General features: G+C 67.1%; 104 protein-coding genes, 1 tRNA gene and 1 pseudogene (1 of these 106 cut by a window edge). 63 read left to right on the plus strand and 43 right to left on the minus strand.

Going from position 1 to position 113,050, the window contains the following annotated elements:
* A pseudogene (locus HWX22_RS21730) lies at positions 1-308 on the minus strand (polyhydroxyalkanoate depolymerase); the annotation flags it as partial.
* A 211-nt stretch (positions 309-519) separates the two neighbouring features.
* Positions 520-2,349, minus strand: coding sequence for a glycoside hydrolase family 15 protein (locus tag HWX22_RS21735; protein ID WP_175916373.1), 1,830 nt, complete (start codon positions 2,347-2,349; stop codon positions 520-522).
* A gap of 165 nt (positions 2,350-2,514) precedes the next feature.
* Between HWX22_RS21735 and HWX22_RS21740 the strand changes: the two genes are divergently transcribed.
* Positions 2,515-3,762 (plus strand): lactonase family protein, encoded by a 1,248-nt coding sequence (locus HWX22_RS21740; protein WP_082725500.1) that lies wholly within the window; start codon positions 2,515-2,517, stop codon positions 3,760-3,762.
* A 103-nt stretch (positions 3,763-3,865) separates the two neighbouring features.
* Here the strand turns inward: HWX22_RS21740 and HWX22_RS21745 are convergent, their stop codons facing one another.
* The gene (locus HWX22_RS21745) at positions 3,866-8,485 is read right to left on the minus strand and encodes a DNA translocase FtsK (protein ID WP_175916374.1); all 4,620 of its coding nucleotides are present in this window, start codon (positions 8,483-8,485) and stop codon (positions 3,866-3,868) included.
* Positions 8,486-8,665: 180 nt separating this feature from the next.
* The gene (locus HWX22_RS21750) at positions 8,666-9,211 is read right to left on the minus strand and encodes an META domain-containing protein (protein WP_175910925.1); all 546 of its coding nucleotides are present in this window, start codon (positions 9,209-9,211) and stop codon (positions 8,666-8,668) included.
* Positions 9,212-9,426: 215 nt separating this feature from the next.
* Here HWX22_RS21750 and purT point away from each other — a divergent pair, with 215 nt between their 5' ends.
* The 4 genes from purT to HWX22_RS21770 all read left to right on the plus strand — a co-directional run bounded on the left by purT (position 9,427) and on the right by HWX22_RS21770 (position 13,288).
* Positions 9,427-10,641 carry a formate-dependent phosphoribosylglycinamide formyltransferase gene (gene purT, locus HWX22_RS21755; RefSeq protein ID WP_059527309.1) on the plus strand — a complete coding sequence of 405 codons (1,215 nt, stop codon included), beginning with the start codon at positions 9,427-9,429 and terminating at the stop codon, positions 10,639-10,641.
* Between the two features lie 18 nt (positions 10,642-10,659).
* On the plus strand, positions 10,660-10,854 hold the full coding sequence (locus tag HWX22_RS21760) for a DUF6726 family protein (protein WP_175910923.1): 195 nt from the start codon (positions 10,660-10,662) through the stop codon (positions 10,852-10,854).
* A gap of 82 nt (positions 10,855-10,936) precedes the next feature.
* Positions 10,937-11,320, plus strand: a complete 384-nt coding sequence (locus tag HWX22_RS21765) for an MliC family protein (RefSeq protein ID WP_175910922.1) — start codon at positions 10,937-10,939, stop codon at positions 11,318-11,320.
* A 432-nt stretch (positions 11,321-11,752) separates the two neighbouring features.
* Positions 11,753-13,288, plus strand: a complete 1,536-nt coding sequence (locus HWX22_RS21770) for a DEAD/DEAH box helicase (RefSeq protein WP_175916375.1) — start codon at positions 11,753-11,755, stop codon at positions 13,286-13,288.
* 245 nt (positions 13,289-13,533) lie between these two features.
* Here HWX22_RS21770 and gluQRS read toward each other — a convergent pair whose 3' ends face one another.
* Both gluQRS and HWX22_RS21780 read right to left on the minus strand, forming a co-directional pair.
* Entirely contained in the window at positions 13,534-14,427 is an 894-nt protein-coding gene (gluQRS, locus tag HWX22_RS21775) for a tRNA glutamyl-Q(34) synthetase GluQRS (RefSeq protein WP_175916376.1), read from the minus strand.
* Between the two features lie 22 nt (positions 14,428-14,449).
* The gene (locus tag HWX22_RS21780; protein WP_175916377.1) at positions 14,450-15,304 is read right to left on the minus strand and encodes a sulfurtransferase; all 855 of its coding nucleotides are present in this window, start codon (positions 15,302-15,304) and stop codon (positions 14,450-14,452) included.
* A 222-nt stretch (positions 15,305-15,526) separates the two neighbouring features.
* On the opposite strand from HWX22_RS21780, the gene dnaE reads away from it, so the two are divergent.
* The 3 genes from dnaE (at position 15,527) to HWX22_RS21795 (ending at position 21,895) form a co-directional block, all read left to right on the plus strand.
* Positions 15,527-19,060, plus strand: coding sequence for a DNA polymerase III subunit alpha (gene dnaE / locus HWX22_RS21785; RefSeq protein ID WP_175916378.1), 3,534 nt, complete (start codon positions 15,527-15,529; stop codon positions 19,058-19,060).
* Between the two features lie 322 nt (positions 19,061-19,382).
* On the plus strand, positions 19,383-20,471 hold the full coding sequence (locus HWX22_RS21790) for a glycosyltransferase family 9 protein (RefSeq protein WP_175916379.1): 1,089 nt from the start codon (positions 19,383-19,385) through the stop codon (positions 20,469-20,471).
* 245 nt (positions 20,472-20,716) lie between these two features.
* A complete protein-coding gene (locus HWX22_RS21795; RefSeq protein ID WP_175910912.1) occupies positions 20,717-21,895 on the plus strand; it encodes a glycosyltransferase family 9 protein in 1,179 nt (392 codons plus the stop codon).
* A gap of 172 nt (positions 21,896-22,067) precedes the next feature.
* On the opposite strand, the gene HWX22_RS21800 is transcribed toward HWX22_RS21795, so the two are convergent.
* The 3 genes from HWX22_RS21800 to HWX22_RS21810 form a co-directional block, all read right to left on the minus strand.
* Complete coding sequence (locus HWX22_RS21800; RefSeq protein WP_175910910.1) at positions 22,068-23,348, minus strand: O-antigen ligase family protein; 1,281 nt, start codon at positions 23,346-23,348, stop codon at positions 22,068-22,070.
* 134 nt (positions 23,349-23,482) lie between these two features.
* Positions 23,483-24,325, minus strand: a complete 843-nt coding sequence (locus tag HWX22_RS21805; protein WP_175910908.1) for a glycosyltransferase — start codon at positions 24,323-24,325, stop codon at positions 23,483-23,485.
* 144 nt (positions 24,326-24,469) lie between these two features.
* A complete protein-coding gene (locus HWX22_RS21810) occupies positions 24,470-25,222 on the minus strand; it encodes a glycosyltransferase family 2 protein (RefSeq protein WP_059527280.1) in 753 nt (250 codons plus the stop codon).
* Positions 25,223-25,445: 223 nt separating this feature from the next.
* Here HWX22_RS21810 and msbA point away from each other — a divergent pair, with 223 nt between their 5' ends.
* Entirely contained in the window at positions 25,446-27,197 is a 1,752-nt protein-coding gene (gene msbA / locus HWX22_RS21815) for a lipid A export permease/ATP-binding protein MsbA (protein WP_059689407.1), read from the plus strand.
* Positions 27,198-27,285: 88 nt separating this feature from the next.
* Complete coding sequence (locus tag HWX22_RS21820; RefSeq protein WP_059820635.1) at positions 27,286-27,678, plus strand: RcnB family protein; 393 nt, start codon at positions 27,286-27,288, stop codon at positions 27,676-27,678.
* A gap of 58 nt (positions 27,679-27,736) precedes the next feature.
* On the opposite strand, the gene HWX22_RS21825 is transcribed toward HWX22_RS21820, so the two are convergent.
* From HWX22_RS21825 to upp, 14 genes are all read right to left on the minus strand, one after another.
* Entirely contained in the window at positions 27,737-28,321 is a 585-nt protein-coding gene (locus tag HWX22_RS21825; protein ID WP_175910906.1) for an FUSC family protein, read from the minus strand.
* A gap of 31 nt (positions 28,322-28,352) precedes the next feature.
* The gene (locus HWX22_RS21830) at positions 28,353-29,612 is read right to left on the minus strand and encodes an MFS transporter (RefSeq protein ID WP_175910904.1); all 1,260 of its coding nucleotides are present in this window, start codon (positions 29,610-29,612) and stop codon (positions 28,353-28,355) included.
* Positions 29,609-30,574: a PRC-barrel domain-containing protein gene (locus HWX22_RS21835; RefSeq protein WP_175910901.1), complete on the minus strand. Its 966-nt coding sequence runs from the start codon at positions 30,572-30,574 to the stop codon at positions 29,609-29,611. The genes HWX22_RS21830 and HWX22_RS21835 overlap by 4 nt, the downstream gene beginning before the upstream one ends.
* A 243-nt stretch (positions 30,575-30,817) precedes the next feature.
* Positions 30,818-31,960 carry a collagen-like triple helix repeat-containing protein gene (locus tag HWX22_RS21840; RefSeq protein ID WP_175910899.1) on the minus strand — a complete coding sequence of 381 codons (1,143 nt, stop codon included), beginning with the start codon at positions 31,958-31,960 and terminating at the stop codon, positions 30,818-30,820.
* Positions 31,961-32,406: 446 nt separating this feature from the next.
* Complete coding sequence (locus tag HWX22_RS21845; protein WP_059527263.1) at positions 32,407-32,742, minus strand: 50S ribosome-binding protein YggL; 336 nt, start codon at positions 32,740-32,742, stop codon at positions 32,407-32,409.
* Positions 32,743-32,863: 121 nt separating this feature from the next.
* On the minus strand, positions 32,864-34,333 hold the full coding sequence (gene rng, locus HWX22_RS21850) for a ribonuclease G (RefSeq protein WP_059820640.1): 1,470 nt from the start codon (positions 34,331-34,333) through the stop codon (positions 32,864-32,866).
* An 8-nt stretch (positions 34,334-34,341) separates the two neighbouring features.
* Positions 34,342-34,974 carry a Maf family protein gene (locus HWX22_RS21855; RefSeq protein ID WP_059820641.1) on the minus strand — a complete coding sequence of 211 codons (633 nt, stop codon included), beginning with the start codon at positions 34,972-34,974 and terminating at the stop codon, positions 34,342-34,344.
* 51 nt (positions 34,975-35,025) lie between these two features.
* Complete coding sequence (gene rlmH, locus HWX22_RS21860; protein ID WP_044844705.1) at positions 35,026-35,496, minus strand: 23S rRNA (pseudouridine(1915)-N(3))-methyltransferase RlmH; 471 nt, start codon at positions 35,494-35,496, stop codon at positions 35,026-35,028.
* Between the two features lie 19 nt (positions 35,497-35,515).
* Positions 35,516-35,962, minus strand: coding sequence for a ribosome silencing factor (gene rsfS, locus HWX22_RS21865; RefSeq protein ID WP_059820642.1), 447 nt, complete (start codon positions 35,960-35,962; stop codon positions 35,516-35,518).
* A gap of 4 nt (positions 35,963-35,966) precedes the next feature.
* Complete coding sequence (locus HWX22_RS21870) at positions 35,967-36,680, minus strand: nicotinate-nucleotide adenylyltransferase (protein WP_082722101.1); 714 nt, start codon at positions 36,678-36,680, stop codon at positions 35,967-35,969.
* Between the two features lie 41 nt (positions 36,681-36,721).
* A complete protein-coding gene (gene hemF / locus HWX22_RS21875) occupies positions 36,722-37,642 on the minus strand; it encodes an oxygen-dependent coproporphyrinogen oxidase (protein WP_059820644.1) in 921 nt (306 codons plus the stop codon).
* A 118-nt stretch (positions 37,643-37,760) separates the two neighbouring features.
* Complete coding sequence (purD, locus tag HWX22_RS21880) at positions 37,761-39,041, minus strand: phosphoribosylamine--glycine ligase (protein ID WP_059468145.1); 1,281 nt, start codon at positions 39,039-39,041, stop codon at positions 37,761-37,763.
* A gap of 105 nt (positions 39,042-39,146) precedes the next feature.
* Positions 39,147-39,875 (minus strand): YebC/PmpR family DNA-binding transcriptional regulator, encoded by a 729-nt coding sequence (locus HWX22_RS21885; protein ID WP_044844700.1) that lies wholly within the window; start codon positions 39,873-39,875, stop codon positions 39,147-39,149.
* 217 nt (positions 39,876-40,092) lie between these two features.
* Complete coding sequence (upp, locus tag HWX22_RS21890) at positions 40,093-40,743, minus strand: uracil phosphoribosyltransferase (protein ID WP_006478229.1); 651 nt, start codon at positions 40,741-40,743, stop codon at positions 40,093-40,095.
* 217 nt (positions 40,744-40,960) lie between these two features.
* Here upp and HWX22_RS21895 point away from each other — a divergent pair, with 217 nt between their 5' ends.
* The 16 genes from HWX22_RS21895 (at position 40,961) to HWX22_RS21970 (ending at position 58,281) form a co-directional block, all read left to right on the plus strand.
* On the plus strand, positions 40,961-41,740 hold the full coding sequence (locus HWX22_RS21895) for an SDR family oxidoreductase (RefSeq protein WP_059533275.1): 780 nt from the start codon (positions 40,961-40,963) through the stop codon (positions 41,738-41,740).
* 55 nt (positions 41,741-41,795) lie between these two features.
* Positions 41,796-42,188 carry a methylglyoxal synthase gene (locus tag HWX22_RS21900; RefSeq protein WP_059533273.1) on the plus strand — a complete coding sequence of 131 codons (393 nt, stop codon included), beginning with the start codon at positions 41,796-41,798 and terminating at the stop codon, positions 42,186-42,188.
* Between the two features lie 177 nt (positions 42,189-42,365).
* Positions 42,366-43,340 carry a quinone oxidoreductase gene (locus tag HWX22_RS21905; RefSeq protein WP_175910896.1) on the plus strand — a complete coding sequence of 325 codons (975 nt, stop codon included), beginning with the start codon at positions 42,366-42,368 and terminating at the stop codon, positions 43,338-43,340.
* A gap of 308 nt (positions 43,341-43,648) precedes the next feature.
* A complete protein-coding gene (gene kdpF, locus HWX22_RS21910) occupies positions 43,649-43,741 on the plus strand; it encodes a K(+)-transporting ATPase subunit F (RefSeq protein ID WP_006752209.1) in 93 nt (30 codons plus the stop codon).
* Positions 43,738-45,543: a potassium-transporting ATPase subunit KdpA gene (kdpA, locus tag HWX22_RS21915; protein WP_175910894.1), complete on the plus strand. Its 1,806-nt coding sequence runs from the start codon at positions 43,738-43,740 to the stop codon at positions 45,541-45,543. The genes kdpF and kdpA overlap by 4 nt, the downstream gene beginning before the upstream one ends.
* Before the next feature lie 54 nt (positions 45,544-45,597).
* Positions 45,598-47,682 carry a potassium-transporting ATPase subunit KdpB gene (kdpB, locus tag HWX22_RS21920; RefSeq protein ID WP_175916380.1) on the plus strand — a complete coding sequence of 695 codons (2,085 nt, stop codon included), beginning with the start codon at positions 45,598-45,600 and terminating at the stop codon, positions 47,680-47,682.
* Between the two features lie 27 nt (positions 47,683-47,709).
* Complete coding sequence (kdpC, locus tag HWX22_RS21925) at positions 47,710-48,291, plus strand: potassium-transporting ATPase subunit KdpC (protein WP_059533265.1); 582 nt, start codon at positions 47,710-47,712, stop codon at positions 48,289-48,291.
* Between the two features lie 147 nt (positions 48,292-48,438).
* A complete protein-coding gene (locus tag HWX22_RS21930) occupies positions 48,439-51,282 on the plus strand; it encodes a sensor histidine kinase KdpD (RefSeq protein ID WP_175916381.1) in 2,844 nt (947 codons plus the stop codon).
* Positions 51,275-51,973, plus strand: a complete 699-nt coding sequence (kdpE, locus tag HWX22_RS21935) for a two-component system response regulator KdpE (RefSeq protein ID WP_059533261.1) — start codon at positions 51,275-51,277, stop codon at positions 51,971-51,973. Before HWX22_RS21930 ends, kdpE begins: the two co-directional genes overlap by 8 nt.
* Before the next feature lie 158 nt (positions 51,974-52,131).
* Positions 52,132-52,416: a DUF333 domain-containing protein gene (locus HWX22_RS21940; protein WP_059689393.1), complete on the plus strand. Its 285-nt coding sequence runs from the start codon at positions 52,132-52,134 to the stop codon at positions 52,414-52,416.
* A 190-nt stretch (positions 52,417-52,606) separates the two neighbouring features.
* A complete protein-coding gene (gene sugE / locus HWX22_RS21945; RefSeq protein ID WP_059533257.1) occupies positions 52,607-52,927 on the plus strand; it encodes a quaternary ammonium compound efflux SMR transporter SugE in 321 nt (106 codons plus the stop codon).
* A 222-nt stretch (positions 52,928-53,149) separates the two neighbouring features.
* Positions 53,150-53,767 (plus strand): DUF4126 domain-containing protein, encoded by a 618-nt coding sequence (locus HWX22_RS21950; protein ID WP_040144699.1) that lies wholly within the window; start codon positions 53,150-53,152, stop codon positions 53,765-53,767.
* 107 nt (positions 53,768-53,874) lie between these two features.
* Positions 53,875-56,379: an FtsX-like permease family protein gene (locus HWX22_RS21955; RefSeq protein WP_175916403.1), complete on the plus strand. Its 2,505-nt coding sequence runs from the start codon at positions 53,875-53,877 to the stop codon at positions 56,377-56,379.
* A gap of 42 nt (positions 56,380-56,421) precedes the next feature.
* Positions 56,422-56,832 carry a group II truncated hemoglobin gene (locus tag HWX22_RS21960; RefSeq protein ID WP_175916382.1) on the plus strand — a complete coding sequence of 137 codons (411 nt, stop codon included), beginning with the start codon at positions 56,422-56,424 and terminating at the stop codon, positions 56,830-56,832.
* A gap of 103 nt (positions 56,833-56,935) precedes the next feature.
* Entirely contained in the window at positions 56,936-57,667 is a 732-nt protein-coding gene (locus tag HWX22_RS21965; RefSeq protein ID WP_059820652.1) for an alanyl-tRNA editing protein, read from the plus strand.
* Positions 57,664-58,281, plus strand: coding sequence for a DUF924 family protein (locus HWX22_RS21970; protein WP_175916383.1), 618 nt, complete (start codon positions 57,664-57,666; stop codon positions 58,279-58,281). Before HWX22_RS21965 ends, HWX22_RS21970 begins: the two co-directional genes overlap by 4 nt.
* Positions 58,282-58,382: 101 nt before the next feature.
* Here HWX22_RS21970 and HWX22_RS21975 read toward each other — a convergent pair whose 3' ends face one another.
* The 11 genes from HWX22_RS21975 to HWX22_RS22025 all read right to left on the minus strand — a co-directional run bounded on the left by HWX22_RS21975 (position 58,383) and on the right by HWX22_RS22025 (position 67,932).
* On the minus strand, positions 58,383-60,278 hold the full coding sequence (locus tag HWX22_RS21975; RefSeq protein WP_175916384.1) for a glycosyl transferase: 1,896 nt from the start codon (positions 60,276-60,278) through the stop codon (positions 58,383-58,385).
* A gap of 230 nt (positions 60,279-60,508) precedes the next feature.
* Positions 60,509-61,273 (minus strand): SDR family oxidoreductase, encoded by a 765-nt coding sequence (locus tag HWX22_RS21980; RefSeq protein WP_059533247.1) that lies wholly within the window; start codon positions 61,271-61,273, stop codon positions 60,509-60,511.
* Positions 61,274-61,295: 22 nt separating this feature from the next.
* The gene (locus HWX22_RS21985; protein WP_059533245.1) at positions 61,296-61,877 is read right to left on the minus strand and encodes a TIGR00730 family Rossman fold protein; all 582 of its coding nucleotides are present in this window, start codon (positions 61,875-61,877) and stop codon (positions 61,296-61,298) included.
* Positions 61,874-62,629: a TetR/AcrR family transcriptional regulator gene (locus tag HWX22_RS21990; protein WP_059820655.1), complete on the minus strand. Its 756-nt coding sequence runs from the start codon at positions 62,627-62,629 to the stop codon at positions 61,874-61,876. The genes HWX22_RS21985 and HWX22_RS21990 overlap by 4 nt, the downstream gene beginning before the upstream one ends.
* A 192-nt stretch (positions 62,630-62,821) precedes the next feature.
* On the minus strand, positions 62,822-63,358 hold the full coding sequence (locus HWX22_RS21995; RefSeq protein WP_175910880.1) for a diacylglycerol kinase: 537 nt from the start codon (positions 63,356-63,358) through the stop codon (positions 62,822-62,824).
* The gene (locus HWX22_RS22000; RefSeq protein ID WP_059533238.1) at positions 63,355-64,389 is read right to left on the minus strand and encodes a glycosyltransferase family 1 protein; all 1,035 of its coding nucleotides are present in this window, start codon (positions 64,387-64,389) and stop codon (positions 63,355-63,357) included. The genes HWX22_RS21995 and HWX22_RS22000 overlap by 4 nt, the downstream gene beginning before the upstream one ends.
* A gap of 30 nt (positions 64,390-64,419) precedes the next feature.
* Positions 64,420-65,358: a UDP-2,3-diacylglucosamine diphosphatase gene (locus HWX22_RS22005; protein WP_059533236.1), complete on the minus strand. Its 939-nt coding sequence runs from the start codon at positions 65,356-65,358 to the stop codon at positions 64,420-64,422.
* 281 nt (positions 65,359-65,639) lie between these two features.
* A complete protein-coding gene (locus HWX22_RS22010) occupies positions 65,640-66,152 on the minus strand; it encodes an RDD family protein (protein ID WP_175910878.1) in 513 nt (170 codons plus the stop codon).
* A 6-nt stretch (positions 66,153-66,158) separates the two neighbouring features.
* Positions 66,159-66,920: a DUF3106 domain-containing protein gene (locus HWX22_RS22015; protein ID WP_175910876.1), complete on the minus strand. Its 762-nt coding sequence runs from the start codon at positions 66,918-66,920 to the stop codon at positions 66,159-66,161.
* A 26-nt stretch (positions 66,921-66,946) separates the two neighbouring features.
* Positions 66,947-67,372, minus strand: coding sequence for a DUF3619 family protein (locus HWX22_RS22020; RefSeq protein WP_059533231.1), 426 nt, complete (start codon positions 67,370-67,372; stop codon positions 66,947-66,949).
* Positions 67,369-67,932, minus strand: a complete 564-nt coding sequence (locus HWX22_RS22025) for an RNA polymerase sigma factor (RefSeq protein WP_059468121.1) — start codon at positions 67,930-67,932, stop codon at positions 67,369-67,371. The genes HWX22_RS22020 and HWX22_RS22025 overlap by 4 nt, the downstream gene beginning before the upstream one ends.
* Before the next feature lie 352 nt (positions 67,933-68,284).
* Here HWX22_RS22025 and HWX22_RS22030 point away from each other — a divergent pair, with 352 nt between their 5' ends.
* The 6 genes from HWX22_RS22030 to HWX22_RS22055 all read left to right on the plus strand — a co-directional run bounded on the left by HWX22_RS22030 (position 68,285) and on the right by HWX22_RS22055 (position 75,292).
* Entirely contained in the window at positions 68,285-70,048 is a 1,764-nt protein-coding gene (locus tag HWX22_RS22030; protein ID WP_059689386.1) for an acetolactate synthase 3 catalytic subunit, read from the plus strand.
* A gap of 111 nt (positions 70,049-70,159) precedes the next feature.
* Positions 70,160-70,651 carry an acetolactate synthase small subunit gene (ilvN, locus tag HWX22_RS22035; protein WP_034207977.1) on the plus strand — a complete coding sequence of 164 codons (492 nt, stop codon included), beginning with the start codon at positions 70,160-70,162 and terminating at the stop codon, positions 70,649-70,651.
* Positions 70,652-70,746: 95 nt separating this feature from the next.
* On the plus strand, positions 70,747-71,763 hold the full coding sequence (gene ilvC, locus HWX22_RS22040) for a ketol-acid reductoisomerase (RefSeq protein WP_059533228.1): 1,017 nt from the start codon (positions 70,747-70,749) through the stop codon (positions 71,761-71,763).
* 127 nt (positions 71,764-71,890) lie between these two features.
* Complete coding sequence (locus HWX22_RS22045) at positions 71,891-72,535, plus strand: phosphatidylserine decarboxylase (RefSeq protein WP_059468119.1); 645 nt, start codon at positions 71,891-71,893, stop codon at positions 72,533-72,535.
* Between the two features lie 15 nt (positions 72,536-72,550).
* Positions 72,551-73,423 carry a CDP-diacylglycerol--serine O-phosphatidyltransferase gene (pssA, locus tag HWX22_RS22050; protein WP_059533226.1) on the plus strand — a complete coding sequence of 291 codons (873 nt, stop codon included), beginning with the start codon at positions 72,551-72,553 and terminating at the stop codon, positions 73,421-73,423.
* A gap of 324 nt (positions 73,424-73,747) precedes the next feature.
* Positions 73,748-75,292 carry a 2-isopropylmalate synthase gene (locus tag HWX22_RS22055; RefSeq protein WP_059533224.1) on the plus strand — a complete coding sequence of 515 codons (1,545 nt, stop codon included), beginning with the start codon at positions 73,748-73,750 and terminating at the stop codon, positions 75,290-75,292.
* 82 nt (positions 75,293-75,374) lie between these two features.
* Here the strand turns inward: HWX22_RS22055 and HWX22_RS22060 are convergent, their stop codons facing one another.
* The 3 genes from HWX22_RS22060 to HWX22_RS22070 all read right to left on the minus strand — a co-directional run bounded on the left by HWX22_RS22060 (position 75,375) and on the right by HWX22_RS22070 (position 78,502).
* Complete coding sequence (locus tag HWX22_RS22060; RefSeq protein ID WP_175916385.1) at positions 75,375-76,925, minus strand: SulP family inorganic anion transporter; 1,551 nt, start codon at positions 76,923-76,925, stop codon at positions 75,375-75,377.
* Between the two features lie 36 nt (positions 76,926-76,961).
* Positions 76,962-77,603: a carbonic anhydrase gene (locus HWX22_RS22065; RefSeq protein ID WP_175916386.1), complete on the minus strand. Its 642-nt coding sequence runs from the start codon at positions 77,601-77,603 to the stop codon at positions 76,962-76,964.
* Positions 77,604-77,989: 386 nt separating this feature from the next.
* On the minus strand, positions 77,990-78,502 hold the full coding sequence (locus HWX22_RS22070) for a hypothetical protein (RefSeq protein WP_175916387.1): 513 nt from the start codon (positions 78,500-78,502) through the stop codon (positions 77,990-77,992).
* 190 nt (positions 78,503-78,692) lie between these two features.
* Here HWX22_RS22070 and HWX22_RS22075 point away from each other — a divergent pair, with 190 nt between their 5' ends.
* From HWX22_RS22075 to HWX22_RS22210, 28 genes are all read left to right on the plus strand, one after another.
* Positions 78,693-79,952 (plus strand): branched-chain amino acid ABC transporter substrate-binding protein, encoded by a 1,260-nt coding sequence (locus tag HWX22_RS22075; RefSeq protein WP_175916388.1) that lies wholly within the window; start codon positions 78,693-78,695, stop codon positions 79,950-79,952.
* Positions 79,953-80,067: 115 nt separating this feature from the next.
* The gene (rpsO, locus tag HWX22_RS22080; protein WP_006398792.1) at positions 80,068-80,337 is read left to right on the plus strand and encodes a 30S ribosomal protein S15; all 270 of its coding nucleotides are present in this window, start codon (positions 80,068-80,070) and stop codon (positions 80,335-80,337) included.
* 290 nt (positions 80,338-80,627) lie between these two features.
* Complete coding sequence (gene pnp, locus HWX22_RS22085; RefSeq protein WP_059533215.1) at positions 80,628-82,775, plus strand: polyribonucleotide nucleotidyltransferase; 2,148 nt, start codon at positions 80,628-80,630, stop codon at positions 82,773-82,775.
* A 140-nt stretch (positions 82,776-82,915) separates the two neighbouring features.
* The gene (locus HWX22_RS22090) at positions 82,916-83,935 is read left to right on the plus strand and encodes an NAD(P)H-quinone oxidoreductase (RefSeq protein WP_175916389.1); all 1,020 of its coding nucleotides are present in this window, start codon (positions 82,916-82,918) and stop codon (positions 83,933-83,935) included.
* Between the two features lie 141 nt (positions 83,936-84,076).
* Positions 84,077-84,832: a triose-phosphate isomerase gene (gene tpiA / locus HWX22_RS22095; RefSeq protein WP_175916390.1), complete on the plus strand. Its 756-nt coding sequence runs from the start codon at positions 84,077-84,079 to the stop codon at positions 84,830-84,832.
* A 72-nt stretch (positions 84,833-84,904) separates the two neighbouring features.
* Entirely contained in the window at positions 84,905-85,282 is a 378-nt protein-coding gene (secG, locus tag HWX22_RS22100; RefSeq protein ID WP_047898610.1) for a preprotein translocase subunit SecG, read from the plus strand.
* A 111-nt stretch (positions 85,283-85,393) separates the two neighbouring features.
* Positions 85,394-85,478 (plus strand) — tRNA-Leu (locus tag HWX22_RS22105).
* A gap of 154 nt (positions 85,479-85,632) precedes the next feature.
* Complete coding sequence (locus HWX22_RS22110) at positions 85,633-85,992, plus strand: NADH-quinone oxidoreductase subunit A (protein WP_006398798.1); 360 nt, start codon at positions 85,633-85,635, stop codon at positions 85,990-85,992.
* Between the two features lie 62 nt (positions 85,993-86,054).
* Positions 86,055-86,534 (plus strand): NADH-quinone oxidoreductase subunit B, encoded by a 480-nt coding sequence (locus tag HWX22_RS22115; RefSeq protein WP_006398799.1) that lies wholly within the window; start codon positions 86,055-86,057, stop codon positions 86,532-86,534.
* Between the two features lie 21 nt (positions 86,535-86,555).
* The gene (locus HWX22_RS22120) at positions 86,556-87,158 is read left to right on the plus strand and encodes an NADH-quinone oxidoreductase subunit C (RefSeq protein WP_059689381.1); all 603 of its coding nucleotides are present in this window, start codon (positions 86,556-86,558) and stop codon (positions 87,156-87,158) included.
* A 9-nt stretch (positions 87,159-87,167) separates the two neighbouring features.
* Complete coding sequence (locus HWX22_RS22125; RefSeq protein WP_012364320.1) at positions 87,168-88,421, plus strand: NADH-quinone oxidoreductase subunit D; 1,254 nt, start codon at positions 87,168-87,170, stop codon at positions 88,419-88,421.
* Between the two features lie 168 nt (positions 88,422-88,589).
* The gene (gene nuoE, locus HWX22_RS22130) at positions 88,590-89,075 is read left to right on the plus strand and encodes an NADH-quinone oxidoreductase subunit NuoE (protein ID WP_006478266.1); all 486 of its coding nucleotides are present in this window, start codon (positions 88,590-88,592) and stop codon (positions 89,073-89,075) included.
* Complete coding sequence (nuoF, locus tag HWX22_RS22135) at positions 89,072-90,382, plus strand: NADH-quinone oxidoreductase subunit NuoF (RefSeq protein WP_006756904.1); 1,311 nt, start codon at positions 89,072-89,074, stop codon at positions 90,380-90,382. The genes nuoE and nuoF overlap by 4 nt, the downstream gene beginning before the upstream one ends.
* 84 nt (positions 90,383-90,466) lie before the next feature.
* A complete protein-coding gene (gene nuoG / locus HWX22_RS22140; protein WP_175916391.1) occupies positions 90,467-92,797 on the plus strand; it encodes an NADH-quinone oxidoreductase subunit NuoG in 2,331 nt (776 codons plus the stop codon).
* The gene (gene nuoH / locus HWX22_RS22145) at positions 92,798-93,865 is read left to right on the plus strand and encodes an NADH-quinone oxidoreductase subunit NuoH (RefSeq protein WP_059533202.1); all 1,068 of its coding nucleotides are present in this window, start codon (positions 92,798-92,800) and stop codon (positions 93,863-93,865) included.
* Between the two features lie 15 nt (positions 93,866-93,880).
* Positions 93,881-94,369 carry an NADH-quinone oxidoreductase subunit NuoI gene (gene nuoI, locus HWX22_RS22150; protein ID WP_011885529.1) on the plus strand — a complete coding sequence of 163 codons (489 nt, stop codon included), beginning with the start codon at positions 93,881-93,883 and terminating at the stop codon, positions 94,367-94,369.
* Between the two features lie 114 nt (positions 94,370-94,483).
* On the plus strand, positions 94,484-95,134 hold the full coding sequence (locus HWX22_RS22155) for an NADH-quinone oxidoreductase subunit J (protein ID WP_059533200.1): 651 nt from the start codon (positions 94,484-94,486) through the stop codon (positions 95,132-95,134).
* A gap of 18 nt (positions 95,135-95,152) precedes the next feature.
* Complete coding sequence (nuoK, locus tag HWX22_RS22160; RefSeq protein WP_004185739.1) at positions 95,153-95,458, plus strand: NADH-quinone oxidoreductase subunit NuoK; 306 nt, start codon at positions 95,153-95,155, stop codon at positions 95,456-95,458.
* A gap of 17 nt (positions 95,459-95,475) precedes the next feature.
* Complete coding sequence (nuoL, locus tag HWX22_RS22165; protein ID WP_175916392.1) at positions 95,476-97,530, plus strand: NADH-quinone oxidoreductase subunit L; 2,055 nt, start codon at positions 95,476-95,478, stop codon at positions 97,528-97,530.
* An 18-nt stretch (positions 97,531-97,548) separates the two neighbouring features.
* Positions 97,549-99,039, plus strand: coding sequence for an NADH-quinone oxidoreductase subunit M (locus HWX22_RS22170; protein WP_059533196.1), 1,491 nt, complete (start codon positions 97,549-97,551; stop codon positions 99,037-99,039).
* A gap of 36 nt (positions 99,040-99,075) precedes the next feature.
* A complete protein-coding gene (gene nuoN, locus HWX22_RS22175; RefSeq protein WP_175916404.1) occupies positions 99,076-100,530 on the plus strand; it encodes an NADH-quinone oxidoreductase subunit NuoN in 1,455 nt (484 codons plus the stop codon).
* The gene (locus tag HWX22_RS22180) at positions 100,530-100,826 is read left to right on the plus strand and encodes a DUF2818 family protein (RefSeq protein ID WP_059533192.1); all 297 of its coding nucleotides are present in this window, start codon (positions 100,530-100,532) and stop codon (positions 100,824-100,826) included. The genes nuoN and HWX22_RS22180 overlap by 1 nt, the downstream gene beginning before the upstream one ends.
* 41 nt (positions 100,827-100,867) lie before the next feature.
* Positions 100,868-101,458 (plus strand): NUDIX hydrolase, encoded by a 591-nt coding sequence (locus tag HWX22_RS22185; RefSeq protein WP_059533190.1) that lies wholly within the window; start codon positions 100,868-100,870, stop codon positions 101,456-101,458.
* A 136-nt stretch (positions 101,459-101,594) separates the two neighbouring features.
* The gene (locus tag HWX22_RS22190; protein ID WP_175916393.1) at positions 101,595-102,017 is read left to right on the plus strand and encodes a DUF1178 family protein; all 423 of its coding nucleotides are present in this window, start codon (positions 101,595-101,597) and stop codon (positions 102,015-102,017) included.
* 54 nt (positions 102,018-102,071) lie between these two features.
* On the plus strand, positions 102,072-103,268 hold the full coding sequence (locus HWX22_RS22195) for an acyl-CoA dehydrogenase family protein (RefSeq protein WP_175916394.1): 1,197 nt from the start codon (positions 102,072-102,074) through the stop codon (positions 103,266-103,268).
* A 19-nt stretch (positions 103,269-103,287) separates the two neighbouring features.
* Positions 103,288-104,421: an acyl-CoA dehydrogenase gene (locus HWX22_RS22200; protein ID WP_175916395.1), complete on the plus strand. Its 1,134-nt coding sequence runs from the start codon at positions 103,288-103,290 to the stop codon at positions 104,419-104,421.
* Positions 104,422-104,455: 34 nt separating this feature from the next.
* Positions 104,456-104,917, plus strand: coding sequence for a MaoC family dehydratase (locus HWX22_RS22205; protein ID WP_059533186.1), 462 nt, complete (start codon positions 104,456-104,458; stop codon positions 104,915-104,917).
* On the plus strand, positions 104,914-105,390 hold the full coding sequence (locus tag HWX22_RS22210) for a MaoC family dehydratase (RefSeq protein ID WP_175916396.1): 477 nt from the start codon (positions 104,914-104,916) through the stop codon (positions 105,388-105,390). The genes HWX22_RS22205 and HWX22_RS22210 overlap by 4 nt, the downstream gene beginning before the upstream one ends.
* Before the next feature lie 51 nt (positions 105,391-105,441).
* Here the strand turns inward: HWX22_RS22210 and HWX22_RS22215 are convergent, their stop codons facing one another.
* Both HWX22_RS22215 and HWX22_RS22220 read right to left on the minus strand, forming a co-directional pair.
* Entirely contained in the window at positions 105,442-106,134 is a 693-nt protein-coding gene (locus HWX22_RS22215; protein ID WP_175916397.1) for a glutathione binding-like protein, read from the minus strand.
* 149 nt (positions 106,135-106,283) lie between these two features.
* Positions 106,284-107,075, minus strand: coding sequence for an enoyl-CoA hydratase (locus HWX22_RS22220; RefSeq protein ID WP_175916398.1), 792 nt, complete (start codon positions 107,073-107,075; stop codon positions 106,284-106,286).
* Between the two features lie 210 nt (positions 107,076-107,285).
* Between HWX22_RS22220 and HWX22_RS22225 the strand changes: the two genes are divergently transcribed.
* Positions 107,286-107,942: a glutathione S-transferase gene (locus HWX22_RS22225; protein WP_059533180.1), complete on the plus strand. Its 657-nt coding sequence runs from the start codon at positions 107,286-107,288 to the stop codon at positions 107,940-107,942.
* Between the two features lie 49 nt (positions 107,943-107,991).
* Here the strand turns inward: HWX22_RS22225 and HWX22_RS22230 are convergent, their stop codons facing one another.
* Both HWX22_RS22230 and HWX22_RS22235 read right to left on the minus strand, forming a co-directional pair.
* Complete coding sequence (locus HWX22_RS22230; RefSeq protein ID WP_059533177.1) at positions 107,992-109,164, minus strand: pyridoxal phosphate-dependent aminotransferase; 1,173 nt, start codon at positions 109,162-109,164, stop codon at positions 107,992-107,994.
* 33 nt (positions 109,165-109,197) lie between these two features.
* Complete coding sequence (locus HWX22_RS22235; protein WP_175916399.1) at positions 109,198-109,695, minus strand: putative toxin-antitoxin system toxin component, PIN family; 498 nt, start codon at positions 109,693-109,695, stop codon at positions 109,198-109,200.
* Positions 109,696-109,752: 57 nt separating this feature from the next.
* Here HWX22_RS22235 and yaaA point away from each other — a divergent pair, with 57 nt between their 5' ends.
* Together yaaA and HWX22_RS22245 are read left to right on the plus strand one after the other, a co-directional pair.
* Positions 109,753-110,535, plus strand: coding sequence for a peroxide stress protein YaaA (gene yaaA / locus HWX22_RS22240; protein ID WP_175916400.1), 783 nt, complete (start codon positions 109,753-109,755; stop codon positions 110,533-110,535).
* Positions 110,536-110,623: 88 nt separating this feature from the next.
* Complete coding sequence (locus tag HWX22_RS22245; RefSeq protein ID WP_175916401.1) at positions 110,624-111,778, plus strand: carboxypeptidase family protein; 1,155 nt, start codon at positions 110,624-110,626, stop codon at positions 111,776-111,778.
* An 82-nt stretch (positions 111,779-111,860) separates the two neighbouring features.
* On the opposite strand, the gene HWX22_RS22250 is transcribed toward HWX22_RS22245, so the two are convergent.
* A complete protein-coding gene (locus HWX22_RS22250; protein ID WP_175916402.1) occupies positions 111,861-112,511 on the minus strand; it encodes a hypothetical protein in 651 nt (216 codons plus the stop codon).
* Positions 112,512-112,647: 136 nt separating this feature from the next.
* A protein-coding gene (locus tag HWX22_RS22255; RefSeq protein ID WP_059820673.1) for an energy-coupling factor ABC transporter permease crosses the window boundary here: on the minus strand, positions 112,648-113,050 show its 3' portion. It continues 272 nt past the right edge of the window; the window shows 403 of its 675 coding nt (coding positions 273-675); its start codon lies beyond the right edge, outside the window; it ends in the stop codon at positions 112,648-112,650.

A 113,050-nucleotide genomic window follows, 5' to 3' on the forward strand; every position in this document is an offset into this window, starting at 1 on the left:
GTGACGGCATCGGCGTCGTCCGAATAGCGTTTGAAGCGCAGCAGCCGGCAGAACGGCTTCTCGACGATCGTCTGCTCGACGATCGGGATGTTGTGGCCGTCCTTGACGATCTGATGAATGTTGAATTCGGGCTTCTCGTAATCCTTGCCGAGCCGGTACATCAGCTCGTACGCGGCGGCCATCCGCGTCGCGCCGGGCATCAGCGAGAACGGGCTCGACGGGTTGGCGAACGACTTGGATGCGGCCTGGGCCCAGGCCGTGAGCGGGCTCAGCATCGCCCGCTGGAATTCGTGCAGTTGGTAAAGCATGCAGACTACTCCCGCGTGGGGGACGGTGCGCAAGGGCGGCGTGGGGCGTCGCGGCGTGCCGTGTGGGTCAGCGACCGGCCATGGTGCAGTGCGGCCGGACAATCGAATCGATCATATCGGACAACGATGGGTGTTGCAATGCAACATTTCCCCGATTTTTCATCAAACTTTTGCGAATTGACGATCTCTGAAGAAGCCGCTCCGGCCCCGGTCAGCGCCCTGTCGCCACGGCCGGCGCCGGCTGGCCGGCCGCGCGCGCCATGGCGTCTTCGTGGTGCATCAGGTTCATTGCAGTATGCACCAGCGCCACGTGCGAGAACGCCTGCGGGAAGTTGCCGACGAGCCGGCCCTCGACCGGGTCGTATTCCTCGGCGAGCAGCCCGAGGTCGTTGGACAGCGCGAGCAGCCGGCTGAAGAGCCGGTGCGCGTCGTCGATCCGGCCGAGCAGCGCGTAGTTGTCGACCAGCCAGAAACTGCACGCGAGAAACGTGCCTTCGCCGGGCGGCAGGCCGTCGTCGTACTCCGTCGTTCGGTAGCGCATCACGAGCCCGTCGTGCAGCAATTCCCGCTCGATCGCGTCGACCGTGCCGACGATGCGCGGGTCTTCCGGCGGCAGGAAGCCGAGCAGCGGCATCAGCAGCACGCTCGCGTCGAGTTCGTCGCTGCCGTAACTCTGCGCAAACGCCCGTTTGCCTTCATGCCATGCGTTGTCGCAGACGTCCGCGTGGATCCGGTCGCGCAGCGCGCGCCAGCGGTCGAGCGACGCGGGCAGCCGGAACATTTCCGCCGACTTGATCGCGCGGTCGAATGCGACCCACGCCATCACCTTCGAGAACGTGAAATGGCGGCGGCCGCCGCGCGTTTCCCAGATCCCCTCGTCGGGTTCCTGCCAGATCTTCTCGAGATGATCGAGCAGTGAACACTGGACGGACCACACCGTGTCGTCGGCCTGCAGGCCGCCCACGCGCGCGAGGTGCAGCGCGGCCATCACTTCGCCGAACACGTCGAGCTGGAGCTGGTTCGCGGCGCCGTTGCCGACGCGCACCGGTTTCGAATCCTGGTAGCCGGGCAGCCAGTCGAGCTCCATTTCCGGCAGCCGGCGTTCGCCCGCGATCCCGTACATGATCTGGATTTGCTCGGGCGAGCCGGCCATCACGCGGCCGAGCCACGTGCGCCAGGCGCGCGCCTCGTCGTAGTAGCCGCCGCGCATCAGCGCGAGCAACGTGATCGTCGCGTCGCGCAGCCAGCAATAGCGGTAGTCCCAGTTGCGGTTGCCGCCGATCTTTTCGGGCAGCGACGTGGTGGGCGCCGCGACGATCCCGCCGGTCGGCTCGTACGCGAGCGCCTTCAGCGTGATCAGCGAGCGGCGCACGGCCGCCGCGTAGCGACCCTGCACCTGGCAGCGGCCCGACCATTCGAGCCAGTAGTTCTCGGTGCGGGCGAGCATCGACAGCGGATCGCGCGCAGGCGGCAGCCGCAGGTGCGACGCCGCGTAGCTGAGCGAAAACGGCACGCGTTCGTCGGCGCTCACCGTGAATTCCGCGAGCGTATGGAGGTTCTTGCCGGTGAGCGGCACCAGCGTGCGCAGCACGACGGTATCGGGGCCGGCGATCGCCTTCACGCCGTCCTCGCGGGTCAGTTGCGTGACCCACGGGATCGAGAAACCGTAGTCGAAGCGCAACACCAGCTCCATGCGCATCTTCATCGTGCCGTGGCGGCCGACGACGATCCGCACCAGTTCGGACCAGCCATTGCCGGGCGGCATGAAGTCGATCACGGTGACTGCGCCGTCGGCGCTTTCATAGTCGCTCTCGAGGATCAGCGTGTCGCCGCGATAGCGGCGCGTCGTGTGCGTGATCGCGGCGTCGTCGGCCGGCGCGAGCAGCCAGCGGCCGTGCTCGGGCGTGCCGACCAGCGCCGCGAAACAGGCGCCCGAATCGAAGCGGGGCCAGCACAGCCAGTCGACGGAGCCGTCTTTCGAGATCAGCGCGGCGGTGTGGCCGTCGCCGACGAGGGCGTAGTCTTCGATCAGGGCGGGCATGGGCAAGCGGTCCTTGGGTATTCGAGTTCACTATGCAGGCGGAGGCGCCCTGGCTTCACGCGCCGGCGTCGCGCCCCGTATACTCGGCCGGGCGGCGGAGCGCATGAACGGCCGGCGTTTCGTCCTATCTCAACACTTGAAGCGACTCGATGCAAGGAGGATTCAATGCCCAGCCGTTTACGCGAGCGTGACGCACGCGCTTCGACACGAGGGTTCCCGCTTAGGCTCGCTCACTGGATGAAAGGTTTCGCGATCGTGCTGTCCTTGTCCGCGACCCATGCCTTCGCTCAACAATCGCCGGCACCGGCCGATGGCGTCTACAACCTGCTCGTCGGCACCTATACGGGGCGCGGCAGCGACGGGATCTACGTTTACCGCTTCGATACGAAAACGGGCAGTGTCGCACCCGTGTCGTCGGCGAAGACCGTGAATCCGTCCTACCTGTTGCCAAGCCGCGACGGTCGCACCGTCTACGCGGTCAACGAACTGCCCGGCGACAACGGCCCTGCGACGCAGCGCGGCGGCGTCAGCGCGTTCGGCTTCGATCCGAAGACGGGAGCGCTCACGTTCATCGACCGCGTGTCGTCCGAAGGGAACGATCCTTGCTATCTCGCGCTGTCGCCGGACGGCAAGTACCTCGTCACGGCCAACTACTCGGTCGCGGCCGATCCGGGCGGCAGCTTCGCCGTGTTCCCGGTCCGCGACGGCGGTGCGGTCGGCCCGGCCGCGCTGACGGTGCATCACGAAGGCACGGGGCCCGTGAAGGGGCGCCAGGACGGCGCGCACGTGCACTCGACGGTGTTCTCGCCCGATGGCCGTTACCTGTTCGTGCAGGACCTCGGCGCGGACAAGATCTACGGCTACCGCTACACGATCGACGGCAGCCGCGGGTTGATCAGCCCGACCGACACGCGCTACACGCCGGTGAAGGCCGGCTCCGGCCCGCGTCACATGGTGTTCGGCGCCGACGGCCGGTTCGCGTACGTGACGAGCGAGCTCAACGCGGCGGTCGAGGTGTTCGGCCACCACGACGGCAAGCTGACGCCGGTCGAGACGCTGCCGATGACGGTGCCGGGCTTCAAGGGCAAGGTGGGCGGCGGCGCGATCCACCTGTCGCCGGACGGCCGCTTCCTGTACGCGAGCAACCGTGGCGACGTGAACGAAATCGTGATCTACGCGGTGAACAAGGCCGATGGCCGGCTGAAGACCGTCGGGCGCCAGTCGAGCCTCGGCAAGACGCCGCGCGAATTCCTGATCGATCCGACCGGCAAGTGGCTGATCGTCGGCAACCAGGACAGCGATACGTTCTACGTATTCAGTCGCGACGTCGAAACGGGGCAGCTCGGCCCGAATCCGCAGAAGGTGGCGCTCGGCAGCCCGGTCGATTTCAAGCTGGTGCCGGTGGCGCAGTAAATGGAGAAAGGGCGCTGCTTCTGCAGCGCCCTTTTTTTTCGTTCGGGCGGCCGCTTGCGCGGGGCGCCCGTATCGGTCGTCGTCGGCCGCGCGGCCGCCGTGCTCAGTCGGCCGCGGCCGGCACGAGCACCTCGCGGCTGCCGTTGATCCCCATCGGCGACACGAGCCCGGCTGCTTCCATCTGCTCGACGAGCCGCGCGGCGCGGTTGTAGCCGATGCGCAACTGGCGCTGCACCGACGAGATCGACGCGCGCCGTGTGCGCACGACGAACGCGACCGCTTCGTCGTACAGCGGATCGGCTTCCGCATCCGGCGCGTCGCCGAACAGGTCCTGCGTCGCGCCGTCGGCGGCCGGGCCGTCGAGAATCCCTTCCTCGTACTGCGGCTCGCCGAACTGCTTCAGGTATTCCACGATCCGGTGCACTTCCTCGTCCGCGACGAACGCGCCGTGCACGCGCTGCGGGTAGCCGGTGCCCGGCGGCAGGAACAGCATGTCGCCCTGGCCGAGCAGCGATTCGGCGCCCATCTGATCGAGGATCGTGCGCGAGTCGATCTTCGACGACACCTGGAACGCGACGCGCGTCGGGATGTTCGCCTTGATGAGGCCGGTGATCACGTCGACCGACGGGCGCTGCGTCGCGAGGATCAGGTGGATGCCGGCCGCGCGCGCCTTCTGCGCGAGACGGGCGATCAGCTCCTCGATCTTCTTGCCGGCGACCATCATCAGGTCGGCCAGCTCGTCGATCACGACGACGATCAGCGGCAGCTTCGACAGCGGCTCGGGATCGTCGGGCGTCAGCGAGAACGGGTTGCCGATCTTCTTTTCCTTCGCTTCAGCGTCGCGGATCTTCTGGTTGAAGCCCGCGAGGTTGCGCACGCCGACGGCCGACATCAGGCGGTAGCGCTTCTCCATTTCGCCGACGCACCAGTTCAGCGCATTCGCCGCGAGCTTCATGTCGGTGACGACCGGCGCCAGCAGGTGCGGGATGCCTTCGTAGACCGACAACTCGAGCATCTTCGGGTCGATCATGATGAGCCGCACGTCCTCGGGCGTCGCCTTGTACAGCAGCGACAGGATCATCGCGTTGATCGCGACCGACTTGCCCGAACCCGTCGTGCCGGCGACCAGCATGTGCGGCGCCTTCGCGAGATCGGTGACGACCGGGTGGCCGGTGATGTCCTTGCCCATCGCGATCGTCAGCTGCGACGCCGAATGCTGGTACTGGCGCGATTCGAGGATTTCCGACAGGCGGATCATCTGGCGTTTCGCGTTCGGCAGCTCGAGGCCCATGCAGGTCTTGCCGGGAATCGTCTCGACGACGCGGATCGACGTGAGGCCGAGGCCGCGCGACAGGTCCTTCATCAGGCCGACGATCTGGCTGCCGCGCACGCCGAGCGCGGGTTCGATCTCGAAGCGCGTGATCACCGGACCCGCCGATGCACCGACCACGGTCACCGGCACCTTGAATTCCTGCAGGCGCTGCTCGATGACCTGGGCGGTCTGCGCGAGGTGTTCCTCGGTGATCGTTTCGATATCGTCGGAGGCGGGCTCGAGCAGGTCGAGCGTCGGCAGTTCGACGTTGAACGACGCGGGTGCGTGGAATTCGAACGCGTTCGGGCGCGGCTGGCGCGCGGGTTCGGCCGATGCGTCCGGGGGCGGGGCGCTCGATTCCGCCGGTGCCGGCGGCACGGTGGCCTCGGACAGCGTCGTGTCCGGCGGCGGTGCGGTCGTGACGGCCGGGATGGCGATGCCGGTTGCCGCGGGCGTCGCGCCCGTGCCGGGCATGGACCAGCTCGCCGATGCAGCAGCGGGGGCCAGCGGGGCGGTGAACGACCGGGCCTGCGGCGCCGGTGCGGACGCGACGGGTTGTGCCGGGTTCGCCGTGTCGATGGATCCGCCCGGTGTGGAGAAGGTCGGCATTGCCGACACAGACGCGGTCGCGGAAGTCGCGGGCGCGGCCGATGCCGTCGCGGGGGCGGTCGTGGCGAAGGAGGCCGGCGCGCCACCCGTCGCTGCAGGCACGCCGCCGAACGCGGCGGGTGCAGCGGCAACGATCGTGCTCGTCGGGGCGAGTGCGCCGGAAGACGGCGCCGAGATGACCGCAGCGGCGGCGGCAGGCGCGATGCCGGGTGCTGCCTGCGCTACTGCGGGCGGCGTGGCCTGCGTGCCGGTCGACCAAGCGTCAGACGTGCGGTTCGTCGGTGCTGCCGGAGGCGTGGCCGATGCGGTCGACGTTGCGGTAAATGCGCTGCCGGACGGGGCGTCAGACGCGACGGCAGGCGACACCTGCGTGCTTTGCGCCGGATGCGATCCGGTTGCGCTGAAGGACGTGCCGGTCGATGCGGGTGCGGACGCGGCCGGCTGCGATGTGGCCGGACCGGAAGCATTCATTGCGGGCGTCGGAGCAGACATCGCCACGGGGGCGGACGGCTGCGCGGCGGGCAGGACGGCGGCACCGGTCGAAGGAGTATGGGCGGGTGCCGTCGGTGCGGGTGCCGGCGTGACCGCGGCCGATGCCGCACCCGGCACGTGACCGCTGGAACCGTGTGCGGCCGCCGTGGCGCCCATCGGCGCGGACGGCTCGGCCGATACAACGGGCGCCGCCGATGCGGTGGGTTGCGACGGCGACCAAGAGGCCGTGCCAGTCATGCCGGAGAACGAAGGCGTCGCGGCGGCCGGTGTGCTGTTCGACGTGTTCGCCGGTGCGGGTGCCAGGGCAGCAGAGCCCGGCGTGGTCCCGACGCGCGACGACGCGGAAGTTGCCGGAATCGTCAGCGCACCAGAGGAGGTTTCCGCGGACAACGGCTTCGACCACGACGCAGACGCAGGTTCCGCCATCGCGGAGATCGACGCCGCCGATGCGGGTGGCATGGCATCGGCAAGCGGCCGCGTCGGCGTTGCCGCGATCGACGAAGCGGGGAGGGGAGTGGTCGGCGCGACCTGCTGGACAGGCGTCACGACGTCCTGAGTCGCGTGCGTGTCCGGTGTCGTATCGACCGATACGGTGGTATCGGCCGGCAGTGTGGATTGCGACTGGACCTGACCGACCGTCCCTGCGGCCGTTGCCGCATCCTTCGCGTCGGCGGTGCGGCCCATGCAGCTTGCCATCGACGTGACGCTGGCCGCATGCGAACTGACAGCCTCGCTCGTCGCCCCCGACTCATCCGCATCGGACAGCGGCGCGGCAATCGGGCTTTCATGCGATGCGTCGAGTCCGGAAACCGGCGGGCTGACGATGTCTTCCCACGGTGCGAAGTCGATCGGTGAATCGAATGCCGGCGCGGCGGGAGCATTGGCGTCATGCCGATGCTCGCCTTCCGCATGACGCGTCGGTGCATCGGTCTCGACGCTGCGATCCGGTATGGCATGCCGTGCAGTTTCGCCGAAGGCCGGAATGCTCGTGCCAACATCGAGAAGGGGTGTGCGCACGCTCGGCTCGGCCGGCATGAATGCATCCAGCACGATCGGTGCGTCGTCGTATGCCGGCGTGGCTTCGTGCGTGTCCGGAAGGTCTGCGTGGCGGGGCGAGGCCTGAAGCGCGCTCGCAACGACCCCGGCGGGTACGGCCGTCGATGCCGATGCCGATGCCGCGACGCTCGCTGCCGTCGCAACCGCGGCGGCCGTCGCCGGCGCCGCATCGGGCGCCCGCACGTCGTCGAGCGTCGCCCATTGCGCGGTGCTGGCCTCGATCGAGCGCAGCGTGTCGTGAACGCTCGGCGCCGGCGTGATCGGCTCCGCGGGCTGCTGCACCCATGCGTAGAGCGGCGCGCGCGCGGGGACCGGTGGCGGGGGGCGGCGCCGTGCGGCGTCCGGCGACTGGCCGGCGCCCGCCGCTGGGCGCGCGGGCGTGCGCGGCGGCGTCACGCCGGCCGGGCGCGGTGTGACCGCGGCACGCGGCGCGGCCGGCTGCTTCATTGCGGCTGCGGCCGGGCGCGCGGCGGTCGGTTGCGGCCGAACGGGCTCGAACCCGGCCGGAAGCGGGGCCGGGTTCGGGCGCGGCACCTGTGCATTCGCTGCGGCTCGCGCGAGGCTGGCGGTGCTGCCGGTCGTCGGCGGCGGCATGGCGCTCGTCGTGCCCGATGCGGGCGGCGGGGGCATGCGATGGGCCGACGTCGGCTTCAGCCAGCCCGACGGTGCGACGGGCTCCGCGAGCGGACGCGGCGCTGCGTTGCTGCGCGGCTTCGGTCGGGCCTGCGGATCGGGTTTCCACAACGTTGGGCGCGAATAGCGGCCGTTCTGCCGCGGCGCCATCGAGTTGACGGTGTGCGCGGTGGTCGGCTGCACGATGTCGTCGTCGCGATGCAGCGCGCTGCGCGGCAGGTCGGCGACGCCGCGCACGTCGTCGTCGGCGACGTCGCGCGCGAGCTTGACGCCGAACGACGTGTCGACCCACGCGGCGAACTGCCGCCAGCCGACGCCGGTCAGCCACGGCAGGCCGGCGAAGAACAGCACGACCATCGCGACCGGCGTACCGATCGGGCCGAGCACATGCGCGAAGCCGTTCGAGAGCGCGTGGCCGAGCGCATTCGTGTCGGGGCCCGACAGCGGGCTCGTCAGCGCGCAGCTCGCGACGAACACGGCCGCGAAGCCGAGCCACAGGCGAATCGAGCCGCGGCCGGCGAGTCCGCCGCCGCCGGGCAGCATCGCCTGAACGAGACGCCAGATGAGAAGGAGGAACCAGACGGCGGAGATGCCGAACCAGCCGAAGACAACCGTGTGCATGCTTTGATGAAACAGGAAGAGGGCGGGGAGCGCGGTGCGCGACCCGCCGAGTTTAACCGGCCGGCGAACAGGACTCTAGGGCAGCATGAACGCGTCGACGCGCTTCCAGGCCACGGGACGCGTGCGTCCGGGATTCGCGCGTGGCGAAGGCGGCCGGTCGGCCTTCGCCCGCGCGCTGCATCAGGGGCTCCGGCGCGTGAAGGTCAGCGTCGCGCCGGCTTCGGTCACGATCTGCAATTGCTGCGGCTCGCGCATCTGCACGCCGGTCTTCTCGATGTGCGCGAGCGCATCGAGGTACGCGTGTTCGAGCTGGCCGCCGAGTGCGTTCGGGCATGCCATGCGCGTGCCGGCCAGCGGCCCGAAGCTCAGCAGACCGTTCTTGAGCGCGTAGGTGCCCATGTAGCGGTTGCAGCCGGAAAAGCCACTGGCGCGTCGGACGCCCGATTCGATGGACAGCGCGAGCTTGATCGGCTCGCCGTTGTCGCCGTGCGGAATCATGCGCGGCGTGCCGTCGGCGTTCACCCAGCTCGTGAGCTCCCAGCTCGTGTCGTCGAGCAGCTGGACGGCGGCGGGGTTGTACGGGTCGGGTGCGGGGGCGGCGGAATCGGGGTGGGTCGGCATCGCGCAGGCGGCGAGAAGCGTGGCAAGCGTCAACGCGCAGAGCGGCGCGCGCAGCGGGCGAAGCAGGCCGGTGCGTGCGCGTGCGGCGGCGGACAGGTGGGACATGAGCCTCGTTCCTCATCGGATTCTAATCAAGGCGTAAGAGTAACGCACCCGCCCCGCGCGAGGCGAGCCGACACTTCGCGCGTGAAAACGTTCGCAAGGCGCCGGCGGGCTTCACGCGGCGACGCGCGACGCGACGAAACCGCCCGGACCGGCACGGGTGCGCGTGTTAACATCGGAGCCGTTTTCGTCCTCCAACAGAACCAGCGGGAAATCACATGCAGATCGGTCAGCGGCTCGGTACGCCGCTTTCACCCTCGGCCACGCGCGTCATGCTGCTCGGCGCGGGCGAACTCGGCAAGGAAGTCATCATCGCGTTGCAGCGTCTCGGCGTCGAAGTCGTCGCGGTCGATCGTTATCCGGACGCGCCGGGGCACCAGGTCGCGCATCGCGCGCACGTGATCGACATGACCGACGCCGCCGCGCTGCGCGCGGTCGTCGAGGCAGAGCGCCCGCACCTGATCGTGCCGGAGATCGAGGCGATCGCGACCGATGCCCTCGCGGCGATCGAGGCGGCCGGCCTCGCCGAGGTGATCCCGACCGCGCGCGCGACGCAGCTCACGATGAACCGCGAAGGCATCCGCCGCCTCGCGGCCGAGGAGCTCGGGCTGGCGACTTCGCCGTATGCGTTCGCCGAGTCGTTCGACGCGTTCAGCGCGGCCGTCGCGAAGATCGGCATGCCGTGCGTCGTGAAGCCGGTGATGTCGTCGTCGGGCAAGGGGCAGTCGGTCGTGCGGACCGAGGCCGACGTGAAGCCTGCCTGGGATTACGCGATGGCGGGCGGCCGCGTGAACCACGGCCGTGTGATCGTCGAGGGCTTCATCGATTTCGACTACGAGATCACGCAGCTGACCGTGCGCGCGATCGATCCGGCGACGCTTGAGACGCGCACCTACTTCTGCGAGCCGGTCGGGCACGTGCAGGTGGCGGGCGATTACGTCGAATCGTGGCAGCCGCAGCCGATGAGCGCCGTCGCGTTGGAGAAGTCGCGCGAGATCGCGCACAAGGTGACCGAGGCGCTCGGCGGGCGCGGGCTGTTCGGCGTCGAGCTGTTTGTGCGCGGGGACGAAGTCTGGTTCTCCGAGGTGAGCCCGCGGCCGCACGACACCGGCCTCGTGACGCTCGCGTCGCAGCGTCAGTCGGAGTTCGAACTGCACGCGCGCGCGATTCTCGGGCTGCCGGTCGATCCGACGCTCGGCTCGCCGGCCGCGTCGGCGGTGATTTACGGCGGGCTCGACGAGCGCGGCATCGCGTTCGAGGGTGTGCGCGACGCGCTGGCCGTGCCGGGCGCCGACCTGCGCCTGTTCGGCAAACCGGAAAGCTTCGTGAAGCGGCGCATGGGCGTCGCCCTCGCGACCGGCGCGACCGTCGACGAAGCCCGCGAACGCGCAAAGCGCGCCGCGGCGGCCGTGCGGCCCGTGTCGGCGCGCTGACCGGATCGGGAGCACGCGATGGTGTCGACATGGCGGCGGATCGGCCGTATCGGCAAGGTGGGCGCCGCGCTGGCGCTGGTCGCGAGCCTCGCGGGGTGCGGCCTCGCGGCCGCGCCGTGCCGGGTCGCATCGGCCGGGCTGAAGATCGTGCCGGTCGTCGGCCATGTCGCGGCCGCGCCGACCGACGCGTGCGCCGACGTCATCGATCCCTGAGCGACGAACGCTCAATACATAACCAACGATAACCGCGCGTCCCGCGAGGGCGTGCTTCCACCCGTCTCGTGAGAGGACCTGCATGATTCGCCAAACCTTCGCCGCGCTCGCGCTGGCCGGCACCGCCGTTTCCGTCGCGCATGCCGCGCAACTGACCGTCGAGGAGATCGACGCCGATTCGCGCCAGCAGGCCCTCTATCAGTGCGCGAACCAGAAGCAGCCGGTGCGCGTGTCGTACTGGCGCGCGGGCAACGGCCAGAGCTTCGCGCTGGTGCCGGTCAACGGACAGCAACTGCTGTTCGTCGATACCGTTTCGGCGTCGGGCGTGCGCTACCAGGCCGGACGCTATACCTGGTGGACGAAGGGCAAGGAAGGGACGCTGCGCGACGAGATCGCCGACCAGAATGCGGCACCGCTGCTGGGCGACTGCGTGCAGGTCGAGAAGAAGAAAAAGAAGAAGGGCTGAGCGCCGCGCGCGATCGGATACGCCGTGCCGGCGTGCCGATTGCCGCGTTCGATGCGGGCAGCCGGGTTCGACCTCCAGCCGGATCGCTGGGCAGGCGGCGCCCGGGCTCGTCGACCGCTTGCCGATTTTCCGAAGTGCACACCCGGAATTCGACCCCTATTTTTACCCATCGGCCGATCGGGATAGCCTGGTCGCTCGACGCATCCGCCCGCGCCAGGCCTGCCGGCGCTCGCCGCGAACCGCCACCGAGGGCGTTCGCGGCGTTGTCACGGACAGATTGCTGCGCAGTGCTACAATACGCCCCTTTCCGCCGGCATTCGCGCCGAACGGAGTCCGCACGGCCTGTGGCGCCCGATGTTCGAAATGAACCGGTCCCAAGCGCCAGAGCGGCGCCGCGCGGCGCGCCGCGGCTCCGTCTACTTCCGAAATGTGATGAGCGCAGGCCCGGCCGGCCTGACGCACGATGTCCCCGCCGCGCCTTTTGAGCGAAACGCCACCATGTCCGATTCAGTCGCCAAGCCAGCCGACGCAACCTTCGATCAATTCGGCCTTGCCGCCGATATCCTGAAAGCCATCGCGGAGCAGGGCTATACGACGCCGACGCCGATCCAGGCGCAGGCCATTCCGGTCGTGCTCGCCGGCCGCGACGTCATGGGCGCCGCGCAAACGGGTACCGGCAAGACCGCGAGCTTCTCGCTGCCGATCCTCCAGCGGCTGCTGCCGCAGGCCAACACGAGCGCATCGCCCGCGCGCCACCCGGTGCGCGCGCTGATCCTCACGCCGACCCGCGAGCTCGCCGACCAGGTTGCCGCGAACGTGCACGCGTACGGGAAGCACACGCCGCTGCGCAGCGCGGTGGTGTTCGGCGGCGTCGACATGAACCCGCAGATGGCCGAGCTGCGCCGCGGCGTCGAGATCCTGATCGCGACGCCCGGCCGCCTGCTCGACCACGTGCAGCAGAAAACGGCAAACCTCGGGCAGGTGCAGATGCTCGTGCTCGACGAGGCCGACCGGATGCTCGACATGGGCTTCCTGCCGGACCTGCAGCGCATCCTGAACCTGCTGCCGAAGGAGCGTCAGACGCTGCTGTTCTCGGCCACCTTCTCGCTGGAAATCAAGAAGCTCGCATCGACCTACCTGCGCAACCCGCAGACGATCGAGGTCGCGCGCAGCAACTCGACCAACGCGAACGTCACGCAGATCGTCTACGACGTCGCCGAAGGCGACAAGCAGGCCGCCGTCGTGCAGCTGCTGCGCGATCGCGGGCTCAAGCAGGTGATCGTGTTCTGCAACAGCAAGATCGGCGCAAGCCGGCTGGCCCGCAATCTCGAGCGCGACGGCGTGGTCGCGTCGGCGATCCACGGCGACAAGACGCAGATCGAGCGGATGCAGGCCCTCGACGCGTTCAAGCGCGGCGAAATCGAGGCGCTGGTCGCGACCGACGTGGCCGCGCGCGGCCTCGACATCGCCGAACTGCCGGCCGTGATCAACTTCGACCTGCCGTTCAACGCGGAAGACTACGTGCACCGGATCGGCCGCACGGGCCGCGCGGGCGCGACGGGCGATGCGCTGTCGCTGTGCAGCCCGAACGAGCGCAAGCAGCTCGCCGATATCGAGAAGCTGATCAAGCGTCCGCTCGATGTGCAGACGCTCGCGCTCGACAAGCCGGCGCGCCATCGTCACGACGAGCGCGGCGGTGAGCGCGGCGGCGAACGCGGCGGCCGCCGCGAGCGCGACGAGCATCGCGGTGCGTCGGGGCGTCGTTCGGGCGGTTCCGAGCGCGGCGGCCATCACCGTCGTCACGAGGCGCCGGTCGATGATTTCTTCCTGAAGCCGTACGAACCGTCGGCGCCGGCGAACCAGCCGGAAGAGACGAAGTCCGCGCAGCAGCCCGAGAAGAAGGGGCCGAAGCGTCAGGTCGCCGCGCTGCTCGGCGGCTTCGGAATGCCGCGCAAGCCGTCGGCGTAAGCGGGCGGTTCAGGCGGTCGGTGCAGCGCGCGAGCGCTGCCGCGGAAACGGGTGCATGCGATGAGCATGTGCCCGTTTTTCATTGGGCGAGACGATTCGTGACGAGGCAGCCGGGAGGAGGGATGACTGATCGCGCGGGCGGGGGGCTTCGGTGCAGTGTCGTCAGCGCGCGTGCAGTTTCCGGTCGATTCAGCGCTGACGGATGCCGGAACGCGGTCGCTGCGAACAGGGATTCCGCGAACGGCTCAGCCGGCGTGTGGCCCGAAGCGACGCGCCCACGCATCGGTCGCGGCCGCGTAGAACGCATCCATCGTGTCGCCCGATGGATCGCCATCGGCGGCAAGGCCGAGATGCATGGCGGCAGCCCGCAGCGCCGGCAGCGGATCGTCCCGCTGGAGCGCGATCGCGCCGGTCTGCTTGCTGAGCTTTTCGCCGTTCGCGTCGACGACGACGGGCACGTGCAGGTATTCGGGCGTCGGCACGCCGAGACAACGCTGCAGGTGGATCTGGCGCGCGGTCGAATCGAGCAGGTCGGCGCCGCGCACGACGTGCGTGATGCCCGCGTCGGCATCGTCGACCACCACCGCGAGCTGATACGCCCATTGGCCGTCCGCGCGCTTCAGCACGAAATCGCCGACGTCGGTCGCGAGATTCTGCGCTTGCGTGTGCTGCCAGCGGTCGTCGAACGTGACGATCGCATCGTCGCCGTCCGGCACGCGCAGCCGCCACGCGCGCGCGGGCTTGCCGTGCAGGCCGGTGCGGCAGGTGCCCGGGTACGCGAGCGTCGTGTGGCGCTCGTGTGCGGCACGTAGCGAATCAGCGATTTCCTTGCGCGTGCAGCCGCACGGGTAGACGAGCCCTGCGTCGACGAGCCGGTCGAGCGCGGCCGCATAGTTGGCCTCGCGCGTGCTTTGCCACACGGGTGGCTCGTCGGGCGTCATGCCGAAATGCGCGAGCGTCGCGAGGATGTCGTCGGCGGCGCCGGGCACCGTGCGCGGGCCGTCGATGTCCTCGATGCGCACGAGCCATGCGCCGCCGTGTGCGCGCGCGTCGAGCCAGCTCGCGAGCGCACCGACCAGCGAGCCGAAATGCAGCGGGCCGGTGGGCGACGGCGCGAAGCGGCCGCGGTAACCGTTCATCGGGGCGCGGAGCGACGCGCGCTTACGCGGCGCTGGCTGTCTGCGCGCAGGCCGGGCACGACTGGCCGGCCACGTAGCTCGGCGATTGCTGGGCTTCCGGCGTGACGACCGCGCGGCACGCGAAGCACGTGACGTTTTCGGTCGGCTGCAGTTGCGGGTTCAGCGCGGTGCGGTAGTCGAACACGAAGCAGTCGCCGTGATAGTGCGCGCCGCCGACTTCCTCGAAATACTTCAGGATCCCGCCCTCGAGCTGGTACACGTTCTCGATGCCGATTTCCTTCATGTGGATCGCCGCCTTCTCGCAGCGGATGCCGCCCGTGCAGAACGACACGACGGTCTTGCCCTCGAGATCGGCGCGGCTCGCGTCGATCACTTCCGGGAACTCGCTGAACTTGTCGATTCGGTAGTCGAGCGCGTCGTCGAACGTGCCGACGTCCACTTCGAACGCGTTGCGCGTGTCGAGCATCACGACCGGGCGGCCGGCATCGTCGTGGCCGCGGTCGAGCCACGCCTTCAGCGTGCGCGCGTCGACCGACGGCGCGCGGCCGAGCTCCGGCTTGATCGCGGGCTTCTTCATCGTGATGATCTCGCGCTTCAGGCGCACGAGCATCCGGCGGAACGGCTGCGAGTCGGACAGGCTCTCCTTGAACTGCAGCGTCGCGAACTTGCCTTCGAACAGCGGATCGTGGCGGATGTAGTCGATGAACGCGTCGGTCGCTTCGCGCGAGCCGGCGATGAACAGGTTGATGCCTTCCGGCGCGAGCAGGATCGTGCCGCGCAGGCCGAGTTCGTTGCAGCGGGCGGTGACGAGCGGGCGCCATTGCTCGGTCGCGTCGAGCGACACGAAGTGGTAGGCGGCAAGGTTGACGATGGTCATGATGGTCCGACGGGAAAACGGCCGCGGCCGTGCGGCGGGCGCACGGCGGCCCCGCAAAAAAGGGTGCGAAGCCGGGGCGATGATTCGAAAACCCATATTATCCCGCAAACTGCGCATGCGCCGGCACCTGACCGTTCGGCCAACGTCGCGCGCATCGGCCGAACGGCCGCGCGCGGGGATTTTTTGGGCAGCCTTCGCGACGACGCGGCTACAATATCGCCCATGTCAGATCCCCGCTTCGTCCATCTTCGCGTTCACTCCGAATTCTCGATTGCCGACGGCATCGTGCGTCTCGACGACATCGTCAAGGCGGCGGCCGCGGACGGTCAGGGCGCGCTCGCCCTCACTGATCTCGGCAACGCATTCGGCCTCGTCCGTTTCTACCAGGAAGCCCGCGGCAAGGGCATCAAGCCGATCGCCGGCTGCGACGTCTGGATCACCAATCCGGACGATCGCGACAAACCGTCGCGCCTGCTGCTGCTGGTGAAGGACAAGGTCGGCTACCTGAACCTGTGCGAACTGCTGTCGAAGGCATGGCTCACGAACCAGTATCGCGGCCGCGCGGAACTCGACGCGAGCTGGCTCGACGGCGAGCTCTCGCAAGGGCTGCTCGCGCTGTCGGGTGCGCAGCAGGGCGATATCGGGCTCGCGTTCGCGGCCGGTAACGAGGAAGCCGCGCGCCGGCATGCCGAGCGCTGGGCGAAGATCTTCCCGGGCGGTTTCTACATCGAACTGCAGCGTTACGGCCAGCCGGGCGCCGAGGCGTACATCCAGCAGGCCGCGACGCTCGCCGCGGCGCTGCAGCTGCCGGTCGTCGCGACGCATCCGACGCAGTTCATGACCGACGACGACTTCACCGCGCACGAGGCGCGCGTGTGCATCTCGGAAGGCGACATGCTCGCGAATCCGCGGCGCCAGAAGCGCTTCACGACCGATCAGTATTTCCGCACGCAGGACGAGATGGCCGCGCTGTTCGCCGACTTGCCGTCGGCGGTCGCCAACACGGTCGAGATCGCGAAGCGCTGCAACCTGAAGCTCGAGCTCGGCAAGCCGAAGCTGCCGCTGTTTCCGACGCCGGACGGCATGTCGCTCGACGACTACTTGGTCCAGCTGTCGAAGGAAGGGCTCGAGAAGCGCCTCGAGCAGCTGTATCCGGATGCGGCGGAGCGCGAAGCGCAGCGCGACACGTACTACAAGCGGCTCGAGTTCGAGTGCGGGACCATCACGAAGATGGGCTTCCCGGGCTACTTCCTGATCGTTGCGGACTTCATCAACTGGGCGAAGAACAACGGCGTGCCGGTCGGCCCGGGCCGCGGCTCGGGCGCCGGTTCGCTGGTCGCGTACGCGCTCGGCATTACCGATCTGGACCCGCTGCGTTACAACCTGCTGTTCGAGCGATTCCTGAATCCGGAACGCGTGTCGATGCCCGACTTCGACATCGACTTCTGCCAGCACGGCCGCGATCGCGTGATCCAGTACGTGAAGGAAAAATACGGCGCGGACGCCGTGTCGCAGATCGCCACCTTCGGCACGATGGCCGCGAAGGCGGCCGTGCGCGACATCGGCCGCGTGCTCGACCTCGGCTACATGTTCACCGACGGCGTCGCGAAGCTGATCCCGTTCAAGCCCGGCAAGCACGTGACCATCGCCGACGCGATGAAGGAAGAGCCGCAACTGCAGGAGCGCTACGACCACGAGGACGAAGTGCACCAGCTGCTCGACCTCGCGCAGCGCGTCGAGGGCCTCACGCGTAACGTCGGGATGCACGCGGGCGGCGTGCTGATCGCGCCCGGCAAGCTGACCGACTTCTGTCCGCTGTACACGCAGGGCGACGACGGTGGTGTCGTCAGCCAGTACGACAAGGACGACGTCGAAGCCGTCGGCCTCGTGAAGTTCGACTTTCTGGGTCTCACGACGCTGACGATCCTCGACTGGGCCGAGCGCTACATCCGCCGTCTCGATGCGTCGAAGGCCGACTGGTCGCTCGCGCAGGTGCCGCTCGACGATCCGGCATCGTTCCAGATCCTGAAGAAGGCCAACACGGTCGCCGTGTTCCAGCTGGAAAGCCGCGGGATGCAGGGCATGCTGAAGGACGCGCAGCCCGACCGCTTCGAGGACATCATCGCGCTCGTGTCGTTGTACCGTCCGGGCCCGATGGACCTGATCCCGAGCTTCTGCGCACGGAAGCACGGCCGCGAGAAGGTCGACTATCCGGATCCGCGCGTCGAACCCGTCCTGAAAGAGACCTACGGCATCATGGTCTATCAGGAGCAGGTGATGCAGATGGCGCAGATCATCGGCGGTTACTCGCTCGGCGGCGCCGACCTGTTGCGTCGCGCGATGGGCAAGAAGAAGCCCGAGGAGATGGTCAAGCACCGCGAGATCTTCGCCGAGGGTGCGGCGAAGAACGGCCTCACGCGCGAGAAGTCCGACGAGATCTTCGACCTGATGGAGAAGTTCGCGGGCTACGGCTTCAACAAGTCGCACGCGGCGGCCTACGCGCTGCTCGCGTATTACACCGCGTGGCTGAAGGCGCACCATCCGGCCGAATTCATGGCGGCCAACATGACGCTCGCGATGGACGACACCGACAAGGTGAAGATCCTGTTCGACGACTGCGTTGTGAACAACCTCGTCGTGCTGCCGCCGGACATCAACCAGTCGCATTACCGGTTCGAGCCCGTCGCTGAAGCCGACGGCAAGCGCTCGCGCACGATCCGCTACGGTCTCGGCGCGGTGAAGGGCAGCGGCCAGAACGCGATCGAGGAAATCCTGCGCGCGCGCGAGGAAAAGCCGTTCACCGACCTGTTCGATTTCTGCGAGCGGATCGACCGGCGTGTCGTCAACCGCCGCACGGTCGAGGCGCTGATCCGTGCCGGCGCGTTCGATTCGCTGAACGCGAATCGCGCGCAGATGCTCGCGTCGGTGCCGCTCGCGATGGAAGCGGCCGAGCAGGCCGCGGCGAACGCGATGCAGGCCGGCCTGTTCGACATGGGGGCCGAGTCGCCGCACGCGCATGCGCTCGTTGACGAACCCGCGTGGGACGACAAGCGTCGCCTGCAGGAAGAGAAGGGCGCGCTCGGCTTCTACCTGTCCGGCCACCTGTTCGATGCGTATCGCGACGAAGTGCGCCGGTTCGTGCGGCAGAAGGTCGGCGACCTGAAGGAAGGGCGCGACAAGCTCGTCGCGGGCATCATCGCATCGCTGCGCACGCAGATGACCCAGCGCGGCAAGATGCTGATCGCGTTGCTCGACGACGGTTCGGGCCAGTGCGAGATCACGATCTTCAACGAGCAGTTCGAGGCGAACAAGGCGCTGTTCAAGGAAGACGAACTGCTGATCGTGCAGGGACAGGCACGCAACGATGCGTTCACCGGCGGTATCCGTTTCACGGCCGACACGGTGATGGATCTCGAGCGGGCGCGCAGCCGCTACGCGCAGGCGGTGCGGCTCACGATGAACGGCAATGCGGATGCGGCGGCGCTGCGCCGCGTGCTCGAGCCGCACGTGTCGAAGGACGATCCGGCGGCCGCGCAGGCGGTCGAGGCGCCCGCGCCGCGCGGCGGCGGGCGCGACGGCGGCCGTCGCCCGCAGGCGCCGCTGCCGAACGGGCTCGCGGTCCAGGTTCACTACAGCAACGCGCGCGCGCAGGGTGAAATGCGTCTCGGCGACGCGTGGCGCGTCAAACCGAGCGACACGCTGCTCGCGGAGTTGCGCGCGACGTTCGACGGCAGCATCGTCGAAATCACGTACTGAGCGGTCACGCCCGACGGTCGTCGTCTGCACGGCTCGTCGCATCGCCATCGTGCGGTGCGGCGGGCCGTTTTCATTTCGGCGGGTGCTTGGGGCCGTCATCCGGACGCTATACAATCCGTCGCGCGCGACGCAAATGCGGCGCCGGCCGCGGCACGTCCGCCGGCCCGGGCGATATTGCGCGCGTGAAAACGGGGGCGGTTCAGCGCGGCACGCGATGCGGCGCGGTGCCGCGAGCGAACACGCGACGAGGCCGGCACGGGGAAGGGCGCCAGGATGCCGGTCGGTACGCGACGATAAAAAAACCGACAGCACGACCACAACAATGGCCAACGGGAAACCGACGAGGCGGATCCTCGTGATCCGGATTGATTTTCTGGGCGACATGCTGTGCACGACCGCTTTCCTCGGCGCGCTGAATCAGCGCTGGCCCGGTGCGGAACTGCACGTCGTCGCGAACCGCTACAACGCGGCCGCGCTGGCCGGCAACCCGGACGTGCACGCGGTCCATACTTACGTGTACAGCCGTCAATGCGAGCGCAACGACCGCCCGGGACGGATGCGCGCGCTCTTCGACAGGCTGCGGCTCGTGCGCCGGCTGCGCCGCTTGCGGTTCGACCTCGTGGTCGTGCCGAACGGCGGCATGCATCGCAGCAGCATCCAGTTCGCGCGACAGCTCGGCGTGAAGGATTGCCGCTGGCACGATGCCGATTCAGAATTCGACGATCGCAAGCCCGAACACGTCGCGTCGCGGCCGATGTGCCATGAGGCGCTGTCGGGATTCCGGCTCGTGCCCGAGCTCGGCCGCACCGGGCTCGACGGTCTCGAGCTGTCCGTCCACCCGGACCGCGCGCTGCAGGAAACGTGGTATCGGCTGCTCGGGCCGCGCACGAAGCCGCGCGTCGGGCTCTTCGTGTCGAACAAGGCGGCGGAGCGACGCTGGCCGGCCGATCGATGGCGCGACCTCGCTCGGCGGCTCGCACCGCTCGCCGACGTGATCGTGTTCCGCGATCCCGCCGTGTCGGCCGCGGCCGACCACGACACGTGGCGGGATGTGGACGCCCGGCATGTCGCGCCGTCGTCGGTCGCCGAGCTGGTGGCCGCCGCGAGCCTGCTCGACGCGATCGTGTCGGCCGACAGCGCGCCCGTGCATCTCGCGTCGGCGCTCGGCGTGCCGGTCGCCGCGCTGTTCGAGGACCGTCCCGAGAAATACCGGCGCTGGCATCCGCTCGGCGTGCCGCACATCATCCTGCGGGCCGGCGCGACGGTCGACGCGATCGGCGTCGACGCGCTCGAGCGCGCGGTGCTTCATCTGTTGATGCCGGCCGGGCAGCCCGAAGAAGCGATGGGCGGCGCGGTGCCGCTTCCGGCTACCGCCTTCGCGGCACCTGGAGCCGACGCAATCGTGTTGTAGCCCCCGGGACGGCAGGCGGCGACGGCATTGCCGGCGACGCCGTCGGACGGACAAACGGACGCCAGGCGGCACGATGGCCGCGGCCCCGCCGTGCGCGGCGCGTCGTTGTCTGCCGCGATACCAGACGGGCGCCCCCAATTTCCAACCGCGACGCGTTGCCGAGGCCTGCGCCCGACGCCACGCCACCGGCCGCAAAATCCTGTACATTGCGAGCCTTGTCCAGCCAGCTAGACGGAACGATCGCCGTGGCCCTGTTTTCTTCCGCCCGCCCGCCCAGAACCATCCTCGTCGCAGCCCCGCGCCGTATCGGCGACGTGCTGCTGACGACGCCGCTCGTGCGTTCGCTGAAGGTGCGCTGGCCCGATGCGCAGATCGACATGCTGGTGTTTCGCGGCACCGAGGGCGTGCTAGAGCACAACCCCGACGTGCGACGCGTGATCGTCGTCGCGCAGCGTGCGGGGTTCCGGGAGCGTCTGCGCGACGCGCTGTCGATGTGGCGCCGCTACGATCTCGCGTGCGCGGCGCTGAGTTCCGACCGGCCGCGTTTCTACAGCTGGTTCGCCGGCCGCAAGCGCGTCGGCCTCGTCGATCCGAACCGCGTCACGTGGCTGACTCGAATGATGCTGAACGGCATCGCGATCAATCATCACGAATCCGCGCATACGGTTGTCAGCACGCTCGCGCTCGCACCGGTGATCGGCATCGAGCCGGTATCCGAGGTCGTCGCGCCGGGCATCGGCGACGATCCCGCGCGGCGCGCGCGATTCGACGCGTGGCTGGCTGAATCGCCTGCGATTCGTGACGGCAAGCCGCTCGTCGTGCTGCATCCGTATCCGATGTTCCGCTACAAGCAATGGCGGCTCGAGGGCTGGGTCGAGATGATCGAATGGCTGCGCGCGCAGGGGTTTGCGATCGCGCTGTCGGGCGGCCCGGCCGATCGCGAGCGCGAGTACGCGGAGCAGGTCGCGGCCGAGGCGGGCGGCGACGTGCTGAATCTGGTCGGCCGCCTGACGTTCGGCGAAAGCGCGGAACTGGTGCGGCGTGCACGGCTCTTCATCGGGCCCGATACGGGCGCGACGCACGTTGCGGCCGCAACGGGCACCGACACGATCGCGCTGTTCGGTCCGTCCGATCCGGTGCGCTGGGGGCCGTGGCCGCAGCACTGGCCGGCGACGGAGAACCCGTGGGCGCTGCGCGGCTCCGCGCGGCACGGCAACGTGTGGCTGCTGCAGGGCGAGGGCGATTGCGTGCCGTGCCGGCACGAAGGCTGTGAGCGCCATGTCGACAGCCGCAGCGACTGCCTCGTCAATCTCGGCACGCAGCGTGTGAAGGCGGCGGCAGCCGAGATGCTCGGGCTGAATCCGCCAGGTGCCGCCGACTCGGTCATCGACACATCGCGCTTGCATCGCGCGCGTTCCGACTGACGACGCCTGAAGGCCTGACGTTTCCTGATTCGAAAAGCAGGGGAGCGGCGCCGCGTCGACGGCGCGCGGCCGTGCTTCCGGCAGCGGCGCGCGTGCGCCGCCATTGCAGCCTGAGAGGCTCAAGCTGCGGCGGGCGGCAACGCGGATCGCGCGCCGCCCGCCGCATGATGCGTTACGCGCTGCGCCGGATCGCCGACGTCTCGCGGGGCAGTGCTTCGGTGCGCGCGCCGCAGCCGAGCAGGATGCCGGCGAGCAGCACCAGCAGGTGACCTTCGGCGAAATCGAGCAGCAGCGAATTCGCGAGGCTGCCGATCGCGAAGATCGCGAGCCACGCGAGCAGCAGCTGCCGCGAACGCGAATCGAGCGCACGGCTGCCGCGCGCGATCTGCACGATCAGGTTCAGGAACAGCAAAACGCCGAGCGTGCCGAGCTGCACGGCCATCAGCAGGTATTCGTTATGCGGATTCGACGTGAGTTGCCCTTCGGCCGCCGTCTTGCCGGCCGTGAGCTTCTCGAACTCGAATTCGAGGCCGCCCGCACCGTAGCCGATCACGGGACGCATGCGATACAGCTCGAGCCCCTTCTTGTACCACTCGAGACGCAGCCCGGTCGACGTGACCGCATCGGTCTGCCGATACTGCTGCACTTCCGACACGACCTTCAGAAGCCGGCCGTTGTGCACCGTGCACGCGGCGACGACGAGCGCGACGCCCGCCAGGACCAGCGCCCCGGCGGCGAGCCCCGCGCGCAGCGCCGACTGGCGGCGCATCAACAGCACGAAACGCACCGCGACGACGAGGATCAGCAGCAGCGCGATGACCTGCCCGGTGCGTCCCTGCAGCATCACGAACACGTTGATCAGCGACCACGCGGCGACGCCCGCATATGCGGCTCGCGACAGCGCGGTGCGGGCCGACAGCGCGAGGTCGGCCGCCTGGTAAAACAGCAACGCGCCGAACATGCCGGCCGCGATGTGGTTCTTGAACACCCAGGCACGCGACAGCGGCAGTTCGGTCGCATGCGCGGGCCCGATCGCGGTCAGCCCGAGATAGTTGGTGGTCGACAGCAGCAGGATCACGCACAGCGTGCCGAACCACGCTCGTCGCACGATCGGTGCCCAGTTCGAGTGGCGGAAGGCGAGCACGGCAAACGGCAGCAGCAGCAGCTTGTCGTACTTGGCGACCCAGTTCCACGCCTTCGGGTGCGGCGCGACCGTATAGGTGACGCTCGCGGTCAGCGCCGCGAGGATCAGGAGCGCCGCGAGCGACGCCGGTTCGGTGACGAACGTGCGCAGGTCGCGCCAGAATTCGGGGGAGATCACGAGCGCGGCCGCGAACAGTCCGCAGAACACATTGGTCAGCGCGGTCGAGACGGGCACCATGCACAGCGCGATGACGGCGAAGGCGCGGGCGGCGGTCAGGCGCCGCGTGGCGGGAGCGGAAAACGAAAGCATCGGAACCTGTCGAATGGACGAATGCGGCATGCGGGCACCGTGCCGCGCGCCGCGCGTCCCGGCGGCACCGCGCGGGACGAAGCGCGCAGTATACGCGAAGCGGCGGGCGTTTCTTTACCGTTTCCGGGGTCCGATCAGCTGAATGCGCGCTTGATCCGCGAGCGCAGCAGCGCGCGCTTCAGGCGTCCCTCGACGACCGGCGTGTCGAGCGCGAGTCGCGAGCCCGCCGGCTCGCCGCGATGCAGGTAATAGCGGTCGAACGTGGCCTGCGTCATGCCCCATTTGTTGAGGAACTGGCGGCGACCATCGTTCTTGACGATCTTGCCCGTGCTTTTCTGCTGGAAGTGATAGACGAGGCTGTCGCCGACGCCGAGGAAGATCCGGCAGCCGGCGTCCCAGAATTTCATCGAGAAGTCGTTGTCGCTGCTCATCCCCGGCGACAGCTCGCTGCTGTAGCCGCCGATGCGGTTCCACCAGTCGCGGTGCACGAGCGTCGGCGGCCAGGTCGAGCCGAGCCAGTCCGCGCGCGCGAGCCGCGGTGTGGCCTCGACGAGGCCGGCCGCGTCGAACTGTTCGGCGTCGCGGCCGAAATTGCTGACGACGACGCACGGGTTGCGCGTGTCGACCGGCTCGACCATCGTGCCGGACAGCATGAACAGGTCGGTCGGCATCTGCTCGATGCGCCGCACGAGCGCCGCGTCCCAGCCGGGGCAACAGTACATGTCGTCGTTCATGTAGACGACGTAGTCGCGCGTCGCGCGCGCGGCGGCCAGGTTCACCGCGTGGCAGATGCCGATGTTGGCCGGCGACGCGGTGTGCTCGATGCCTTCGCTGCGCACCCAGTCGAGCGTGCCGTCCGAGCCGTCGTTCACGTGCACGATGATCTGGTGGTCGTACGCCGAATGACGGCGCAGGCTGTCGACGACGAGCTTGAGGTACGGCAGGTTGTTCCAGGTCGGGATGATGATGGAGAACATGGCGGTCGGATTCGGTGGTCGTCGTGTCGGCGGCGCGTGGCGCGGCGCCGCGCTCGGGCGCGCATGGCGCGCGGGCAGCCCGGCATTGTAACGCCGGGCCGGCCGCATGCCGGCGGCGTCAGGGGTGGGGCAGGGGGCGCGCGCTCAGCGGGCCGGCTCGTGGCCGAGCTTCAGGAACCGGTAGTACACCGTTTCCGCGTTGAACACAGCGATCATGAAGCCCGCGCGGCCGTCGAGAAACCCGCGCCGCAGCACATAGGTCCGCACGAACGCCCATGCGCCGCGCGCGAGCGCCTTGCCGAAGCCGCCGCGCTGGCCGGCCGCGCGGCGCTGGCGTGCGCCGGCCGTCGAATACGCATCGAGCTTGCGCACGACGGTTTCGAAATCCTCGTACGAATAGTGCATCAGCTTGCCCGGCAGCCGCTGCGCGGGCGTGTCGAATACGAGCCGTTCGTGCACCAGGTCGTCGGAGAAGCGGGCGGTGCCGCGCCGGAACAGGCGCGGCACCCAGTCGGGATACCAGCCGCTGTGGCGGATCCATTGGCCGCAGAAGCTCGACAGCCGGTCGAGCGCATAGACCTGCGCGGCCGGCGCGCGGATGGCCGCGCGGATCGACTGCGCGAGTTCCGGGCTGACCACCTCGTCGGTGTCGAGCGACAGGATCCAGTCGGTGTCGAGGGCGTCGAGCGCGCGGTTCTTCTGCGGGCCGAAGCCCGGCCAGTCGCGCTCGACGATCACGCGGGCGCCGTGCGCGCGGGCGATCGCGACGGTATCGTCGGTGCTGCCGCCGTCGATCACGACGACGTCGTCGGCGAAGGTCAGCGCGTCGAGGCACTGCGCGAGCCGCGCGGCCGCGTTGAGGGCGATGAGGGCGACGCCGAGGGTGGGTTCTGCCATGAAATCGTCGAAAAGGCGGAGAAAACGGTGAGCGGCAGTATACCCGCGCGCCGGCCGACGGCCGCTTCGGCGACGGCCATGCCGGCGCAGGCGGTACAGCTATAATGTTGGGCCTTTTTCGGCACCCGCCGGACGGGGTGAATTCCGGGCAGTCACGCCCCGGGCGCCGCGTCGCGGCTCAAGAAGGATTGCCTTGGAAACCCAGAACACTCTTCGCAAACCGATGGACGGCACCGGTACGTCGCCGGTCACGGTCCTCAAGCGCCTGTGGCCGTACATCCGGCCGCTCATCGGCATCGTGCTGCTCGCCGTGATGACGATGGGCGTCGTCGCGGCCACGGAAGCCGGGATCCCGGCACTGCTCAAGCCGCTGCTCGACCACGGCTTCGGCTCGCACGGCAGCGACCGCGCGAAATGGTACGTGCCGATCGCGGTGATCGGCCTCGCGCTCGTGCGCGGCGTGTCGCAGTACACGTCCAACTACCTGCTCAACTACGTGTCGAACCGCATCCTGCTGCAGCTGCGGCTCGAGATGTTCCAGCGGATGATCCACACGGGCGCCTCGTTCTTCCAGCGCGAGACCGCGAGCACCGTGATCAACGCGATCGTGTTCGAGGTCAACCAGATCCTGTCGGTGCTGACCGGCGTGATGGTCACGCTCGTGCGCGACTCGCTGACCGTGGTGTTCCTGCTCGGCTACCTGTTCTACCTGAACTGGCGGCTCACGCTGATCGTCGCGGTGATCCTGCCGGGCATCGGCTGGCTCGTCAGCAAGATCAACCGTCGTCTGCGCCGCCTGAACCGCGAGCATCAGACGCTGACCAACGAGCTGTCGTACATCGTCGAGGAGACGGTCGGCGGCTACAAGGTCGTGAAGGTGCACAACGGCGAAGCGTACGAGATGGACCGCTTCACGACGATGAGCAAGCGCCTGCGCGGCTACGCGATGCGCATGACGATCTCGGGCGGGCTCGCGCAGCCGCTGACGCAGTTCCTCGCGTCGATCGCGCTCGCGGTCGTGATCACGATCGCGGTCGTGCAGTCGACCAACGACCAGACGACGGTCGGCGGCTTCGTCGCGTTCGTCACGTCGATGCTGCTGGTGATCTCGCCGCTCAAGCACCTGATCGACGTCAACCAGCCGCTGCAGCGCGGGATGACGGCCGCCGAGCTGATTTTCGGGCTGATCGACGAGCCGGCCGAGCCCCAGGGCGGCGGCCGTGCGCTGCCGCACGCACGCGGCGAGATCGAATTCCGGGACGTGTCGTTCGACTACGGCGCCTCCGAGCGGCCGACGCTCGACCGCATTTCGTTCAAGGTCGCGCCGGGCGAGATGATCGCGCTCGCGGGGCCGTCGGGCAGCGGCAAGACGACCCTCGTCAACCTTCTGCCACGTTTCTTCGATCCGACGGGCGGCGCGATCCTGGTCGACGGCGTGCCGGTGGCCGACTACGACCTCCACGCGCTGCGCGGCCAGATGGCGATGGTCAGCCAGGACGTCGTGCTGTTCAACGACACGATCGCCGCGAACGTCGCGTACGGGCAGACGCCCGACCGCGCCCGCGTGCAGGCGGCACTCGAGGCCGCGAACCTCGCCGACGCGGTCGCCGCGATGCCCGACGGGCTCGACACGCTGGTCGGCGGCAACGGGATGCGTCTGTCGGGTGGCCAACGGCAGCGGCTCGCGATCGCGCGCGCGATCTACAAGGATGCGCCGATCCTGATCCTCGACGAGGCGACCTCGGCGCTCGATTCGGAATCCGAGCGTCACGTGCAGGCCGCGCTCGAGCGGCTGATGGAAGGGCGCACGACGCTTGTGATCGCGCACCGGCTGTCGACGATCGAGCGTGCGGACCGGATCCTCGTGCTCGAAGCCGGCAAGATCGTCGAAACGGGCAGCCACGACGAACTGCTGCGCCATGGCGGGCTGTACGCGCACCTCCACCGGATCCAGTATCAGCAGCAGGCGGCGTGACGTCGGATCGCACCCGTGTGCTAGTCTTCATCGGGCAGGTCCGGTTTCGTTGTTTCCGGTTCGACGTGACAACACGGAGGGAAGGGCAATGAAGAAGATGCACGGGATGATGCTGGCCGCGCTGGTCGCGGCGGGTTTCGCAGCGCCGGCCGCGATGGCGCAGGATCACGGCAACTACGACAATCACGGAGACCGCGGCGGCCCGGGCATGCGGCACGGCCATGGTCCGAAGCACATGCCGCCGGGGCAGGCGATGCATCGCGAGGACGATGTGCCGCCGCGCTGGGCCGACCAGCCGCGCCGCGACTGGCACAAGGGCGACCGTCTCCCGGACGAATTCCGCGATCGCCAGTACGTGGTCGACGACTGGCGCGGCTATCGCCTGAGCCCGCCGCCGCGTGGCTATCACTGGGTGGGCGTCGGCGGCGACTACCTGCTCGTGCAGATCGGCTCGGGCATCGTGCTGCGGGTCGGTCCGTAACACCCGCCACCGATCATCGATTCATCCGGCTGCCGGGGCGTGTGTTCCGGCAGCCGCGTCACTTGTCCTTATCCTTGTCCTTGTCCGCCGCCCGGCGGAACCAGCGCCGCTCGACCCGCGACATCGCCCAGCACACGGCCAGCGCGCAGACGGTGCCGAGCGCCACTTCCCCGAGCCGCATCAGCGGAATGTCCCATAGTGGGCCGTTGCCTGGAAACAGCAGCACGATCGTCGCGGTCACGCCGCCGAGCCGCGCCGCGCTGCCGACGTTCAGACACCAGCAGCTGACGATCGTGACCGCGACCGCGATCGCATAGGCGAGGAGGCGATCGCCGCCGAGCGCGGCGCCCGCGAATCCGACCAGGCCGCCGATCATCGCGCCGATGAACTGGTCGCGCGACAGCGACATCGTGTCCGAATAGTTGTGCTGCGTGACGGCGATCGCGGTGACCGCCGCCCACACGGCCTGCTCGGTGTGCAGCGCGCGGCCGATCGTGTACGCGAGGCACGCGCCGCAGACGGCTTGCAACGCCATCAACGCGCCTTGCGTGAGCCGCTCGCCGAAAGTCAGCCCCTTGAACAGATCGAAGATCGACTGCTGGATCTGCTGGCGGGCTTCGTTGAGCGTCCTGATCGTATCCATCGTGTCGGGCCGGGAAGCGGGGGCGAGCGCGTCAGTGCGCCTGTTCCGGCGATGCGGCGGCCGGCTCGCCGGTGGTCGCGTCGCCGTTCTCGACGCGCGTTTCCGGCATCGCGAGCCAGACCAGCAGCACCGCGAGCGTGCCGGCGGCGGCGAGCCCGAAGAAGCTGACCGCATTGCCGAAGTGATCGGCGACAAAGCCGGCCACGGCGGTGCTGAGCGTCGCGCCGATACCGGCCGCGAGCCCGAACAGCCCGATGCACAGGTTGTAGCGGCCCTTGCCGCCCGCGACGTCGGCCGCGATCAGCGGCAGCATCACGCCGAACACGGCCGCGCTGATGCCGTCGAGCATCTGCACCGGCACCAGCAGGTAGGGGCTGCTCACGCCGGCGAACAGCAGCGCGCGCACCGGCAGCGCCGAGAAGCCGAGCAGCAGGATCGGCCGGCGTCCCCAGCGTTGCGCGGACCGGCCGACCCACGGCGACAGCATCGCGACGATCGCCTGCGGCACGATGATGCACGCGGCGATCACGAGCTGCACGTTCTCGCCCATCCCGGCCGTCACTTCGCCGGCCGCGAGGTTGAGCATCGCCGCGTTCGACAAGTGGAACAGCACGACGCACGCCGCGAAGATCAGCATCCGGCGATCGCGCAGCAGCTCGAGCAGCGTCTCGCGCTCCTCGCCTTCGTCGCGCTCATCGGGTTTCGACGTATGCGGAATCACTTCGTGTGTCGGCTGGATCATCGCGAGCGCGAACAGCGCGGGCAACGCCAGCACGGCGGTCAGCCAGAACACCGCGCGCGCGGAGAAATACTCGCCGGTGAGCCCCATCAGGCCCGCCGCGACCGCGCTGCCGATCGATGCCCAGCGCGCGTTGCGGCCGAGCCGGTCGCCGAGGTCGGAGCGGCCGACCAGCGAGAACGAGATCGCGGCCATCGCGGGCACGAGCATGCAGCTCGCGAAGCCGTGGAACACTTCGGCCGCGATCACCGGCACGATCGTCGGGCTCGACGCGAGCAGCACCGCGGACAGGATGATGGCTGCGATTGCCCACGCGGCCGCGCCTTTCTTGTTCTTCAGCGCGTCGACGGCGGCGCCGCCAGGCACCTGGCTGACCATCGCGCTGATCGTGCCGATCGACAGCACCATGCCGATCTCGCCCTGCGTCCACTTGTGCGATGCGAGGTAGGACGCGATGAACGGACCGAACCCGGTTTGAACGTTTGCAACGAAAAAGTTGAGCCAGTCGAGGGCCCGGAGACTGCGAACGCTGACGGAATGCTTGATCGTCATCGGGCGGCACTCGCAGGCGAAGCCGGCGCGGCGGCGGTAACCGGCGGCGAGACCACGACGATCGGCTTGTCGGCCGCGTAGGGCGGCGACGCCTTGATCTGCGCGTCGTTCAGGTCGAGTTGCGGACGCAGCGCCTTGTCGCGCGTGACGAAGCGCAGCGCGCCCCAGCTCGCGGCGATCGAGCGGCGTTCGGTATTGACGAGCCCGCCGAGGTCGAGCACGACGGCCTGCGGTTGCGCGCCGCGGTCGATCAGCACGTCGACGACCCGGCCGATCTTCGTGCCGTTCGGGCGTTCGACGTCGCTGTCGAGCAACGGCAGACGCGTCGTGGGCGACGCCGCGGCCGAGCCCGACAGCGGCACGGCCTTGGGCCGGGCGGCCGGCGGCAGGTCGCCCGACGGCACGTCGAGCACGATCGGTTCCTGTTTGCCGCCCGGCGTGAAGCGGAACACGCTCCACGGGAAGACGACCTTGCGGTCGCCGATACCCATGAACCCCTGCAGGTTGACGATCATTTCGCGCGGTTTGCCGCTTGCGTCGGTCACCATGTCGACCGCGCGGCCGATCACCTTGCCGTTGCGGCGCGCGACCTCGCTGTCGAGCAGCGCATGGATCTGGGTGCGGTCGAGCGGGCGTGTCGCGACGAGCGGCGGCGGGGGCGGCGGAGGCGGCGTCGGTGATTCGGGGCGCTGCACCGGCTTCGGCTTCGTCACTTCACGGTGCGGCTTCTTCGGCGCTTCCGGTTCCTCCGGCTGGACGAGCGGCGGCACGGGCGGCATCGTCAGCGGTTCGCCGGCGGTTTCCTCGACGGGCTCGACGAGCGCCTCGCTGATCGGCGCGGGCGGATTCTGGGTCGGCAGCAGCCCGCAGCCGGACAGCAGCGCGGCGGCTGCGAGAACGAGGAAAACCGTCGAGGACGGGAACGACATGCGGGATGCGGGAAACGGGAGTCCGCCGCTCATTGACACTCACTCCATGGGTCGGGGGCGGGCCCGGGGGCTCGCGGCTGGCGATGGATGGCGGGTGCGGGCGGCGCACCACGCGAGGTGAGAGTTTAACGTGTCTTCCTTTCAGGACCGATTTATGCGAAGAATCGGGCGCGGGAGGACCGGGAAATGGCGGGGGGGCGGCGTCGGGGGGCACAACGAGCACGGCGCCCGACCGTCGACGACGGGACGGGCGCCGCACGGGCTTCCGACGTGGCGTTATTTGACCAGCGAGCCGAGCGTCGTCGTCACCGGGGCGAGCAGGCCACCGCCTGTCTTCGACAGCGCGCCGGTGCCGCTGCCGCCCGTCAGGCCGCCGACCGGCGAGCTGCCGCCCGCCGCCGTCACGGAGCCGACCGCCGATGTGAGCGCGCCTGCCGGGTTGCTGCCGCCCGTCGCGCCGCCGAGTGCCCCGGTCGACAGGAGCCCCGTCACCGGGGCGAGCGGATTCGTCGCGGCGCTGCCGCCGCCGAGCAGCGCCGTGCCGGCGGTGGCGACCGTGTTGCCGGTCGCGATCACGACGTTGCCGACGCCGGTCGTGACCGGATTGTTGCCCGTATTCGCGAGCGTCGTGCCGGCGTTCGCGACGCCGGTGCCGACGGTCGTCACGAGGTTCGTCAGCGGCGCGCCGAGCGGCGTGCTCGCCGCGACCGTCTGCGTGACCGAGCCGACCGTCGTCGTGATCGGCGTGATCGCCGAGCTGGCCGCGCCCGTCACCTGCGCGACCGGGCCGGTCGACAGTTGCGTGCCGAGCGTCCCGCCGGCGCCTGCGATCGTATTGCCGAGCGTCGTCACGGCCCCGCCGACGGGCGACGTGACGGGCGCGAGCGGCGCCAGGGCCGAACCGCTGGCGCCGAGGCTCGACACGACACCGCCCGTCGCGGCGACTGCCTGGCCGAGATTCGTGACCACGCCACCCGTGCTCGCGACCGTCGTGCCGATCGGATCCGACGACGCGCCGAGCTGACCGAGGCCCGAACCGAGGCCGGTGCCGAGCGTCGTGACCGCCGCGCCGACGTCCTGCACCACGGTGCCGAGCCCCTGTGTCGTTGCCGGGCTCGTGCCGGGCACCGACTGCGCGGCGATTGCCGTGCCGACGCTCGATATGGCTCCGCCACCGGCCGTCACGATGTTGCTCGACGCAGCGGCCGTCTGGCCGACGCCGTTGGCCGACGTGCCGCTCGAGCCGTTGCCCGTGCCGCCGGTCGTTGCCGTCGTGTCGCCGGATCCCGAGCCGGAGCCGCCGGTGCCCTGACTCAGCGAGCCGGAGCCGCCGCACGCGGCCAGCGACATCAGCGCCGCGGCGCCAGCCGCGATCATGATCATTCGGAATCCTGCTTGATGGATGATGGGCGTGTTCATGTCGTCCTCGTCTCGATTATGGAAATGAGTCAGGCGGCCTTCGTGTGCGCCGACATGTCGTCGCTGCGGAAGGGAAGCGGCGGGCGCATCGTTGTTGTCTCCCTGATCGACCTGTCGCCGTGTCGCGTATTCGCCTGAACCGGAACCCGGAGCGGTTGCAGGACGAATCGTTTGCATTCTTTCGTCTTGCTTGCCGATCGTGCCGAAAATCACCGGATTCGTTCGACCAGAGTAGGTCCATCGAGGTGAGACTTCTTTTAATGATCGTTAAATTGAAGTAAGCGTCCGATTCAATGCCGAAGTCGGGGTAATCACGATCGACGCGATGCGACTCGTGTGATGGGGGCGGGAGGGAGGGCGGAAGGAGGGGGCGGGCGGCGCCTGCCTGGGCCGCCGTCGCGGCGGGCAGGCGCGAGCGCCGTGCGAGGCGCGGAGCAACCGGAACGTCAGGCGTCCGGATACCACGCGTCGGTAAATTCGCTGACCTTGACGTCGGTCAGCTCCGGACGTGCGGCCAGCCATGCACGGACGTTCTCGCGGTCGGCATCGGTCGTCGTGCCGCGCGGCGCGCCGGAGATCACGTAGGCGCCGATCCCTTCGTCGGCGGATGCGACGGTCAGCAGCCCGTTCGCTTCGACGAAATCGATGAACGCGTCGATGAGCTGGCCGCGCTCGAGGTCGGACAGCTCGTTGCGGTAATGCGCGGTCGCGTTGAACGCGAGTTCCTGGAACTCGGCGATGTGGAGTTTCTTGCGCTGGCGGCGGTTGTGGCGTTGGCTCATGGTGTGTGATGAACGGGAAGAGGAAAAATGCAGCGACGGCGGGCGCGGGTGTGACATGCGCGAGCGGCCGGCGCCGCGTTGGATCGCCGCGCGGCATAGCCGGCGGCGGGCAGAGGGAACGTCACATCAGCACGATATCGTACTGCTCCTGGCTCAGGTTCGACTCGACCTGCAGCGATACCGGCTTGCCGATGAAGTCGATCAGCATCGCGAGATGCTGCGACTCCTCGTCGAGGAACAGGTCGATCACTTGCTGCGCGGCGATCACGCGGAATTCGCGCGGGTTGAACTGGCGCGACTCGCGCAGGATCTCGCGCAGGATGTCGTAGCAGACGGTGCGCGACGTCTTCACCTGGCCCTTGCCCTGGCAGGTCGGGCACGGCTCGCACAGCACGTGCGCGAGCGATTCGCGCGTGCGCTTGCGCGTCATCTCGACGAGCCCGAGCTGCGAGAAGCCATTGACCGTCACGCGCGTGCGATCGCGCGACAGCGCCTTCTTCAGCTCGGACAGCACCGCGTCGCGATGCTCGGCGTTCTCCATGTCGATGAAATCGATGATGATGATCCCGCCGAGGTTGCGCAGACGCAGCTGCCGCGCGATCGTATGCGCGGCCTCGAGGTTGGTCTTGAAGATCGTGTCGTCGAAGTTGCGCGCACCGACGTAGCCGCCGGTGTTCACGTCGATCGTCGTCATCGCCTCGGTCTGGTCGATCATCAGGTAGCCGCCCGACTTCAGGTCGACGCGGCGCGACAGCGCGCGCTGGATCTCCGTCTCGATGTTGTACAGGTCGAACAGCGGCCGCTCGCCGGTGTAGTGATGCAGCTTCGGGCTCACCGCCGGCGTGAACTCGCCCGCGAATTCCGCGAGGCGCTGGTAGGTCTCGCGCGAATCGACCTGAATGCGCGTCGTGTCGTCGTTCGCGAAATCGCGCAACACGCGCTGCGCGAGATCGAGATCCTGGTACAGCAGGCTCGTCGCCGGCAGCCGCTGCGCTTGCGCGACGATCGTCGCCCAGGTCTTGCGCAGATACGTGACGTCGCCCGCCAGTTCGTCGGAGGTCGCGTCCTCGGCGATCGTGCGCACGATGTAGCCGCCTTTCTCGTCCGGCGGGATCACGGCGGTCAGCCGTGCGCGCACGGCCTCGCGCTCGGCCTCGCTCTCGATCTTCTGCGAGATGCCGATGTGCGGCTCCTGCGGCAGATACACGAGCGTGCGGCCCGCGATGCTGACCTGCGTCGACAGTCGCGCGCCCTTCGTGCCGATCGGATCCTTGATCACCTGGACCATCAGCGTCTGGCCTTCGAAGACGGTCTTCTCGATCGGCTGGTGCGGCGTGCCCGACTGCGGCTCGCCCGCGAGGCGCGGATGCCAGATGTCCGCGACGTGCAGAAACGCCGCGCGCTCGAGGCCGATGTCGATGAATGCCGACTGCATGCCGGGCAGTACGCGCACGACCTTGCCGAGGTAGATGTTGCCGACCCGCCCGCGCGACAGCGTGCGCTCGACGTGAAGCTCCTGCACCGCGCCTTGCTGGACGAGTGCGACCCGCGTTTCCTGCGGCGTGAGGTTGATCAGGATTTCTTCGTTCATGGTGGGATTCAGAAGTCGACGCGCGCGGCGCGCAGCAGTGCCGCGGTCTCAAAGAGGGGCAGACCCATGATACCCGAATGGGAGCCTTCGATTCGCTCGATGAATTCGGCCGCGCGCCCCTGGATCGCGTAGGCGCCGGCCTTGCCGAACGGTTCACGGGTGTCGACGTAACGTTCGAACGCCTCGCGCGGCGCGGCCGCGAAGCGCACCGACGAGCGCGACAGCGCGGGCGGCAGCAGTTCGCCGTCGGCGCCGATCACCGCGACCGCGGTCAGCACCTCGTGTTCGCGGCCCGCGAGGCGGGTCAGCATCGTGAGCGCGTCGGCGGCATCGGCCGGCTTGCCGAGGATCGCGCCGTCGATCGTCACGGTGGTGTCCGCAACCAGCACCGGCGCGGCCGGCTTGCCGCTCGCGACGAGGCGCGCCCGCGCGGCCTCGGCCTTCGCGACGGTCACGCGCCGGACGTACGCATCGGCGGCTTCGCCGGGCAGTTCGGCTTCGAGCGCCTCGGCGTCCTCGTCGGGGCGCGGCAGCAGCAATTCGAAGCGCACGCCGATCTGCTGCAGCAGCTCCTGGCGGCGCGGGCTTTGCGAAGCAAGGTAAAGGGTCGGAAAAAGGGCGGGGGGCGTGCTGGACGGCATGGTGTCGTTATCTCGTTGAGCGCGCGCGCCGCGCGTCCCGAGGACGACGCGTCATGCGCGGTGGTAGGGGTGATTCTGCGTGATGCTCCACGCCCGGTAAAGCTGTTCGGCGAGCAGCACGCGCACCATCCCGTGCGGCAGCGTCATGCTCGAAATGCGCAGCAGCAGGTCGGCGCGCGCCTTGAGTTCCGGATCGAGCCCGTCGGCGCCGCCGATCACGAACGCGACGTCACGGCCGTCCTGCTGCCAGCCGGGCAGCGCCTGCGCGAGCTGCATGGTGGTCCAGTCGCGGCCGCGCTCGTCGAGCGCGACGATGCGCGCGCCCTTCGGCAACGCGGCCTCGATCTTCTGCCGCTCGGCCGCCATCACGCTTTCCGCGCTGCGGCCGCCCGAACGCAGTTCGGGCTTGATCTCGCGCAGCTCGATGCGCAGCTCGGGCGGCATGCGCTTCGTGTATTCGTCGAAGCCGGACGCGATCCAGCCGGGCATCTTGTGGCCGACCGCGAGGATGAAAAGCTTCATCGGGACGACTCGCTGCGGGTCAGCGGCGGCGGGCCGCCGTCTTGCGCGCCGGGCGTGCGGGCGCTTCTTCCTCGTCGTCCTCGTCTTCGTCGGCCGTCGCGACGCCGTTCGGGCCCTTGCCGCCGCCGAGCTTCATCCGCACGGGCTTGTCGCCCCAGATTTCCTCGAGGTTGTAGTACTGGCGCAGCGCCGGTTGGAGGATGTGCACGACGGCGTCGCCGCAGTCGACCAGCACCCATTCGCCCGTGTCTTCGCCCTCGGAGCTGACGATGTCGCCGCCGGCTTCCTTGACCTTGTCGCGCACGCTCGACGCGAGCGCCTTGGTCTGGCGGTTCGACGTGCCCGACGCGACGATCACGCGGTCGAACAGTTCGGTCAGGTGGCTGGTGTTGAACACCTTGATGTCTTGCGCCTTGATGTCTTCGAGAGCGTCGACGATCACGCGCTGCAGTTTGCGGATATCCATGGAATCAGGAATGGTAGAGACGATGTTGAAGAATATAGGCCCAGACGGCGGCCGGCACATGCTCGGCCGACGCATCGGGCATTTGCGCGTGACGCGCGATGCATTCGCGCAGGTGCGCACGGATGTCGGTTGCGGCGATATCGAACGCCAGCGTCGTATCGATCAGCAGATGGCCGGCCGGTGTCGCTTTCAGCACGTCGGCGCCGGCCTGCCGCCGCGCGATTTCCTGCGCGACGGCCGGCGGCGCCGTGCCGAGGTCGAAGCCCGGGCGCGTCGACGCGCACACGTGCGCATAGTCGAACAGCTTGCGCCAGTCGCGCCACGTGTCGAGCCGCACCAGCTGGTCGGCGCCGATCAGCAGCGACAGCGAAGCGTCGGGGCCGATCCGCTCGCGCCAGCGCGCGAGCGTCTCGACCGTATAGGTCGGCCCCGCGTGCTCGATCTCGTCGGTCGCGACGGTGATCGTCACGCCGGGCAGGGACAGCGAGCCGGCAGCGGCGCGCGTCATCGCGAGCCGATGCTCGGCGGCCGACACGTCGCGCTTCTGGTAAGGCTGCCCGGCGGGCAGCAGCACGAGGTCGGTCAGCCCGAGCACGTCGGCGAACCGGCGCGCGAGCGCGAGGTGGCCGTCGTGGATCGGATCGAACGTGCCGCCCAGCAGGCCGATGCGACGTGACGGCGTTCGCGGCTGCGGGGCGGGGCGGGCGGTGGTGTTCAGAAAAACGTGTCCTGTTCTTGGGGCGGCGGGGCGCGGCGGGCTCAGACCCAGTCGCGCGGCACGAGGAACTCGCTCAGGCGCGCTTCGGGCGAGCCCGGCTCGGGTTGCCAGTTGTAGCGCCAGTTCGCGACCGGCGGCATCGACATCAGGATCGATTCGGTCCGGCCGCCGCTTTGCAGGCCGAACAGCGTGCCGCGGTCGAATACGAGGTTGAATTCCACGTAGCGGCCGCGCCGGTAAGCCTGGAAGTCGCGTTCACGCTCGCCGTACGGCAGCGCGACGCGGCGTTCGACGATCGGCAGATACGCATTCAGGAACGCGTCGCCGACGCTCTGCATCATCTCGAACGAGCGTTCGAACCCGGGTTCGGCGAAGTCGTCGAAGAAGATCCCGCCGATGCCGCGCGTCTCGTTGCGGTGCTTCAGGAAGAAATATTCGTCGCACCACGTCTTGAAGCGCGGATAGAGCTCGGCGCCGAATGGGTCGAGCGCGTCCTTGCAGGTCTGGTGGAAATGGCGCGCGTCGTCCTCGAACGGATAAACCGGTGTCAGATCCATCCCGCCGCCGAACCAGAAGATCGGCGCCTCGCCGGGCTTCGTCGCGATCAGCATCCGCACGTTCATGTGCACCGTCGGGCAGTACGGGTTGCGCGGGTGCAGCACGAGCGACACGCCGAGCGCCTCGAAGCCGCGGCCGGCCAGCTGCGGGCGCGCGGCGCTCGCCGACGGCGGCAGCGCGTCGCCCGCGACGTCGGAGAAACCAATTCCCGCGCGCTCGAACACACGGCCGCCTTCGAGAATCCGCGTGCAGCCGCCGCCGCGCAGGCGCTCTTCCGGCCCGCGCTGCCACGCATCGGTCGCGAGCGGCGTGCCGTCGAGCGCGCCGAGCGCGTCGGCGATGCGTGTCTGCAGGCCCTGGAGGTACGTGCGCACGCGCGCCACGTCGTAGGTCGAATCGGTCATGTCTGAACTGGGTGCCCCCGCGCGAAGCGGGGGCCGTAAAAAAGGCATCTGCCGGGCATTCTATCGAACCCCGGCAGAGGAGGCCGCCGCTTGCGACGGCAAGGTGGCGGTCAGGGCGTCACGCGCTCTTGCGGTTCAGCGCGCGAAAGCCGATGTCGCGGCGGTACTGCATGCCTTCGAAATTGATCTGGTTGATCGTGTCGTACGCATGCTGCTGCGCTTCGCGCACCGAATCGGCGAGACCGACCACGCACAGCACGCGGCCGCCCGACGTGACGAGCTTGTCGCCTTCGGCGAGCGTCGTGCCCGCATGGAACGTCACGGCCTGTTCGGTCTCGGCCGGGATTCCGTTGATGCGGTCGCCCTTGCGCGGCGCGTCCGGATAGCCGTGCGCGGCCAGCACGACGCCGAGCGCGGTGCGGCGGTCCCAGTCGAGCTCGACCGTGTCGAGCGTGCCCGCGATCGCCTGTTCGACGACCTTCGAGAAATCGCTCTTCAGGCGCGCCATGATCGGCTGCGTCTCCGGGTCGCCCATCCGGCAGTTGAACTCGAGCGTGCGCGGATTGCCTTCCTTGTCGATCATCAGACCCGCATACAGGAAGCCCGTGAAGCGGATGCCGTCCTTCTCCATCCCGCGCACCGTCGGCATGATGATTTCGCGCATCACGCGTGCGTGCATCTGAGGCGTGACGATCGGTGCGGGCGAGTAGGCGCCCATGCCGCCCGTGTTCGGGCCGCGGTCCTCGTCGAGCAGACGCTTGTGGTCCTGGCTGGAAGCCAGCGCCAGCGCGTGCTTGCCGTCGACCATCACGATGAAGCTCGCTTCCTCGCCGTCGAGGAATTCCTCGATCACGACGCGCGCGCCGGCGTCGCCGAGCTTGTTGCCCGACAGCATCATGTCGACTGCGGCATGCGCTTCTTCCAGCGACATCGCGACGACGACACCCTTGCCGGCCGCAAGGCCATCGGCCTTCACGACGATCGGCGCACCCTTCGCGTCGATGTACGCGTGCGCGGCGGCGGCGTCGGAGAAGGTTTCGTAGTCGGCGGTCGGAATGCCGTGGCGTTTCATGAACGCCTTCGCGAAATCCTTCGAGCTTTCGAGCTGCGCGGCTTCGCGGGTCGGGCCGAACACCTTCAGGCCGCGTGCGCGGAACAGGTTGACGATGCCGGCCGCGAGCGGCGCTTCCGGGCCGACGAGCGTGAACGCGACGCCTTCGCTTTCCGCGAAATCGGCGAGTGCGTCGAGCGACGTGATGTCGACGTTCTTCAGACGCTCGTCCTGCGCCGTGCCGCCATTGCCGGGCGCGACATAGACCATCTGGACACGCGGCGACTGCGCGAGCTTCCACGCCAGCGCATGTTCGCGGCCGCCGGAACCGACGACGAGTAGTTTCATGGGATTCCCCGCAGACTAGAAAACAGGGCGGCCGGCACGCTCAGGCGCGCCGGCCGCGAAATCGGTCGGGCCGCCGTCGCGACGATGCGCACGGCGGCCGGCATCTCATTCCTCGACGATGACGGCGTTCGTATACACCTCCTGCACGTCGTCGAGGTTCTCGAGCGCGTCCAGGAGCTTCTGCATCTTCGCCGCATCGTCGCCGGTGAATTCGACTTCGTTCTGCGGCTTCATCGTCACTTCGGCGAGTTCGGCCTTGAAGCCCGCGGCTTCGAGCGCGTCCTTCACCGCCGAGAAGGCCTGCCAGTCGCACAGCACTTCGATCGAGCCGTCGTCGTTCGTGCTGACGTCGTCCGCGCCGGCTTCGAGCGCCGCTTCCATCAGCGCGTCTTCCGACGTGCCGGGCGCGAACAGGAACTGGCCGACGTGATCGAACATGAACGCGACCGAACCGTCGGTGCCCATGTTGCCGCCGAATTTCGAGAATGCATGACGGACTTCCGCGACCGTGCGGGTGCGGTTGTCGGTCAGCGTGTCGACGATGATCGCCGCGCCGCTGATGCCGTAGCCTTCGTAACGGATTTCTTCGTAGTTCGCGCCGTCCGCGCCGCCGACGCCGCGGTCGATCGCGCGCTTGACGTTGTCCTTCGGCATGTTCGCGTCGGCTGCCTTGTCGACCGCGAGACGCAGACGCGGGTTCGAGCTGGCGTCGCCGCCGCCGAGGCGGGCCGCGACCTGGATTTCCTTGATCAGGCGGGTCCAGATCTTGCCGCGCTTCGCGTCGGCAGCTGCCTTCTTATGCTTGATGTTGGCCCATTTCGAATGACCAGCCATACCTTTCTCCGTGCCCGGGCGCGCTGCGCGGGCGATTGTGCCAATGTGTCGTTGAATCGGCGGCCGTCTGGGCGGGCGTGATGCCGCGGGGCCGCGCGTGTCGAGTGGAACGTGATTTTATCACGCGGCGACCGTCGCTTCGGGGCCGCCGTGCATGGCCGAACGGCCGGGCGGGCCGCTCGGTTTGCCGGGCCGCGCGGCCCGGCGGCGGCGTGCGTCAGTTCTTGGTGCCGAACAGGCGGTCGCCCGCGTCGCCCAGGCCCGGCACGATGTACGCGTGCTCGTTCAGGTGCGAGTCGAGCGACGCGACGAACAGCTTCACGTCCGGGTGCGCGTCCTGGAACACCTGCACGCCCTCGGGCGCGGCGACCAGCGCGACGAACATGATGTTCGCGGCCGGCACGTTGCGGCGCTTGAGCACGTCGACCGCGTGCACGGCCGAATAGCCGGTCGCGACCATCGGGTCGCACAGGATGAAGATGCGATCCTCGAGATCGGGCAGGCGCACCAGGTATTCGACCGGGCGGTGATCCTCGGCGCGGTAGACGCCGATGTGGCCGACGCGCGCGGACGGCACCAGGTCGAGCAGGCCGTCCGACATCCCGATGCCGGCGCGCAGCACGGGGACGATCGCGAGCTTCTTGCCCGCGATCACCGGCGCGTCGACCGCCACGAGCGGGGTTTCGACCCGCTTGGTCGTGATCGGGAGGTTGCGGGTGATCTCGTAGCCCATCAGCAGCGTGATCTCGCGCAGCAGTTCGCGGAACGTGCGCGTCGACGTGTCCTTGTCGCGCATGTGGGTCAGCTTGTGCTGGATCAGCGGGTGATCGGTGATGAAGAGATTCGGGAAACGGCTGTCCTGTTTCATGACGGGGTGCCTTGGCGGCAAAAGGGGATCGGGGGCGGCGATGGCGCCATGCCGGCCGCCGCTTATGGTCGCAATTTTACCAAGGCGCGCCACGTGATCCGGATATTATCGACGTCTCACGACAATCCGCGCGCCGTGTCCGGCCGTTCGCGCCCGTTCGCCCGTCCGGCGATGCGGCCGGCCCGCGCCGGCGCGCGTCGCCATAAGGGAATCGACGATGGATCTCGGCATCGCAGGAAAGACCGCGCTCGTGTGCGCGGCGAGCAAGGGGCTCGGACGCGGCTGCGCGGAAGCGCTGGCCGCCGAGGGCGTGAATCTCGTGATCGTCGCGCGCACGCGCGACACGCTGGAGGAAACCGCGGAGGAGATCCGCGCCGGGTCGAACGTGTCGATCACCGCCGTCGCCTGCGACATCACGACGCCCGACGGCCGCGCGGCCGCGCTCGCCGCCTGCCCGCAGCCGGACATTCTCGTGACAAATGCCGGCGGGCCGCCGCCCGGCGACTTCCGCGATTTCTCGCACGACGACTGGATCCGCGCGCTGGAGTCGAACATGCTGACGCCGATCGAGCTGATTCGCGCGACCGTCGACGGGATGATCGGGCGCGGTTTCGGCCGGATCGTCAACATCACGAGTTCGGCCGTGAAGGCGCCGATCGACGTGCTCGCGCTGTCGAACGGCGCGCGCTCGGGGCTGACCGGCTTCGTCGCGGGGCTGTCGCGCAAGGTCGCGGGGCAGGGCGTGACGATCAATAACCTGCTGCCCGGGCTGTTCGACACCGACCGGATCGCGACGACGCTCGCGGCGTCGGCGAAGGCGCAGGGCGTGACGGTCGACGAGATGCGCGCGCGGCGCGCGAAGGAAATCCCGGCCGGGCGCCTCGGCACGCGTGCCGAATTCGGCGCGGCGTGCGCGTTCCTCTGCAGCGTCCACGCCGGCTACATCACGGGGCAGAACTGGCTGCTCGACGGCGGCGCGTATCCGGGCACGTTCTGACGCGCGCACCGCCATTCACGCATACGACAACAATCGACCCACGAAGGAAATGGAGATGAGCAAACCCCGCATCGCATTGATCGCGCACGACGCGAAGAAGGACGAGATCGTCGCGCTCGCGGGCCAGTACCGCGAGACGCTCGCGCAATGCAGGCTGGTCGGAACGGGCACGACGGGCGGCCGCATCGCCGCCGCGCACGGGCTCGAGGTCGAGCGCAAGCTGTCGGGGCCGCTCGGCGGCGACCTGCAGATCGGGGCGGAATTGGCCGAAGGCCGCGTCGACATCGTCGTGTTCCTGCGCGACCCGATGACCGCGCAGCCGCACGATCCGGACATCACCGCGCTGGTGCGCGCGTGCGACGTGCACGACGTGCCGGTCGCGACGAACGTGGCGACCGCGCGGATGCTGCTCGACGATCTGGCGCGCAACATGCAGGACGTTTGCTAGTCGGCCGCCGGTCCGGCCTGATTGCCCTTGCTGACGGCAGGGCCATGCACGCCCGGCCGTGACGCGCGAGAATCGGGCGTCGCGACGCGCACCGCCGCCGGTCCCGTACCGATCGGCACCGGAGCGCGTCGGCGACCCGAATATCCCCTGACCGATTCAGAAACGAGGAGCGAAACGATGCCGAAAGCAATCCGATACGACCAGCCGGGCGGCCCGGACGTGATGAAGTGGGTCGATGTCGAGGTCGGCGAGCCGAAGGCGGGCGAAGTCCGTATCCGGCAGCATGCGGTCGGGCTCAACTATATCGACGTGTATTTCCGCACCGGCCTCTATCCGCAGCCGCTGCCCGGCGGCCTCGGGATGGAGGCGGCGGGCGAGGTGACGGCCGTCGGCGAGGGCGTGACCGCGCTCAAGGCGGGCGATCGCGTCGCCTACGTCGGGCAGCCGCCCGGCGCGTATGCGCAGGAGCGCGTGATGCCGGCCGAGCGGCTCGTGAAACTGCCCGACGGGATCAGCTACGACGACGCGGCGTCGGTGATGCTGCAGGGGCTGACCGCGCACTATCTGCTGCGCCGCACGTACCCGGTGAAGGCCGGCGACACGATCCTGATCCACGCGGCGGCCGGCGGTGTCGGCCTGCTCGTGTGCCAGTGGGCGAAGGCGCTCGGCGCGACCGTGATCGGGACGGTCGGCTCCGACGAGAAGGCCGCGCTCGCGAAGGCGCACGGCTGCGATCATCCGATCGTCTATACGCGCGAGAACTTCACGCAGCGCGTGAAGGAGATCACGAACGGCGCGGGTGTGCCGGTCGTCTACGACTCGATCGGCAAGGACACCTACATCGGTTCGCTCGACTGCCTCGCGCCGCTCGGGTTTTTCGTCAGCTTCGGCAATGCATCGGGCCCGCTGCCGGCGATCGACTCGAAGGAGTTCTCGTCGCGCGGCTCGCTGTTCTTCACGCGGCCGACGCTGTTCTCGTACATCGCGAAGCGTGCGGATCTCGAATCCGCGGCCGCCGAGCTGTTCGACGTGATCCTGTCGGGCAAGGTGAAGACGAGCATCAACCAGCGCTATCCGCTCGCGGAAGTCGGCCGCGCGCATGCCGATCTCGAGTCGCGCAAGACGACCGGCTCGACGATCCTCGTTCCCTGACGCATCCCTTCGTGCCGGCACCACGCCGGCACGCACCCAGACGGGCGGCGCTGGCCGCCGCCCGCTTCGTCCTCGTCCCGCCCGCCGTTTCCCGCCGCACGCGTTTACGCGTTTTTTATACCGGCCCGATTACCTTTGACCCGACCTTTACGCGCGTTCCCATAAGGTTCTAGTCGTCCGATTTCGACGACGGAGAACACAAAAATGGATGGGGTTTTCATCGGCGCACTGGTGTTGTTCACCGCGCTGATCCTCGGTTTGCTTGCCGGTTGCGAGAAGCTCGTGCAATACGGTCGCGGGGGGCGCGCATGACCTGGATGCTTTGGCTCGCGGGTGCCTCGACGGCCCTGCTGTTCGCGTATCTCGTCTTTGCGCTGCTGCGCGCGGAGGACATCGAATGAACGCGAACAACCTGTTGCAGATACTGCTGTTCATCGTCGTGCTGCTCGCGGCGGCCGTGCCGGTCGCGCGCTACCTCACGGGCGTGATGGACGGCAGTTCGCGTGTCGTGCGCGTGTTCGGGCCGCTCGAGCGCGCGCTGTACCGCATCGCCGGCGTCGACGCCGGCACCGAAATGAACTGGAAGCAGTATGCGATCGCCACGATCGCGTTCAACGCGCTCGGCGCGCTGTTCCTGTATGGCCTGCTGCGCCTGCAGGGGTTCCTGCCCGGCAATCCGCAGCAATTCGGCGCGATGACGGCCGACGGTGCGTTCAACACCGCCGTCAGCTTCGTCACCAACACCAACTGGCAGGACTACACGCCCGAGCAGACCGTCAGCTACCTGACGCAGATGCTCGGCCTGACCGTGCAGAACTTCCTGTCGGCGGCAACGGGCATCGTCGTCGTGATCGCGCTGATCCGCGGCTTCGCGCGTCATACCGCGCAGACGATCGGCAACTTCTGGGTCGACCTCACGCGCGTGACGCTGTACGTGCTCGTGCCGATGGCCGCGCTCGTCGCCGCGCTGCTGATGAGCCAGGGCGTGATCCAGAACATGAAGGCGTACCAGGACGTGCCGGTGCTGCAGGCGAGCACCTACGCGGCGCCGAAGCTCGACGCGCAGGGCAACCCGGTCAAGGACGACAAGGGCAACCCGGTGACGGTGCCCGCGCCGCTCGTGAAGCAGACGCTCGCGATGGGTCCGGTCGCGTCGCAAGAAGCGATCAAGATGCTCGGCACCAACGGCGGCGGCTTCTTCAACGCGAACTCCGCGCACCCGTACGAGAACCCGACGCCGTTCGCGAACTTCCTGCAGATCTTCTCGATCCTGATCATCCCGGCCGCGCTGGCCCTCGTGTTCGGCCGGATGATCGGCGACCGCCGGCAGGGCATCGCGGTGCTCGCGGCGATGACGGTCGCGTTCGTGATCGCGATCGGCGTCGAGGTGAGCGCCGAGCAGGCCGGCAACCCGACGCTCGCCGCGCTGCACGTCGACCAGTCGACGAGCGCGCTGCAGCCGGGCGGCAACATGGAAGGCAAGGAAACGCGCTTCGGCATCGCGCAGACCGGCATCTTCACGGTCGCGACGACGGCCGCGTCGTGCGGCGCGGTCGACACGATGCACGATTCGCTGACGCCGCTCGGCGGTCTCGTGCCGATGCTGCTGATGCAGCTCGGCGAGGTGATCTACGGCGGCGTCGGTTCCGGCCTCTACGGGATGCTCGTGTTCGCGCTGCTCGCGGTGTTCGTCGCGGGCCTGATGATCGGCCGCACGCCGGAATACGTCGGCAAGAAGATCGAGTCGTACGAGATGAAGATGGTGTCGATCGTCGTGCTGCTCACGCCGCTGCTCGTGCTGCTCGGCACGTCGATCGCGGTGCTCGCCGATGCGGGCAAGGCCGGCATCGCGAATCCGGGCCCGCACGGCTTCTCGGAAATCCTGTACGCGTTCAGCTCGGCCGCGAACAACAACGGCAGCGCGTTCGCGGGCCTGACGGTCGGCACGCCGTTCTACAACTGGATGACCGCGATCGCGATGTGGTTCGGCCGCTTCGGCACGATCGTGCCGGTGCTGGCGATCGCCGGCTCGCTCGCCGCGAAGAAGCGCATTGCGGCGACGAGCGGCACGCTGCCGACGCACGGCCCGCTGTTCGTCGTGCTGCTGCTGGGCACCGTGATGCTGGTGGGCGCGCTGACCTACGTGCCGGCGCTCGCGCTCGGCCCGGGCGTCGAGCATCTGATGATGTGGCTGGGCGCGTGATGCGCGCCCGCATGGCGACACCTTGCAAAGACTGAAGAGATTGAAGAGATCGCAATGACTCAACATTCCGCAACACGGTCCATGTTCGATCCGGCGCTGCTGCGTCCGGCGATCGTGGATTCGTTCAAGAAACTCACGCCGCGCACGCAGTTCCGCAACCCGGTGATGTTTTGCGTGTACGTCGGCAGCATCCTGACCACGATCCTGTGGATCGCGGCGCTCGTCGGCCAGGCCGAGGCGCCGGCGGGCTTCATCCTCGCGATCGCGCTGTGGCTGTGGTTCACGGTGCTGTTCGCGAACTTCGCCGAAGCGCTCGCCGAAGGGCGCTCGAAGGCGCAGGCCGCATCGCTGCGCAGCGCGAAGAAGGACGTGATGGCGAAGAAGCTCAACGAGCCGCATCCGAAGTCGCCGATCCGGATCATGACCGCGTCCGACCTGCGCAAGGGCGACGTCGTGCTGGTCGAGGCCGGCGACGTGATCCCGGCCGACGGTGAAGTCGTCGAGGGCGTCGCATCGGTCGACGAATCGGCGATCACCGGCGAATCCGCGCCGGTGATCCGCGAGTCGGGCGGCGACTTCTCGTCGGTGACGGGCGGCACGCGCGTGCTGTCCGACTGGATCGTCGTGAAGGTCACGGCGAACCCGGGCGAGGCGTTCCTCGACCGGATGATCGCGATGGTCGAAGGCGCGAAGCGCAAGAAGACGCCGAACGAGGTCGCGCTGACGATCCTGCTTGTCGCGCTGACGATCGTGATGCTGCTCGCGACCGCGACGCTGCTGCCGTTCTCGATGTTCGCGGTCGACGCGATGAAGGCCGGTCACGTGGTGACGATCACCGTGCTCGTCGCGCTGCTCGTGTGCCTGATCCCAACGACGATCGGCGGGCTGCTGTCCGCGATCGGCGTGGCCGGGATGAGCCGGATGATGCAGGCGAACGTGATCGCGACGTCGGGCCGGGCGGTCGAAGCGGCCGGTGACGTCGACGTGCTGCTGCTCGACAAGACCGGCACGATCACGCTCGGCAACCGCCAGGCGTCGATGTTCGTGCCCGCGCCGGGCGTGACCGAGGAAGCGCTGGCCGACGCCGCGCAGCTGTCGTCACTCGCCGACGAAACGCCGGAGGGCCGCAGCATCGTCGTGCTCGCGAAGGAACGCTTCAACATCCGCCAGCGCGACATGGCGCAACTGCATGCGACGTTCCTCGGCTTCTCCGCGCAGACGCGGATGAGCGGCGTCGATCTGCCCGGTCGTGAAATCCGCAAGGGCGCGGCCGATGCGATCCGCCGCTACGTCGAGACGCACGGCAGCCGCTTTCCGGACGAAGTGCGCCGCGCGGTCGACGAAGTCGCGCGCCGCGGCAGCACGCCGCTCGTCGTGGCCGACCTGCATGACGGCGCGGCGCGCGTGCTCGGCGTGATCGAGCTGAAGGACATCGTGAAGGGCGGCATCAAGGAGCGCTTCGCGGAACTGCGCAAGATGGGCATCAAGACCGTGATGGTGACGGGCGACAACCGGCTCACCGCCGCGGCGATCGCGGCGGAAGCGGGTGTCGACGATTTCCTCGCGGAAGCAACGCCGGAAACCAAGCTCGCGACGATCCGCGAGCACCAGGCGGCGGGGCGCCTCGTCGCGATGACGGGCGACGGCACCAACGACGCGCCGGCGCTCGCGCAGGCCGACGTGGCGGTGGCGATGAACACCGGCACGCAGGCGGCGAAGGAAGCCGGCAACATGGTCGACCTCGACTCGAACCCGACGAAGCTGATCGAGATCGTCGAGATCGGCAAGCAGATGCTGATGACGCGCGGCTCGCTGACGACCTTCTCGATCGCGAACGACATCGCGAAATACTTCGCGATCATCCCGGCCGCGTTCGTGACGACGTACCCGCAGCTGCGCGTGCTCGACATCATGCATCTGACGTCGCCGGCGTCGGCGATCCTGTCGGCGGTGATCTTCAACGCGCTGATCATCGTCGCGCTGATCCCGCTCGCGCTGAAGGGCGTCACCTACCGGCCGCTCGGCGCCGCGTCGCTGCTGCGCCGCAACCTGCTGGTGTACGGCCTCGGCGGCGTGCTGCTGCCGTTCCCGTTCATCAAGCTGATCGACATGACGCTCGCCGCGCTCGGCTGGGCCTGATGCGCCGTACCTGAAGGAAGAACCATCATGAAATCGTTGATTCGCCCGCTCGTCGTGATCTTCGTCGTACTGACCGTCGTGACGGGGCTTGCCTACCCGGCCGTGATGACCGTGTTCGGCCAGGCCGTGTTCCCGTCGCAGGCGAACGGCAGCCTGATCGAGAAGGACGGCAAGGCGGTCGGCTCCGCGCTGATCGGCCAGCCGTTCGATGCGCCGAAGTATTTCTGGGGCCGGCTGTCGGCCACGTCGCCGATGCCGTACAACGCGACGGGCTCCGGCGGCTCGAACCTCGGCCCGCTGAACCCGTCGCTCGCCGACCAGGTGAAGGCGCGCATCGCCGCGCTGCGCGACGCGGGCACCGACATGTCGAAGCCCGTGCCTGTCGACCTCGTGACGGCGTCGGCGAGCGGCCTCGATCCGGAGATCACGCCGGCCGCCGCCGCGTACCAGGTCGAGCGCGTCGCGAAGGCGCGCAACCTGACGGCGGATGCGGTCGCGCAGCTCGTCGCCGCGAACACGGCCGGCCGCCAGTTCGGCGTGCTCGGCGAGCCGCGCGTGAACGTGCTGAAGCTGAACCTCGCGCTCGACGCGGCGCAGGCCGCGCACTGACCGTGTGCGACAACCGGCGTCCGGCGCGGCCCGATCTGCGCCGGACGCGCTTTTCCGACGGCGCATGCGCCGTCTTTGCCTTTTGCGGCGATTTGGAACAACAATGACGGTACTCGTTCGCAATCCCGCGCTTCGCCTTCCCGACGCATGAACCGCCCCGATCCCGACCAACTCCTCGACAAGCTGCAGCGCGACGAAGAAAAGCAGCGGCGCGGCCAGCTCAAGATCTTCTTTGGCGCGTCCGCCGGCGTCGGCAAGACCTACGCGATGCTGCAGGCCGCGCGCCAGCGCAAGCAGGATGGTGTCGACGTCGTCGTCGGGATCGTCGAGACCCACGGCCGCAGCGAAACCGCCGCGCTGCTCGACGGCCTCGACGTGCTGCCGCTCGCGCGCATCGACTATCGCGGCCGCACGCTCGCCGAATTCGATCTCGACGGCGCGCTCGCGCGTGCGCCGCAACTGATCCTCGTCGACGAGCTCGCGCATTCGAACGTGCAGGGCGCGCGTCACCTGAAGCGCTGGCAGGACGTCTACGAACTGCTCGACGCGGGCATCGACGTGTACACCACGGTCAACGTCCAGCATCTCGAAAGCCTGAACGACGTGGTCGGCGCGATCACCGGCATCCGCGTGTGGGAGACCGTGCCCGACCGCGTGTTCGACGCGGCCGACGAGGTCACGCTGGTCGACCTGCCGGCCGAGGAACTGCTCGCGCGGATGCGCGACGGCAAGGTCTATCTCGCGCAGCAGGCCGAGCGCGCGGTGCGCAACTTCTTCCGCAAGGGCAACCTGATCGCGCTGCGCGAACTGGCGTTGCGGCGCACGGCGGACCGCGTCGACGCGCAGATGCGCGAATACCGCGCCGACCGTTCGATCCAGCGCATCTGGCAGGCGCGCGAGCGGCTGCTCGTGTGCGTCGGGCCGGGGCCCGAGGCGCCGACGCTCGTGCGCGCCGCCGCGCGGCTCGCCGCGAGCCTGAAGGCCGACTGGATCGCCGTCTATGTGGAGACGCCGCGCCTGCAGCGGCTGCCCGACGCGCGGCGGCAGCGCACGCTCGACGCGCTGAAACTCGCGGCCGAGCTCGGCGCGGAGACGGCCACGCTCGCCGGCGACGACGCGGTCGCCGCGCTGATCGGCTACGCGAAGGTGCGCAACGTGTCGAAGCTCGTCGCGGGCGGCTCGCCGAAGGTCGGGCTCGCGCGCCGCTTCGCGCGGCCGTTCGGCGAAAAGCTCGCCGAGCGCGCGGGCGATGTCGACCTGATGCTGATCCGTGCGTCGGCGAGCGACGAAGTGCGCGCGACGCCGCTCGACGCGCGCGCACGCGACTGGCGCGACACGTTCGCGCAATTCGGCATGCGGCGTTCGCCGCCGCGCCACTACCTGTACGCGGCCGCGATCTGCGCGGCGATCACCGGCGTCGCGAGCATCGTGTCCGAGCGGCTCGACCTGACGAACCTCGTGATGCTGTATCTGCTCGGCGTCGTGTTTTCGGCCGTGCGGCTCGGGCGCGGCCCGGGCGTGCTGCAGTCGTTCCTGTCGGTCGCCGCGTTCGATTTCTTCTTCGTGCCGCCACGCATGTCGTTCTCGGTCAGCGACACGCAGTACCTGCTGACCTTCTTCGGGATGCTGCTGACGTCGCTCGTGATCAGCCATCTGACGTCGACGCTGACGCGCCAGGCGAGCATCGCGCAGCGTCGCGAGCGCCGCACCGGCGCGATCTACGCGATGGCGCGCGAACTCGGCGCGGCGTTGACGACCGAGCAGATCGTCGAGATCGGCAGCCGCCACGTGGGCGAGGTGTTCCGCGCGCGCGTGGCGTTCCTGCTGCCCGACAGCGCGGACCAGGTGCGGCAGAAGATCGAGGAGCCCGATGCGGTCGTCACGCTGACGGGCGCGGATCTCGACAGCGACGTCGGCCAGTGGGTGTACGACCAGCAGAAGCCGGCCGGCCGCGGCACCGACACGCTGCCCGCGACCGCCGCGCTGTACCTGCCGCTGAAGGCGCCGATGCGCACGCGCGGCGTGCTCGCGGTCGCGTCGCGCGACCCGCGGGAGCTCGAGGTGCCCGAGCAGCTGCGGATGCTCGATGCGTTCGCCGCGCAGATCGCGCTCGCGCTCGAGCGCGTGCACTACGTCGAGATCGCGCGCGACGCGCTCGTCAACATGGAGTCCGAGCGGCTGCGCAACTCGCTGCTGTCGGCGATCTCGCACGACCTGCGCACGCCGCTCACGACGATCGTCGGTTTTTCGTCGATGCTCGCGAACGGACGCGCGGCCGCGCAGGACGGCGATGCCGCGGCGGCCGAGCGCTTCGCGCAGCGCGAGGGCGAGCTGGTCGACGCGATCCACGACGAGGCGCTGCGGATGACGGGCATCGTCACGAACCTGCTCGACATGGCGCGGCTGCAGGCCGGCAGCCTGCAGCTCAAGCGCCAGTGGTCGCTGCTCGAGGAAGCCGTCGGCGCCGCGCTCGCCGCGTGCAAGCGCGTGCTCGCGCGGCATCCCGCGCGCGTTTCGCTGCCGGCCGACCTGCCGCTCCTGCAGATGGACGCGGTGCTGATGGAGCGGCTGTTCACCAACCTGTTCGAGAACGCGGCGAAGTACACGCCGCCCGATACGTCGATCGAGATCGGCGCCGAGCGCGTGACCGACGACGGCCAGCCGTTCGTGCGCGTGCACGTCGACGATCACGGCCCGGGCCTGCCGGCCGGCATGGAAACGCGGATCTTCGACAAGTTCACGCGCGGCGAGAAGGAATCGGCGACGCCGGGCATCGGGCTCGGCCTCGCGATCTGCCGCGCGATCGTCGAGGCGCACGGCGGTAAAATCGGCGCGCTCAACCGTACCGCGCCCGACGGCCGCGTGACGGGCGCGCGCTTCTGGTTCACGCTGCCGGTCGACACGCCGCCGGCCGTGCCTGCCGTACCCGACGACGAAATCGACTTGCCCGGCGCATCGTCCCCCTCCGAGCCATTGCCAGACCATGAGTGAACCGAGCCTGACCGTCGTCCTGATCGAGGACGAGAAACAGATCCGCCGCTTCGTGCGCGCCGCGCTCGAAGAGGAGGACATCGCCGTGTTCGAGGCGGAGACGGGCAAGCAGGGGCTGATCGACGCGGCGACCCGCAAGCCCGATCTCGTGATCGTCGATCTCGGCCTGCCCGACACCGACGGCCTCGACGTGATCCGCGAGCTGCGCGGCTGGTCCGAGGTGCCGGTGATCGTGCTGTCCGCGCGCACGCAGGAAGAGGAGAAGGTCGCCGCGCTCGACGCGGGCGCCGACGACTACCTGACCAAGCCGTTCGGCGTGTCCGAACTGCGCGCGCGGATCCGTGCGCAACTGCGCCGGCGCAACCAGGGCGGCGCGAACGAATCGCCGAAGGTGGGCTTCGGCGGCGTGACCGTCGATCTCGCGCTGCGCCAGGTGTGGCGCGACGGCGAGATCGTGCACCTGACGCCGCTCGAATACCGGCTGCTCGCGACGCTCGTGCGGCATGCGGGGCGCGTGCTCACGCACCGTCAACTGTTGCGGGACGTCTGGGGGCCGTCGCACGTCGAGAGCCATCACTATCTGCGGATCTACATGGCGCACCTGCGCCAGAAGCTCGAGCGCGATCCCGCGCAGCCCGAGCACATCGTCACCGAAACGGGCGTCGGCTACCGGCTCGTCGGCGCCGCGTGACGGCCGCGGCATGCCGCGTGACGTGATCTGAATGCAAGGCCGTCGCGCCGGTGAAGTTGCATCGGCGCGACATTGCCGCCGCATGCTCCGGCCGTGCACACCGGCCACGGATTCCCCGCTATGCTGACCGTTCCGCGAACGAAACCGAGGAGCGTGCCATGTCCGTCCGTCTCGTCGTCATCAGTGCGCTGGCGCTTGCCGCGCCCGGCGCGTTCGCGCAGCCGCTGCCGCCCGGGCAGCAGCCTTCGGCGCCGCAGCAGGCGCTCGCCAATCCCGCGTCGGTCAATTGCGAAAAGCTCGGCGGCCGCCACGTGATCCGCAACCTGCCGAGCGGGCAGGTCGGCATGTGCGTGTTCAAGGACGGCCGCGTGTGCGACGAATGGGCGTTGTACCGCGACGACCGCTGCATCGGCGGTGGCGGCGCCAAGCGCGTGTCGAACTGAGGCTGGACGCGGCAGCGCGGGCGTGGCCGCGCCAGGCGTCGGCCCGATGTCGGCCCGATCTCCGTTCGCGCCCGGCGCCGGTGCACCCGGCGTGTCCGTAAGCGTCTTGTTATACTCGGCGCCGCCCGGGGACGACCCCGGGTCATTCGCTTCAACGGGGACGGCCCCATCCGATCCGGAGTACGTCGAGATGGCGTGGGTATTGTTGTTGATTGCCGGTTTGCTGGAAGTGGCCTGGGCGGCTGGCATGAAATCGTCCGAGGGTTTCACGAAGCTCGGACCGTCGGTGTTTACGATCGTGACGGCGCTTGCCAGCTTCGGGCTGCTCGCGGTCGCGATGCGCCAGTTGCCGCTCGGCACCGCGTATGCGGTGTGGACGGGCATCGGCGCGGTCGGCGCGTTCGTGTTCGGGATCGTGATGATGGGCGAGGCGCTCACCGCCGCCCGCGTCGCGAGCGCGTCGCTGATCGTGCTCGGGCTGGTCGGCCTGAAGCTGTCGTCGGCCGCCTGACGCCGCCGCGCCGGGCGCCGGCCGGCGCCGGTGCCCGGCCGTGACGCACTGCGGAATTGCGCCGGCCCTTGTGCCAGCCTGTCTATAATGGAACGCATTCGGGCCTGAATGTCGCCGCGCCGCGCTCGGCAGCGGCGCCGGTCGCCACGCGCCGCGCGGCCGGTCGTACCGGCTCGATCCGATCAATCGGCAAATCGCACGGAAAAGTGCAAGGAGAGGGCCATGATCGAAGCCATTTCGCTCGGCGCGGGGCTCGCGTGGGCGAGCGGGCTGCGCCTTTACCTGACGGTGCTGATCGCCGGCGTGCTCGCGCGGGTCGGCTGGCTTCATCTGCCGGACACGCTCGCGGTCCTGACGTCGCCGTGGGTCATCGGCGCCGCCGCCGTGCTCGCCGTCACCGAATTCCTTGCCGACAAGATTCCCGCGTTCGATTCGCTGTGGGACGCGGTGCACACCTTCATCCGCATTCCGGCCGGCGCGGTGCTGGCCGCCGGTGCGCTCGGCCATGCCGACCCGACCGTGCTCGCGGTCGCCGGGCTGGCCGGCGGGTCGCTCGCCGGTGCCGCCCACGTCGCGAAGGCCGGCACGCGCGCGCTGATCAACCTGTCTCCCGAGCCGATCTCGAACTGGGTCGCGTCGTCCACCGAGGACGGCCTCGTGTTCGGCGGCCTCGCACTCGCATTCTTCGTTCCCCTCGCGTTCCTCGTCCTGCTCGCCGCGTTCATCGCGGCGTCGGCCTGGGCGCTGCCGCGCCTGTGGCGCGGCGTGTCGGGCGGCTTTCGCGGGATGGCGAACCACATGGTGTCGCGGCTCAACTCGATCGGGGGCAAGCGCGATTGAAGGCGCCGTCCCCTGTCGAGCGGCAGCACGCTGACCCGTCGTCGGCCGGGCGGCCCGGCCATGCCGGCCGCTTCGGCTGGCACGACCTGATCCGCCAGGCCGCGCGGATGACCGCGCGCGACTGGCGCGCCGGCGAACTGACGCTGCTCGTGCTGGCGCTGGTGCTCGCGGTCGCCGCGCTGACGAGCGTCGGCTTCCTCGCCGACCGGCTGCGCCAGGGGCTCGAACGCGACGCGCGCCAGATGCTCGGCGCCGATTTCGTCGTGCGCGCCGACCATCCCGTCGATCCGTCGTTCGACCGCGAGGCGCGCGCGCTCGGGCTGCGTACCGCGACGACCGCGATCTTCCCGAGCATGATCGCATCGGCCGCCGGCGGGCAGGCGAGCGACGCGGCGCCCGCGCGCCTCGCGGCCGTGAAGGCCGTATCGCCCGGGTATCCGCTGCGCGGCGCGGTCGAGATCGTGCCGGCCGGCGCGACCGCCGCGCACAAGGCGACCGCGATCCCCGCGCCCGGCACCGTGTGGGCCGATCCCGCGCTGCTCGACGCATTGCACCTGAAGGCGGGGGACACCGTGCGCGTCGGGCTGCGCACGTTCACGGTCGCCGCGTCGATCTCCCGCGAGCTCGATCGCGGCTTCTCGTTCGTCAACTTCTCGCCACGGTTGATGATGCGCGCGGACGAACTCGCCGCGACGGGGCTCACCGGTTACGGCAGCCGCGTCACGTACCGGCTGCTCGTGGCCGGCGACACACCGGCCGTCGCGCGCTTCGAGGCCTACGCGCACGGGCGCGTCGACGGCGGCAAGCTGCGCGGCGTCGGTCTCGAATCGTTGCAGGAAGGCCAGCCGCAGGTGCGCCAGACGCTCGATCGCGCGCGCCATTTCCTGACGCTCGTCGCGCTCCTGACCGCGCTGCTCGCGGCGGTCGCGATCGCGATGGCCGCGCAGCGCTACATGCGGCGCCATCTGGACGGCTGCGCGACGATGCGCTGCCTCGGCGTGAGCCGCCGCACGCTCGGCGCGCTGTTCACGCTCGAATTCGCCGGCATCGGCATCGTCTCGGGCGTCGCCGGCGCGGTGCTCGGCTATGGCGGCCACTGGGCGCTTCTCGCGGCGCTCGGCAGCCTGATCGACGTCGTGCTGCCGCCGCCCACGCCTTGGCCCGCGCTCGTCGGGATCGGCGCCGCGCTCGTGCTGCTGCTCGGCTTCGCGCTGCCGCCGCTCGCGCCGCTCACCCGCGTGCCGCCGGTGCGCGTGCTGCGGCGCGACTGGGGCGACGCGTCGCGCACGGCCTGGGCCTTGTACGCGCTCGGCATCGTGCTGTTCGCGGGGCTGTTGATCGTCGCTGCGGGCAATCTGAAGCTCGGGCTGATCGTCGCGGGCGGGTTCGCGGGCGCCCTGGTCGGTTTCTCGCTGATCGCACGGCTCGCGCTGTATGCGGCGGCGCGAGCCGTGCGCGATGCGCGCGTGGCCGCAGGCGTCGGCTGGCGCTACGCGCTCGCGTCGCTGCACCGGCGCGGCACGGCCAGCGCGCTGCAGATCACCGCGCTCGCGCTGGGCCTGATGTGCCTGCTGCTGATCGCGATCACGCGCAACGACCTCGTCGCCGGCTGGCGGCAGTCGACGCCGCCCGATGCGCCTAACCAGTTCCTGATCGACATCCAGCCCGACCAGCGCGACGACGTCGCCGCATGGCTCGCCGCGCACGGCGTACGCGACGCGGTGCCCGCGCCGATGGTGCGCGGCCGGCTCGTCGCGATCAACGGCAAGCCGGTGAACCCGGACGCGTATCCGTCGGACGAGGCGCGCCGGCTCGTCGACCGCGAGTTCAACCTGTCGTATACGACCGAGCTGCCGTCCGACAACCGGATCGTCGAAGGCGACTGGTTCGGCCGTTCGGCCAGCCCGCAGATCTCGATCGAGGCCGGGCTCGCGAAGACGCTGAACGTGAAGCCGGGTGACACGCTGCGCTTCGACGTGACGGGGCTGACGGTCGATGCGCCGATCACCAGCGTGCGCAAGCTCGACTGGGGCTCGTTCCGCGTCAACTTTTTCGTGCTGATGCCGCCGCCGGTGCTGAAGGATTTCCCTGCCGTCTACCTGACGAGTTTCCACCTGCCGGCCGAGCAGGCGGCGCTGCTCGATCCGCTGATCGCGCGCTACCCGAACCTGACCGCGATCGACGTTGCACCGATCCTCGCCCAGTTGCAGCGGATGATGCTGCAGGTGGTCGGCGCGGTGCAGTTCCTGTTTGCGTTCACGCTCGCGGCGGGCGTGCTCGTGCTGTACACGGCGCTCGCCGGCTCGCGCGACGAGCGCGTGCGCGAGGCTGCGCTGCTGCGCGCGCTCGGCGCGTCGCGCGCGCAAATCAATGCGGTGCAGCGCGCGGAATTCATCGTCGTCGGCGCGCTGGCCGGCGCGCTGGCGTCAGCCGGTGCGATCGCGGTCGGCTGGGTGCTTGCGTCGCGCGTGTTCGACTTCCAGCTCGCCGTCGATCCGTGGCTCGTGCCGGCCGGCATCGCGGCCGGCGTCGCGTGCGCCGGTGCGGCCGGCTGGCTGAGCCTGCATAATGTGTTGCGGCGCCCGGCGCTGCAGTCGCTGCGCGACGCCTGAGCGTCGCCGGCGGCCCCGACTATCCCGTTTCCGATTATCCGTATGACCGATGTGAATGATGAGGCGCCGTCGCAACCGACGGCGTTCGAGCTCGTGGGCGGCGAAACCCGCGTGCGCGAAATGGTGGATCGCTTTTACGACCTGATGGACCTCGAGCCCGAGTTCGCGGAGATTCGCGCGCTGCATCCGGCGTCGCTCGACGGCTCGCGCGACAAGCTGTTCTGGTTCCTGTGCGGCTGGCTCGGCGGTCCGGATCACTACATCAGCCGGTTCGGCCACCCGCGGCTGCGCGCGCGGCACCTGCCGTTCCCGATCGCGTCGGTCGAGCGCGATCAGTGGCTGCGCTGCATGGCGTGGGCAATGGAGGACATCGGGTTGGTCGAGCCGCTGCGTGAACGGCTCATGCATTCGTTCTATGACACGGCCGACTGGATGCGCAACCGGCCCGGTTGATCGACCGGTACGCCGCTGTCCGTGCGCCGGACGATCTGCGTCTGGGCGTGTGGCCGGCGCGGCGCGACACTGTCCGCTTCCCCAACGATACGAGGCTCGCCCGATGACGACCCACGCACTGTTTCGTGAAGATGCCTATCTGACGCAATGCGAGGCCGTCGTCGCGGCCATTGGCGATGACGGCATCCGGCTCGACCGCACCGTGTTCTATCCGCTTGGCGGCGGGCAGGCCGGCGACAGCGGCACGCTGACGCTGCCTGACGGCAGCGCGATCACGATCGCCGACACGCGCAAGGCGAAGTTCGACGGCGCAACGCCCGACGACGCCGTGCACGTGCCCGCGACGGGCCAGGAAGCGCGCGTCGCGGCGCTCGCACCCGGCGCGCGCGTGATCGCGGACATCGACTGGCTGCGCCGCTACCGGCACATGCGGCTGCATACGGCCGCGCATCTGATGTGCGCGGTGCTGCCGTATCCGGTCGACGGCTGCAGCGTGACAGCCGACTACGTGCGGCTCGATTTCGCGACGTCGGACGCGATCGATCGCATCGACGTCGAGCGCCGTCTCGCGGCGCTGGTCCACGGCGCGCATGCGGTCACGACCGAATGGATCACCGACGCCGAGATGGCCGAGCGGCCCGACCTCGTGCGCACGATGAGCGTGAAGCCGCCAATGGGGCTGGGCCGCGTGCGGCTGCTGCGCATCGAAGGCGTCGATCTGCAGCCGTGCGGCGGCACGCATGTGCGCAATACGTCGGAAATCGGCGACCTGCGGGTCGCCAAACTTGAAAAGAAGAGCGCGCGGACACGGCGCCTCGTACTGGAGTTTGCATGACGATCGATAACCTGACGGACAGTGCCGCGGCGCTCGATCCGCAAGCGCGCGAGATTCTCGATTTCTGGTTCGGCGAGCCGGGTTCGGTCGAGTTCGGCCACGCGCGCAAGATGTGGTTCAACGGCGGTGCGGCGTTCGACGACGTGCTGCGGACGCGCTATGGCGTGTTGCTCGACGCCGCGTGCGACGGCGCCTACGATCGCTGGGCCGACACGCCGCTCGGTGCGCTCGCGCTGATCGTGGTGCTCGACCAGTTTTCGCGCAACATTCATCGCGGCACGCCGCGTGCGTTCGCCGCCGATCCGAAGGCGCTGGCGCTCGCGCGGCGCGTCGTCGCGACCGGGTGGGACGCGCAATTGCCGAGCGGCCATCACCGTGCGTTCGCGTACCTGCCGTTCGAACATGACGAGTCGGACGAGAGCCAGCGCGAGGCCGTGCGCCTGTGCGCGGGCATTCGCGGCGAGGCCGGGTGCGAGAGCTATCACGACTTCGCGTTGCGTCATGCGGCCGTGGTCGAGCGCTTCGGCCGTTTTCCGCACCGGAACGCGATTCTCGGCCGTACGTCGACCGATGCGGAGACGGCATTCCTGCGCGAGCCGGGCTCGTCGTTCTGACGTGCGGGGTGGTGGGGCGGCGCGCGTGAAAGCGTGCTCGAGCGCCGCTTGGCCGGCCTTCCGGAAATGATGACGGCGCCGTTTCGCGGCGCCGCCTTGCATCACTGCGTTTCGTGCTCTTCGGGGGTGCGCACGTAGACGCGCAGCAGTTCCTCGTCGTCGCCCGGGCGAGCGCCGGTCCAGAACAGCTTCCACTCGCTGCCCGGCGCCGGATCGACTGCCCGCACGCCCTGGACGATCATCCACGTGCAGCGGGTCGTCTTCGCGTCGTCGATCGGCGTGTGCTGGATACCGGAGAAGTAGTACAGCATCGGCGCTTCCGATTCGCCGAGCCCGTGCAGGCTCGCCATGCAGTCGCCGTCGCTCCATTCGAGCGCGAGATGCGCATTCAGGTCGTCGAACACCGACCGGTAACTCTTCGCGACGTCGAGCCACGGCAGCAACAGCGTATACACGAGACCCCACGCGACCAGCGCGCCCGCGCCCCACGACAGCGCGCCGCGCCACAGGCCGGTCGTGCGCAGCTTCGGCAGCAGCCACAGCCAGCCGACCGTCAGCACGAGCGCGCCGATCACGAGCCCGGGCACGATCGGCATCGTCCAGTCGAGCGGCAGCCATCGGCCGAGCGGCGCGAGGTCCGCACGCGATGCGCCCGGATCGGCCATCACCGCCCAGATTCCCCACGCGAGCGCGACGACGGTGCCGAACAGCAGGCGGCTCAGGTAATCCCACGCGAGATGCAGCCCGCGCGGCAGGCGCTCGATCGCCTGCGCGGCAACCAGCGCGAGCGGCGCGAAGAACGGCAGGATGTACAGCTGGCGCGAGGTTGCGGACACTTGCAGCACCGCGAGGCCAACCCCGGCGAACAGGACGGGCAGCGCGATGCGCGGCGTGCGCCAGTCGCGCCATGCGCCGCGCGCCAGCGCGACGATCGCGAGCGGCGCGACCGGGAAGCCGAGCAGCAGGAACGCACGCAGGATGAAGAACGGCTTGTCGTTTTCCGCGCCGAGTTCCGGCACCGAGAAACCGAAGAAGCGGCCGACGTTGTTGTCCCAGAACCAGGTCATGAACAGCGTCTCGGAACGCAGGAACAGCGCGGTCGGCCAGACGAGCGCGAACGGTGCGAACACCAGCGCGGCGACGCCGAGCGAGCGCGCGAACGCACGCGTACGGCACACGGGGTAGAGCACCAGCGCGCCCGTGAGCGTGGCAGCGAACACGAGCGGCACGAACAGGCCCTTCGCCATCAGCGCGATGCCGACGCCCGCGCCGAAGATCGGCGCGGCCCAGCGGCCGGACGGCCGCACCGGCAGCCCGTGCCGCATCTGGCGCGCCCGCGCGACGTGCTGCATCACGAGCTCGAGCAGGCCGCAGAAGCCCATCGCGGTGCCCGCGAACAGCGCGACGTCCGTCATCATGTCGTGCACGTGCTTGACGACGACGAGCGTGCTCGCGCTCAGCACGACGGGGCCGATCACGCGCAGGTCGAGCCAGCTGTCGGCGCGGCTGGCACTGCGCGCCGCGCGTGCGATGAAGCCGAACGCGAGCGCCGCGAACAGCGCGCTCGCGAGCCGTGCCGCGTCGTGCAGCGGCATCACCCGCTGCAACAGCCACGCGAGACTCGTCGCGACCCACGCGTAGAGCGGGGGCTTTTCCATGAACGGCTGGCCCGCGTTGGTCGGCACGACGAAGTCGCCCGTCTCGAGCATGTGCTGGATGATGCCGAACGTATAGGTTTCGTCCTGCTTCCACGGATCGTGGCCGAGCACGCCCGGCAGCGTGTATGCGCAGACCAGCGCGGCGACCAGCAACCAGACGCGCCAGCCGAGCTGGAGGACGCGATCGCGGGCGGTGTCCGTCGCGGCGGTGCCGCCCACGGCGGGCGTACCGGCGGCATGGAGTGTCGCGCTGAGGTCGGGATCGGTGGCTGATCGGGCGTGCGTGGCCGGAGCGGGCACGGACGTGCGTCGCCGGCCGGGCGCTGCGGTTCCTGGCATGGAAAAGATCTCGGTCGGGTCAAGCCGGTCCGGCGACATGGGCCGAACCCAATAAGGGTCGCATCAAAGCGAGATGACAGCCGGATGACCGGCTGTTTTTTGACTTGGCGCTAGTAGAGCACGGAACTGTTACGGATGTTTACTGAAATGGTCACGATATTGTGGAGATTTGTGGTGTCGTGACCACGGACCGCTTCAGCCGGTCCGTTTTTCCGCCTTTGGGGGCGCGATTACCGGCCGCCGCCGACGTCGAGCAGGGCGCCCGTCGTGTATGACGCCGTGTCGCCGAGCAGCCAGACGATCGCTTCCGCGATCTCCTGCGCCTCGCCCGCGCGGCCGAGCGGTGTCTGCGCGCCGAGGCGTGCCGCGCGGCCCGGCTGGCCGCCGCTCGCATGGATTTCGGTCTCGATCAGGCCGGGCCGCACCGCGTTGACGCGCACGCCGTGCGGGCCGAGTTCCTTCGCGAGGCCGATCGTCAGCGAATCGACCGCGCCCTTCGAGCCGGCATAGTCGACATACTCGTTCGGCGAACCGAGCCGCGATGCGATCGACGACACGTTGACGATCGCGCCGCCGCGCCCGCCGCGATCGGTGGACAGCCGGCGCGCAGCTTCGCGCGCGCACAGGTAAGCGCCGAGCACATTGGTATCGAACATCCGCCGCAGCCGGTCGACCGGCATGTCGGCGAGCGGCATCGACGGCGCGACGATCCCCGCATTGTTGACGAGCGCGTCGAGGCGACCGAACGCCGCCGCGACGGTGTCGAACATCGCGATGACGTCCGCTTCGTTCGCGACGTCGCCGGCGACGACGCACGCGCGTGCGCCGGCGTCGCGAACGGCTTGCGCGGTCAGTTCGGCTGCCGCCGCGTCGCGTGCGTAGTTGATGCCGACGTCCCAGCCGCGCTCGGCCGCGAGCACGGCGGTCGCGCGGCCGATGCCGCGGCTCGCGCCGGTGATGAGGACGGCCTTGCGCTCGGACGACGGTGCGGGCATCGCGTGCGGCTCCCGATAGACGTTACTTGGCCGCGTCCGGCGCCCACTTGTCGCGGACGGGCGGCTGGTAGCGGCGCAGCTGTTCGATCAGCGCGACCGGTTCGGCGTCGAGGCACAGCGCGTCGAAGTAGGTCGGGCGCATGAAGCCTTCGTCGACCGTGTGGCGCAGCAGCGCGATCAGCGGATCGTAGAACGAATCGATGTTGTACAACGCGACGGGCTTGCGGTGATAGCCGAGCTGCGCCCACGTATAAACCTCGAAGAATTCCTCGAGCGTGCCGGCGCCGCCGGGCATCGCGACGAACGCATCCGCGAGGTCGGCCATCATTTTCTTGCGATGGTGCATGTCGGGCACGACGTGCAGCTCGGACAGCCCGGTATGGCCGACTTCCTTGTCGACCAGCAACTCGGGGATCACGCCGACCGCATGGCCGCCGGCCGCCATCACTTCATCGGCGATCACGCCCATCAGGCCGACGCGGCCGCCGCCGTAGACGAGCGTGAGGCCCGCATCGACGAGCGCGCGGCCGAACGCGCGCGCGGCGTCCGCATAGACGGGCCGCACGCCGGACGACGAGCCGCAGTAAACACAGACTGCCTTCATTGTTTCGCATCCTTCGCGGCGGGCTTGGCGGCGACCGGGCTGCCGGCGGGGCGCGGCGAACCGTCGCGCGGCGGCAGGTAGTCGGTGAACTGGCGCTTGGGCAGCTTGCCGGAGACGAGATCGTCGAACAGCTGGCGCGAACGGCCGCGCAGGTACGGAGCCATGACCGAGATCACGTGCATGCTCACCTGGTGCAGCTCTTCGCGGATCGCGTCCTGGTCGTTGTATTTGCGCGGGTGCATCACGTACTGATACGACAGCCAGTACGTCGAGATCACGGCCATGTTGGTGGCGATGACTTCGATCTCGGCGGGCGTCGCGACCATTTCGGCGTCGGACACGAGCAGCTCGCACATGTCGTGCGCGAAGCGCACCTTGTGGCTGATGATCTGCTTGAAGTGCGTCTCGAGCGTGCGGTTGCGCGCGAGCAGGTCGTTGAGGTCGCGATACAGGAACCGGTAGGTCCACATGAAGTCGGCCATGTACTGCAGGTACGACCAGGTTTCGTCGATCGTCGGACGGTGATCTTCGGGAAAGCGCAGTCGCCGTTCGATCTGCTGCTCGAACTGCGCGAAGATGCTGTTGATGATGTCGTCCTTGTTGCGGAAATGGTAGTACAGGTTGCCTGGACTGATTTCCATTTCCTCGGCGATCGTCGTGGTCGTGACGTTCGGCTCGCCGATCTCGTTGAAGAGTTTCAACGACAACTCGAGAATCCGTTCGCGGGTGCGGCGGGGAGGTTTCGCTTCCATGTCGTCCGGCCCTGTGTGTGCCGGACTGGCGGGCGCTGCAATCGATGCTGCGAGATTCGTCCGGCGCGGGTTGCTGTTCTAAGTCTGGCGGACGATTATAAACCGCGGTTTCCTTACAACGGGCGCATTTCGTGATCGCGATGCGTTCGGCGCATGGTGCGGCGCCGCACGCAGGCGGTGCCGCAGGTGCCGTCAGAAGCCGAGCCAGCGTGCGATCAGCGGGCCGAGCACGAAGCCCCATGTCGTCACGCACGCGAACAGCGCGACCGTGACCGCCGCGCTGCCGAGATCTTTCGCGCGCTTCGATAATTCGTGCCGCTCGAGCGAGATGCGATCGATCGCGGCCTCGACGCTCGAGTTCAGCAGCTCGACGATCAGCACGAGCAGCACCGACGCGATCAGCAGCGCGCGCGATGCGGCGGGGACCGGCGAGAACGCACCGATCGGCAGCATCAGCGCGGCGAGCGTGAGCTCCTGGCGAAACGCGCTCTCCTCGCGGATCGCGACGCGAAACCCGTTCAGCGAATGCTTGAGCGCGTACCACGCACGCGTGATGCCGCGGTGGCGCTTGTACGGATTCGGCGGCAGCGGCGCAAGCCGATCGTCGGGGCCGAGCGGTTCGTGCGTGTGCACGTCCGCGTCGGCGTGCGGCTCTTCTTCGTCGAACGGACGATGCGGTTGTGCCGTCGCGGCAGGGGGCGGGGTCTTGTCGTTCAGGTCTCGTTTCAAACGGCGGCACCTTCGGCGGGCGAGTACGCAGTCTTCGGCAGCGGTTTCAGATGCGACGCGAACTGCTCGGACGCCGCGCGCCACGAGAAGCGCTCGGCCCATGCGCGGGCAGTCTCGCGTTCGATCTTGAGCGCCTCGAGGCAGGCTTCCTGCAGGTCTTCGTGCATCGCGCCGGCATCGCCCCCGCCGAGCACGTCGATCGGGCCCGTGACCGGGTACGCGGCGACCGGTGTGCCACACGCGAGGGCCTCCAGCAGCACGAGGCCGAACGTGTCGGTGCGACTCGGGAACACGAACACGTCGGCCGCAGCATACACCTTGGCGAGCTCGGCTTGCGACAGGACGCCGAGATAGTTCGCTTCCGGATAGCGCGATTTCAGTTCGGCGAGCGCGGGACCTTCGCCCGCGACCCACTTCGAGCCGGGCAGGTCGAGGCGCAGGAACGCCTCGACGTTCTTCTCGATCGCGACGCGGCCGACGTACAGGAAGATCGGCCGCGCGGTATTGAGCACCTTCGACTCCATCGGCCGGAAGATGTCGAGGTCGACGCCGCGCGTCCACAGCACGACGTTCGTGAAGCCGAACTTCTCGAGGTCCTGCTTCACGACCGGGGTCGGCGCCATCACCGCGAGCGACGGCCCGTGGAACCAGTGCAGGAACTTGTAGGTCGCCGACAGCGGAATGCCGAAGCGCGCCTGCACGTATTCCGGAAAGCGCGTGTGATACGCGGTCGTGTACGGCAGCTTGCGCGCGCGCGCATAGCGTCGCGCGGCGAGGCCGAGCGGGCCTTCGGTCGCGATGTGCAGCGCATCGGGGGCGAACGCATCGATCCGGGCGCGCAGCTTGCGGTACGGCAGGATCGACAGGCGGATCTCGGGGTAGGTCGGGCAGGGCACCGTGCGGAATTCCAGCGGCGTCAGCATTTCGACCCGGTGGCCGAGCGCGGTGAGTTCGCGGGAGGTGCTCTTCAGCGTGCGCACGACGCCGTTGACCTGCGGCTCCCACGCGTCGGTGACGATCATGATCTTCATCGCGGCATGTGTCCTGTAAGTGGAGTTGTGTCAGGCGGTGGCCTTGGCCTTGCGCGACGGGGCTGCGGACGGCGCGGCGCGCATCGCCGTCCAGTAAATGATCTTCAGCTCGCCTTCCATCGTTTCGACGAGCGCGGACAGGCTCTCGACCCAGTCGCCGTCGTTGCAGTACAGCACGCCGTCGATGTCGCGGATCTCCGCCTTGTGGATGTGCCCGCACACGACGCCGTCGCAGCCGCGGCGACGCGCTTCGTCGGTCATCACGGTCTCGAACTGCGAGATGAAGTTCACCGCGTTCTTCACCTGATGCTTCAGGTACTGCGACAGCGACCAGTACTGGAAGCCCAGCCGGCTGCGGATCCGGTTGAACCAGCGGTTCAGCACGAGGATCAGCGTGTAGAGCGTGTCGCCGAGATACGCGAGCCATTTCGCGTGCTGGATCACGCCGTCGAACAGGTCGCCGTGGACGATCCACAGGCGCTTGCCCGCGAGCGTCGTGTGAAATGCCTCGCCGCGCACCTGGATGTCGCCGAACGCGAGGTCGCAGAACTGCCGCGCGCCTTCGTCGTGGTTGCCCGGGATGTAGACCACCTGCGTGCCCTTGCGCGCCTTGCGCAGGACCTTCTGCACGACGTCGTTGTGCGCCTGCGGCCAGTACCAGCCCTTCTTCAGCTGCCAGCCGTCGATGATGTCGCCGACGAGGTACAGGTATTCCGAATCGTTGTGGCGCAGGAAGTCGAGCAGGTACGGCGCCTGGCAGCCGCTCGAGCCGAGATGGATGTCGGACAGCCAGATCGTGCGGTAGCGATGGGTGGACGGCTCGGGGTCGTCGTGCTGCCTGGCGTGCGCGGCCGTCGGCTCATGCGACGAAAGGGCATCGGTTGCGGCCGAGCCGGACAGGAAGGCGGTGACGGCGCGGGCGCCGAGCGGTTGACGGAACAGGGAGGTCGCGGACGTTTTCTGGCCCATGCATGACTCGCGCCGGTTGACATTACCGGCATTGCGCCATGCGGGCGTGACCATGCCGTGACAGTCACGAGACGTTCTTATTACTGTCGTTCCGGCGTGTTTAGCAGTGAATGCGGCGGCGTTGCGTAATCTGCCGAACCGACCGTCCTGAGGCGATCGGGTAAGCCGTGAGCGGTGGCCGTGATCGCGCCTTCGAGGGGTTTCGTCTGATGGATGCGCCGACGCGCGTAACGGGTCGCGGTCGCGCGGACCGCGCGGCGCGTCACCGCGTCGTCACCGCGTCAGCGTGGAATCGCGACGACGCGCGTGCGGGCGATGCGGTCGTGCGGGAACTGGCGATCGGCGTGCAGGCGGGCGGCGCCGGCCCATGCGACGATCCACGCGGCCGCCAGCGCGAGCGTGACGGGCACCGACAGGCCGAGGAGCGGATGCAGCGCGAGCGGCGGCAGGAACCACAGCCACCCGAGCGCGTAGCGGACGAGCGCGTGGCCGGCGCTCAGCGGACGGCCGGTCGACGATTCGAGCCGCAGCCGCCAGGTCTTCATCGGCAGCGTCTGGCCGCCATGGGTCCAGAACCAGACGAAGTACGCGCCGACGACGAGCGCGATCCACGCGGCGAGGAGATTGTGATGAACGAGGCCGTTGCGCTGCTGCGTCGCGAGGCTGAATGCGAGGCCGGCGAAGAACACGATGCCGAACAGCAGCACGGCTTCGTACAGCATCGCGGCGAGGCGTCGCCGCACGGACGGCGCGGCGACGACGGCCGGGGCCTTGGGTGCGGGGGCGCTCGCCACGTCGGGTCAGGAACCCTTGAACATCGACGGCGCGTCGGCCGGCGAGACGGGCGTGACCGTCGCAGGCGCGGGTGCGGTGCCTGACGTGGATGATGCCGCGACGGGCGGCGTGCCGCCGCCGGACGTGGCGGGCGCCGATGCCGGCGCGGCGTTGCTCGCTGGATGCTCGTGCGAATTGACGAGGCGGCGCACATCGCGGTCGGCGACCGTCGGCGGCGCGCTGACGACGCTCGGCCGGCGACGGCGCTCGGTCGCGGCGAGGCGCTCCTTCTGTTCTTCGGGAAGTTGCTGGTAGGCCTTCCACGCACGCTCGCGCGCCTGCGCGGACAGCTCCTTCGCGCTCTGGTAATTCTCGCGCGCGACGCGGCGCTGCTCGGGCGTCATCCGCGCCCACTCGGACATCCTGTCCTGCAGGTGCTTCTGCTCATCGGGCGTCAATTTCGCGAAACGTGACGCGATCTTCAGCCATTTGCGCTTGCGTGCATCGCTGAAGCCGTCCCACTGATCGGCGAACGGCGCGAGTGCCGCGCGTTGCGCGGGCGTCAGGCGCGCCCACGACAGCGGGCCGTTGGCGGCCGGCAGCGGCAGGGGGAGCGGGGTGAGTTCGGTGGGCAGCCCCGCGGCGGCCGAGGTCGGCGCGGGCGCGTTGCTGGCCGCGGCGGAGACCGTCGCGGCGGGCGGGTTGAATCGGGAATAGGTGGCGACGTAGGAAACGGCGATCGCGATCACGCATCCGAAAAATACGGCCAGGCCCCGTTTCTGACTCACCCGAGCGATCCCCTCGTTATTCTCTGTTAGCGTGCGTGCGAAAGATACGCGTTGAACCCGTGATCGAGATACGCGTTGAGCGGCAGGTCGTCGCTGAGCATTGCCGCGTCGATGTCGGCGAGTTCGGCAGTGCGCTGCATGTCTTCCCAGTACGCGATGCCGACGAGCCCCGCGAGCAGCAGCGCGAGCGGCCAGGCGCGCAGCAGGCGGCGCGCGAACGACGTCTGCGGGCGACTCGCGGGCGGCGTGCCGTATGCGGCGGCGGCACCGGCGAAGGCGGGCACGAACACCGGCGCGGTCGCGGCTTCCGGCTTCTTGCGCGCGAGCGCGGCCCGGCGCGCAACGGCCAGACGGTCGGCGGTCGCGGCAGGCAGCGCCGCGGCACGTTCGTCCAGCGCGCGGCGGACCTTCAGCGCGAATTCGTGTTCTCGATTTACGGGAGCGGAGCTCATAGCGTGATTCCTTTGGCCTTGAGCGCTTGCGCCAGGGTGTGGGTGGCTCGCGAGCAGTGCGTCTTGACGCTGCCTTCGGAGCACCCCATTGCGGCGGCAGTCTCGGCGACATCCATATCTTCCCAATAACGCATCAGGAACGCTTCCCGTTGACGCGTTGGAAGTTTCTGGATTTCTTCGTCGATCAGGGCCAGAACCTGCTCCCGCTCGAGGCGGTGCTCGGTGCTCTCGACGCCCGCGTTGTCATCCGCGGACTCGAGCGTTTCCAGCGGATCGAAGTCTTCGTCGTCCGTGTTGTTGAGCGACGAGAAGAGCGTCACCCAGGTATTGCGGACCTTCTGCCGGCGGAACCAGTCATGGATCGCGTTCTGCAGGATCCGCTGGAACAGCAGCGGCAGCTCGGCCGCCGGCCGGTCGCCGTACTTCTCCGCCAGCTTGATCATCGCGTCCTGCACGATGTCGAGCGACGCATCGTCGTCGCGCACGGCGTACGCAGCCTGCTTGAACGCGCGCCTTTCGACGCCCGCCAGAAAGTCGGCGAGTTCCTTGTCTGATGCCATTCCGTAAAGGTATGCGCTGCGGACTGCGGCGTGTGAAAGGTCGAAAAATTTCGTAAAACCCGCGGATGCTAACAAATTTTCGCGCGACTTGGCACCGTTGACGGCTCGGTACGTTGCGCGCGAGCAGCGTCCGCGGGCCGCCGGGCGGGGCGCATGATGCGCTGCGGGATATTTTGCTTGACGACCCAATCATGACCCGCTATCGTCAACGATTCGCAACATGAAGTGATGGTCTCATTTGAGGCTGGCCCAAGAAGCCCGCCCTTCAAACTGGACGCGCCGCTTGAACCCGAGCCACAAGCCCGGCAGAGAGCACCCGATCAATTTTTTGCCGAAAATTCGAAAGGTCAAAATGAACATGCCCAGCGCGGAATTCTCCACGTCGGAACCCCTTTCCCCTCCCGATAGCGACTCCATCGGCGCCACCGTGCTCATGAAGGCACTGGCCGACGAGAACGTCGAATTCATCTGGGGCTATCCCGGCGGCTCGGTACTCTACATCTACGACGAGCTTTACAAGCAGGACAAGATTCAGCACGTGCTGGTGCGCCACGAACAGGCGGCCGTGCACGCAGCCGATGCGTATGCGCGTTCCACCGGCAACGTCGGCGTCTGTCTCGTGACGTCCGGCCCCGGTGTCACCAATGCGGTGACCGGCATTGCAACGGCCTACATGGATTCGATCCCGATGGTCGTGATCAGCGGCCAGGTGCCGACTGCCGCGATCGGCCAGGACGCGTTCCAGGAATGCGATACCGTCGGCATCACGCGTCCGTGCGTGAAGCACAACTTCCTCGTGAAGGACGTGCGCGACCTCGCGGAAACCGTCAAGAAGGCGTTCTACATCGCCCGCACCGGCCGTCCGGGCCCGGTGCTGATCGACATCCCGAAGGACATCTCGAAGACGCCGTGCCAGTACGAGCCGGTCAAGAGCGTGTCGCTGCGCTCGTACAACCCCGTCACGAAGGGCCATTCGGGCCAGATCCGCAAGGCCGTGTCGCTGCTGCTGTCGGCGAAGCGTCCCTATATCTATACGGGCGGCGGCATCATCCTCGCCGACGCCGCGCGCGAACTGAACCAGTTCGCCGATCTGCTCGGCTACCCGGTCACGAACACGCTGATGGGCCTCGGCGGCTATCGCGCGTCGGACAAGAAATTCCTCGGCATGCTCGGCATGCACGGCACGTACGAAGCGAACATGGCGATGCAGCACTGCGACGTGCTGATCGCGATCGGTGCCCGCTTCGACGACCGCGTGATCGGCGACCCGGCGCACTTCGCGTCGCGTCCGCGCAAGATCATCCACATCGATATCGATCCGTCGTCGATCTCGAAGCGCGTGAAGGTCGACATCCCGATCGTCGGCGACGTGAAGGAAGTGCTGAAGGAGCTGATCGAGCAACTGCAGACGGCCGAGCACGGCCCCGACACCGAGGCGCTCGCGCAATGGTGGAAGGACATCGAGGGCTGGCGTTCGAAGGACTGCCTGAAGTTCGACCGCGACAGCGAGATCATCAAGCCGCAGTACGTGGTCGAGAAGGCATGGGAGCTGACGGACGGCAACGCGTTCGTGTGCTCGGACGTCGGCCAGCACCAGATGTGGGCCGCGCAGTTCTACCGTTTCAACAAGCCGCGTCGCTGGATCAACTCCGGCGGCCTCGGCACGATGGGCTTCGGCCTGCCGGCAGCGATGGGCGTCAAGATGGCGCACCCGGACGACGACGTGCTGTGCATCACGGGCGAAGGCTCGATCCAGATGTGCATCCAGGAACTGTCGACCTGCCTGCAGTACGACACGCCCGTGAAGATCATTTCGCTGAACAACCGCTATCTCGGCATGGTCCGCCAGTGGCAGCAGATCGAATACAGCAAGCGCTATTCGCATTCGTACATGGATGCGCTGCCCGATTTCGTGAAGCTCGCCGAAGCGTACGGCCATGTCGGCATGCGGATCGAAAAGACCTCGGATGTGGAGCCGGCGCTGAAGGAAGCGCTGCGCCTGAAGGACCGCACCGTGTTTCTCGACTTCCAGACCGATCCGACCGAAAACGTCTGGCCGATGGTACAGGCCGGCAAGGGCATCACCGAGATGCTGCTCGGATCGGAAGATCTGTAACGGCGCGACGCGCGCCGGGGCCGGAGCGGCCGCCTTCACGAAGGGCGGTGCGGCACCGGGCGGCGCGCGGCGCGAGTGAATCGACACGGACACATTCTGGAAGAAGCGAACATGAGACACATCATTTCCGTCCTGCTGGAAAACGAACCGGGCGCGCTGTCGCGCGTGGTCGGTCTGTTTTCCGCACGCGGCTACAACATCGAAACCTTGACGGTGGCGCCGACCGAAGACCAATCGCTGTCGCGGCTGACCATCGTTTCCATTGGCTCGGACGACGTGATCGAACAGATCACGAAGCATCTGAACCGCCTGATCGAGGTGGTGAAAGTGGTGGACCTGACCGACGGTGCACACATCGAACGCGAGCTGATGCTGATCAAGGTACGTGCAGTGGGCAAGGAGCGCGAAGAAATGAAGCGGATGTCGGATATTTTCCGCGGCCGCATCATCGACGTGACCGAAAAGACCTACACGATCGAATTGACGGGCGCGAGCGACAAGCTCGACGCATTCATCCAGGGGCTGGACGCGACCGCGATCCTAGAGACCGTGCGTACCGGCAGCTCCGGCATCGGACGCGGCGAGCGCATCCTGAAGGTGTGATGCCGAACAGGCACGCCGGGTGCGCCGTCATGTCCCGGCCCGCAGTACTCCATCTGAACGAATTGTTGAATTTTTGAATTGGCGAAGGAACCATCATGAACGTTTTCTACGATAAAGACGCTGACCTCTCCCTCATCAAGGGCAAGCAAGTCACGATCATCGGCTACGGCTCGCAAGGCCATGCGCACGCACTGAACCTGAAGGACAGCGGCGTGAACGTGACGGTCGGCCTTCGCAAGGGCGGCGCGTCATGGAGCAAGGCCGAAAACGCAGGCCTGTCGGTCAAGGAAGTCGCGGAAGCGGTGAAGGGCGCGGACGTCGTCATGATGCTGCTGCCGGACGAGCAGATCGCCGACGTGTACGCGAAGGAAGTGCACGCGAACATCAAGCAGGGCGCCGCACTGGCATTCGCACACGGCTTCAACGTCCACTACGGCCAGGTGATCCCGCGCGCCGACCTCGACGTGATCATGATCGCGCCGAAGGCTCCGGGCCACACCGTGCGCGGCACGTACTCGCAAGGTGGCGGCGTGCCGCACCTGATCGCGGTTGCGCAGAACAAGTCGGGCGCGGCACGCGACATCGCGCTGTCGTACGCGGCAGCGAACGGCGGCGGCCGTGCCGGCATCATCGAGACGAACTTCCGTGAAGAAACCGAAACCGACCTGTTCGGCGAGCAGGCCGTGCTGTGCGGCGGTACCGTCGAGCTGATCAAGGCAGGTTTCGAGACGCTGGTCGAAGCCGGCTACGCGCCGGAAATGGCGTACTTCGAGTGCCTGCACGAGCTGAAGCTGATCGTCGACCTGATCTACGAAGGCGGCATCGCGAACATGAACTACTCGATCTCGAACAACGCCGAATACGGCGAGTACGTGACGGGCCCGCGCGTCGTCACGGAAGAGACGAAGAAGGCGATGAAGCAGTGCCTGACCGACATCCAGACGGGCGAATACGCGAAGAGCTTCATTCTCGAGAACAAGGCAGGTGCGCCGACGCTGCAGTCGCGCCGCCGCCTGACGGCCGAGCACCAGATCGAGCAGGTCGGCTCGAAGCTGCGCGCGATGATGCCGTGGATCGCGAAGAACAAGCTCGTCGACCAGACGAAGAACTAAGCACCGCGTGCTGTTCCGGCCCTTCGAGTGGAGGGTCGGTATCAAAAAGCCGTCCGAAGGCAGCAGTGCCCCGGGCGGCTTTTGCTATCCTACGGGCTTTGCAATTCACCGAACACCGAACGAACCCATGAACTATCCTCATCCGATCATCGCGCGCGAAGGCTGGCCGTTCATCGCGATTGCAGCCGTCATCGCGTTGTTGATCCACGCCGTCGGGGGCTTCGGCTTCGCATGGCCGTTCTGGCTGCTGCTCGTCTTCGTCGTCCAGTTCTTCCGCGATCCGCAGCGCCCGATTCCGGCGCAGCCGAACGCGGTGCTGTGCCCGGCGGACGGCCGCATCGTCGCAGTCGAGACAACCCAGGATCCGTACGCGAATCGCGAAGCGCTGAAGATCAGCGTGTTCATGAATGTCTTCAATGTCCATTCGCAGCGTTCGCCGGTCGACGGCGCCGTTACCAAGGTCGAATACTTCCCCGGCGCGTTCCTGAACGCGGCGATCGACAAGGCGTCGACCGAGAACGAGCGCAATGCGGTCGTGATCCAGACGGCGAGCGGCAAGACCGTCACCGCCGTGCAGATCGCCGGCCTCGTCGCCCGCCGGATCCTCTGCTACGTGCGTGCCGGCGAGCCGCTGTCGCGCGGTCAGCGCTACGGTTTCATCCGCTTCGGTTCGCGCGTCGACGTGTACCTGCCGCTCGGCAGCCGCGCGAAGGTGTCGATCGGCGAGAAGGTCTACGCGTCGTCGACGATCCTCGCCGAGCTCGAACAGTAAGCGGCGGGACGCACGATGGCCGCATTCAAACCGCGTCGTCCGCGCAACGGCTCCGGCCAGGCGCCACGCCCGTTCCGCCGCAACAAGGTGATGGCGCAGGACCCGGCGCCCATCGAGAGCCGCCGCGCCGCGCGCCAGCGGTTCCTGAAGACGCGCGGCATCTACCTGCTGCCGAACGCGTTCACGACCGCCGCGCTGTTCTGCGGCTTCTTCGCGGTCGTGCAGGCGATGAACGTGCGCTTCGAGATCGCCGCGATCGCGATCTTCGTCGCGATGGTGCTCGACGGGATGGACGGGCGCGTCGCGCGGATGACGCATACGCAAAGCGCGTTCGGCGAACAGTTCGACAGCCTGTCTGACATGGTGTCGTTCGGCGTCGCGCCCGCGCTCGTGATGTACGAGTGGGTGCTGAAGGATCTTGGCCGCTGGGGCTGGCTCGCCGCGTTCGTCTACTGTTCGGGCGCCGCGCTGCGTCTCGCGCGCTTCAACACGAACATCGGCGTCGTCGACAAGCGCTTCTTCCAGGGGCTGCCGAGCCCGGCCGCGGCCGCGCTGATCGCCGGTTTCGTCTGGCTCGCGACCGACAACCGCGTGCCGATGAAGCTCGGCTGGCTGCCGTGGGTCGCGTTCGCACTGACGATCTACGCAGGCGTGACGATGGTGTCGAACGCGCCGTTCTACAGCGGTAAGGCGCTGGACGTGCGGCACCGCGTGCCGTTCGCGGCGATCCTGCTGGTCGTCGTCGCGTTCGTGCTCGTGTCGTCCGATCCGCCGTTGATGCTGTTCTGCCTGTTCGTGCTGTACGGGCTGTCCGGCTACGTGTTTTGGGCCTACATGGCCGTGCGCGGACGCGCGAACCCCGCGCGCTCGTCGCAGCGCGATCACTGACGCGCAACCTGCCCGACGACGGCGGCCTCGGATGTGATTCCGGGCCGCCGTTTTTCATTTGCCCCTTTTTCGCACGGCGCGGCCCGGCATCCCGGGTGCCGTCCGATTGCGCACCCAGCGGAATGCCGCTATAGTCTTCGGCATGACTGCATTTTCCCGCCTCTCCCTCCTTCTAGCCGGTGCGCCGCTACGCGCGCTAGCTTTGGCGCGCCTGCCGCGCTGACCGTTCTCGCCCTCCGTCAAGCCTCGTCTGTTGTTGAGCGTCGCCAGCGGTGGCGCGATCTCATTACGTTTGATTCCCGTATAAAGAGCCCTGGAGCCCCCATGACAGACAAGCTGATCATTTTCGATACGACGTTGCGTGACGGTGAACAATCGCCTGGCGCGTCGATGACGAAGGAAGAGAAGGTCCGCATCGCGAAGCATCTCGAGCGGATGAAGGTCGACGTGATCGAGGCCGGCTTCGCGGCCAGCTCGAACGGCGACTTCGACGCGATCCACACGATCGCCGGCCTGGTGAAGGACAGCACGATCTGCTCGCTGGCGCGCGCCAACGACAAGGACATCCAGCGTGCGGCCGACGCACTGAAGCCGGCCAACAGCTCGCGGATCCACACGTTCATCGCGACGTCGCCGCTGCACATGGAGAAGAAGCTGCGGATGACGCCGGACCAGGTGTTCGAGCAGGCGCGCCTCGCGGTGCGCTTCGCGCGCAAGTTCACCGACAACGTCGAATTCTCGCCGGAAGACGGCAGCCGTTCGGATCTCGACTTCCTGTGCCGCGTGCTGGAGGCCGTGATCGCCGAGGGGGCGACGACGATCAACATCGCCGACACGGTTGGCTACGGCGTGCCGGAACTCTACGGCAACCTCGTGAAGACGCTGCGCGAACGCATTCCGAACTCGGACAAGGCGATTTTCTCCGTGCACTGCCACAACGACCTCGGGATGGCGGTGGCGAACTCGCTCGCGGGCGTGAAGATCGGCGGTGCGCGGCAGGTCGAGTGCACGATCAACGGGCTCGGTGAGCGCGCGGGCAACACGTCGCTCGAGGAAATCGTGATGGCCGTGAAGACCCGCAAGGACTACTTCGGCCTCGACGTCGGCATCGACACGACGCAGATCGTGCCGACGTCGAAGCTCGTGTCGCAGATCACCGGTTTCGTCGTGCAGCCGAACAAGGCCGTCGTCGGCGCGAACGCATTCGCGCACGCGTCGGGTATCCACCAGGACGGCGTGCTGAAGGCGCGCGACACCTACGAGATCATGCGCGCGGAAGACGTGGGCTGGACCGCGAACAAGATCGTGCTCGGCAAGCTGTCGGGCCGCAACGCGTTCAAGCAGCGCCTGCAGGAACTCGGCGTGTCGCTCGACAGCGAAGCCGAACTGAACGCCGCGTTCATGCGCTTCAAGGACCTCGCCGATCGCAAGGCCGAGATCTTCGACGAAGACATCATCGCGATCGTCTCCGAAGAATCGGCGCTCGCGCAGGAGCAGGAGCACTTCAAGTTCGTGTCGCTGTCGCAGCGTTCGGAGACGGGCGAGCAGCCGCAGGCGAAGATCGTGTTCGCGGTCGAAGGCAAGGAAGTGACCGGCGAGGCGCGCGGAAACGGGCCGGTCGACGCGACGTTCAACGCGATCGAGGGCGAAGTCGGCAGCGGTTCCGAACTGCTGCTGTATTCGGTGAACGCGATCACGACCGGCACGCAGGCGCAGGGCGAAGTGACCGTCCGGCTGTCGAAGAGCGGGCGGATCGTCAACGGCGTCGGCACCGATCCGGACATCGTCGCGGCGTCCGCGAAGGCGTACATTTCGGCGCTGAACAAGCTGCATTCGAAGGACGACAAGGTCAACCCGCAGCGCTCGTAAGCGCTGCGCGTCGAGCGCTCGACGCACACGAAACGCCCCGTGCGGCCTTTGCGCCGCCCGGGGCGTTTTTTTCATGCGCGGCTCATTCGGCTGCGGGCGCGCGGAACAGCCAGCGGCGGGCGGCCGCGCGAGGCGCCGGGCTGCGGCGGCGGAATTCGACTGCGATCCCGCGCCGCGGCGCATCGGCGACGAACGCGTCGAGCAGTTCGAGCACGTCATGGTCGATGTAGTCGGCGCGCGTTGCGTCGATGATCACGGCCGCGCGGTCGGGAATGTGCCGCAGATGATGCTTGACCTGCACCTTGCCGAGGAACGACACGTCCTTGCGGAACGACAGCAGGAAGTGGTCGTCGTGCTGCGCGAGCGTGACGGGGCTTTTCAGGTTCGCGACCGCGACCGCCAGCACGCTGCACGCGAGGCCGACGGCGATGCCGAACAGCAGGTCGACCGCCAGCACGCCCGCGATCGTCGCGGCGAACGGCACGAACGCGGCCGGACCCTGCTTCAGCACCGAGCGGAACAGCGCCGGTTTCGCGAGCTTGAAGCCGGTGTGGATCAGGATCGCCGCGAGGCTCGCGAGCGGGATCAGGTTGATCAGCCCGGTGAGCGCGAACACGCTGGCAAGCAGCAGGATTCCGTGCACGATCGCCGACATCCGGCTTTGCGCACCCGCGTTCACGTTCACCGAACTGCGCACGATCACCGACGTGATCGGCAGCCCGCCGAACGCACCCGCGACGAGATTGCCGACGCCCTGGGCCTTCAACTCGCGGTCCGGCTGCGTCGGGCGACGCTTCGGGTCGATCTGTTCGACCGCCTCGAGACTCAGCAGCGTCTCGAGGCTCGCGACGACCGCGAGTGTAATCGCGACGCGCCACACGTCCGGATTGACGAGCTGCGCGAAGTTCGGGCCGAGCTCGGCGTGCTTCAGCGATGCCGCGAGCGCCGCGAACGATTCGAGCTCCGGCAGCGTGACGCGATGCGCGGCGCCCGGCGCGACCGACGGCGCAACGACGCCGAGCACCAGCGTCGCGCCGATGCCGAACACGACGACCGCGAGCGGAGCGGGCACCGAGCGCATCCGGCCGAAGCGCTTGAACGCCGGTGTGTCCCAGGCGATCAGCAGCGCGAGCGAGACAAGTGCGATGGCCGTTGCGGCCCAGGCGGTCGGCAGGCTCGGCCATGACGCAAACGATTGCGCGGCCGGCCCGCCGATGCCGAATGCGAACGGAATCTGCTTAACGATCAGCAGCAGGCCGATCGCCGCGAGCATGCCCTTGATGACGGGCGACGGCACGTACGCGGCGAAGCGGCCGGCGCGGAGCATGCCGAAGCCGAACTGCAGTACGCCGGACAACAGCACCGCGAGCAGGAACGCGGAAAAGCTGCCGAGTTGCGCGATCCCTTCGACGACGATCACGACGAGGCCGGCGGCCGGTCCGCTGACCGACAGCGACGAGCCGCTCAACAGCGCGACGACGATGCCGCCGACGATGCCGGACACGAGCCCGGCGAACGGCTCGACGCCGGACGCATTGGCGATGCCGAGACACAACGGCAGCGCGACGAGGAAAACGACGATGCCGGCGACGATGTCGCGCGGCAGGGTGGAGAGGCGCTCGTTCAGTTTCATGGTTGGGGTGATTTCATTGGCGTAGGGGGAGGCGGATCAGCCGAGCGCGGCGGCCATGGCGGCATGCTCCGGTTCGGCTTCGGCCGGTGGTGCCGTGTAGCCGGAGTCGAGTTCCTTCAGGCGGCCGTCCGTGAGCGAAAAGATCCAGCCGTGAACGAGGGGCGGCCGCTGCCGGCCGTGCACGATCGGCGAAGCGCGCAGCAGCCGCACTTGTTCGAGGACGTTGAGCTCGGCCAGGCGGTCGGCCGCCGCCGTGTCGTCGAGGCCGTCGAGCGAGTCGCGATGGCGCCGTGCGAGCGCGCATAGCGGCGCGATGCGGCGCGCGACGTGCGGCAGGTCGGCGGGCGGCGGCAGCAGCGACGCGCGCACGCCGCCGCATCCGTAGTGGCCGCACACGATCACGTGGTCGACTTCGAGCACGCGCACGGCGTACTCGAGCACGCTCGCCGAATTGTCGTCGTCGGGATGGAACAGGTTCGCGATGTTGCGATGGACGAACAGCTCGCCGGGCACGCAGTGCGTGATGGTTTCGGCGGGCACCCGGCTGTCGGCGCAGCCGATCCACAGCACCCGAGGGTTCTGGCCGCGCGCGAGCGCATCGAAGAAGCCGGGCGTGTGTTCGTGCGTCTCGCGGGCCCAGGCGATGTTGGCAACCAGCATGCTCTTGGGGCGATTCATGAGGACTCCTTTGTGATAAGGACAAGCAGATACCGGACGAAGTGGAGCAATATGATGCTTTCTAAATTGAAAGGTTCAATTTCGTCCGATATTAGGGGTATGCCCTAACGTCTGGTGCCAATGATACAAATTGTTTCAACTGGATCTGGCGAGGTGCATCAAATGCACCAATCCAACGCATGACATGTATCGTGCATGCCTGTTTCCCGTTGGCGCCCCATGGCACGGGGCTTCGCATAATGCGATCGGCACAGGTTCGATCGGAAAGGATTGCCGCGTCGAATTGGAAATTAATCGAATATGACGGAAAAAATGAAATGGCCACTCACGCAATAATTCGTGAATGGCCATTGTGAAAATTGCCCGTAAATGCGCAATCGATCCGATCAGAACAGGTTGCGACGGTCGGGGTCGTGCAGCGGGTCCGGCGTTTTTTGCGTGGTGCGCAGAATGCCTTGCGGGTCGAAGTAGAAGCTGTACATCATGTACCAGACATTGTCTTCGAGATAGCGGTAGGTCCACACCTCGCGCTTCATCAGCGGGAAGTAGGACGTCTCGACCGGACGGCCGAAATTGACGAGCACGTCGGTCTTGGTCCACTTGCCGATTTCCGCACGATAGAACTCGCTCGGCTGCAGCACCTGGCGGACGTTAACGATCCGATGGGCTGCGTCGACGTCGGCCGCGACGGTGATTTCGCCCATCGGCTGGGTCGGCCACATCAGACGCTTGCCGCCGCCGGGCAGGTCGTAGATCTCGCGCGGCGGGCCCATGCGCGCAACGATCGCCGACTCGTCCTGGCCGGCCTGGTATTGCTGCCACGGCTGCGCACAACCGGCAAGCAGCGCCGCCGCGCAGGCGACCAGCGCCGGCAGGCGCACGGTAAGGCGAATGGGCATGGGATTCTCCAAGGCTTTCTAACTGTTCAGTTGTATCACGGACGGCGCGTGCCGGCGCATCATGCCGAAAAAATCGGTGCGGATCGCGGGAAGTGCGTCGTCGGGGCGTCACTTCGCGCCGCGCTTGCGGCTGGCAGTGCCTGCGGCCTATGATCCGCGCTTCTCGGACAGATTGAAGGGCAGGGAGCCGATGCAGCTGTGGAAACGATGCGCGCTCGCATTGAGCGCGGGGTGGACGCTGGCGTCGTGCGCGTTCGCGGCAGGCGAGCCGGTGCGGATCGCGCTGATAGAAGGGATGTCGGGCCCGTTCGCGAACGCGGGCGCGGCGGTCGAGCGCAACCTCCGCTTCGGCGTCGAACAGGTCAATGCGGCGGGCGGCGTGAAACTGCGCGATGGCGCGCACCCGCTCGAACTCGTCGTGCTCGACAGCAAGGGCAGCCCGGAGGAGGCGCTCGTGCAGTTGCGCGCGGCGGCGGACCGGCACATCGGCTTCGTCGCGCAGGGCAACAGCTCGGCAGTCGCTGCCGCGCTCGTCGCGGCGCTCGACAAGCTGAACACGCGCAATCCGGACAGCCGGATGCTGTTCCTCAACTATTCGGCCGACGATCCGGCGCTGACCGGTGCGCGCTGCAGCTTCTGGCATTTCCGCTTCGACGCGCACGCGGGGATGCGGATGGCCGCGCTGGCCGACGTGATGGCGCGCGACCGCGCGCTGCGCAAGGTCTACCTGCTGAACCAGGACTACAGCTTCGGTCACGACGTCAGCGGTCTGGCGCGGCAAGCGTTGGCCGAGCGGCGTCCCGACGTGACGATTGCCGGCGACGAATTCCATCCGATCGGTCGCATCAAGGATTTCTCGCCTTATATCGCGAAGATCCGGGCGAGCGGTGCGGACGCTGTCGTGACCGGCAACTGGGGCAACGACCTCACGCTGCTCGTGAAGGCGGCACGCGAGCAGGGGCTGAACGCGAAGTTCTATACGTTCTACGGCAACAGCCTCGGCGCGCCTGCCGCGCTGGGCGATGCGGGCGTCGGGCGGGTGGTGGCCGTCGCGGACTGGCATCCGAACGCAGGCGGCGCGAAGTCGGACGCGTTTTACCGCGCGTTCCGGACCCGTTTTCCCGCCGCTCAGGACGATTACCCGGTGCGGCGCATGAGCCTGATGATCGAGATGCTCGCGGCGGCGATGACTCGGGCCGGCTCGACCGACCCCGTGGCGGTGGCGCGTGCGCTGGAGGGGCTGTCGTTCGACGACGGCTTCCACGCGTCGACGATGCGCGCGCAGGATCATCAATTGATCCAGCCCCTTTACGTGATGGAAATGGACAAGGCCGGCACGCCGGGCGTGCGCTTCGACAACGAGGGCTCGGGGTATGGCTTCCGTACGATCCTCGCAGTGCCTGCGCAGCGCACCCAGACGCCGTCGACCTGCTCGATGACGCGCCCGTGACAGGGGGCGGTAGGAACGGCGTGCAGTTGTGCTACAATGCCCGCCGGTTGTAAGTCACGGCACGGCCATTCTTCCGTGTCCGCCTGTTCAGTTAGTAGGAAACAAAGGAAATCACATGTCTGTTGCAGATATCAAGAAGTCGGAAGTCGTTGCTCAGTTCGCCCGCGGTACCAACGACACGGGCTCGCCCGAAGTCCAGGTCGCACTGCTGACCGCACGTATCGTCGAACTGACGGGTCACTTCAAGACCCACGCGAAGGATCACCACAGCCGCCGCGGCCTGCTGCGCATGGTGAGCCGCCGCCGCAAGCTGCTCGACTACCTCAAGGGCAAGGATGCCGACCGTTACCGCGCGCTGATCGAGAAGCTGGGTCTGCGTAAGTAATCGAGGCGATTGCCGCCAGCAAGATGCCTGTGTCAGTCCGCTGATGCAGGCATTTTGTTTTTGCGCGGTGCGTAGCGTCACGCGCACCGCGGGTTGTCCGGCACGTGAGTGCCGGCTGCCGGAACGGCTGATACCGGGGTCGGGATTTGTGTCATTCCAGCGCGCCGCTCGACGAGCGTCGCGCTGGAATGGCATAAAAAACACACCTTGCTCCGGGTGATTCGGTCGGGACGCCGCCGCACGGGATGGCCCGGGTGGCGAATGAAATGAATGAATTCAAAGGAGCAACCATGTCCATGTTCAACAAGGTCGTGAAGGAATTCCAGTGGGGCCAGCACAAGGTGCGCCTCGAAACCGGTGAAGTCGCTCGCCAGGCGAGCGGTGCCGTGATCGTCGACGTGGAAGACACCGTCGTGCTGGCAACCGTCGTCGGCGCGAAGTCGGCGAAGCCGGGCCAGGATTTCTTCCCGCTGACCGTCGACTACCTCGAAAAGACCTACTCGGCCGGCAAGATCCCGGGCGGCTTCTTCCGTCGCGAAGGCCGTCCGTCGGAACACGAGACGCTGACGTCGCGCCTGATCGACCGTCCGCTGCGCCCGCTGTTCCCGGAAGGCTTCTATAACGAAGTGCAGGTCGTGATCCACGTGCTGTCCGTGAACCCGGAAATCCCGGCGGACATCCCCGCGCTGATCGGTGCATCGGCTGCGCTCGCCGTGTCGGGCCTGCCGTTCAACGGTCCGGTCGGTGCCGCGCGCGTCGCGTACATCGACAACGCATACGTGCTGAACCCGACGCGTGACCAGATCAAGGCATCGAGCCTCGACCTCGTCGTCGCCGGTACGGAGCGTGCGGTGCTGATGGTCGAATCGGAAGCCGACCAGCTGCCGGAAGACGTGATGCTGGGCGCGGTCGTGTTCGGCCACGAGCAGATGCAGACGGCGATCGATGCGATCCACGAACTCGTGCGCGAAGGTGGCAAGCCCGAGTGGGACTGGCAGCCGGCACCGAAGAACGAGGCGCTGATCGCGCGCGTGACGGAACTGGCGCACGGCGACCTGCTCGCCGCTTACCAGCTGCGCGACAAGCAAGCGCGTTCGACGAAGCTGAAGGAAGTCTACGCGGCGACCTCGGCGAAGCTCGAGGAAGACGCGCTGGCGGCCGGCACGGTCGCGGCCGACAAGGCTACCGTCGGCAACATCCTGTTCGACATCGAAGCGAAGATCGTCCGTTCGCAGATCCTGAACGGCGAGCCGCGCATTGACGGTCGCGACACGCGCACCGTGCGTCCGATCGAGATCCGCACCGGCGTGCTGCCGCGCACCCACGGTTCGGCGCTGTTCACGCGTGGCGAAACGCAGGCGCTCGTCGTCGCGACGCTCGGCACGAAGGGTGACGAGCAGATCATCGACGCGCTCGAAGGCGAATACCGCGAGCGCTTCATGCTCCACTACAACATGCCCCCGTTCGCGACCGGCGAAACGGGTCGCGTCGGCTCGCCGAAGCGTCGTGAAATCGGTCACGGCCGTCTCGCGAAGCGCGCGCTGGTCAAGTGCCTGCCGAGCGCCGACGAATTCGGCTACTCGATCCGCGTCGTGTCGGAAATCACCGAGTCGAACGGTTCGTCGTCGATGGCGTCGGTGTGCGGCGGCTGCCTCGCGCTGATGGACGCCGGCGTGCCGATGAAGGCACACGTCGCGGGTATCGCGATGGGCCTGATCCTCGAAGGCAACAAGTTCGCGGTGCTGACTGACATCCTCGGCGACGAAGATCACCTCGGCGACATGGACTTCAAGGTGGCCGGCACGGAGCAAGGTGTGACGGCGCTGCAGATGGACATCAAGATTCAGGGCATCACGAAGGAAATCATGCAGGTCGCGCTCGCGCAGGCGAAGGAAGGCCGCATGCACATCCTCGGCAAGATGACGTCGGCGGTCTCGGGTGCGAACACGCAACTGTCGGAATTCGCGCCGCGCATGATCACGATCAAGATCAACCCGGAAAAGATCCGCGACGTGATCGGCAAGGGCGGTTCGGTGATCCGTGCGCTGACGGAAGAAACCGGCACGACCATCGACATCTCGGATGACGGCGTCGTGACGATCGCGAGCACGAACAGCGAAGGCATGGCCGAAGCGAAGAAGCGCATCGAGCAAATCACGGCCGAGATCGAAGTCGGCCAGGTGTACGAAGGCACGGTGCTCAAGCTGCTCGATTTCGGCGCGATCGTGAACCTGCTGCCGGGCAAGGACGGCCTGCTGCACATCTCGGAAATCGTCAACGAGCGCGTGAAGGACATCAACGACTACCTGAAGGAAGGTCAGCAGGTGAAGGTCAAGGTGATCCAGACGGACGAGAAGGGTCGCGTGCGTCTGTCGGCGAAGGCGCTGCTGAACGAAGCAGCGGCAGCGTCGCAGTCGGATACGCCGCCGCAGCAGTAAGCGGACAGGCGTGAGAACGGCCGGCAGTGCGAAAGCGTGCCGGCCGTTTTTTCTGTAGCATCGTTGTGCGGCGCAGCAGCGCCGGCGAGGCGCCCGTGCCGCGCACGGGTGCGCCCCCGACTGATCCTGGAGCGACCACCATGAAAGCCATCGAAATCACCGAATTCGGCGCCCCCGACGTGCTGAAGCTGGCGGAGCGTCCGCGCCCCGAACCGAAGCGCGGCGAAGTGTTGATCAAGGTGGCGGCTTCCGGCGTGAACCGGCCGGACATATTCCAGCGCAAGGGCGCGTATGCGCCGCCGCCGGGTGCGTCGGATCTGCCGGGCCTCGAGGTCGCGGGCGAGATCGTCGGCGGCGACCTGTCGGATGCGGCGCTGAATCCGTTTGGCCTGAAGCTGGGCGATCGCGTCTGCGCGCTGCTCGCGGGCGGTGGCTACGCCGAATATGCGGTTGCGCCGCTGCCGCAATGCCTGCCGGTGCCCGACGGGCTGACCGACATCGAGGCCGCATCGCTGCCCGAAACCTTTTTCACGGTGTGGAGCAACGTGTTCGACCGTGCGCTGCTCGGCGCGGGCGAGGGCGGCGAGCAGGAAACGCTGCTCGTGCAGGGCGGCTCGAGCGGGATCGGCGTGACGGCGATCCAGATCGCGCACGCGCTCGGCTTTCGCGTGTTCGCGACGGCCGGGAATGCCGACAAATGCCGCGCATGCGAGGCGCTCGGCGCCGAGCGTGCGATCAACTACAAGACCGAGGACTTCGTCGAGGTCGTCAAGTCGCTGACGCACGATCGCGGCGTCGACGTGATCCTCGACATGGTCGCGGGCTCGTACGTGCCGCGCGAACTGTCCGCGCTCGCGGATGGCGGCCGCCTCGTGCTGATCGCGTTGCTCGGTGGCGCGAAGGCCGAGGTCAACCTGAATGAAATCCTGCGCCGCCGGCTGACGGTGACGGGCTCGACGCTGCGGCCGCGTCCGGTCGAATTCAAGGCGCGCATCGCCGCGCAGCTGAAGGCGCGCGTCTGGCCGCTGCTCGCGGACGGTCGCATCAAGCCCGTCATCTACCGCGTGCTGCCGGCAGGGGAGGCCGCGCAGGCGCATGCGCTGATGGAAAGCGGCGAGCACATCGGCAAGATCGTGCTTGATTGGGGCGCGAACGCGTGACGGCCCGCGCGGCGGGCTTGACATGCGCGGTTTGACCGGTTCAAGCCGCGCGCAGTAAAATCGCGGGTTTGCTTCGCCAGATCCAACCTGACGGGCCGGTTTCCGGTGCGTTAATGACAAGATAGTGACGAGACAGACACGATGTCGAAACAACGAACGAAGCGAGTGATCGGCAACTGGAAGATGCACGGCCGGCTGGCCGGCAACCAGGCATTGCTGAACGAAGTGGTGCAGGGCGCGGGCGCGGTGGCGGCCGAGACGTCGATCGGCGTGTGCGTGCCGTTCCCGTATCTCGCGCAGGTTCAGGCGCAGCTCGCCGGCGGCCGTGTCGCGTTCGGCGCGCAGGACGTGTCCGCGCACGAGCAGGGCGCGTTCACCGGTGAAGTGGCGGCCGCGATGGTGGCGGAGTTCGGCGCGCAGTATGCGATCGTCGGTCACTCGGAGCGTCGCGCGTACCACGGCGAGCGCAACGAAACCATTGCCGCGAAGACGCAGCGCGCGCTCGCGGCGGGTCTCACGCCCGTCGTGTGCGTCGGTGAAACGCTCGACGAGCGCGAGGCGGGCGCGACCGAGCAGGTAGTCGGTGCGCAGCTCGACGCCGTGCTGGCCGTGCTGACGGCTGACGAAGCGGCGCGCATCGTCGTCGCATACGAGCCGGTCTGGGCGATCGGCACGGGCAAGAGCGCGACGTCGGCGCAGGCGCAGGACGTGCACGCATTCCTGCGTGCGCGTCTCGCGGCGAAGGGGGCGGCGGACGTATCGGTGCTGTACGGCGGCAGCGTGAAGCCGGACAACGCGGAAGAGCTGTTCGCGCAGCCTGACATCGATGGCGGCCTGATCGGCGGCGCGTCGCTGAAGGCGGAAGATTTCCTGGCGATCTGCTGGGCCGCACGTTGAGCGGTCCGGGATCGAATTGAACCATGATGGCGGCCGGTTGGTCCGGTTGCCTGATCCAATCGGGTGGATGTGATGCTGTTATTCAAGACGCTGATTATTGTTGTGCAGGTGCTGTCTGCACTCGGTGTGATCGGACTCGTGCTGCTGCAGCACGGCAAGGGCGCCGACATGGGCGCTGCATTCGGCAGCGGCGCGTCGGGCAGCCTGTTCGGTGCAACGGGCTCCGCCAACTTCCTGTCGCGCACGACGGGCATTCTCGCGACGATCTTCTTCGTCGCGACGCTCGCGCTGACGTACCTCGGTTCGTACAAGTCGACGCCGTCGGCCGGCGTGCTCGGTGCCGCCGCGACCGCGCCGGCATCGGCGCCTGCAGCGTCGGCGCCGGCCGTCGCCGCGTCCGCTGCCGCGGGTTCGGCGGCGAGCGCGCCGGGCCAGGATGTCCCGAAATAAAAAGTCGAATTTTTTGCGTTTGTGCGTTGAACAAATCTGGAACTCGGGTTAGAATTTAATTCTTGAAGCGATTCGCGGGAAACAAGCAGCACAACCCGAGTTGCATGCAGTGCCGACGTGGTGAAATTGGTAGACACGCTATCTTGAGGGGGTAGTGGCGAAAGCTGTGCGAGTTCGAGTCTCGCCGTCGGCACCAAAGTTACTCAATGCCAGCCGCTTCTAGTGGCTGGCATTTTTCATTTCTGGCGTGTGCCTTGCGATTGTCTTGTGATCGCACGCACTCCGAAATGATTCCTTCCGCCGGAAGTGGTATTCTCCGGACGCTCAGAACCAACCGATAGAGGATTGCCTTGAACCTCGCAGCCTATTACCCCGTCTTGTTGTTCCTCCTCGTGGGCACTGGTTTAGGTATAGCGCTGGTCAGCATCGGCAAGCTCCTTGGTCCCAATAAGCCGGACGTTGAGAAGAACGCACCGTATGAGTGCGGCTTCGAAGCCTTTGAAGACGCCCGGATGAAATTCGACGTCCGGTACTACCTCGTCGCCATCCTGTTCATCATCTTCGATCTCGAAACCGCATTCCTGTTTCCGTGGGGCGTCGCGCTCCGGGACATCGGCTGGCCGGGTTTCATCGCAATGATGATTTTTCTGCTCGAATTCCTGCTGGGCTTTGCCTATATCTGGAAGAAAGGCGGCCTCGACTGGGAGTGATGGGTTAATCGCCGGTTTGCATGGGCGGCCACGCTGGGCCGCTCGTCTGGAGTGGAAAGCAAATGAGTATCGAAGGGGTCTTGAAGGAAGGGTTTGTCACCACGACGGCTGACAAGCTGATCAACTGGACGCGTACCGGCTCGCTGTGGCCGATGACGTTCGGGCTCGCGTGTTGCGCCGTCGAGATGATGCATGCGGGTGCGGCCCGTTATGACCTGGACCGGTTCGGGGTCGTGTTCCGTCCGAGCCCGCGTCAGTCGGACGTGATGATCGTCGCCGGCACGCTGTGCAACAAGATGGCGCCCGCGCTGCGCCGCGTGTACGACCAGATGGCCGAGCCGCGCTGGGTGATCTCGATGGGGTCGTGCGCGAACGGTGGCGGTTACTACCACTACTCGTACTCGGTGGTCCGCGGTTGCGACCGGATCGTGCCGGTCGACGTCTACGTGCCGGGCTGTCCGCCCACGGCCGAGGCGCTGGTCTACGGCGTGATCCAGCTTCAGGCGAAGATCCGCCGCACCAATACCATCGCCCGTCAATAAAGCCCCGAGCGTCCCCTCAATATGGCAAGCAAAATCGAGACCCTCAAGGCAAACCTCGAAGCCGCGCTCGGCGCGCGCGTGGTGAGCCTCACCGAAGCGATCGGTGAACTGACGCTCGTCGTGAAGGCGAGCGATTACCTCGAAGTCGCAAAGATGCTGCGCGACGATCCGAAGCTCCGTTTCGAGCAACTGATCGACCTCTGCGGCGTCGACTACCAGACCTACGGCGACGGCGCCTACGACGGCCCGCGTTTCGCGGCCGTGTCGCAGCTGCTGTCGGTCACGAACAACTGGCGCCTGCGCCTGCGCGTGTTCGCGCCGGACGACGATCTGCCGATCGTGGCATCGCTCGTCGACGTCTGGACCTCCGCAAACTGGTACGAGCGCGAAGCGTTCGACCTGTACGGCCTCGTGTTCGAGGGTCACCCCGATCTGCGCCGCATCCTCACCGACTACGGCTTCATCGGCCATCCGTTCCGCAAGGACTTCCCGGTGTCGGGCTATGTCGAAATGCGTTACGACCCGGAAGAGAAGCGGGTCGTCTACCAGCCGGTGACGATCGAGCCGCGCGAAATCACGCCGCGCGTGATCCGCGAGGATCGCTATGGCGGTCTGAAACATTAAGGGGGCGTCATGGCAGAAATCAAGAACTACACCCTCAACTTCGGTCCGCAGCACCCGGCAGCGCACGGCGTGCTGCGCCTCGTGCTCGAGCTCGACGGCGAAGTCATCCAGCGTGCCGATCCGCACATCGGCCTGCTGCATCGCGCGACTGAAAAGCTCGCGGAAAACAAGACCTTCATCCAGTCCGTGCCGTACATGGATCGTCTCGACTACGTGTCGATGATGGTCAACGAGCACGGCTACGTGCTCGCGATCGAGCGTCTGCTCGGCATCGACGTGCCGGAGCGCGCGCAGTACATCCGCGTGCTGTTCGACGAGATCACGCGCGTGCTGAACCACCTGATGTGGATCGGCGCGCACGCACTCGACGTCGGCGCGATGGCGGTGTTCCTGTACGCATTCCGCGAGCGCGAAGATCTGATGGACGTGTACGAAGCGGTGTCCGGTGCCCGGATGCACGCGGCGTACTACCGTCCGGGCGGCGTCTACCGCGACCTGCCTGACGCAATGCCGCAATACAAGGCGTCGAAGATTCGCAACGAGAAGGCGCTCGCGAAGATGAACGAAGCGCGCAGCGGCTCGGTGCTCGACTTCATCGACGACTTCTTCACGCGCTTCCCGAAGTGCGTCGACGAATACGAAACGCTGCTGACCGACAACCGGATCTGGAAACAGCGTCTGGTGGGGATCGGCGTCGTCAGCCCGGAGCGTGCGCTGCAGATGGGCCTGACGGGCCCGATGCTGCGCGGCTCGGGTATCGCGTGGGACCTGCGCAAGAAGCAGCCGTACGAAGTGTACGACCGCATGGATTTCGACGTGCCGGTCGGCGTGAACGGCGATTGCTACGACCGCTATCTGGTGCGCGTCGAGGAAATGCGCCAGTCGATCCGCATCGCGAAACAGTGTATTGAGTGGCTCCGCAAGAATCCGGGCCCGGTGATGACCGACAATCACAAGGTTGCGCCGCCGTCGCGCGTCGGCATGAAGACCAACATGGAAGACTTGATTCACCACTTCAAGCTCTTCACCGAAGGTTTTCACGTGCCGGAAGGCGAAGCGTACGCGGCTGTCGAGCATCCGAAGGGCGAATTCGGCATCTACCTCGTGTCGGATGGTGCCAACAAGCCGTATCGCCTCAAGATCCGCGCACCGGGCTTCGCGCACCTCGCGTCGCTCGACGAAATGGCGCGCGGTCACATGATTGCTGACGCCGTCACGATCATCGGTACGCAGGACATCGTGTTCGGCGAAATCGATCGCTAATGGTCGCGCCGCCCGCGCGAGTGGGCGGCGAGCAGTAAGTCACACGCGATGCGCGCTGAACCGGCGCGGCTTCGCAAGCTGTCAACAGTGAGCGCCAGGTCTGCCGTCCTTGCACAGCAGTGCGGCAGGTTGTTCGTTCGGTAGGAATTGAAAGAGTCGTGTCTGAAAATGATCTCAGCTGAAGGCCTGAAGGAAATCGATCGAGCGTTGACGAAGTATCCCGCCGATCAGAAACAGTCCGCCGTGATGTCGGCGTTGGCCGTCGCTCAGGAAGAGCACGGCTGGCTGTCGCCCGAACTGATGCAGTTCGTCGCGGACTATCTCGGCATGCCGGCCGTTGCCGTGCAGGAAGTCGCGACGTTCTACACGATGTACGAGCTCAAACCGGTCGGCAAGCACAAGATCACGCTCTGCACGAACCTGCCGTGCCAGCTTGGCCCGCACGGCGGCGCGGAAGCGACTGCCGACTACCTGAAACAGAAGCTGGGCATCGGCTTCGGCGAGACCACGCCCGACGGCAAGTTCACGCTGAAGGAAGGCGAATGCATGGGCTCGTGCGGCGATGCGCCGGTGCTGCTGGTGAACAATCACAGAATGTGCAGCTTCATGAGCCGCGAGAAGATCGACCAGCTGCTTGAGGAGCTCTCGAAATGACGTCCCTCCACGACCGTCACATCAAACCGCTGATCCTCGCTGGTCTGAACGGCGAGAACTGGCATCTCGAAGACTACGTTGCGCGCGGCGGCTACAAGCAGCTGCGCCGCATTCTCGAAGAAAAGATTCCGCCGGAGCAGGTGATCGCCGACGTGAAGGCGTCGGGCCTGCGTGGCCGTGGCGGTGCGGGCTTCCCGACCGGCCTGAAGTGGAGCTTCATGCCGCGCCAGTTCCCGGGGCAGAAGTACCTCGTCTGCAACTCGGACGAAGGCGAACCGGGCACGTTCAAGGATCGCGACATCCTGCGCTGGAACCCGCACGCACTGATCGAAGGCATGGCCATCGGCGCGTACGCGATGGGCATCACCGTCGGCTACAACTACATCCACGGCGAAATCTTCGAAGTGTATCGACGCTTCGAGGCCGCGCTCGATGAAGCGCGTGCCGCGGGTTTCCTCGGCGACAACATCATGGGCTCGGAATTCTCGTTCCAGCTGCACGCGCACCACGGTTACGGCGCGTACATCTGCGGCGAGGAAACGGCGCTGCTCGAGTCGCTCGAAGGCAAGAAGGGCCAGCCGCGCTTCAAGCCGCCGTTCCCGGCGAGCTTCGGCGTGTACGGCAAGCCGACCACGATCAACAATACCGAGACGTTTGCCGCGGTGCCGTTCCTGCTGTCCATCGGGCCGCAGAATTACCTCGAGATCGGCAAGCCGAACAACGGTGGCACGAAGATCTTCTCGGTGTCGGGCGACGTCGAGCGTCCGGGCAACTATGAAGTGCCGCTCGGCACGCCGTTCGCGACGCTGATGGAGCTCGCCGGCGGGATGCGCGGCGGTCGCAAGATCAAGGCCGTGATTCCGGGCGGTTCGTCGGCACCGGTGATCCCGGGCGACATCATGATGCAGACCGATCTCGATTACGACTCGATCGCGAAGGCGGGCTCGATGCTCGGCTCCGGCGCGGTGATCGTGATGGACGAGACGCGCTGCATGGTGCGTTCGCTGCTGCGCCTGTCGTACTTCTACTACGAGGAATCGTGCGGCCAGTGCACGCCGTGCCGTGAAGGCACCGGCTGGCTGTATCGCGTCGTGAATCGTATCGAGCACGGCGAAGGTCGCCAGGAAGATCTGGACCTGCTGAACTCGGTTGCCGAGAACATCATGGGCCGCACGATCTGCGCGCTCGGCGATGCGGCGGCGATGCCGGTACGCGGGATGCTCAAGCATTACTGGGACGAATTCGCGTACCACGTCGAGCACAAGCACTGCATGGTCGGCGGCCACGCGCACGCGGCGGCAGCCTGAAGCGAAGCACCGGTTGCGGAATTTGAGCGCACGGTCGGGCGAAGGCGCGAACGGGCGGAAATAGGTTAAGGACCATTCACCATCATGGTTGAACTTGAAATAGACGGCAAGAAGGTCGAGGTGCCCGAAGGCAGCATGGTGATCCAGGCTGCGCACAAGGCGGATACGTACATTCCTCACTTCTGCTATCACAAGAAACTGTCGGTCGCGGCCAACTGCCGGATGTGTCTCGTCGAAGTCGAGAAGATGCCGAAGGCCGTGCCTGCCTGCGCGACGCCCGTGTCGGCCGGCATGATCGTGCGCACGCAGTCCGACAAGGCCGTGAAGGCGCAGCAGTCGGTGATGGAATTCCTCCTCATCAACCACCCGCTCGACTGCCCGATCTGCGATCAGGGCGGCGAATGCCAGCTGCAGGATCTGGCGGTCGGCTACGGCAAGTCGTCATCGCGCTACTCGGAAGAAAAGCGCGTGGTGTTCCACAAGAACGTGGGCCCGCTGATCTCGATGGAAGAAATGTCGCGCTGCATCCACTGCACGCGCTGCGTCCGCTTCGGCCAGGAAATCGCCGGCGTGATGGAGCTCGGCATGCTGGGTCGCGGCGAGCACTCGGAAATCACGACGTTCGTTGGCAAGACGGTCGACTCCGAACTGTCGGGCAACATGATCGACCTGTGCCCGGTCGGCGCGCTGACCAGCAAGCCGTTCCGCTACAGCGCCCGTACGTGGGAACTGTCGCGCCGCAAGTCGGTGAGCCCGCACGATTCGGTCGGCGCGAACCTCGTCGTGCAGGTGAAGAATAACCGTGTGATGCGCGTGCTGCCGTTCGAGAACGAAGCGATCAACGAATGCTGGATCTCGGACAAGGATCGTTTCTCGTACGAAGGCCTGAACAGCGAAGAGCGCCTGACGAAGCCGATGCTGAAGCAGGGCGGCCAGTGGATCGAGACCGACTGGCAGACCGCGCTCGAATATGTCGCGAAGGGCCTGAAGGGCATCGCCGCGGATCACGGCGCGAACGCGCTGGCGATGCTCGCGAGCGCGCACAGCACCGCTGAAGAGCTGTTCCTCGTGAAGCAGCTCGCCAGCGAACTGAAAACGCCGAACGTCGACTTCCGTCTGCGTCAGCAAGATTTCTCGGCGCCGGTCCAGGGCGCACCGTGGCTCGGCATGCCGATCGCCGATCTGTCGAGCGTGGATGCCGCGTTCGTCGTCGGTTCGTTCCTGCGCCGCGACCACCCGCTGTTCGCCGCGCGCCTGCGCCAGGCCGCGAAGAACGGCGCGAAGCTGCACTTCCTGCACGCGACCGCCGACGACTCGCTGATCCCGACCGCGAAGCGCATCGTCGCCGCGCCGTCGGCATGGCTCGACGAGCTGGCCGGCGTTGCCGCCGCCGTCGCGCAACTGCGCGGCGTCGCGCTGCCGGACGCGCTGGCGGGCGTCACCGCATCGCCGGCAGCACAAGCAGTCGCCCAGTCGCTCGCGAATGGCGAGCGCCGCGCGGTGCTGCTCGGCAATGCGGCCGTCCGTCACCCGCAATTCGCGAAGCTGCACGCCGTTGCACAGTGGATCGCCGACAACACGGGCGCCACGTTCGGTTTCCTGACGGAAGCGGCGAACACGGTCGGCGCGCACGTCGTCGGCGCACTGCCGGGCGAGGGCGGCCTGAACGCACGAGAAGCGTTCGCGCAGCCGCGCAAGGGCTACGTGCTGCTGAACGTCGAACCGGAATTCGACACGGCCGATCCGGCGCAGGCACTTGCCGCGCTGAACCAGGCCGAAATGGTCGTCGTGATGTCGCCGTTCAAGCACGGCCTCGATTACGCCGACGTGCTGCTGCCGATCGCGCCGTTCACGGAAACGGCAGGCACGTACGTGAACGCGGAAGGCTCGGTGCAGAGCTTCAACGGCGTCGTGCGTCCGCTCGGCGATACGCGTCCGGCGTGGAAGGTGCTGCGCGTGCTCGGCAGCCTGCTCGGCCTGCCGAACTTCGAATACGAAACGGCGGAAGAAGTGCGTCTCGCGGCGCTCGGCGACGCGGGCGTCGCGAAGCGTCTGTCGAACCAGGCGTCGGTCGCGCCGGCACGCGTCGCGGCAGTTGCCGCGAACGGCGGCTTCGAGCGCCTCGCCGACGTGCCGATCTATCATGCCGACGCACTCGTGCGCCGCGCCGGTGCGCTGCACCTGACGGCCGCCGCGAAGATGGCGAACGCCGCAGCCCTGCCGGCCGCGCTGTTCGACAAGCTGGGCTTGAAGGAAGGCGACGCGGTGCGCGTGCGCCAGGGCGAGCGTGCGGTGCAGTTGCCGGCCGTGCGCGACGCGAATCTTGCGGAGACGGTCGTTCGCGTGTCGGCGGCGACGCCTGCCGGCGCAGCGCTCGGCAGCCTGTCCGGTGAACTGGTGGTGGAGAAGGCGTAAATGAGCTTGTTCGATACGATCAACGCGGGCGGAGCCCAGCTTCTCGGCGTCGCGTGGCCGACGGTGTGGGCCGTCGTGCGCATCCTCGTCGTCGCCGTCGTGATCCTGCTGTGCGTCGCGTACCTGATTCTGTGGGAACGCAAGCTGATCGGCTGGATGCACGTGCGTCTCGGCCCGAACCGCGTCGGCCCCGGTGGCCTGCTGCAGCCGATCGCCGACGTGCTGAAGCTGCTGCTGAAGGAAGTGATTCAGCCGAGCGCCGCAAGCCGTTGGCTGTACCTGATCGCGCCGGTCATGACCGTCGTGCCGGCGTTTGCCGTGTGGGCGGTGATCCCGTTCCAGGCCGAGGCCGTGCTCGCGAACGTGAACGCGGGTCTGCTGTATGCGATGGCGATCTCGTCGATCGGCGTGTACGCGGTGATTCTCGCCGGCTGGGCGTCGAACTCGAAGTACGCATTCCTCGGTGCGATGCGCGCTGCGGCGCAGATGGTGTCGTACGAAATCTCGATGGGCTTCGCGCTGGTGCTCGTGCTGATGACGGCCGGCAGCCTGAACCTGTCGGAAATCGTCGGCTCGCAACAGCACGGCTTCTTCGCCGGCCACGGCGTGAACTTCCTGTCGTGGAACTGGCTGCCGCTGCTGCCGGCGTTCGTCGTCTACTTCGTGTCCGGCATCGCCGAAACGAACCGTCACCCGTTCGACGTGGTGGAAGGGGAGTCGGAGATCGTCGCGGGTCACATGATCGATTACTCGGGCATGGCGTTCGCGCTGTTCTTCCTCGCCGAGTACATCAACATGATCGTGATCTCGGCGCTGGCCGCGACGCTGTTCCTGGGCGGCTGGGACGCACCGTTCGAATTCCTGTCGTTCATTCCGGGCATCTTCTGGCTGGTGCTGAAGGTATTCGCGCTGCTGTCGGTGTTCATCTGGGTGCGCGCGACGTTCCCGCGCTACCGTTACGACCAGATCATGCGTCTGGGCTGGAAGGTGTTCCTGCCCGTCACGGTGATCTGGGTGGTCGTGGTCGGCTTCTGGATGATGTCGCCGCTCAACATCTGGGTGAAGTAAGGATCGGACGAAATCATGACTGCAATCCAACACTTCTTTAAGACCTTCTTCCTGACGGAGCTGCTGAAGGGGCTCGCGCTGACCGGTCGTTACACGTTCCGGCGCAAGTTCACCGTGCAGTTCCCGGAAGAGAAGACCCCGATTTCGCCGCGTTTCCGCGGGCTGCATGCGCTGCGCCGCTATGAAAACGGCGAAGAGCGCTGCATCGCGTGCAAGCTCTGCGAGGCCGTGTGCCCCGCGATGGCGATCACGATCGAGTCGGAAACGCGCGCGGACAACACGCGCCGCACGACGCGCTACGACATCGACCTGACGAAGTGCATCTTCTGTGGTTTCTGCGAGGAAAGCTGCCCGGTCGATTCGATCGTCGAGACGCAGATCCTCGAGTACCACGGCGAAAAGCGCGGCGACCTGTATTTCACGAAGGAAATGCTGCTCGCGGTGGGCGATCGCTACGAGAAGGACATCGCTGCGGCGAAGGCCGCCGACGCGCCGTATCGTTGATTGTGTTTGCAGTGCCGGCCCGGCATGAACGGGCCGAGCCGCCGCGACGGGTGCGGCTCGCGAGAGCGTCCCGCAAGCCGCGCCTGACTATGGCCTAACGATGAACCGGTAATCATGGAATTCACGACCGTACTGTTCTACATCTTCGCGCTGCTCCTGGTGGTATCAGGGCTGAAGGTGATCACTTCGCGCAACCCGGTGGCGTCTGCGCTTTTCCTTGTGCTGGCGTTCTTCAACGCCGCCGCGATCTGGATGCTGCTGGAAGCGGAGTTCCTCGCGATCCTGCTGGTGCTGGTGTACGTGGGCGCCGTGATGGTGCTGTTCCTGTTCGTCGTGATGATGCTGGACATCAACATCGATTACCTGCGCCGCGACTTCAAGCGCTTCGTACCGATGGCGACCGTCGTCGGCGCGATCATCGTGGTCGAGACCGCGCTGATCCTGTGGCGCGGCTACGGCGACACGCACACGGTGCACGCGATGGCGACGGGCGCGATGGCCGACTGGTCGAACACGCGCCTGATCGGCAAGGTGATCTACACCGACTACATCTTCGCGTTTGAAATCGCCGGCCTGGTGCTGCTGGTCGCGATCATCGCCGCGATCGGGCTGACCGAGCGCAAGGGCAAGGACAGCAAGCGCCAGCGCGTGTCGGATCAGGTCAAGGTGCGCCGTAATGACCGCGTGCGCCTCGTGAAGATGGAAGCGGACAAGCCGCAGCCGGAAACGGCGCAGAGCGAAGCCGGTACGAGCACCAACGGCTAAGCGGAGGAAAAGAAAACCATGCTGACTCTTGCTCATTACCTCGTGCTCGGCGCGATCCTCTTTGCGATCGCGATCGTCGGGATCTTCCTGAACCGCCGCAACATCATCATCATCCTGATGGCGATCGAACTGATGCTGCTGGCGGTGAATACCAACTTCGTCGCGTTTTCGCACTACCTCGGCGACGTGCACGGCCAGATCTTCGTGTTCTTCGTGCTGACCGTCGCCGCAGCGGAAGCCGCGATCGGTCTCGCGATTCTGGTGACCCTGTTCCGTAAGCTCGACACGATCAATGTCGAGGATCTCGATCAGCTCAAAGGTTAATTTCAGGCAACGCTGTTATGTCAACGACACTCAATGAAAACCTGCTGCTGGCGATTCCGCTCGCTCCGCTGGCCGGCTCGCTGATTGCGGGGCTGTTCGGGAACGCAGTGGGGCGCAAGGGCGCACACCGGATCACGATCCTCGGCGTATTGATCGCGTTCCTCCTGTCGGCGAAAGTCTTCCTCGACGTGATGGGCGGCGCGAGCTTCAACGCGACCGTCTACGAATGGATGAACGTCGGCTCGCTGAAACTCGAAGTCGGCTTCCTCGTCGATTCGCTGACCGCGATGATGATGGTCGTCGTGACCTTCGTCTCGCTGATGGTGCACGTGTATACGATCGGCTACATGTCGGAAGAAGAGGGCTACCAGCGCTTCTTCTCGTACATCTCGCTGTTCACGTTCTCGATGCTGATGCTCGTGATGAGCAACAACTTCCTGCAGCTGTTCTTCGGCTGGGAAGCGGTGGGTCTGGTGTCGTACCTGCTGATCGGCTTCTACTTCACGCGTGAGAGCGCGATCTACGCGAACATGAAGGCGTTCCTCGTGAACCGCGTGGGCGACTTCGGCTTCCTGCTGGGCATCGGCCTGCTGCTGGCATTCGCGGGGTCGATGAACTACGGCGAAGTGTTTGCGAAGCGCGCCGAACTCGCAAGCCTGCACTTCCCGGGCACCGACTGGGGCCTGCTGACCGTCGCCTGTATCTGCCTGTTCATCGGCGCGATGGGTAAATCGGCGCAGTTCCCGCTGCACGTGTGGCTGCCCGACTCGATGGAAGGCCCGACCCCGATCTCCGCGCTGATTCACGCGGCGACGATGGTGACGGCCGGCATCTTCATGGTGTCGCGCATGTCGCCGCTGTTCGAACTGTCGGATACCGCGCTGTCGTTCATCACGGTGATCGGTGCGATCACGGCACTGTTCATGGGCTTCCTCGGGATCGTCCAGAACGACATCAAGCGTGTCGTCGCGTACTCGACGCTGTCGCAGCTCGGCTACATGACGGTCGCGCTCGGCGTGTCCGCTTACCCGGTCGCCGTGTTCCACCTGATGACGCACGCGTTCTTCAAGGCGCTGCTGTTCCTCGGCGCCGGTTCGGTGATCATGGGCATGCACCACGATCAGGACATGCGCAACATGGGTGGCCTGCGCAAGTACATGCCGATCACGTGGATCACGTCGCTCGTCGGTTCGCTGGCGCTGATCGGTACGCCGTTCTTCTCGGGCTTCTACTCGAAGGACTCGATCATCGACGCGGTGAAGCTGTCGCATCTGCCGGGTTCGGGCTTCGCGTACTTCGCGGTCGTCGCGAGCGTGTTCGTCACGGCGCTGTACTCGTTCCGCATGTACTTCCTGGTGTTCCACGGCGAAGAGCGCTTCCGTAAGCCGAAGCATCCGGAATCGCCGATGGGCATGGCGGGTGCGCACGGCCACGACGATCACGGCCATGGCCACGGTCATGACGACCACGCGCACGAGCCGCACGAGACCCCGTGGGTCGTGTGGGTGCCGCTGGTCCTGCTGGCAATTCCGTCGGTGATCATCGGTGCGATCGCGATCGGCCCGATGCTGTTCGGCGACTTCTTCCAGCACGGCGTCGCGTTCGACAAGGTGATCTTCATCGGCGAAAACCATCCGGCACTGGCCGAGATGGCCGAAGAGTTCCACGGCTGGGTGGGCATGGGTCTGCACTCGGTGTCGGGCCTGCCGGTGTGGCTGGCGCTCGCCGGTGTCGTCGTTGCGTGGTTCCTGTACCTGAAGCGTCCGGAGCTGCCGGCGTCGATCCGCCGCGCGTTCGGTCCGATCTACACGCTGCTGGACAACAAGTACTACATGGACAAGATCAACGAAGTGGTGTTCGCCCGCGGTTCGGTGGCGATCGGCCGCGGTCTGTGGAAGGAAGGCGACGTCGTCGTGATCGACGGTCTCGTCAACGGCAGCGCGCGGTTCATCGGCTGGTTCGCCGGCGTGATCCGCTTCCTCCAATCCGGTTACATCTATCACTACGCGTTCGCCATGATCATCGGCATGCTGGGGCTCCTGACCCTGTTTGTAACGCTCGGCGGCAAATAAGGCGGGGGGACAACACTAATGCACGCTTTTCCGATTCTCAGTACCGCGATCTGGCTGCCGATCGTTTTCGGCCTCCTCGTGCTCGCGGTGGGTAACGACAAAAATCCGGGGACGGCCCGCTGGGTCGCGCTGATCGGTTCGCTGCTCGGTCTCGCGGTCACGATTCCGCTGATCACGGGCTTCGACTCGAGCACGGCTGCACTGCAGTTCGTCGAGCAGTCGACCTGGATCGAACGCTTCGACATCTCGTACCACCTCGGCGTCGACGGCATCTCGATGTGGTTCGTCGTGCTGACCGCGCTGATCACGGTGATCGTCGTGATCGCCGCGTGGGAAGTGATCACCGAGAACGTCGCGCAGTACCTCGCGGCCTTCCTGATCTTGTCCGGGATCATGATCGGCGTGTTCTCGGCGGCCGACGGCCTGCTGTTCTACGTGTTCTTCGAGGCGACCCTGATCCCGATGTACATCATCATCGGTGTGTGGGGCGGTCCGAACCGCGTGTACGCGGCGTTCAAGTTCTTCCTGTACACGCTGGCCGGCTCGCTGCTGATGCTGGTCGCGCTGATCTACCTTTACACGCAGACGCATTCGTTCGATCTCGCGACGTGGCAGAACGCCAAGATCGCGATGACGCCGCAGATCCTGCTGTTCATTGCATTCTTCCTCGCGTTCGCGGTGAAGGTGCCGATGTGGCCAGTGCACACCTGGCTGCCGGACGCGCACGTGGAAGCGCCGACGGGCGGCTCGGTCGTGCTGGCGGCGATCATGCTGAAGCTCGGCGCGTACGGTTTCCTGCGTTTCTCGCTGCCGATCACGCCTGACGCAAGCCACTTCCTGGCACCGGTCGTGATCACGCTGTCGCTGATCGCAGTGATCTACATCGGCCTCGTCGCGATGGTGCAGGCCGACATGAAGAAGCTGGTCGCGTATTCGTCGATCGCGCACATGGGCTTCGTCACGCTTGGCTTCTTCATCTTCAACCAGCTCGGTGTCGAAGGCGCGATCGTCCAGATGATCTCGCACGGCTTCGTGTCGGGCGCGATGTTCCTGTGCATCGGCGTGCTGTACGACCGCGTGCACTCGCGTCAGATCGCCGATTACGGCGGCGTCGTGAACGTGATGCCGAAGTTCGCGGCATTCGCGATGCTGTTCTCGATGGCCAACTGCGGCCTGCCGGGCACCTCGGGTTTCGTCGGCGAATTCATGGTGATTCTCGCGGCTGTCCAGTACAACTTCTGGATCGCATTCGGCGCGGCATTCACGCTGATCCTCGGCGCCGCCTACACGCTGTGGATGTACAAGCGCGTGTACTTCGGCGCGGTCGCGAACGATCACGTTGCCAAGCTGAAGGACATCGGCCGTCGCGAATTCGTGATGCTGGCCGTGCTCGCCGCGTTCACGCTGCTGATGGGTCTATATCCGAAGCCTTTCACCGACGTGATGCACGTTTCCGTGGAAAACCTCCTCTCCCACGTCGCGCAGTCGAAGCTGCCGCTGGCCCAGTAATCGCGAGCGGAGGAAATCAAGATCATGAACGCACCTATGAATGTCCTGTTGCCTGACGCGCTGGTGATGGTCGCCATCGTCGTCGCATGGCTGAACGACACCTTTACCGGTGCCGCTGGCCGCCGCCTGACCTATCTGATCGCGGTGGTTTCGTCGGTCGTCGCCGGCGTGTGGTTCGCGGTGCAGGCGCTGGACCCGCAGCAGTATTACTTCTTCTCGCGGATGGTCGTCGTCGACTCGTTCGCGAGCATGATGAAGGCCGTCGTGTCGCTCGGCTTCGCGGTCTCGCTCGTCTATTCGCGCAAGTACCTCGAAGACCGTGACATGTTCCGCGGCGACGTGTTCCTGCTGGGCATGTTCTCGCTGCTCGGTCAGCTGGTGATGGTGTCGGGCAACAACTTCCTGACGCTGTACCTCGGCCTCGAACTGATGTCGCTGTCGCTATACGCCGTCATCGCGCTGCGCCGCGATGCCGCGCAGTCGAGCGAAGCCGCGATGAAGTACTACGTGCTGGGCGCGCTCGCGTCGGGCTTCGTGCTGTACGGCATTTCGATGCTCTACGGCGCGACCGGCTCGCTCGAGCTGGGCGAGGTGTACAAGGCGGTCGGCGGCAACACCGACGCGGCCGTGCTGATGTTCGGCGTGGTCTTCATCGTCGCCGGTATCGCGTTCAAGCTCGGCGCCGTGCCGTTCCACATGTGGGTGCCGGACGTCTACCAGGGCGCACCGACCGCGATGACGCTGTTCGTCGGCGGCGGCCCGAAGGTTGCCGCGTTCGCGTGGGGCCTGCGTTTCCTGGTGATGGGCCTGCTGCCGCTCGCACAGAACTGGCAGACCGCGCTCGTGATCCTCGCCGCGCTGTCGCTGATCGTCGGTAACATCACCGGTATCGTCCAGCGCAACATCAAGCGGATGCTCGCGTACTCGGCGATCTCGAACATGGGCTTCGTGCTGCTCGGCCTGCTCGCCGGCATCGTGAAGGGCGACGCGACCGCACCGGCCAACGCGTACAGCTCGGCGATGTTCTATGCGATCGTCTACCTGATCACGACGCTCGGCTCGTTCGGCGTGGTGATGCTGCTCGCACGCCGCGATTTCGAAGCGGAAACGATCGACGACTTCAAGGGCCTCAACAAGCGCAGCTCGGTGTTCGCGTTCGTGATGATGGTCATGATGTTCTCGCTGGCCGGTATCCCGCCGACCGTCGGCTTCTACGCGAAGCTCGCGGTGCTCGAGGCGACCGTCAACGCGGGTCTCACGTGGCTGGCCGTGCTGGCTGTGATCACGTCGCTGTTCGGCGCGTTCTACTACCTGCGCATCGTCAAGCTGATGTACTTCGATGCACCGCAGGACGCGACCCCGGTCACCGGCGATTTCTGCAAGCGCACGATCCTCGTGCTCAACGGTATTGCAGTCGTGGTGCTCGGCCTGATCCCGAGCCCGCTGTTGACGGCCTGCCTGCAGGCGATCCGTCACACGCTGCCGCTGTAATGTCGGCAGCTGGCTGGTTCATCGTGCTGTTGGCGCTCGTATGTGCCAACGTGCCGTTCCTGAACCAACGCCTCTTCGCCGTCGTACCGATCGGTGCGACGAAGAAAAACGCGTGGGTTCGGATCGGCGAGCTGATCGTGCTGTATTTCGTCGTCGGTGCGCTCGGCTTCTGGCTCGAGTCGCGCGCCGGCAACCGCTTCGAACAGGGCTGGCAGTTCTACGCGATCACGTTCAGTCTCTTCGTTGTGTTCGCGTTTCCCGGCTTCACGTTCCAGTATCTCGTCAAACGACGCTGACGGCTTCGGCCGTCGCGTGCTCATTCCTCCGGAGCCCGCCGATGGCCGAACTACCCAATCACGACGCCGCACTGACCGAAACCTGCCTCGAGAGCGAGGCGATTTTCGACGGCTCGTTCCTCAAGCTGAAGCGCGATACCGTTCGTTTGCCCGACGGCAAGCAGGCCACGCGCGAATACGTCCAGCACCCCGGCGCGGTGATGGTGATCCCGCTGTTCGACGACGGCCGCGTGCTGATGGAAAGCCAGTATCGCTATCCGATCGGCAAGGTCATGGCCGAATTCCCCGCCGGCAAACTTGATCCGAACGAGGGCGCGCTTGCCTGCGCGGTGCGGGAACTGCGCGAGGAAACCGGCTACACGGCACGCGAATATGTGTTCCTGGCCCGAATTCATCCGATCATTTCCTATTCGACCGAATTCATCGACCTGTATCTTGCGCGCGGCCTGACGGCCGGCGAGCGCAAGCTCGACGAAGGCGAATTCCTCGAAACCTTCACGGCGACGCTGCCCGACCTTCAGGAGTGGGTGCGCACCGGTCAGATCACCGACGTGAAGACGATCATCGGCACGATGTGGCTCGACAAGGTCCTGTCCGGCGCCTGGCCGCTCGGCCCGGTCGAGAAGCCCTGACGGCGCGTCAGCGGCGGGTGGGGCGCCGCGTTACAATCCAGTGACGCGGCCGCTGTCCGGCCGCGCGATCCTGGTTTAGCACGATCGTTCACAAACGCGCGTTTTGCGCTACACTCGCCCCACGCCCTGATTCAGCATGAAGGTCCTCGATTTACAGTGCCCGCACGGTCATCGGTTCGAAGGCTGGTTCGCTTCCGCCGATGAGTTCGAAGCGCAGTTGTCCCGCAAGCTGGTCGAATGTCCGGTGTGCGGAACGACCGAGATCAACCGGATGCCGTCGGCGCCGCGCCTGAACCTGTCGGGCGGGACGCAGGCACAGCCGGCCGATCCGCGCGCGCTTCAGGCGCAGGTGATGCGCGCGCTGCGCGAGGTGCTGGAGAAGACCGAGAACGTGGGCGAGCGCTTCGCCGAGGAAGCGCGGCGCATTCATTACAACGAGGCGCCGGCGCGCAGCATTCGTGGCGTCACGACGCCGGAGGATGCGCAATCCTTGGTCGAAGAAGGCATCGACGTGATGCCGCTGCCGATTCCTGCCGCGCTGAAAGAACCGCTGCAATGACGTATGCAGTGTGTCCTTGCCGGGCCGCACGGCCGCGGTCAGGAGACACTGCGCATGGATCTGGATTATTCCCCCGCCGACGACGCGTTCCGCGTCGACGTCCGCGCCTGGCTCGAGGCCAATCTGCCTCGTGCACTGCGCGCCAAGGTACTCGATCACAAACGACTCGACCGCGAGGATTTCGCGAGCTGGCACCGGATTCTCGGCCAGCGCGGCTGGTCCGCACCCGCATGGCCGGCCGAATACGGCGGTCCGGACTGGAACGCGACGCAGCGCCACATCTGGGATGAGGAGTGCGCACGCATCGGCGCGCCGACCGTGCTGCCGTTCGGTGTATCGATGGTCGCGCCGGTGCTGATGAAATACGGCAGCGAAGCGCAGAAGCGCCACTATCTGCCGCGCATTCTGGACGGCACCGACTGGTGGTGTCAGGGCTATTCCGAGCCAGGCTCCGGGTCGGATCTCGCATCGCTGCGCACGCGTGCCGAACGTCACGGCGACCACTACGTTGTCAACGGCCAGAAGACATGGACGACGCTGGGCCAGTACGCGGACATGATGTTTTGTCTCGTGCGCACCGATCCGGCGGCGAAGAAGCAGGAGGGCATCTCGTTCCTGCTGATCGACATGAAGACGCCCGGCATCACGGTGCGCCCGATCATCACGCTCGATGAGGATCACGAAGTCAACGAGGTGTTCTTCGAGGACGTGAAGGTGCCCGTCGAGAATCTCGTCGGCGATGAAAACCGCGGCTGGACTTACGCGAAATACCTGTTGGGCCACGAGCGCACCGGCATCGCACGCGTCGGCGCGTCGAAGCGTGAGCTCGCATTCCTGAAACGCGTGGCGTCGAACCAGCGCAAGAACGGCAAGCCGCTGCTCGCCGATCCGGTGTTTGCCGCGAAGGTCGCGGCGCTCGAAGTCGAACTGATGGCGCTCGAGGTGACGGTGCTGCGTGTTGTGAGCCGCGAGACGAGCGGCAAGGGGCCGGGCCCCGAGGCATCGATGTTGAAGATCAAGGGTACCGAGGTGCAGCAGGCGCTTACCGAGCTGATGTTCGAGGCGATCGGTCCGCTTGCCGCGCCGTTCGACGTCCCGTTCCTCGAGGGCGAACGCGAACACAGCAGCGCGGGCGACGATGATGCCGCGCCGCTCGCCGCCTACTACTTCAATTACCGGAAGACGTCGATCTACGGTGGTTCGAACGAGATTCAGAAGAACATCATCGCGCAGATGATCCTGGGGCTGTGATCAGGGAACGGAGACAACCATGGATTTCAGCTTTACCGATGAGCAGCAACAGTTTGCCGACGCGCTGCGCCGTTATCTCGGCGAGCAATACGGTTTCGACGCGCGCCAGGCCATCGTGCGAAGCGATGCCGGCGTGTCGGACGCGCAATGGAGCGCATTCGCGGAGCTGGGCCTGACCGCGCTGCCCGTGCCGGATGCGCAGGGCGGCTTCGGCGGCGGCCCGGTCGACATGCTGGTCGCGATGCAGGAGCTCGGCCGTGCACTCGTGGTCGAGCCGTACTGGGCGACGGCGGTCGGCATCGAGGCGCTGCGTGTCGCCGGGTCCGGCACGGGCGACGATGCCGCGCTGCTGGAAGCGGTCGCGCAAGGGCAGAAGCGCCTGGCCGTTGCATTCCACGAACCACGGGCACGCTACGACCTGTACGAACTCGATACGCACGCGCGCGATCACGGCGGCACGTATCGGCTGACCGGCACCAAGTCGGTCGTTCAGCACGGCGCCCAGGCGCATGCGTGGATCGTGCCCGCGCGCGTCGATGGCGGCAGCATCGGCCTGTTCGTCGTCGAGCGCGATGCCGCGGGGGCGAAGCTCGTCGACTACCGGACGATCGACGGCCAGCGCGCTGCGACGATCGAGCTGCATGACACAGCCGCGCGGCAGTTGACGGGCGGCGCACGCGATGCGGCCGCACTCGAGCAGATTGCCGATTACGCGACCTTCCTGCTCTGCGCGGAAGCGGTCGGCGCACTCGACGAGCTGAACCGCGCGACGGTCGAATACACGAAGACGCGCGAACAGTTCGGCGTACCGATTGCACGTTTCCAGGCACTGCAGCACCGGATGGTCGACATGCTGATTCACGCGGAGCAGGCGCGCTCGCTGACTTACCTGGCCGCGGTGCGTTACGCGGGCGGCGATGCCGATGCGCGTCGCAAGGCGGTGTCGGCCGCGAAGGCGCGGGTCGGCGCGGCCGCACGCTTCGTCGGCCAGCAGGCGGTGCAACTGCACGGCGGCATGGGCGTGACCAATGAGGTTGCCGCCGCACACCTGTTCAAGCGGCTGTCGATCATCGAGACGACACTCGGCGACACCGATCATCATCTTGCGCGCATCGCGGCCCTGCCGGATTTCGCGCAGACCGATGCGGCATGACGGCGACGCGCGAGCGCGCCATAGGAGATAGACAGTGGGTATCAGTTACGAAGATCTGGAAGTCGGCAGTACGACCGAAATCGGCCGCTATACGTTCGAATCGGACGACATCAAGGCGTTCGCGCAACGCTACGATCCGCAACCGTTCCACCTCGACGAGGAGGCTGGCAAGGCATCGCCGTTCGGCGGACTCGTTGCGAGCGGCTGGCATACGTGTTCGGTGTTCATGAGCCTGCTCATCAAGAAGCTGGGACCGGATTCGACTAGCATGGGCTCGCCCGGCATCGACTCGATCCGCTGGCTCAAGCCCGTGCGTGCCGGCGACACGATCACGATGTATCAGAAGGTCCACGACAAGCGCGTGTCGGAGAGCAAGCCCGATCGCGGCATCGTGTCGACGGAGTGGATCGGCGTCAACGGCGCCGGCGACACGGTGATCACCGTGCATACCAAGGTGATCTTCGGACTGCGTCATCCGCAAGGAGCGGGCGCATGACGGACGTGACATTGCCGCTGATCGCGTCTGCGCAAGCGCTGCACGAGCGCGTCGGCGCGGAGCCGCTCGCGAGCGGCTGGGTCGAGATCGATCAGCGTCGCGTCGATGGTTTTGCCGACGCCACCGGCGATCACCAGTGGATTCACGTCGATCCCGAGCGGGCGCGGCGCGAGTCGCCGTTCGGCGGCCCGATCGCGCACGGATTCCTGACGCTGTCGCTGATTCCCGCGCTGATGACCGATGCGATGCGCTTCGAGCAGAAGATGGGCGTGAACTACGGACTGAACCGCGTGCGGTTCCTGAAGCCGGTGCCGGTCGGCGCACGCGTGCGCGCGCTATTCGCGGTGAAGGAGGCCACGGAGGCCGCGCGGGGTGGTGTGCAGGTGACGTGGTCGGTGTCGATGCAGGTCGAGCGTCCGGACGAGCCGTTGCTCGTTTGCGCGGCGGAATTCATTACGCTGCACTACTTCTGATGCGCGCGGCGGCATCGACGGATGCCGCCGCGTCGCACGGCGCGTGGTTCGTCAGTGCTTTGCGTATTGCGTCGCGCCGAACAGCATTTCGCGTGCCTTGTCGTCCTGCAGCGGCTTGCGCAGCGATGCGAGGACTTCGACGCCGCGCTGCACGGCCGGACGCGCGGCAATCGTTTCGTGCCAGCGCTTCACGTTCGGCAGTTCGTCGAGCACGATGCCCTGGTTCTGCCATGAGCGCGTCCACGGGAACGTCGCGATGTCCGCGATCGTGTATGTGTCGCCGGCGAGATATTCGGATTCGCCGAGACGCTTTTCCATCACGTTGTACAGGCGCTTCGCTTCGTTCGTATAGCGATTGATCGCATAGTCGATCTTCTCCGGCGCGTACAGCCGGAAGTGGTGCGCCTGCCCGAGCATCGGGCCGACGCCGCCCATCTGGAACATCAGCCATTCGAGCGTCGCGTAGCGTTCGGCCGGCTCGGTCGACAGAAACTTGCCGGTCTTTTCCGCCAGGTACACGAGGATCGCGCCCGATTCGAACAGCGAGATCGGCTTGCCGCCGGGGCCGTCCGCGTCGACGATCGCGGGGATCTTGTTGTTCGGGCTGATCTTCAGAAATTCGGGCTTGAACTGGTCGCCCGCGCCGATATCGACCGGATGCGCACGATACGCGAGGCCGGTTTCCTCGAGCATGATGTGTATCTTGTGGCCGTTCGGGGTCGCCCAGCTGTAGACGTCGATCATCGTCAACTCCTTTATTGCATGCGCGAAAACGGCGCCGGCGGGGCGCCGCGACAGGCGGTCATTAGAGCATGGATCGATACGGGCTGCAGGCGACGGAAACGTGCGGCCGCGCGCCTGTGCGTGCGTGTCGTCGCAGCGGCGGCGGCGGATCAGCGCTTGTAGCGCGGTTGGCGTTTCTCGAGGAATGCGGTAATGCCTTCGAATGCATCCGCATGATGCAACGATGCGACGAAGTGATCGCGCTCGGTGCCCAGATGCGCATCGAGCGGCTGTGCGGTCGCATCGTCGAGCAGCGACTTGATGCGCGTGAGCGCGTTCGGCGAGATGCCGGCAAGCGAGTCGGCCCACGCGAGCGCGTCGGACAGCGCAGCACCTGGCACGGCGAGCCGATTGACGACGCCGAGCGCATGCAGGCGGTTGGCCAAGACGGGCTTGCCCTCGAACAGGATTTCGGCGGCGAGCGCACGCGGCAGTGCGCGCGCGAGGAACCACGAGCCGCCGCCGTCGGGCGTGAGGCCGACGCGTGCGTACGACATCACGAACTTCGCGTCGTGCGCGGCAACGATCAGGTCGCATGCGAGCGCGAGCGAAAAGCCCGCGCCGGCCGCCGCGCCTTCGACTGCCGCGATCACGGGCTTGTTCGTTGCGCGGATCGCCGTGATCCACGCGGCGAGCTGATCGACGCTGTCGGCCTGGTAGGACGGATCCTTCGAGCGGTTGTCGAGCAGTCGGTTCAGGTTGCCGCCCGCGCAAAAGAAACGATCGGCACCCGTGAGCACGACAGCGCGAATGGCGGGGTCGCGCTCGGCGGTGGCGAGCGCCTCGACGCCGGCCGCATACATGTCGGGATGCAGCGCGTTGCGTGCGCCGGGATTGGACAGCGTGAGGACGAGCGTCGATTCGCTCTCGGGTGGACGCGAGGCCAGCAGTTCAGCACTCATGCGAATGTGTCTCCATCGGATGGCGAGGCTGCGACACCGCATGCTGCGCGGGCGCATGCGCATACCCGCGAGGGTGCTGCCGCAGCGGATGTATTGTTGTCATGACGGACGCGAAACTGCTTTAGACTAGCACGAACGTGCTTTTCAGCGCGACGTATCCCGATGCCGCCGGCATCGCCGCGGCGCGCTTCAGCAACGAAGGAGACTCCGATGCTACAGCTGTGCGGTATTCCGTTGTCCAACTATTACAACAAGGTGAAGTTCGTCCTGCTCGAACATGACATCCCGTTCGAGGAATCGGCATGCAGTCTGCCGATCAGCGATCCGGCACTGCTCGCCGATTCGCCGCTCGGCAAGATTCCGTTCTTGAAGACGGAAGAGGGCGCGCTGTTCGAATCGCAGGTGATCATCGAGTATCTGGCGGCGCGTTATCCCGACAAGGCCATTTTTCCGGCCGGACCGTTCGCGGCCGCGAAGGTGCGCGAACTCGTCGAGACGCTCGAGCTGTATCTCGAATGGACCGCGCGCGAGGTTTATACGGAAGCGTTTTTCGGCGGCAAGGTCAGCGACGGGATGAAGGCGCACGTCGAGAAGCGCCTGCCGCGCGCGATCGATGCATTCAAGCGGATGACGCAATTTTCGCCCTACGTGCTCGGCGACACGTTCACGCTGGCGGACATTGCCGCGGCGATCCATCTGCCGGTGATCGGAATGGCGACGAAGGCCATCTTCGGCCGCGATTTCCTGCTCGATGCCGGCATCGACTGGAAGGCGCACGCGAAGCTGGTCGGTGAGCGGCCGGTCGCGCAGCGCGTGGCGGCCGATCGCAAGGCCTATGTCGAGGCGACGAGCGCCGCGCGTTCGTAAGCGCGGCGCGGGCGCGGTGTCGCACCGTGCCCGGCCGCCCATGCAGGACTTACAGGCGTGCGAGCCGTTCGAGTGCGGATGCGAGCGTGCTTTCCTGTTTTGCGAAGCAGAAGCGCACGACGCCCGATTCGTGCGGCTCGTGATAGAACGCCGACACGGGAATCGCCGCCACGCCGATCTCCGACGTGAGCCACTTCGAGAATTCCGCTTCGGACAGGTCGCTGATCGCCGAATAGTCGACGCACTGGAAGTACGTGCCGGGGCACGGCAGCAGCTTGAAGCGCGTGCGCTCGAGGCCGGCGCGGAAGAAGTCGCGCTTCTTCTGGTAAAAGTCGGGCAGTGTCAGGTACGGTGCCGGATCGCGCAGGTAGTCGGCAAGCCCGATCTGCATCGGCGTGTTCACCGTGAACACGTTGAATTGATGGACCTTGCGGAACTCCGCGGTCAGCGCGGCAGGCGCCGCGACATAGCCGACCTTCCAGCCCGTCACATGGTAGGTCTTCCCGAAGCTCGACACGATGAAGCTGCGCGCGGCCAGTTCCGGGTAGCGCGCGACGCTTTCATGCCGCGCACCGTCGTAGACCATGTGTTCGTACACTTCATCCGACAGGATCAGCACATTGGTGCCGCGCACGATCTCCTCGAGCTTGCGCATGTCGGCCTCGCGCCACACGGTGCCGGTCGGGTTGTGCGGCGTGTTGATCATGATCATCCGCGTTTTCGGCGTGATCGCGGCGGCCAGGCGATCGAACGGGATCGCATAGTCGGGCGCTTCCAGCGTGACGAACACGGGCTTGCCGCCGGCAAGCTCGATCGACGGCAGATAGCTGTCGTAGGTCGGTTCGACGACGATTACCTCGTCACCCGGATGGACCGCGCACAGGATCGCCGTCAGCAGGGCCTGCGTTGCGCCGGCCGTGACCGTGATCTCGGTGGCCGGATCGTAGCGCCGGCCGTAGACCTGCGCGATCTTGTCGGCGATCGCGTCGCGCAACGGCGCGACGCCGGCCATCGGCGGATACTGGTTGTGACCGTTGCGCATCGCGGCCGCGACCGCGTCGACGATGCGCGGGTCGCAGTCGAAATCCGGGAAGCCCTGGCCGAGGTTCACGGCGCCTTTCTCGGCGGCGAGCGCGCTCATGACCGTGAAGATCGTCGTGCCGACGTTCGGCAGGCGCGAGGGGAAAACGGGAGTCGTAGGCATGTCGGAAGGAGCGTTCATCGATACGGTCGCAAGCGGGTGGCGCCGGGCCCGTCAGGCCGGCGTGGTAGTGGTGGCCAATGCGGCATCGAGCGCGCAGGCTTCGGTGAACGGCACGGGCTGCGCGATCCGGAAGCCGAAGTCGCGCGCGGTGCGCTTCGCGAGCTTGAGCAGCGCACGGTCCTTCGACACGAGCCAGTCGGCCTGCGCGGCGCGCGCGAGCTCGAGAAATTTCTGGTCGTCGCGGTCCTTGCACTTCGGCAGGGGCGGCGTGTCGGCGTCGACGGGCGACGGCTCGACGAGGCTCGTCAGGCGGGCGACCGTCGCGAGCGCTTCGGCCTTGTCGATCGCGCGCGCCTGAAACTGCGGGTAGTCGAGCACGAGCTCGAGTTCGTTCAGGCAGCGGCCGTCGATTACGGCGGCCAGCGTGCCGCGTTCGAGCGCCGCCCGGATCGGGCGGGTGGCAGGGTCGTCGAATACGAGTATGTCGATCCAGACGTTCGAGTCGAGCACGACGCGATGTGCGGCATGCGGGGCGAGAGAGCGGGTCATTCGTTACAATCAGTGGTTTTCGTCTGACCGCAAGGCACGGCGTGCCAGCGAGCCTCTATGATAATCGTTCTCTCCCCAGCCAAATCCCTCGACTACGATACGCCTGCCCACGTGCCGTCTTACACGAAGCCTGCATTCGTCGACGATGCGTCGGAACTGATCGACGGCCTGCGCAAGTTGTCGCCGCAGGACATCTCGACGCTGATGGACATCTCCGACCCGCTCGCGCGGCTGAACTTCCAGCGCTATGCGGACTGGTCGCCGACCTTCACGACGGCCAACGCGAAGCAGGCGGTGCTCGCATTCAACGGCGACGTGTACGAAGGGTTCGATGCCAAATCGCTGTCGGCCGCCGATCTCGACTATGCGCAGCAGCACGTGCGCGTGCTGTCGGGCCTGTATGGGCTGCTGCGTCCGCTCGACCTGCTGCAGCCGTACCGGCTCGAGATGGGTACCCGTTTCGCGAACGCGCGCGGCAAGGATCTGTATGCGTTCTGGGGCGACCGGATCACGCGGGCGCTGAACGAGCAGCTCGAGACGCGTAGCGGCGCGGCGCGCGTGCTGGTCAACTGCGCGTCGACCGAGTACTTCAAGTCGGTCAAGCCGAAACTGCTGGCCGCGCCGATCGTCACGCCGGTGTTCGAAGACTGGAAGGGCGGTCGCTACAAGATCATCAGCTTCCATGCGAAGCGCGCCCGTGGCCTGATGGCGCGTTACATCGTCGAGAACCGCATCGCCGAACCGGCGGCGCTGAAGGATTTCGCGGCGGAAGACTACGCGTTCGATGCCGCTGCGTCGAACGATTCGACTTACGTATATCGCCGGCGAATCGGCGAGTGACCAAGCCGGCCGTTCACGAGACGGCCGGCGCATGCATGAGGCCGGACGCGCGGCAAACCGCCGGTTCCGGTCGACACTGGAGAGATAGATGACCCTTTCGATCACCAGCAATTTCGACGCGGGTGCCATCGACGTCGTGTCGTGCGACAGCCCCAACGCGATCCGATTGCGCGTCCGCGGCGACAACCGATCGGAATTCGCCCAATGGTTCTACTTCCGTTTGACGGGCGCACGCGGTGAGCGGTGCGTGATGTCGTTCGAGAATGCGGCCGAATGCGCGTATCCGTCGGGATGGCGTAACTACAGCGCGGTCGCGAGCTATGACCGGGTCGACTGGTTCCGCGTGCCGACGACGTTCGACGGCAAGACGATGACCATCGACCATACGCCCGAGTTCGACAGCATCTACTACGCGTATTTCGAGCCGTACTCGGAAGATCGTCATGCCGCGTTCCTCGGCGCGGTCCAGCAATTGCCGCAGGCGAGCGTCGTCGAGCTCGGCCGAACGGTTGAAGGCCGTCCGATGTCGCTGCTGACGCTCGGTACGCCGGAGGTCGACGGCGCACCGAAGAAGAAGGTGTGGATCATCGCACGCCAGCATCCGGGCGAGACGATGGCCGAGTGGTTCGTCGAAGGGCTTGTCAAGCGGCTGGCGGGGTGGGGCGACTGGGCGGGCGATCCGGTGGCGCGCAAGCTGTACGACCGCGCGACGTTCTACATCGTCCCGAACATGAATCCGGACGGCAGCGTGCACGGCAACCTGCGCACCAACGCGGCGGGCGCGAACCTGAATCGCGAGTGGATGGCGCCCGATGCCGAGCGCAGCCCCGAAGTGCTGGCCGTGCGCGATGCGATCCATTCGATCGGCTGCGACATGTTCTTCGACATTCATGGTGACGAGGATCTGCCGTACGTGTTCGTCGCGGGTTCGGAAATGCTGCCGAGCTTCACGGAGCAGCAGGGCAAGGAGCAAACCGCATTCATCGATGCGTTCAAGGTCGCGAGCCCGGATTTCCAGACCGAGCACGGTTATGCGGCGAGCAAGTACAAGGAAGACGCGCTCAAGCTTGCGTCGAAGTACATCGGCCATCAATTCGGCTGCTTGTCACTGACGCTCGAGATGCCGTTCAAGGACAATGCGAACCTTCCGGACGAACGGGTCGGCTGGAACGGCGAGCGGAGCGCCGCGCTCGGCGCGGCGATGCTGGCGGCAATCCTGGTGCACGTCGAGACGTTCGCATAAGCGTACCGTCGTCGATATGAAAAAGCCGGCGCATCGTGCGATGCGCCGGCTTTTTTGCTTCTGTCGTTGCCGCTCCGTCGGATCAGGACTTCTTCGCGGTTTTCTTCTTCACGGCTTTCTTCTGGCCGCTTGATTTCTGCGTTGCGACGGCTTTCTTGCCGGTGCGGCCGGATGCCTTGGCCTTGACCTTGCCGCGGTGCGACTTGCCCTTGAACTTCTTCGTCGACGACGGGCGTTCGACACGCGGCTTCAGTGGCGGCACCGGATCGTTCCAGCTGAACGCCAGCATTTGCTGCCCGACATAGCCGCAGCGGAATTTCAGCGGTGTCGGGTCGCTGCCGTCGCTGTGGACGCCGAGGCCGTCCACGGTGACGATGTTGTCGACCTTCACGCGCTGCTTGCCCTGATCGAACGAATCGTTCCACGGCGTGATCGTCGCGTTGCCGCTTTCGAACGCGTTCGGTGCGAAGTCGACGCGGTCGAAGGCCGTCGATGTGCTGGCGATGAAGCTGCCGTGCGCCGCACAATCGGCGACGATCGGATCGGCATGCATCTCGTTGACGAATTTGTTGATCAGTTCGGAGCGCTGGTCGAGGAGGTCGGCGAATACCGGTGCCGGAAGCGCAAGCGACAGGCCCGCGACACAGGCTGCCAGCTTGCCGAACGCCCGGAAGATCCGGAGCGAGGCAGGTGAGCTGTCCATCTGGTTATTGGTGAGGAGCGAATGAGACATCGGGCACGTATAGATGCCCGATGAAGATCAGGAGTTCAATCTTAGCGTAAAAAAGTTGTGCGGCAGTAGATGTCGCACTCTCCCGCGCTGCGGAAGCGGATCGTCACGCGCGCCGATCGCACCGGGACCGGCACGCTCAGGCGCGCGGACCGCCGAGGCGGTAGCGCCGAACGTCGAACGTCGTGACCCACGCCGGACGATAGACGGCGATGAGCGCGGTGGCCATGCCGGTGAACCAGGCTTCGCCGAGCGCGAGCAGCGCGGTGTTCAGCAGATAGCCTGCGGGAATGACGACGGGCACGCCGTCCGCGAGAGCGAGCTGGACTCCGGCTGCGGCCGCTGCGACTGCGACGATCGCGATGGCCGGTGACAGGAATCCCTGGCCGGTGATGAACGACGCGAGATTGTGCGGGAGCCACGCGATCGCGGCGCGTTGCAGCAACGCGGACACGGCGACCGGTAGCGCACCGTAGATCAGATAGGTCACGCCGACGCCTTGCCACGGCGCATCGAAGACGATAGCGGCGACGGCTGTGACG

The sequence above is a fragment of the Burkholderia sp. BCC1638 genome (assembly GCF_902833195.1).
In the GTDB taxonomy this organism is placed as follows: Bacteria; Pseudomonadota; Gammaproteobacteria; order Burkholderiales; family Burkholderiaceae; genus Burkholderia; species Burkholderia diffusa.

What these genes read in the sequence shown, in the direction of transcription:
- HWX22_RS21735 (WP_175916373.1), bottom strand. Translation starts at nt 2,349, where the DNA reads ATGCCCGCCCTGATCGAAGACTACGCCCTCGTCGGCGACGGCCACACC.
- HWX22_RS21740 (WP_082725500.1), top strand. Translation starts at nt 2,515, where the DNA reads ATGCCCAGCCGTTTACGCGAGCGTGACGCACGCGCTTCGACACGAGGG.
- HWX22_RS21745 (WP_175916374.1), bottom strand. Translation starts at nt 8,485, where the DNA reads ATGCACACGGTTGTCTTCGGCTGGTTCGGCATCTCCGCCGTCTGGTTC.
- HWX22_RS21750 (WP_175910925.1), bottom strand. Translation starts at nt 9,211, where the DNA reads ATGTCCCACCTGTCCGCCGCCGCACGCGCACGCACCGGCCTGCTTCGC.
- purT (WP_059527309.1), top strand. Translation starts at nt 9,427, where the DNA reads ATGCAGATCGGTCAGCGGCTCGGTACGCCGCTTTCACCCTCGGCCACG.
- HWX22_RS21760 (WP_175910923.1), top strand. Translation starts at nt 10,660, where the DNA reads ATGGTGTCGACATGGCGGCGGATCGGCCGTATCGGCAAGGTGGGCGCC.
- HWX22_RS21765 (WP_175910922.1), top strand. Translation starts at nt 10,937, where the DNA reads ATGATTCGCCAAACCTTCGCCGCGCTCGCGCTGGCCGGCACCGCCGTT.
- HWX22_RS21770 (WP_175916375.1), top strand. Translation starts at nt 11,753, where the DNA reads ATGAGCGCAGGCCCGGCCGGCCTGACGCACGATGTCCCCGCCGCGCCT.
- gluQRS (WP_175916376.1), bottom strand. Translation starts at nt 14,427, where the DNA reads ATGAACGGTTACCGCGGCCGCTTCGCGCCGTCGCCCACCGGCCCGCTG.
- HWX22_RS21780 (WP_175916377.1), bottom strand. Translation starts at nt 15,304, where the DNA reads ATGACCATCGTCAACCTTGCCGCCTACCACTTCGTGTCGCTCGACGCG.
- dnaE (WP_175916378.1), top strand. Translation starts at nt 15,527, where the DNA reads ATGTCAGATCCCCGCTTCGTCCATCTTCGCGTTCACTCCGAATTCTCG.
- HWX22_RS21790 (WP_175916379.1), top strand. Translation starts at nt 19,383, where the DNA reads ATGGCCAACGGGAAACCGACGAGGCGGATCCTCGTGATCCGGATTGAT.
- HWX22_RS21800 (WP_175910910.1), bottom strand. Translation starts at nt 23,348, where the DNA reads ATGCTTTCGTTTTCCGCTCCCGCCACGCGGCGCCTGACCGCCGCCCGC.
- HWX22_RS21805 (WP_175910908.1), bottom strand. Translation starts at nt 24,325, where the DNA reads ATGTTCTCCATCATCATCCCGACCTGGAACAACCTGCCGTACCTCAAG.
- HWX22_RS21810 (WP_059527280.1), bottom strand. Translation starts at nt 25,222, where the DNA reads ATGGCAGAACCCACCCTCGGCGTCGCCCTCATCGCCCTCAACGCGGCC.
- msbA (WP_059689407.1), top strand. Translation starts at nt 25,446, where the DNA reads ATGGACGGCACCGGTACGTCGCCGGTCACGGTCCTCAAGCGCCTGTGG.
- HWX22_RS21820 (WP_059820635.1), top strand. Translation starts at nt 27,286, where the DNA reads ATGAAGAAGATGCACGGGATGATGCTGGCCGCGCTGGTCGCGGCGGGT.
- HWX22_RS21825 (WP_175910906.1), bottom strand. Translation starts at nt 28,321, where the DNA reads ATGGATACGATCAGGACGCTCAACGAAGCCCGCCAGCAGATCCAGCAG.
- HWX22_RS21830 (WP_175910904.1), bottom strand. Translation starts at nt 29,612, where the DNA reads ATGACGATCAAGCATTCCGTCAGCGTTCGCAGTCTCCGGGCCCTCGAC.
- HWX22_RS21835 (WP_175910901.1), bottom strand. Translation starts at nt 30,574, where the DNA reads ATGAGCGGCGGACTCCCGTTTCCCGCATCCCGCATGTCGTTCCCGTCC.
- HWX22_RS21840 (WP_175910899.1), bottom strand. Translation starts at nt 31,960, where the DNA reads ATGAACACGCCCATCATCCATCAAGCAGGATTCCGAATGATCATGATC.
- HWX22_RS21845 (WP_059527263.1), bottom strand. Translation starts at nt 32,742, where the DNA reads ATGAGCCAACGCCACAACCGCCGCCAGCGCAAGAAACTCCACATCGCC.
- rng (WP_059820640.1), bottom strand. Translation starts at nt 34,333, where the DNA reads ATGAACGAAGAAATCCTGATCAACCTCACGCCGCAGGAAACGCGGGTC.
- HWX22_RS21855 (WP_059820641.1), bottom strand. Translation starts at nt 34,974, where the DNA reads ATGCCGTCCAGCACGCCCCCCGCCCTTTTTCCGACCCTTTACCTTGCT.
- rlmH (WP_044844705.1), bottom strand. Translation starts at nt 35,496, where the DNA reads ATGAAGCTTTTCATCCTCGCGGTCGGCCACAAGATGCCCGGCTGGATC.
- rsfS (WP_059820642.1), bottom strand. Translation starts at nt 35,962, where the DNA reads ATGGATATCCGCAAACTGCAGCGCGTGATCGTCGACGCTCTCGAAGAC.
- hemF (WP_059820644.1), bottom strand. Translation starts at nt 37,642, where the DNA reads ATGACCGATTCGACCTACGACGTGGCGCGCGTGCGCACGTACCTCCAG.
- purD (WP_059468145.1), bottom strand. Translation starts at nt 39,041, where the DNA reads ATGAAACTACTCGTCGTCGGTTCCGGCGGCCGCGAACATGCGCTGGCG.
- HWX22_RS21885 (WP_044844700.1), bottom strand. Translation starts at nt 39,875, where the DNA reads ATGGCTGGTCATTCGAAATGGGCCAACATCAAGCATAAGAAGGCAGCT.
- upp (WP_006478229.1), bottom strand. Translation starts at nt 40,743, where the DNA reads ATGAAACAGGACAGCCGTTTCCCGAATCTCTTCATCACCGATCACCCG.
- HWX22_RS21895 (WP_059533275.1), top strand. Translation starts at nt 40,961, where the DNA reads ATGGATCTCGGCATCGCAGGAAAGACCGCGCTCGTGTGCGCGGCGAGC.
- HWX22_RS21900 (WP_059533273.1), top strand. Translation starts at nt 41,796, where the DNA reads ATGAGCAAACCCCGCATCGCATTGATCGCGCACGACGCGAAGAAGGAC.
- HWX22_RS21905 (WP_175910896.1), top strand. Translation starts at nt 42,366, where the DNA reads ATGCCGAAAGCAATCCGATACGACCAGCCGGGCGGCCCGGACGTGATG.
- kdpF (WP_006752209.1), top strand. Translation starts at nt 43,649, where the DNA reads ATGACCTGGATGCTTTGGCTCGCGGGTGCCTCGACGGCCCTGCTGTTC.
- kdpA (WP_175910894.1), top strand. Translation starts at nt 43,738, where the DNA reads ATGAACGCGAACAACCTGTTGCAGATACTGCTGTTCATCGTCGTGCTG.
- kdpB (WP_175916380.1), top strand. Translation starts at nt 45,598, where the DNA reads ATGACTCAACATTCCGCAACACGGTCCATGTTCGATCCGGCGCTGCTG.
- kdpC (WP_059533265.1), top strand. Translation starts at nt 47,710, where the DNA reads ATGAAATCGTTGATTCGCCCGCTCGTCGTGATCTTCGTCGTACTGACC.
- HWX22_RS21930 (WP_175916381.1), top strand. Translation starts at nt 48,439, where the DNA reads ATGAACCGCCCCGATCCCGACCAACTCCTCGACAAGCTGCAGCGCGAC.
- kdpE (WP_059533261.1), top strand. Translation starts at nt 51,275, where the DNA reads ATGAGTGAACCGAGCCTGACCGTCGTCCTGATCGAGGACGAGAAACAG.
- HWX22_RS21940 (WP_059689393.1), top strand. Translation starts at nt 52,132, where the DNA reads ATGTCCGTCCGTCTCGTCGTCATCAGTGCGCTGGCGCTTGCCGCGCCC.
- sugE (WP_059533257.1), top strand. Translation starts at nt 52,607, where the DNA reads ATGGCGTGGGTATTGTTGTTGATTGCCGGTTTGCTGGAAGTGGCCTGG.
- HWX22_RS21950 (WP_040144699.1), top strand. Translation starts at nt 53,150, where the DNA reads ATGATCGAAGCCATTTCGCTCGGCGCGGGGCTCGCGTGGGCGAGCGGG.
- HWX22_RS21955 (WP_175916403.1), top strand. Translation starts at nt 53,875, where the DNA reads ATGACCGCGCGCGACTGGCGCGCCGGCGAACTGACGCTGCTCGTGCTG.
- HWX22_RS21960 (WP_175916382.1), top strand. Translation starts at nt 56,422, where the DNA reads ATGACCGATGTGAATGATGAGGCGCCGTCGCAACCGACGGCGTTCGAG.
- HWX22_RS21965 (WP_059820652.1), top strand. Translation starts at nt 56,936, where the DNA reads ATGACGACCCACGCACTGTTTCGTGAAGATGCCTATCTGACGCAATGC.
- HWX22_RS21970 (WP_175916383.1), top strand. Translation starts at nt 57,664, where the DNA reads ATGACGATCGATAACCTGACGGACAGTGCCGCGGCGCTCGATCCGCAA.
- HWX22_RS21975 (WP_175916384.1), bottom strand. Translation starts at nt 60,278, where the DNA reads ATGCCAGGAACCGCAGCGCCCGGCCGGCGACGCACGTCCGTGCCCGCT.
- HWX22_RS21980 (WP_059533247.1), bottom strand. Translation starts at nt 61,273, where the DNA reads ATGCCCGCACCGTCGTCCGAGCGCAAGGCCGTCCTCATCACCGGCGCG.
- HWX22_RS21985 (WP_059533245.1), bottom strand. Translation starts at nt 61,877, where the DNA reads ATGAAGGCAGTCTGTGTTTACTGCGGCTCGTCGTCCGGCGTGCGGCCC.
- HWX22_RS21990 (WP_059820655.1), bottom strand. Translation starts at nt 62,629, where the DNA reads ATGGAAGCGAAACCTCCCCGCCGCACCCGCGAACGGATTCTCGAGTTG.
- HWX22_RS22000 (WP_059533238.1), bottom strand. Translation starts at nt 64,389, where the DNA reads ATGAAGATCATGATCGTCACCGACGCGTGGGAGCCGCAGGTCAACGGC.
- HWX22_RS22005 (WP_059533236.1), bottom strand. Translation starts at nt 65,358, where the DNA reads ATGGGCCAGAAAACGTCCGCGACCTCCCTGTTCCGTCAACCGCTCGGC.
- HWX22_RS22020 (WP_059533231.1), bottom strand. Translation starts at nt 67,372, where the DNA reads ATGAGCTCCGCTCCCGTAAATCGAGAACACGAATTCGCGCTGAAGGTC.
- HWX22_RS22025 (WP_059468121.1), bottom strand. Translation starts at nt 67,932, where the DNA reads ATGGCATCAGACAAGGAACTCGCCGACTTTCTGGCGGGCGTCGAAAGG.
- HWX22_RS22030 (WP_059689386.1), top strand. Translation starts at nt 68,285, where the DNA reads ATGAACATGCCCAGCGCGGAATTCTCCACGTCGGAACCCCTTTCCCCT.
- ilvN (WP_034207977.1), top strand. Translation starts at nt 70,160, where the DNA reads ATGAGACACATCATTTCCGTCCTGCTGGAAAACGAACCGGGCGCGCTG.
- ilvC (WP_059533228.1), top strand. Translation starts at nt 70,747, where the DNA reads ATGAACGTTTTCTACGATAAAGACGCTGACCTCTCCCTCATCAAGGGC.
- HWX22_RS22045 (WP_059468119.1), top strand. Translation starts at nt 71,891, where the DNA reads ATGAACTATCCTCATCCGATCATCGCGCGCGAAGGCTGGCCGTTCATC.
- pssA (WP_059533226.1), top strand. Translation starts at nt 72,551, where the DNA reads ATGGCCGCATTCAAACCGCGTCGTCCGCGCAACGGCTCCGGCCAGGCG.
- HWX22_RS22055 (WP_059533224.1), top strand. Translation starts at nt 73,748, where the DNA reads ATGACAGACAAGCTGATCATTTTCGATACGACGTTGCGTGACGGTGAA.
- HWX22_RS22060 (WP_175916385.1), bottom strand. Translation starts at nt 76,925, where the DNA reads ATGAAACTGAACGAGCGCCTCTCCACCCTGCCGCGCGACATCGTCGCC.
- HWX22_RS22065 (WP_175916386.1), bottom strand. Translation starts at nt 77,603, where the DNA reads ATGAATCGCCCCAAGAGCATGCTGGTTGCCAACATCGCCTGGGCCCGC.
- HWX22_RS22070 (WP_175916387.1), bottom strand. Translation starts at nt 78,502, where the DNA reads ATGCCCATTCGCCTTACCGTGCGCCTGCCGGCGCTGGTCGCCTGCGCG.
- HWX22_RS22075 (WP_175916388.1), top strand. Translation starts at nt 78,693, where the DNA reads ATGCAGCTGTGGAAACGATGCGCGCTCGCATTGAGCGCGGGGTGGACG.
- rpsO (WP_006398792.1), top strand. Translation starts at nt 80,068, where the DNA reads ATGTCTGTTGCAGATATCAAGAAGTCGGAAGTCGTTGCTCAGTTCGCC.
- pnp (WP_059533215.1), top strand. Translation starts at nt 80,628, where the DNA reads ATGTCCATGTTCAACAAGGTCGTGAAGGAATTCCAGTGGGGCCAGCAC.
- HWX22_RS22090 (WP_175916389.1), top strand. Translation starts at nt 82,916, where the DNA reads ATGAAAGCCATCGAAATCACCGAATTCGGCGCCCCCGACGTGCTGAAG.
- tpiA (WP_175916390.1), top strand. Translation starts at nt 84,077, where the DNA reads ATGTCGAAACAACGAACGAAGCGAGTGATCGGCAACTGGAAGATGCAC.
- secG (WP_047898610.1), top strand. Translation starts at nt 84,905, where the DNA reads ATGCTGTTATTCAAGACGCTGATTATTGTTGTGCAGGTGCTGTCTGCA.
- HWX22_RS22115 (WP_006398799.1), top strand. Translation starts at nt 86,055, where the DNA reads ATGAGTATCGAAGGGGTCTTGAAGGAAGGGTTTGTCACCACGACGGCT.
- HWX22_RS22120 (WP_059689381.1), top strand. Translation starts at nt 86,556, where the DNA reads ATGGCAAGCAAAATCGAGACCCTCAAGGCAAACCTCGAAGCCGCGCTC.
- HWX22_RS22125 (WP_012364320.1), top strand. Translation starts at nt 87,168, where the DNA reads ATGGCAGAAATCAAGAACTACACCCTCAACTTCGGTCCGCAGCACCCG.
- nuoE (WP_006478266.1), top strand. Translation starts at nt 88,590, where the DNA reads ATGATCTCAGCTGAAGGCCTGAAGGAAATCGATCGAGCGTTGACGAAG.
- nuoF (WP_006756904.1), top strand. Translation starts at nt 89,072, where the DNA reads ATGACGTCCCTCCACGACCGTCACATCAAACCGCTGATCCTCGCTGGT.
- nuoG (WP_175916391.1), top strand. Translation starts at nt 90,467, where the DNA reads ATGGTTGAACTTGAAATAGACGGCAAGAAGGTCGAGGTGCCCGAAGGC.
- nuoH (WP_059533202.1), top strand. Translation starts at nt 92,798, where the DNA reads ATGAGCTTGTTCGATACGATCAACGCGGGCGGAGCCCAGCTTCTCGGC.
- nuoI (WP_011885529.1), top strand. Translation starts at nt 93,881, where the DNA reads ATGACTGCAATCCAACACTTCTTTAAGACCTTCTTCCTGACGGAGCTG.
- HWX22_RS22155 (WP_059533200.1), top strand. Translation starts at nt 94,484, where the DNA reads ATGGAATTCACGACCGTACTGTTCTACATCTTCGCGCTGCTCCTGGTG.
- nuoK (WP_004185739.1), top strand. Translation starts at nt 95,153, where the DNA reads ATGCTGACTCTTGCTCATTACCTCGTGCTCGGCGCGATCCTCTTTGCG.
- nuoL (WP_175916392.1), top strand. Translation starts at nt 95,476, where the DNA reads ATGTCAACGACACTCAATGAAAACCTGCTGCTGGCGATTCCGCTCGCT.
- HWX22_RS22170 (WP_059533196.1), top strand. Translation starts at nt 97,549, where the DNA reads ATGCACGCTTTTCCGATTCTCAGTACCGCGATCTGGCTGCCGATCGTT.
- nuoN (WP_175916404.1), top strand. Translation starts at nt 99,076, where the DNA reads ATGAATGTCCTGTTGCCTGACGCGCTGGTGATGGTCGCCATCGTCGTC.
- HWX22_RS22180 (WP_059533192.1), top strand. Translation starts at nt 100,530, where the DNA reads ATGTCGGCAGCTGGCTGGTTCATCGTGCTGTTGGCGCTCGTATGTGCC.
- HWX22_RS22185 (WP_059533190.1), top strand. Translation starts at nt 100,868, where the DNA reads ATGGCCGAACTACCCAATCACGACGCCGCACTGACCGAAACCTGCCTC.
- HWX22_RS22190 (WP_175916393.1), top strand. Translation starts at nt 101,595, where the DNA reads ATGAAGGTCCTCGATTTACAGTGCCCGCACGGTCATCGGTTCGAAGGC.
- HWX22_RS22195 (WP_175916394.1), top strand. Translation starts at nt 102,072, where the DNA reads ATGGATCTGGATTATTCCCCCGCCGACGACGCGTTCCGCGTCGACGTC.
- HWX22_RS22200 (WP_175916395.1), top strand. Translation starts at nt 103,288, where the DNA reads ATGGATTTCAGCTTTACCGATGAGCAGCAACAGTTTGCCGACGCGCTG.
- HWX22_RS22210 (WP_175916396.1), top strand. Translation starts at nt 104,914, where the DNA reads ATGACGGACGTGACATTGCCGCTGATCGCGTCTGCGCAAGCGCTGCAC.
- HWX22_RS22215 (WP_175916397.1), bottom strand. Translation starts at nt 106,134, where the DNA reads ATGATCGACGTCTACAGCTGGGCGACCCCGAACGGCCACAAGATACAC.
- HWX22_RS22220 (WP_175916398.1), bottom strand. Translation starts at nt 107,075, where the DNA reads ATGAGTGCTGAACTGCTGGCCTCGCGTCCACCCGAGAGCGAATCGACG.
- HWX22_RS22225 (WP_059533180.1), top strand. Translation starts at nt 107,286, where the DNA reads ATGCTACAGCTGTGCGGTATTCCGTTGTCCAACTATTACAACAAGGTG.
- HWX22_RS22230 (WP_059533177.1), bottom strand. Translation starts at nt 109,164, where the DNA reads ATGAACGCTCCTTCCGACATGCCTACGACTCCCGTTTTCCCCTCGCGC.
- HWX22_RS22235 (WP_175916399.1), bottom strand. Translation starts at nt 109,695, where the DNA reads ATGACCCGCTCTCTCGCCCCGCATGCCGCACATCGCGTCGTGCTCGAC.
- yaaA (WP_175916400.1), top strand. Translation starts at nt 109,753, where the DNA reads ATGATAATCGTTCTCTCCCCAGCCAAATCCCTCGACTACGATACGCCT.
- HWX22_RS22245 (WP_175916401.1), top strand. Translation starts at nt 110,624, where the DNA reads ATGACCCTTTCGATCACCAGCAATTTCGACGCGGGTGCCATCGACGTC.
- HWX22_RS22250 (WP_175916402.1), bottom strand. Translation starts at nt 112,511, where the DNA reads ATGTCTCATTCGCTCCTCACCAATAACCAGATGGACAGCTCACCTGCC.